106 protein-coding genes and 3 pseudogenes (1 of these 109 only partly in view) are annotated in these 115,343 nt (G+C 46.7%); 85 read left to right on the top strand and 24 right to left on the bottom strand.

The annotated features are described in order from the left end of the window. The 9 genes from xseA to FQV30_RS17980 form a co-directional block, all read left to right on the top strand. On the top strand, positions 1-31 hold the end of the coding sequence (gene xseA, locus FQV30_RS10145) for an exodeoxyribonuclease VII large subunit (RefSeq protein WP_146500369.1). The gene continues 1,322 nt to the left of window position 1, outside the view; 31 of the gene's 1,353 nt are visible here — the last part of the coding sequence; its start codon lies off the left edge, out of view; the stop codon is at positions 29-31. A 1-nt stretch (position 32) separates the two neighbouring features. Then, positions 33-269, top strand: coding sequence for an exodeoxyribonuclease VII small subunit (gene xseB, locus FQV30_RS10140; protein WP_146500039.1), 237 nt, complete (start codon positions 33-35; stop codon positions 267-269). Beyond that, complete coding sequence (locus FQV30_RS10135) at positions 266-1,144, top strand: polyprenyl synthetase family protein (RefSeq protein WP_146500038.1); 879 nt, start codon at positions 266-268, stop codon at positions 1,142-1,144. The genes xseB and FQV30_RS10135 overlap by 4 nt, the downstream gene beginning before the upstream one ends. 92 nt (positions 1,145-1,236) lie before the next feature. Next, positions 1,237-3,141: a 1-deoxy-D-xylulose-5-phosphate synthase gene (gene dxs / locus FQV30_RS10130; RefSeq protein ID WP_146500037.1), complete on the top strand. Its 1,905-nt coding sequence runs from the start codon at positions 1,237-1,239 to the stop codon at positions 3,139-3,141. After that, entirely contained in the window at positions 3,138-3,959 is an 822-nt protein-coding gene (locus tag FQV30_RS10125; RefSeq protein WP_146500036.1) for a TlyA family RNA methyltransferase, read from the top strand. The genes dxs and FQV30_RS10125 overlap by 4 nt, the downstream gene beginning before the upstream one ends. Before the next feature lie 97 nt (positions 3,960-4,056). After that, positions 4,057-4,506 (top strand): transcriptional regulator AhrC/ArgR, encoded by a 450-nt coding sequence (gene ahrC, locus FQV30_RS10120; protein WP_106532627.1) that lies wholly within the window; start codon positions 4,057-4,059, stop codon positions 4,504-4,506. 18 nt (positions 4,507-4,524) lie between these two features. Beyond that, positions 4,525-6,222 carry a DNA repair protein RecN gene (gene recN / locus FQV30_RS10115; protein WP_146500035.1) on the top strand — a complete coding sequence of 566 codons (1,698 nt, stop codon included), beginning with the start codon at positions 4,525-4,527 and terminating at the stop codon, positions 6,220-6,222. 34 nt (positions 6,223-6,256) lie between these two features. Further along, positions 6,257-7,021, top strand: coding sequence for a sporulation transcription factor Spo0A (spo0A, locus tag FQV30_RS10110; protein ID WP_146500034.1), 765 nt, complete (start codon positions 6,257-6,259; stop codon positions 7,019-7,021). 425 nt (positions 7,022-7,446) lie between these two features. Beyond that, the gene (locus FQV30_RS17980) at positions 7,447-7,593 is read left to right on the top strand and encodes a hypothetical protein (protein WP_186725618.1); all 147 of its coding nucleotides are present in this window, start codon (positions 7,447-7,449) and stop codon (positions 7,591-7,593) included. Positions 7,594-7,694: 101 nt separating this feature from the next. On the opposite strand, the gene FQV30_RS10105 is transcribed toward FQV30_RS17980, so the two are convergent. Then, the gene (locus tag FQV30_RS10105; protein ID WP_146500033.1) at positions 7,695-7,928 is read right to left on the bottom strand and encodes a DUF2627 domain-containing protein; all 234 of its coding nucleotides are present in this window, start codon (positions 7,926-7,928) and stop codon (positions 7,695-7,697) included. 124 nt (positions 7,929-8,052) lie between these two features. Between FQV30_RS10105 and FQV30_RS10100 the strand changes: the two genes are divergently transcribed. The 13 genes from FQV30_RS10100 to FQV30_RS10040 all read left to right on the top strand — a co-directional run bounded on the left by FQV30_RS10100 (position 8,053) and on the right by FQV30_RS10040 (position 25,039). Continuing rightward, positions 8,053-10,098 (top strand): sigma-54 interaction domain-containing protein, encoded by a 2,046-nt coding sequence (locus tag FQV30_RS10100; protein ID WP_146500032.1) that lies wholly within the window; start codon positions 8,053-8,055, stop codon positions 10,096-10,098. A 123-nt stretch (positions 10,099-10,221) separates the two neighbouring features. Continuing rightward, positions 10,222-11,142: a phosphate butyryltransferase gene (yqiS, locus tag FQV30_RS10095; protein WP_255473397.1), complete on the top strand. Its 921-nt coding sequence runs from the start codon at positions 10,222-10,224 to the stop codon at positions 11,140-11,142. A gap of 22 nt (positions 11,143-11,164) precedes the next feature. Next, positions 11,165-12,259: a Leu/Phe/Val dehydrogenase gene (locus FQV30_RS10090; RefSeq protein WP_146500030.1), complete on the top strand. Its 1,095-nt coding sequence runs from the start codon at positions 11,165-11,167 to the stop codon at positions 12,257-12,259. Positions 12,260-12,280: 21 nt separating this feature from the next. Then, entirely contained in the window at positions 12,281-13,366 is a 1,086-nt protein-coding gene (gene buk / locus FQV30_RS10085; RefSeq protein ID WP_146500029.1) for a butyrate kinase, read from the top strand. Positions 13,367-13,388: 22 nt separating this feature from the next. Further along, positions 13,389-14,816 carry a dihydrolipoyl dehydrogenase gene (lpdA, locus tag FQV30_RS10080; protein ID WP_146500028.1) on the top strand — a complete coding sequence of 476 codons (1,428 nt, stop codon included), beginning with the start codon at positions 13,389-13,391 and terminating at the stop codon, positions 14,814-14,816. A gap of 13 nt (positions 14,817-14,829) precedes the next feature. Beyond that, positions 14,830-15,834: a thiamine pyrophosphate-dependent dehydrogenase E1 component subunit alpha gene (locus FQV30_RS10075; RefSeq protein ID WP_146500027.1), complete on the top strand. Its 1,005-nt coding sequence runs from the start codon at positions 14,830-14,832 to the stop codon at positions 15,832-15,834. Beyond that, positions 15,834-16,817: an alpha-ketoacid dehydrogenase subunit beta gene (locus FQV30_RS10070; RefSeq protein WP_146500026.1), complete on the top strand. Its 984-nt coding sequence runs from the start codon at positions 15,834-15,836 to the stop codon at positions 16,815-16,817. Before FQV30_RS10075 ends, FQV30_RS10070 begins: the two co-directional genes overlap by 1 nt. Before the next feature lie 320 nt (positions 16,818-17,137). Next, complete coding sequence (locus tag FQV30_RS10065) at positions 17,138-18,475, top strand: dihydrolipoamide acetyltransferase family protein (RefSeq protein WP_146500025.1); 1,338 nt, start codon at positions 17,138-17,140, stop codon at positions 18,473-18,475. Between the two features lie 107 nt (positions 18,476-18,582). Then, complete coding sequence (locus FQV30_RS10060; RefSeq protein ID WP_146500024.1) at positions 18,583-20,277, top strand: methylmalonyl-CoA mutase family protein; 1,695 nt, start codon at positions 18,583-18,585, stop codon at positions 20,275-20,277. A 1-nt stretch (position 20,278) separates the two neighbouring features. Next, positions 20,279-22,426, top strand: a complete 2,148-nt coding sequence (scpA, locus tag FQV30_RS10055) for a methylmalonyl-CoA mutase (RefSeq protein ID WP_146500023.1) — start codon at positions 20,279-20,281, stop codon at positions 22,424-22,426. After that, entirely contained in the window at positions 22,426-23,493 is a 1,068-nt protein-coding gene (meaB, locus tag FQV30_RS10050) for a methylmalonyl Co-A mutase-associated GTPase MeaB (protein WP_146500022.1), read from the top strand. Before scpA ends, meaB begins: the two co-directional genes overlap by 1 nt. A gap of 66 nt (positions 23,494-23,559) precedes the next feature. Further along, the gene (locus FQV30_RS10045) at positions 23,560-24,000 is read left to right on the top strand and encodes a BrxA/BrxB family bacilliredoxin (RefSeq protein ID WP_146500021.1); all 441 of its coding nucleotides are present in this window, start codon (positions 23,560-23,562) and stop codon (positions 23,998-24,000) included. Positions 24,001-24,055: 55 nt separating this feature from the next. Continuing rightward, positions 24,056-25,039: an aromatic acid exporter family protein gene (locus FQV30_RS10040; protein WP_146500020.1), complete on the top strand. Its 984-nt coding sequence runs from the start codon at positions 24,056-24,058 to the stop codon at positions 25,037-25,039. 30 nt (positions 25,040-25,069) lie between these two features. Here the strand turns inward: FQV30_RS10040 and prli42 are convergent, their stop codons facing one another. After that, on the bottom strand, positions 25,070-25,165 hold the full coding sequence (prli42, locus tag FQV30_RS17975; RefSeq protein WP_186725617.1) for a stressosome-associated protein Prli42: 96 nt from the start codon (positions 25,163-25,165) through the stop codon (positions 25,070-25,072). Positions 25,166-25,333: 168 nt separating this feature from the next. On the opposite strand from prli42, the gene mce reads away from it, so the two are divergent. From mce to rnz, 6 genes and pseudogenes are all read left to right on the top strand, one after another. After that, positions 25,334-25,732, top strand: a complete 399-nt coding sequence (gene mce, locus FQV30_RS10035; protein ID WP_146500019.1) for a methylmalonyl-CoA epimerase — start codon at positions 25,334-25,336, stop codon at positions 25,730-25,732. A 16-nt stretch (positions 25,733-25,748) separates the two neighbouring features. After that, positions 25,749-27,290: an acyl-CoA carboxylase subunit beta gene (locus tag FQV30_RS10030; RefSeq protein ID WP_146500018.1), complete on the top strand. Its 1,542-nt coding sequence runs from the start codon at positions 25,749-25,751 to the stop codon at positions 27,288-27,290. Between the two features lie 15 nt (positions 27,291-27,305). Continuing rightward, positions 27,306-28,424 carry a M20/M25/M40 family metallo-hydrolase gene (locus FQV30_RS10025; RefSeq protein ID WP_146500017.1) on the top strand — a complete coding sequence of 373 codons (1,119 nt, stop codon included), beginning with the start codon at positions 27,306-27,308 and terminating at the stop codon, positions 28,422-28,424. Between the two features lie 316 nt (positions 28,425-28,740). Continuing rightward, positions 28,741-29,115 (top strand): annotated as a pseudogene (locus FQV30_RS10020) (CAP domain-containing protein); the annotation flags it as partial. A 126-nt stretch (positions 29,116-29,241) separates the two neighbouring features. Continuing rightward, a complete protein-coding gene (locus tag FQV30_RS10015; protein ID WP_146500015.1) occupies positions 29,242-30,492 on the top strand; it encodes a DNA polymerase IV in 1,251 nt (416 codons plus the stop codon). Between the two features lie 7 nt (positions 30,493-30,499). After that, the gene (gene rnz, locus FQV30_RS10010) at positions 30,500-31,444 is read left to right on the top strand and encodes a ribonuclease Z (RefSeq protein ID WP_146500014.1); all 945 of its coding nucleotides are present in this window, start codon (positions 30,500-30,502) and stop codon (positions 31,442-31,444) included. A 401-nt stretch (positions 31,445-31,845) separates the two neighbouring features. Here rnz and namA read toward each other — a convergent pair whose 3' ends face one another. Beyond that, the gene (gene namA, locus FQV30_RS10005) at positions 31,846-32,862 is read right to left on the bottom strand and encodes an NADPH dehydrogenase NamA (RefSeq protein ID WP_146500013.1); all 1,017 of its coding nucleotides are present in this window, start codon (positions 32,860-32,862) and stop codon (positions 31,846-31,848) included. 45 nt (positions 32,863-32,907) lie between these two features. Further along, positions 32,908-33,711, bottom strand: coding sequence for a pyrroline-5-carboxylate reductase (proC, locus tag FQV30_RS10000; RefSeq protein ID WP_146500012.1), 804 nt, complete (start codon positions 33,709-33,711; stop codon positions 32,908-32,910). 546 nt (positions 33,712-34,257) lie between these two features. Between proC and FQV30_RS09995 the strand changes: the two genes are divergently transcribed. From FQV30_RS09995 to FQV30_RS09945, 11 genes are all read left to right on the top strand, one after another. Continuing rightward, entirely contained in the window at positions 34,258-35,205 is a 948-nt protein-coding gene (locus FQV30_RS09995) for an MBL fold metallo-hydrolase (protein ID WP_146500011.1), read from the top strand. A gap of 108 nt (positions 35,206-35,313) precedes the next feature. Then, the gene (locus FQV30_RS09990) at positions 35,314-35,874 is read left to right on the top strand and encodes a DUF3221 domain-containing protein (protein ID WP_255473422.1); all 561 of its coding nucleotides are present in this window, start codon (positions 35,314-35,316) and stop codon (positions 35,872-35,874) included. A gap of 127 nt (positions 35,875-36,001) precedes the next feature. Beyond that, positions 36,002-37,225 (top strand): argininosuccinate synthase, encoded by a 1,224-nt coding sequence (locus FQV30_RS09985; RefSeq protein WP_146500009.1) that lies wholly within the window; start codon positions 36,002-36,004, stop codon positions 37,223-37,225. Continuing rightward, a complete protein-coding gene (argH, locus tag FQV30_RS09980) occupies positions 37,222-38,598 on the top strand; it encodes an argininosuccinate lyase (protein WP_146500008.1) in 1,377 nt (458 codons plus the stop codon). Before FQV30_RS09985 ends, argH begins: the two co-directional genes overlap by 4 nt. Positions 38,599-38,910: 312 nt before the next feature. Beyond that, positions 38,911-39,651 carry a phosphatase PAP2 family protein gene (locus FQV30_RS09975; protein WP_146500007.1) on the top strand — a complete coding sequence of 247 codons (741 nt, stop codon included), beginning with the start codon at positions 38,911-38,913 and terminating at the stop codon, positions 39,649-39,651. A 235-nt stretch (positions 39,652-39,886) separates the two neighbouring features. Next, on the top strand, positions 39,887-41,167 hold the full coding sequence (locus tag FQV30_RS09970) for a Y-family DNA polymerase (RefSeq protein ID WP_146500006.1): 1,281 nt from the start codon (positions 39,887-39,889) through the stop codon (positions 41,165-41,167). A 99-nt stretch (positions 41,168-41,266) separates the two neighbouring features. Beyond that, positions 41,267-43,021 (top strand): ABC transporter transmembrane domain-containing protein, encoded by a 1,755-nt coding sequence (locus tag FQV30_RS09965; protein ID WP_146500005.1) that lies wholly within the window; start codon positions 41,267-41,269, stop codon positions 43,019-43,021. Further along, positions 43,021-44,790, top strand: a complete 1,770-nt coding sequence (locus FQV30_RS09960) for an ABC transporter ATP-binding protein (RefSeq protein ID WP_146500004.1) — start codon at positions 43,021-43,023, stop codon at positions 44,788-44,790. Before FQV30_RS09965 ends, FQV30_RS09960 begins: the two co-directional genes overlap by 1 nt. A 250-nt stretch (positions 44,791-45,040) precedes the next feature. Continuing rightward, positions 45,041-45,751, top strand: a complete 711-nt coding sequence (locus FQV30_RS09955; RefSeq protein ID WP_146500003.1) for a cytochrome c biogenesis CcdA family protein — start codon at positions 45,041-45,043, stop codon at positions 45,749-45,751. A 23-nt stretch (positions 45,752-45,774) separates the two neighbouring features. Then, a complete protein-coding gene (locus FQV30_RS09950; RefSeq protein ID WP_146500002.1) occupies positions 45,775-46,098 on the top strand; it encodes a thioredoxin family protein in 324 nt (107 codons plus the stop codon). Next, the gene (locus tag FQV30_RS09945) at positions 46,091-46,591 is read left to right on the top strand and encodes a CcdC family protein (protein ID WP_146500001.1); all 501 of its coding nucleotides are present in this window, start codon (positions 46,091-46,093) and stop codon (positions 46,589-46,591) included. The genes FQV30_RS09950 and FQV30_RS09945 overlap by 8 nt, the downstream gene beginning before the upstream one ends. A 12-nt stretch (positions 46,592-46,603) precedes the next feature. Here FQV30_RS09945 and FQV30_RS09940 read toward each other — a convergent pair whose 3' ends face one another. Continuing rightward, positions 46,604-47,038, bottom strand: coding sequence for a DUF2621 domain-containing protein (locus FQV30_RS09940; RefSeq protein ID WP_146500000.1), 435 nt, complete (start codon positions 47,036-47,038; stop codon positions 46,604-46,606). Between the two features lie 119 nt (positions 47,039-47,157). On the opposite strand from FQV30_RS09940, the gene FQV30_RS09935 reads away from it, so the two are divergent. The 4 genes from FQV30_RS09935 to FQV30_RS09920 all read left to right on the top strand — a co-directional run bounded on the left by FQV30_RS09935 (position 47,158) and on the right by FQV30_RS09920 (position 48,459). After that, entirely contained in the window at positions 47,158-47,376 is a 219-nt protein-coding gene (locus tag FQV30_RS09935; RefSeq protein WP_146499999.1) for a DUF1659 domain-containing protein, read from the top strand. 24 nt (positions 47,377-47,400) lie between these two features. Next, the gene (locus FQV30_RS09930) at positions 47,401-47,616 is read left to right on the top strand and encodes a DUF2922 domain-containing protein (RefSeq protein WP_146499998.1); all 216 of its coding nucleotides are present in this window, start codon (positions 47,401-47,403) and stop codon (positions 47,614-47,616) included. A 54-nt stretch (positions 47,617-47,670) separates the two neighbouring features. After that, positions 47,671-47,796, top strand: a complete 126-nt coding sequence (locus FQV30_RS09925) for a YvrJ family protein (protein ID WP_146499997.1) — start codon at positions 47,671-47,673, stop codon at positions 47,794-47,796. Between the two features lie 99 nt (positions 47,797-47,895). Beyond that, entirely contained in the window at positions 47,896-48,459 is a 564-nt protein-coding gene (locus FQV30_RS09920) for an SCO family protein (RefSeq protein ID WP_146499996.1), read from the top strand. 33 nt (positions 48,460-48,492) lie between these two features. Here FQV30_RS09920 and mscL read toward each other — a convergent pair whose 3' ends face one another. After that, positions 48,493-48,879: a large conductance mechanosensitive channel protein MscL gene (gene mscL, locus FQV30_RS09915; protein ID WP_146499995.1), complete on the bottom strand. Its 387-nt coding sequence runs from the start codon at positions 48,877-48,879 to the stop codon at positions 48,493-48,495. Between the two features lie 172 nt (positions 48,880-49,051). On the opposite strand from mscL, the gene FQV30_RS09910 reads away from it, so the two are divergent. Beyond that, the gene (locus FQV30_RS09910) at positions 49,052-49,699 is read left to right on the top strand and encodes a lytic transglycosylase domain-containing protein (protein ID WP_146499994.1); all 648 of its coding nucleotides are present in this window, start codon (positions 49,052-49,054) and stop codon (positions 49,697-49,699) included. A 31-nt stretch (positions 49,700-49,730) separates the two neighbouring features. Here FQV30_RS09910 and FQV30_RS09905 read toward each other — a convergent pair whose 3' ends face one another. Continuing rightward, on the bottom strand, positions 49,731-49,994 hold the full coding sequence (locus FQV30_RS09905; protein WP_146499993.1) for a GlsB/YeaQ/YmgE family stress response membrane protein: 264 nt from the start codon (positions 49,992-49,994) through the stop codon (positions 49,731-49,733). A 466-nt stretch (positions 49,995-50,460) separates the two neighbouring features. After that, positions 50,461-51,321, bottom strand: a complete 861-nt coding sequence (locus tag FQV30_RS09900; RefSeq protein ID WP_146499992.1) for a site-specific integrase — start codon at positions 51,319-51,321, stop codon at positions 50,461-50,463. Positions 51,322-51,614: 293 nt separating this feature from the next. On the opposite strand from FQV30_RS09900, the gene FQV30_RS09895 reads away from it, so the two are divergent. The 4 genes from FQV30_RS09895 (at position 51,615) to FQV30_RS09880 (ending at position 56,445) form a co-directional block, all read left to right on the top strand. Beyond that, positions 51,615-52,106, top strand: a complete 492-nt coding sequence (locus FQV30_RS09895) for a DinB family protein (RefSeq protein WP_146499991.1) — start codon at positions 51,615-51,617, stop codon at positions 52,104-52,106. Between the two features lie 142 nt (positions 52,107-52,248). Continuing rightward, positions 52,249-54,960 carry an aconitate hydratase AcnA gene (gene acnA, locus FQV30_RS09890; RefSeq protein WP_146499990.1) on the top strand — a complete coding sequence of 904 codons (2,712 nt, stop codon included), beginning with the start codon at positions 52,249-52,251 and terminating at the stop codon, positions 54,958-54,960. Between the two features lie 755 nt (positions 54,961-55,715). Next, positions 55,716-56,153, top strand: coding sequence for an acyl-CoA thioesterase (locus FQV30_RS09885; RefSeq protein ID WP_146499989.1), 438 nt, complete (start codon positions 55,716-55,718; stop codon positions 56,151-56,153). Continuing rightward, the gene (locus tag FQV30_RS09880; RefSeq protein WP_146499988.1) at positions 56,137-56,445 is read left to right on the top strand and encodes a hypothetical protein; all 309 of its coding nucleotides are present in this window, start codon (positions 56,137-56,139) and stop codon (positions 56,443-56,445) included. Before FQV30_RS09885 ends, FQV30_RS09880 begins: the two co-directional genes overlap by 17 nt. 6 nt (positions 56,446-56,451) lie before the next feature. Here FQV30_RS09880 and FQV30_RS09875 read toward each other — a convergent pair whose 3' ends face one another. Both FQV30_RS09875 and plsY read right to left on the bottom strand, forming a co-directional pair. After that, positions 56,452-56,745 (bottom strand): HesB/YadR/YfhF family protein, encoded by a 294-nt coding sequence (locus FQV30_RS09875; protein WP_146499987.1) that lies wholly within the window; start codon positions 56,743-56,745, stop codon positions 56,452-56,454. Positions 56,746-56,772: 27 nt separating this feature from the next. Continuing rightward, the gene (gene plsY / locus FQV30_RS09870; RefSeq protein ID WP_146499986.1) at positions 56,773-57,363 is read right to left on the bottom strand and encodes a glycerol-3-phosphate 1-O-acyltransferase PlsY; all 591 of its coding nucleotides are present in this window, start codon (positions 57,361-57,363) and stop codon (positions 56,773-56,775) included. A 129-nt stretch (positions 57,364-57,492) separates the two neighbouring features. Between plsY and FQV30_RS09865 the strand changes: the two genes are divergently transcribed. The 3 genes from FQV30_RS09865 to parC all read left to right on the top strand — a co-directional run bounded on the left by FQV30_RS09865 (position 57,493) and on the right by parC (position 62,429). After that, positions 57,493-57,906, top strand: coding sequence for a CoA-binding protein (locus tag FQV30_RS09865; RefSeq protein WP_186725633.1), 414 nt, complete (start codon positions 57,493-57,495; stop codon positions 57,904-57,906). Between the two features lie 120 nt (positions 57,907-58,026). Next, positions 58,027-59,997, top strand: a complete 1,971-nt coding sequence (parE, locus tag FQV30_RS09860) for a DNA topoisomerase IV subunit B (RefSeq protein WP_146499984.1) — start codon at positions 58,027-58,029, stop codon at positions 59,995-59,997. Next, the gene (parC, locus tag FQV30_RS09855) at positions 59,994-62,429 is read left to right on the top strand and encodes a DNA topoisomerase IV subunit A (RefSeq protein ID WP_146499983.1); all 2,436 of its coding nucleotides are present in this window, start codon (positions 59,994-59,996) and stop codon (positions 62,427-62,429) included. Before parE ends, parC begins: the two co-directional genes overlap by 4 nt. 467 nt (positions 62,430-62,896) lie before the next feature. Here the strand turns inward: parC and FQV30_RS09850 are convergent, their stop codons facing one another. Further along, positions 62,897-64,063 carry an FAD-dependent oxidoreductase gene (locus tag FQV30_RS09850; protein WP_146499982.1) on the bottom strand — a complete coding sequence of 389 codons (1,167 nt, stop codon included), beginning with the start codon at positions 64,061-64,063 and terminating at the stop codon, positions 62,897-62,899. A gap of 929 nt (positions 64,064-64,992) precedes the next feature. Here FQV30_RS09850 and FQV30_RS09845 point away from each other — a divergent pair. Further along, positions 64,993-66,042 carry a hypothetical protein gene (locus tag FQV30_RS09845; protein WP_146499981.1) on the top strand — a complete coding sequence of 350 codons (1,050 nt, stop codon included), beginning with the start codon at positions 64,993-64,995 and terminating at the stop codon, positions 66,040-66,042. A gap of 154 nt (positions 66,043-66,196) precedes the next feature. On the opposite strand, the gene FQV30_RS09840 is transcribed toward FQV30_RS09845, so the two are convergent. Next, entirely contained in the window at positions 66,197-66,694 is a 498-nt protein-coding gene (locus FQV30_RS09840; protein WP_146499980.1) for a DUF948 domain-containing protein, read from the bottom strand. A 313-nt stretch (positions 66,695-67,007) separates the two neighbouring features. Here FQV30_RS09840 and FQV30_RS09835 point away from each other — a divergent pair, with 313 nt between their 5' ends. The 7 genes and pseudogenes from FQV30_RS09835 to ppdK all read left to right on the top strand — a co-directional run bounded on the left by FQV30_RS09835 (position 67,008) and on the right by ppdK (position 74,948). After that, positions 67,008-67,553, top strand: a complete 546-nt coding sequence (locus FQV30_RS09835) for an RNA polymerase sigma factor SigX (RefSeq protein WP_146499979.1) — start codon at positions 67,008-67,010, stop codon at positions 67,551-67,553. After that, positions 67,553-68,686: an anti-sigma factor family protein gene (locus tag FQV30_RS09830; protein WP_186725616.1), complete on the top strand. Its 1,134-nt coding sequence runs from the start codon at positions 67,553-67,555 to the stop codon at positions 68,684-68,686. The genes FQV30_RS09835 and FQV30_RS09830 overlap by 1 nt, the downstream gene beginning before the upstream one ends. 76 nt (positions 68,687-68,762) lie before the next feature. Continuing rightward, positions 68,763-69,698 carry an ABC transporter ATP-binding protein gene (locus FQV30_RS09825; protein WP_146499977.1) on the top strand — a complete coding sequence of 312 codons (936 nt, stop codon included), beginning with the start codon at positions 68,763-68,765 and terminating at the stop codon, positions 69,696-69,698. Next, complete coding sequence (locus tag FQV30_RS09820; RefSeq protein WP_146499976.1) at positions 69,682-70,551, top strand: ABC transporter permease subunit; 870 nt, start codon at positions 69,682-69,684, stop codon at positions 70,549-70,551. Before FQV30_RS09825 ends, FQV30_RS09820 begins: the two co-directional genes overlap by 17 nt. Positions 70,552-70,562: 11 nt before the next feature. Then, positions 70,563-70,691, top strand: a pseudogene (locus FQV30_RS09815) (glutamine amidotransferase); the annotation flags it as partial. Positions 70,692-71,421: 730 nt separating this feature from the next. Next, positions 71,422-72,225, top strand: coding sequence for a pyruvate, water dikinase regulatory protein (locus tag FQV30_RS09805; protein WP_146500368.1), 804 nt, complete (start codon positions 71,422-71,424; stop codon positions 72,223-72,225). Between the two features lie 56 nt (positions 72,226-72,281). Then, entirely contained in the window at positions 72,282-74,948 is a 2,667-nt protein-coding gene (gene ppdK, locus FQV30_RS09800) for a pyruvate, phosphate dikinase (RefSeq protein ID WP_146499974.1), read from the top strand. A gap of 497 nt (positions 74,949-75,445) precedes the next feature. Here the strand turns inward: ppdK and FQV30_RS09795 are convergent, their stop codons facing one another. Both FQV30_RS09795 and FQV30_RS09790 read right to left on the bottom strand, forming a co-directional pair. Next, the gene (locus FQV30_RS09795; RefSeq protein WP_146499973.1) at positions 75,446-76,057 is read right to left on the bottom strand and encodes an FMN-binding negative transcriptional regulator; all 612 of its coding nucleotides are present in this window, start codon (positions 76,055-76,057) and stop codon (positions 75,446-75,448) included. A 66-nt stretch (positions 76,058-76,123) separates the two neighbouring features. Continuing rightward, complete coding sequence (locus tag FQV30_RS09790) at positions 76,124-76,750, bottom strand: LysE family translocator (protein ID WP_146499972.1); 627 nt, start codon at positions 76,748-76,750, stop codon at positions 76,124-76,126. A 163-nt stretch (positions 76,751-76,913) separates the two neighbouring features. On the opposite strand from FQV30_RS09790, the gene pdxR reads away from it, so the two are divergent. After that, the gene (pdxR, locus tag FQV30_RS09785) at positions 76,914-78,293 is read left to right on the top strand and encodes a MocR-like pyridoxine biosynthesis transcription factor PdxR (RefSeq protein ID WP_146499971.1); all 1,380 of its coding nucleotides are present in this window, start codon (positions 76,914-76,916) and stop codon (positions 78,291-78,293) included. An 845-nt stretch (positions 78,294-79,138) separates the two neighbouring features. Further along, positions 79,139-79,345: a hypothetical protein gene (locus FQV30_RS09780; protein WP_255473394.1), complete on the top strand. Its 207-nt coding sequence runs from the start codon at positions 79,139-79,141 to the stop codon at positions 79,343-79,345. A 379-nt stretch (positions 79,346-79,724) separates the two neighbouring features. Here FQV30_RS09780 and FQV30_RS09775 read toward each other — a convergent pair whose 3' ends face one another. Further along, the gene (locus tag FQV30_RS09775; RefSeq protein ID WP_255473393.1) at positions 79,725-81,857 is read right to left on the bottom strand and encodes a sensor domain-containing protein; all 2,133 of its coding nucleotides are present in this window, start codon (positions 81,855-81,857) and stop codon (positions 79,725-79,727) included. Between the two features lie 382 nt (positions 81,858-82,239). Here FQV30_RS09775 and FQV30_RS18210 point away from each other — a divergent pair, with 382 nt between their 5' ends. From FQV30_RS18210 to FQV30_RS09765, 3 genes are read left to right on the top strand one after another with little or no spacing between them, the layout of a single operon-like run. After that, positions 82,240-82,527 (top strand): hypothetical protein, encoded by a 288-nt coding sequence (locus tag FQV30_RS18210; RefSeq protein WP_255473392.1) that lies wholly within the window; start codon positions 82,240-82,242, stop codon positions 82,525-82,527. 19 nt (positions 82,528-82,546) lie between these two features. Next, on the top strand, positions 82,547-82,726 hold the full coding sequence (locus FQV30_RS18205) for a hypothetical protein (protein ID WP_255473390.1): 180 nt from the start codon (positions 82,547-82,549) through the stop codon (positions 82,724-82,726). Further along, positions 82,723-83,685 (top strand): threonine ammonia-lyase, encoded by a 963-nt coding sequence (locus FQV30_RS09765; protein ID WP_146499970.1) that lies wholly within the window; start codon positions 82,723-82,725, stop codon positions 83,683-83,685. Before FQV30_RS18205 ends, FQV30_RS09765 begins: the two co-directional genes overlap by 4 nt. Before the next feature lie 88 nt (positions 83,686-83,773). Here FQV30_RS09765 and FQV30_RS09760 read toward each other — a convergent pair. From FQV30_RS09760 to FQV30_RS09750, 3 genes and pseudogenes are all read right to left on the bottom strand, one after another. Continuing rightward, a pseudogene (locus FQV30_RS09760) lies at positions 83,774-83,962 on the bottom strand (FMN-binding negative transcriptional regulator); the annotation flags it as partial. Positions 83,963-84,026: 64 nt separating this feature from the next. Further along, a complete protein-coding gene (gene paiA, locus FQV30_RS09755; protein WP_146499969.1) occupies positions 84,027-84,545 on the bottom strand; it encodes a spermidine/spermine N(1)-acetyltransferase in 519 nt (172 codons plus the stop codon). 25 nt (positions 84,546-84,570) lie between these two features. After that, on the bottom strand, positions 84,571-85,023 hold the full coding sequence (locus tag FQV30_RS09750) for a MarR family winged helix-turn-helix transcriptional regulator (protein ID WP_146499968.1): 453 nt from the start codon (positions 85,021-85,023) through the stop codon (positions 84,571-84,573). A 248-nt stretch (positions 85,024-85,271) separates the two neighbouring features. Between FQV30_RS09750 and FQV30_RS09745 the strand changes: the two genes are divergently transcribed. Continuing rightward, positions 85,272-85,907, top strand: coding sequence for a YczE/YyaS/YitT family protein (locus FQV30_RS09745; RefSeq protein ID WP_146499967.1), 636 nt, complete (start codon positions 85,272-85,274; stop codon positions 85,905-85,907). A gap of 341 nt (positions 85,908-86,248) precedes the next feature. Next, complete coding sequence (locus FQV30_RS09740; RefSeq protein ID WP_146499966.1) at positions 86,249-87,139, top strand: DMT family transporter; 891 nt, start codon at positions 86,249-86,251, stop codon at positions 87,137-87,139. A 446-nt stretch (positions 87,140-87,585) separates the two neighbouring features. On the opposite strand, the gene FQV30_RS09735 is transcribed toward FQV30_RS09740, so the two are convergent. Then, entirely contained in the window at positions 87,586-89,631 is a 2,046-nt protein-coding gene (locus tag FQV30_RS09735; protein WP_483312752.1) for a sensor domain-containing protein, read from the bottom strand. Positions 89,632-90,226: 595 nt separating this feature from the next. Further along, a complete protein-coding gene (locus FQV30_RS09730) occupies positions 90,227-90,646 on the bottom strand; it encodes an Lrp/AsnC family transcriptional regulator (protein WP_146499965.1) in 420 nt (139 codons plus the stop codon). A 119-nt stretch (positions 90,647-90,765) separates the two neighbouring features. On the opposite strand from FQV30_RS09730, the gene FQV30_RS09725 reads away from it, so the two are divergent. From FQV30_RS09725 to FQV30_RS09705, 5 genes are all read left to right on the top strand, one after another. Continuing rightward, positions 90,766-91,527, top strand: coding sequence for an MBL fold metallo-hydrolase (locus tag FQV30_RS09725; protein ID WP_146499964.1), 762 nt, complete (start codon positions 90,766-90,768; stop codon positions 91,525-91,527). 163 nt (positions 91,528-91,690) lie between these two features. After that, positions 91,691-92,680 (top strand): LacI family DNA-binding transcriptional regulator, encoded by a 990-nt coding sequence (locus tag FQV30_RS09720; RefSeq protein ID WP_146499963.1) that lies wholly within the window; start codon positions 91,691-91,693, stop codon positions 92,678-92,680. Between the two features lie 150 nt (positions 92,681-92,830). Continuing rightward, positions 92,831-94,651 carry a beta-glucoside-specific PTS transporter subunit IIABC gene (locus FQV30_RS09715; protein WP_146499962.1) on the top strand — a complete coding sequence of 607 codons (1,821 nt, stop codon included), beginning with the start codon at positions 92,831-92,833 and terminating at the stop codon, positions 94,649-94,651. A 503-nt stretch (positions 94,652-95,154) separates the two neighbouring features. Next, complete coding sequence (locus tag FQV30_RS09710) at positions 95,155-96,624, top strand: glycoside hydrolase family 32 protein (RefSeq protein ID WP_146499961.1); 1,470 nt, start codon at positions 95,155-95,157, stop codon at positions 96,622-96,624. Between the two features lie 35 nt (positions 96,625-96,659). Continuing rightward, positions 96,660-97,625, top strand: a complete 966-nt coding sequence (locus FQV30_RS09705; RefSeq protein WP_146499960.1) for a carbohydrate kinase family protein — start codon at positions 96,660-96,662, stop codon at positions 97,623-97,625. Between the two features lie 142 nt (positions 97,626-97,767). On the opposite strand, the gene FQV30_RS09700 is transcribed toward FQV30_RS09705, so the two are convergent. Next, entirely contained in the window at positions 97,768-98,184 is a 417-nt protein-coding gene (locus FQV30_RS09700; protein WP_146499959.1) for a MerR family transcriptional regulator, read from the bottom strand. A 296-nt stretch (positions 98,185-98,480) separates the two neighbouring features. Between FQV30_RS09700 and FQV30_RS09695 the strand changes: the two genes are divergently transcribed. After that, positions 98,481-99,521 carry an NAD(P)-dependent alcohol dehydrogenase gene (locus tag FQV30_RS09695; RefSeq protein ID WP_146499958.1) on the top strand — a complete coding sequence of 347 codons (1,041 nt, stop codon included), beginning with the start codon at positions 98,481-98,483 and terminating at the stop codon, positions 99,519-99,521. Between the two features lie 241 nt (positions 99,522-99,762). Here the strand turns inward: FQV30_RS09695 and FQV30_RS09690 are convergent, their stop codons facing one another. Then, positions 99,763-100,314: a dihydrofolate reductase family protein gene (locus FQV30_RS09690; protein WP_146499957.1), complete on the bottom strand. Its 552-nt coding sequence runs from the start codon at positions 100,312-100,314 to the stop codon at positions 99,763-99,765. 297 nt (positions 100,315-100,611) lie between these two features. Further along, positions 100,612-101,520 carry an alpha/beta hydrolase gene (locus FQV30_RS09685; RefSeq protein ID WP_146499956.1) on the bottom strand — a complete coding sequence of 303 codons (909 nt, stop codon included), beginning with the start codon at positions 101,518-101,520 and terminating at the stop codon, positions 100,612-100,614. Positions 101,521-101,759: 239 nt separating this feature from the next. Between FQV30_RS09685 and FQV30_RS09680 the strand changes: the two genes are divergently transcribed. The 7 genes from FQV30_RS09680 (at position 101,760) to FQV30_RS09645 (ending at position 110,525) form a co-directional block, all read left to right on the top strand. After that, entirely contained in the window at positions 101,760-103,259 is a 1,500-nt protein-coding gene (locus tag FQV30_RS09680) for a phytoene desaturase family protein (protein ID WP_146499955.1), read from the top strand. 54 nt (positions 103,260-103,313) lie between these two features. After that, positions 103,314-104,846, top strand: a complete 1,533-nt coding sequence (locus FQV30_RS09675; protein WP_146499954.1) for a phytoene desaturase family protein — start codon at positions 103,314-103,316, stop codon at positions 104,844-104,846. A 40-nt stretch (positions 104,847-104,886) separates the two neighbouring features. Continuing rightward, positions 104,887-106,038, top strand: a complete 1,152-nt coding sequence (locus FQV30_RS09670; RefSeq protein ID WP_146499953.1) for a glycosyltransferase family 2 protein — start codon at positions 104,887-104,889, stop codon at positions 106,036-106,038. Positions 106,039-106,271: 233 nt separating this feature from the next. Then, positions 106,272-106,511, top strand: coding sequence for a DUF5694 domain-containing protein (locus FQV30_RS09665; protein WP_186725615.1), 240 nt, complete (start codon positions 106,272-106,274; stop codon positions 106,509-106,511). Positions 106,512-107,206: 695 nt separating this feature from the next. After that, positions 107,207-107,707 (top strand): hypothetical protein, encoded by a 501-nt coding sequence (locus FQV30_RS09655; protein WP_146499950.1) that lies wholly within the window; start codon positions 107,207-107,209, stop codon positions 107,705-107,707. A gap of 477 nt (positions 107,708-108,184) precedes the next feature. Beyond that, a complete protein-coding gene (locus FQV30_RS09650; protein WP_146499949.1) occupies positions 108,185-108,475 on the top strand; it encodes a hypothetical protein in 291 nt (96 codons plus the stop codon). Between the two features lie 202 nt (positions 108,476-108,677). After that, complete coding sequence (locus FQV30_RS09645; protein ID WP_370512382.1) at positions 108,678-110,525, top strand: beta/alpha barrel domain-containing protein; 1,848 nt, start codon at positions 108,678-108,680, stop codon at positions 110,523-110,525. A 219-nt stretch (positions 110,526-110,744) separates the two neighbouring features. Here the strand turns inward: FQV30_RS09645 and FQV30_RS09640 are convergent, their stop codons facing one another. After that, on the bottom strand, positions 110,745-111,332 hold the full coding sequence (locus FQV30_RS09640) for a hypothetical protein (protein WP_146499947.1): 588 nt from the start codon (positions 111,330-111,332) through the stop codon (positions 110,745-110,747). Positions 111,333-111,420: 88 nt separating this feature from the next. Between FQV30_RS09640 and FQV30_RS09635 the strand changes: the two genes are divergently transcribed. The 6 genes from FQV30_RS09635 (at position 111,421) to FQV30_RS09610 (ending at position 115,108) form a co-directional block, all read left to right on the top strand. Beyond that, positions 111,421-111,966: a hypothetical protein gene (locus FQV30_RS09635; RefSeq protein WP_146499946.1), complete on the top strand. Its 546-nt coding sequence runs from the start codon at positions 111,421-111,423 to the stop codon at positions 111,964-111,966. Between the two features lie 216 nt (positions 111,967-112,182). After that, positions 112,183-112,476: a hypothetical protein gene (locus FQV30_RS09630; protein WP_146499945.1), complete on the top strand. Its 294-nt coding sequence runs from the start codon at positions 112,183-112,185 to the stop codon at positions 112,474-112,476. 206 nt (positions 112,477-112,682) lie between these two features. Continuing rightward, positions 112,683-113,177: a DinB family protein gene (locus tag FQV30_RS09625; protein ID WP_146499944.1), complete on the top strand. Its 495-nt coding sequence runs from the start codon at positions 112,683-112,685 to the stop codon at positions 113,175-113,177. Positions 113,178-113,187: 10 nt separating this feature from the next. Beyond that, positions 113,188-113,628, top strand: coding sequence for a DUF4362 domain-containing protein (locus tag FQV30_RS09620; RefSeq protein ID WP_186725614.1), 441 nt, complete (start codon positions 113,188-113,190; stop codon positions 113,626-113,628). 245 nt (positions 113,629-113,873) lie between these two features. After that, entirely contained in the window at positions 113,874-114,299 is a 426-nt protein-coding gene (locus tag FQV30_RS09615) for a DUF4275 family protein (protein ID WP_146499942.1), read from the top strand. Between the two features lie 32 nt (positions 114,300-114,331). Next, complete coding sequence (locus FQV30_RS09610; RefSeq protein ID WP_146499941.1) at positions 114,332-115,108, top strand: hypothetical protein; 777 nt, start codon at positions 114,332-114,334, stop codon at positions 115,106-115,108. Positions 115,109-115,343: the final 235 nt, after the last annotated feature.

The following is a 115,343-nucleotide window of genomic DNA, read 5'->3' as shown; positions in this document are numbered from 1 at the left end:
CACGATCCCAACGAATAAAGGAGATTCTTAAGATGGCAGAAAAAGAAATCATGTTCAATGAAGCAATGGAACAACTTGAGGAAATTGTTCGCCAGTTGGAGCAAGGCGATGTGCCGCTCGAGCAGGCATTGACGCTTTATCAAAAAGGCATGGAACTTTCCAAAGTGTGCCATGATAAATTGCAGAATGCTGAAAAACAGCTTGTCACAATGATGAATGATGGCAAAGAAATGCCAGTGGACATCGAAAAGGACGGGACATCCAAATGAATTTAAGCCAATTCCGAAAGCATTATGAACCGTTAATCCAAAACGAGATGACTTCATTGATAGCTTCGCTTGCTATTCCGCAGTCGCTGAAAGAAGCGATGAATTATTCCTTGCAGGCAGGGGGCAAACGAATCCGGCCGATTCTGCTGCTGGCTGTCATCGAGGAATTCGGAGTCCAGCACCCCGACGCCTTGAAAGTGGCGGCGGCAATCGAAATGATCCACACATATTCACTGATCCATGACGACCTTCCGAGCATGGATGACGATGATCTAAGGCGCGGTATGCCTACCAATCATGTGGTCTACGGCGAGGCGCTGGCAATCCTCGCGGGCGACGCATTGCTGACATATAGCTTTGGGGTCGTCGCACGCCTGGAGCATGTTTCCAGCGGCGATAAAATCCGCCTGATCGATTTGATGAGCGTTTCTTCAGGGGCTGAAGGCATGGTCGGAGGCCAAGTCCTCGATATTGAAGGGGAAGAGAAAAAACTGACGCTTGAAGAATTGGAACAGGTCCATCGCTTGAAAACCGGCGCCCTTTTGACATACAGTATTTTGGCGGGTGCTATTTTGGCGCAGGCTTCTGCGGAAGAAATTGTGGCGCTTAGCCGTTTTGGCGAACACCTCGGCCTCGCTTTCCAGATACAGGATGATATTCTGGATGTTACCGGCACTTCAGAAGAACTTGGAAAAACGGCCGGAAAAGATGAATCCAGTGAAAAAAGCACGTATCCTAGCCTTTTGACTTTGCCGAAAGCAAAAGAAAAGCTGGAATACCATGCAGCAGAAGCGCTGAAAGCCATCGACTCATTGAACGGGGAACTGTCCTTGCTTCGGGAACTGACAGAATTGATTGTCCAAAGAAAAAACTGATTTGTGAAGCTCCAGTTTGTGCATTCTCCATCTATTGATATAATGAGAACAGGCAATTTACGGAAAAATTTAGAAAAAGGAGAGTGATGGCTATGGATCTTCATACGATTACCAATCCATCTTTCTTAAAAGAGCTGGACAATAAGCAGCTCGTTCGATTAAGTGAAGATATCCGGAGATTTTTAATAGAAAATTTATCAAGAACAGGCGGCCATATCGGTCCGAATCTGGGTGTCGTGGAATTGACGATTGCTTTGCATAAGGTATTTGACAGCCCGGCGGACAAACTGATTTGGGATGTGGGGCACCAATCCTACGTACATAAAATACTGACAGGCAGAGCAGGGCAATTCGACACTTTGCGCCAGTTCAAAGGATTATGCGGATTCCCGAAACGCAATGAAAGCGAGCATGATGTCTGGGAAACCGGCCATAGCTCCACTTCGCTGTCTGCGGCAATGGGCATGGCTGCGGCGCGGGATATCAAAAAAGCCGAAAATCACGTTATTCCGATTATCGGAGACGGGGCTTTGACAGGCGGAATGGCGCTTGAAGCGCTGAATCATATCGGCCATGAGCAGACAAATATGATCGTCATCCTCAATGACAATGAAATGTCGATCGCGCCGAATGTCGGAGCTCTGCACAACGTGCTGGGAAGGCTGCGGACTGCCGGGAAATACAACAAAGCCAAAGACGACTTGGAATATTTGATGAAAAAAATTCCGGCTGTGGGCGGCAAACTTGCCTCAACCGCTGAACGCGTCAAAGACAGCTTGAAGTATTTGCTGGTGTCCGGCGTCTTTTTTGAGGAGCTCGGCTTTACGTATTTGGGGCCGATTGACGGGCATAACCTGGAAGAGCTGGAAGAAAACCTTCGTTATGCGAAAAAGGTGGAAGGGCCTGTCCTTTTGCATGTGCTGACCAAAAAAGGGAAAGGGTTCTTGCCTGCCGAGCAGGATGTGATTGGCACTTGGCACGGAACGGGACCTTATAAAACGGAAACCGGCGATTTGGTGAAATCAGCCACGAAAGCCCCGTCTTGGAGCGGTCTTGTCGCAGAAACAGTAAGAAAACTGGCCCGTACAGACGAGCGTATCGTGGCTATCACTCCGGCCATGCCGGTCGGCTCGAAACTCGAAGGCTTCGCTTCCGAGTTTCCGGAACGCATGTTTGATGTCGGAATCGCAGAGCAGCACGCTACAACGATGGCGGCCGGCCTTGCGACGCAGGACATGAAACCGTTTCTGGCGATATATTCGACGTTTTTACAGCGTGCCTATGACCAGGTGCTCCATGACATTTGCCGCCAGAACTTGAATGTCTTTATCGGAATCGACCGTTCCGGTTTGGTCGGTGCAGACGGGGAGACGCACCAAGGCGTTTTCGATATCGCCTTCTTGCGCCACTTGCCGAACATGGTCATCATGATGCCGAAAGATGAAAACGAAGGGCAGCATATGGTCAAAACGGCAATCGAGTACAACGATGGTCCGATTGCGCTTCGCTACCCGCGTGGAAACGGCTTAGGCGTGCCGATGGACAGCGAATTGCAGGTTTTGCCGATCGGTTCGTGGGAAGTTCTGAAACCGGGCGCTGATGCAGTCATTTTGACGTTCGGCACAACAATTCCGATGGCGCTTCAAGCAGCGGCGGAATTGGAAGAACAAGGCATCAATGCAGAAGTGGTCAATGCCCGCTTCATCAAGCCGATGGACACGGCGATGCTTCATGGCATTTTCGGGCGCGGCGTGCCGGTGGTCACGATTGAAGAAGCGGTACTGCAAGGCGGATTCGGCAGCGCGGTTATGGAATTTGCGCAAGAAGCCGGTCATCAAGATGCGATTATTGACCGTTTGGGAATTCCGGATGAATTTATCGAGCACGGAGACGTGGCCGAATTGATGGACGAAATTCATTTGAATAGCGACGAAGTTGTAAGAAGAGTCCAAAAGCATGTCCAAATCCAGACAAAAGCGGGATTTAAAGTACTATGAGCAAACCGAAAAAAGAGCGCGTGGATGTCTTGTTGGTGGAACGGGGAATCTGTGAGACGCGTGAAAAAGCGAAGCGGGCGATCATGGCCGGCATCATCTATTCGAACGAAGAACGGATGGACCGGCCCGGGGAGAAGATTCCGGAAGATGCGCCGCTTCAAATGAAGGGCAATGACTTGAAATATGTCAGCCGCGGCGGGCTGAAGCTCGAAAAAGCGCTGGCTGAATTCGACTTGTCCGTCGAAGGGAAATTGATGCTTGATATCGGTTCTTCTACGGGCGGTTTTACGGATTGTGCACTTCAAAACGGGGCGAAGCACTGCTATGCGCTTGATGTAGGATACAACCAGCTTGCGTGGAAAATCCGGCAGGACGAGCGTGTGACAGTCATGGAACGCACCAATTTCCGCCATTCCAAACCGGAAGATTTCGAGCAGGGCCTTCCTGAGTTTGCGACTATTGATGTGTCGTTTATTTCGCTGAAAATCATTTTGCCTGTATTGAAAGGGATTCTTGTGCCGGGCGGCGATGTTATCGCCCTCGTAAAGCCCCAATTCGAAGCCGGGCGTGAACATGTCGGCAAGAAAGGCATCGTCCGGGACCCGAAAGTCCATCGCGCTGTTTTATTGAAGGTGGGGCAGTTTGCGGTGGAGGCAGGGTTTCATGTGAAGAACATGTCTTTCTCGCCGATAACCGGCGGCGAAGGCAATATTGAATTCCTGTTTCACTTGCAATCCGCAGGAGAGGATAATGAAATACAGGCAGTAGCGGAAGCGGACGTTGATGATGTGGTAAAAACGGCACACGAAAAGTTGTAAAACGCATCCCTTTTTGGGATGTGTTTTCTTGTTTTTAAGGTGATTTAAAGGTACGATATTAAGGATATAGAATATTTATTCATCCAAGGAGGTCCCGATGAACAAAGGGCAGCGTCATATAAAGATTAGAGATTTGATCTCGAACCAGGAAATCGAAACACAAGACGATTTGGTGGACCTGTTGAAAGCATCAGGTTATGCAGTGACACAAGCGACCGTCTCGCGTGACATAAAAGAGCTTCATCTAGTGAAAGTGCCGCTTCAGGATGGGCGCTATAAATACAGTTTGCCTGCGGACCAGCGGTTCAATCCCATGCAGAAGCTGCACCGGGCACTGACAGACGCATTTGTCAGCATTGACGGAGCAAGCCACTTTTTGGTGATGAAAACGCTGCCGGGGAACGCCCACGCCATAGGATCATTGATCGACCATCTCGGATGGGAAGAGATTTTGGGGACGATCTGTGGAGACGATACATGCTTGATCATTTGCCGGGACACCGAGCACCGGGAAATTTTAAAACAGCGCCTGATTGAGATGCTTTGATAAAGAGGTGACATCATTATGCTGAGGGAATTGGACATTCGCAATTTTGCAATCATCGATGCATTGACCGTCAGTTTCACGGAAGGCTTGACCGTACTGACCGGTGAGACAGGGGCCGGTAAATCGATCATTATCGACGCCGTCCATCTGTTGGCCGGAGGGCGCGGAAGCCAGGAGTTTATCCGCCACGGGTCCAAAAAAGCCGAAATCGAAGGCTTGTTTTCGCTCGACAACGATGAACATCTCGTTTTCCGAAAAATGGAAGAGTTCGGCATTCCGGCAAGCGACGGCGACATTGTGCTGCGGCGCGAATTGAACGATAAAGGGAAAAATGTCTGCCGAATCAATGGCAAGCTGGTGACAATATCCATCTTGCGTGAAATAGGCGGTGTCTTGATCGATATTCATGGTCAGCACGAAACCCAGGAATTGATGGATGAAAAGCAACATTTGCATTTGCTGGACCAGTTTGCGGGGGGAAGCCTGACAAAAGCGCGCGAAAGCTATGCGCATACCTATGACAAATACAGCCGCTTGAAACGCGAATTTGCGTCTTATAATGAAAACGAGCAGCAAATAGCCCAGCGCATCGATCTGCTGACTTTTCAGCTTCGCGAAATCGGGGCGGCAGAGCTGGTTGCGGGCGAAGACGAAGAACTGCTGCAAGAACGCAAAAAGCTCCAGAATTTCAATAAAATCTATGAATCCGTTTCTGCTGCGCATGAAGCGATCCAAGGTGAATCCAAAGGGCTTGACTGGGTGGGTTCGGCGATGTCGGAATTGGAACACGCCGCGTCTGTCGATGAACAGTTCACAAGCCATTCCGAAACGCTGTCCGGCGCTTTTTACCAAATACAAGACGTCGCGGCAGAAATCAAGCGGATTATTGACGATATGGAATTCGACCCTGAGCGGCTAAACGAAATCGAGCAGCGGCTGGCGTTGATCCAATCGTTAAAAAGAAAATACGGGGCCTCGGTGGAAGACATCCTGCTTTACCAGGAAACCCAGGCCGATGAACTGGACAAACTGATGAACCGCGACAAACGGCTCCAGCTTGACCAGGAGAAGTTGAAGGAATTGACCGAAGACCTTCGGATCGAGGCGGAGGAATTGACCATGCTCCGGAAAAAGGCGGCCAAAAAACTGGGCCAAGCCATCATGGAGCAATTGCAGGAGCTGCATATGGGCAAAGCATCTTTTGAAGTGAATTTTGAGCAGCTGCCAAACAATAAATTCGACCGCAATGGACGGGATGCCATTTCATTCTATATATCAACCAACTTGGGCGAACCATTGAAACCGCTGACGAAAGTGGCTTCCGGCGGTGAGCTGTCGCGCATGATGCTGGCGCTGAAAACCATTTTCTCGAAACACCAAGGCGTAACTTCGCTCATTTTTGATGAAGTGGACACAGGAGTCAGTGGGCGTGTTGCCCAGGCAATCGCGGAAAAGATCGCGGCGATCTCCATTCACTCCCAAGTGCTGTGCATTTCCCACTTGCCTCAAGTGGCAGCAATGGCAGACCAGCATTTGTTCATTGAAAAGCGGGTTGAAAACCAGCGGACCATTACAGCTGTCCATGAGCTTGGCGGACGGGAACGCACCGAGGAAATGAGCCGGATGCTATCTGGTGCAGAAATTACGGATTTAACCTTGCAGCACGCGGAAGAGCTTCTGACCCTTGCCCATGACCGCAAACTTACAATGAGATAATCTCGCATCAAACAGTCACCAGGGGGAGAAGTTGATGGACAAAATTAAAATTGCAATTGCGGACGATAATCGTGAATTGGTGGAACTTATCAGCGATTATTTGAGCAGCCAGCCGAATATGGAAGTGGTGGCAATTGCATACAACGGCAAGATGTGCATCGATATGTTGAAGGAGCACCAAGTTGACATTCTGCTGCTCGATGTCATCATGCCGTATCTGGATGGCATTGCTGTGCTTGATGCCATAAAAGAAGACGAAGATTTGAAAGCTATTTCCGTCATCATGCTGTCGGCCTTTGGACAAGAAGCGATCATGAGCCAGGCCGCGGAGTACGGGGCGTCTTATTTCATCATGAAACCTTTTGATGCTGAACGCCTCGCAATGCAGATCAATCATATTATGCAGAACCGGGAAATGCAGGCAGATCCGAAAACCGAGAAAAAGCAGCGGGACGAGCTGATCAACAATTTCATCAAGGAAATTGGCATTCCCCCGCATCTCAAAGGATATGTTTATTTGCAAGAAGCGGTTTCGCTTGTTCTGGATGAACCCGATATGCTGAATAAAGTGACCAAGTCATTATATCCCGGAGTGGCGAAAAAATTCGATACGACACCGCCGCGTGTGGAGCGTTCAATCCGCAACGCCATTGAAATCGCATGGAATAATAATGAGACCGAACAGCTTTCGAAAATATTCGGCTACAACAAAGAGCATCTGGAAGCAAAGCCGCCGAATTCGCAATTTATCGGGATGGTGGCGGAAAGCTTGAAATTCGAATACAACGAACTCATATAATATTTATTTCCAGCCATAAAAATCCTGTCAAACCATCGAGTTTGACAGGATTTTTTTTGAACGAAAGGGATTGCAGGCAATTTAAATGTAATAAAATACTTAAGGAAAATTCGGCAGAAAACAAACAAAAAAGAAACCTGCTAAGAATGGAATTCTGTCTAAAAATCAGGTGCCGGCCTTTGGCGGCAAGCGCTTAGCAGTCAATAAAAAGGTCCAAAGATTTCGCAATCCCAATTGCCATAAGAAGAGATGCAGCCGATTTTTCCTTTCGCGCATTTCAAGTCAAACTTGAAAGGATAGAGTTTCCGTGAAAGTAAATTAGATGTTTTTTTATTGGAAAGGTGCTGTTATTGGAAGCCTGTGGAGTGAAAGCACAACCGGCTTAAGAAATCATGGATGCGGTCAAGGACTGGAAGAAGGCCTGGATGAAGAGGAACAAGCCGCATGCGAAAATGCAAATGACCGCCGTTGCAGAAGAAGAGGCTGCGAATTCAGGGGAGGCGGCAACCGATAGCGCCAACTTTGGATTTCCGGAAAGACGATCAAAGTGGCTCCGGGAACTGCCATTATAAGGGCGAGCCTGGATAACGCTGCATCTGATTGATGGAAGGTTCTTTCTTTGGGAATGGAACCGAACGAAAAAAAGAGTTTCCGCAATGAGGCGGAAACTCTTTTATTTTTGGAATCTCTTTTGGACATTGCCTTTTTTGCGGTCGCGGTTAAGCAGGAAACCTGCAAAAAAACCGATGCCAAGCACAACGAGAATCGTGCCGAGAGTAAATTGGAGCCATAATGCCGGAAAAGGCTCCAGCAGTTTATTGAACAATGTATCGCGCATAAGCTTTATGCCATAAGCAGCCATAATGCCAGGAATAAGCAAGACTATAAATGCTAGAAAACGTCCCATGTTTCCACTCCTTCACCTCTATTGTTTCCAATTCCACCGGAGTTGTCAAGAATTCAATACTGCGGTACGCTTAAGAAAGAATTGCAAAATTTTGCATGTCAAAAAACGGAGGGTGTGAATAGAATTGCAAAACGTACTGATTGTCGGCGGAGGCGTCGGCGGATCTGCCATTTTGAATATGCTTCTGGAATCTGATTTTCTGCATGTCCATGGAGTAGTGGATATCAACTTGAATGCGCCTGCCATCCATACTGCGCAAAAACACGGCATACGCACTGCGGAATTTTTTCATGAGTTCGATAAAACGGCCGTTGATATCGCATTCAATGCAACAGGCAGCGATGAAGTCCAGCGGGAGCTGCAGATGCATTTTCCGAAAAAAACGGTTATCATACCCGGCAGCATCGCAAATGTGCTCGTCAACTTGCTGGACGAAAAAGAGCATTTTATCGCCCGGCTAAGCGAAGAAAGCCATAAGCAGAAAATCATTTTCAATTCCATCGAAGAAGGCATGATCGGAATTAACAAGAACAGCCGCGTCATCTTTTTGAACAAAAGCGCAGCGCGCATGGTGGAAGTGGATGTCGCTTCTTCCATTGGGCTGCACATCCATGAATTGATTTCGATGAGCGAGCTTCCCCGGATCTATGAAAGCGGCCGGACCGAATTGAACAAGGAACTGCAGCTGCAGAACGGTTCGAAAATAGTCACTTCCAGGTTTCCCATGATTGATGAGCACGGGGAAATTATCGGCGCTTTTGCTGTGTTTAAAGATATTACGGAAGTTGTGTCTTTGGCTGAGGAAATCACGGATTTGAAAGAAATTCAAACCATGCTGCAAGCGATCATCCAGTCAAGCGACGATGCCATATCGGTCGTGGATGAAAAAGGGAACGGCCTGCTCGTCAACCCTGCCTACACCCGCATTACCGGGCTGCAGACAGAAGATGTCATCGGGCAGCCAGCATCCGCCGATATTTCCGAAGGGGAGAGCATGCACTTCAAGGCGCTGAAAACCCGCAAGCCGATCCGCGGCGTAAAAATGAAAGTCGGCCCGGCGAACCGGGAAGTGATCGTCAACGTGGCGCCGATCATTGTCGACAACAAATTAAAGGGCAGTGTCGGCGTTATCCATGATACGACCGAAATCCGGACTTTGATGAAAGAGCTGGACCGGGCGCGCAGCATCATCCGGACGCTGGAATCGAAATACACATTTGATGACATTGTCGGCTTGTCTTCCGAGATGCAGCTGTCGCTGCAGCAGGCAAAACTTGCCGCGCAGACATTGGTCACCGTTTTGCTGCGCGGCGAATCGGGGACGGGAAAAGAACTGTTTGCCCATGCCATCCATAGCGCGAGCGACCGGAAATTCAACAAATTCGTCCGTGTGAATTGCGCCGCGCTGTCTGAGGAAATACTGGAGGGCGAGCTTTTTGGCTATGAGGAAGGGGTGGTCCCTTTTGCCAAAAGCGGAGAAAAACGCGGTCTTTTTGAAGAAGCGAACAATGGCAGCATTTTTCTTGATGAAATCGGGGAGCTTTCACCTGCTATCCAAAGCAAGCTGCTGCGAGTTCTGCAGGAGCATGAGACGCTTCGCGTAGGCGGGACAAAGCCGATTCCGGTCAATGTCCGGGTCATTGCGTCGACCAATGCCAATATGGAGAAAGCGCTGCTTGACGGGACATTCCGCGAGGATCTGTACTACCGGCTGAACCGCATGCCCATTCTCATACCGCCGCTGCGGAGCCGCAAGCAGGACATTCCGAGCATAGCCGAACGATTGCTGTTGAAGCTCAACCAGGAGTATGGCCGGAAAGTTGAGGCGATCACCGACAAAGCGCTGCAGCGTTTGCGTGTTTATGATTGGCCGGGAAATGTAAGGGAACTTGAAAACGTCATCAGCCGGTCGATGATTTTCATGCAGATGCATGAACACGTACTGACAGAAGAACATATTCCGTTGAATATGCTGAAAGCGGCGGAAGCGAAAAATGAAGTGGTCGTCGAAGCGTCGGTTCCGCTTCAGGAACAGCTTGATACGGTAGAACGGGCAATTTTGCATCATGCCCTTACACAATTCAAAGGCAATAAATCAAAGACCGCCAAACAACTTGAAATTTCGCTTCGGACATTATATTACAAATTAGAAAAATATGGTTTAAGCTAGCCGTTTTGCAAATTGTTGCACGGTTTTGCAGGAATTTGCAAGGCAGAACGGCTGAAAAGTGAAATAAAACGCTTACATGCCTTATATCTGCAGGTTTTATCTGTTTTAATTAAAAGGAATGAGGTGACAAAAATGACCACATTAACCGATTTGGTAGACAGCATTTCGGAAAACGAAGAAAATTCAGTTGCGGTTGCAGCAGCTGCTGACAGCGCGGTGCTGGAGGCTGTAAGTTTAGCTCTAGGGCATGGATTAGCCAGTTTCCGATTGTATGATGATGAGTCGAAGCTAAAAGCATTGATCCAAAACAGCTTTCCTCATTTGGAATACCATCCGAGAATACAGACATTCCACGTCAAAGGCGCTGCCCAGGCTGCCAAAGAAGCCGTGAAGTCAGTTTACATGAATGAATCCAATGTACTGATGAAAGGCCATATACCGACAGCTGTCCTTTTGAAAGCTGTTTTGAATCCGGATTTCGGCCTGCGCACGGGAAATGTTTTATCCCATGTGGCCGCGTTTGAAATCCAAGGTTTCGATCGATTGATTTTTATTACTGATGCGGGGATGAACATTTCACCGGATCTTCAGCAAAAAGCGCAAATCATTCAAAACGCCGTTCAAATTGCGCGTTCGGTCGGAGTTGATATGCCCATAGTGGCGCCGCTTGCTGCGGTTGAAGTGGTCAACCCGAACATGCAAGCCACGCTCGATGCCGCAGCCCTGACAGCAATGAACCGGCGCGGACAAATTACAGACTGCATCATCGATGGCCCATTGGCGCTCGATAACGCCATTTCGCCCAAGGCTGCCGAACACAAAGGGATACTGGGAGAAACTGCCGGCAAAGCCGATATCCTGCTCGTGCCCAATATTGAATCCGGCAACATCCTGTACAAATCACTGGTATACTTTTCAAACGCAAAAGTGGGCGGCGTCATCGCCGGGGCAAAAGCGCCGATTGTCTTGACATCCCGCGCTGACAGCGCTGACAGCAAATTGTTTTCGCTCGCTTTGGCAATCTGTTCATCAACTATTTCATGAGACCCTTTAGGAGGAACTGACAATGGAAATTTTCAAAAAGATGGAAGAGCACGACTATGAGCAATTGATTTTTTGCCAAGATAAAAATTCAGGCTTGAAAGCGATCATCTGCATCCATGATACGACACTCGGGCCTGCGCTTGGCGGGACCCGCATGTGGAACTATGCAACAGAAGAAGAAGCGATTGAAGATGCCATCCGCCTAGGGCGCGGAATGACCTACAAAAATGCAGCGGCCGGCCTTAACCTGGGCGGCGGAAAAACGGTGATCATCGGAGACCCGTTGAAAGACAAGAACGAAGAGATGTTCCGCGCATTCGGCCGCTTTATCCAAGGCTTGAATGGCCGCTACATCACAGCTGAAGATGTGGGCACGACTGTTGCAGATATGGATTTGATCCGTGAGGAAACCGATTTTGTAACGGGGGTTTCACCAGCGTTCGGTTCATCAGGGAACCCTTCTCCAGTAACAGCATACGGCGTGTATACGGGCATGAAAGCGGCGGCGCTGGAAGCATTCGGCGATGATTCGCTGGAAGGCAAAACAGTAGCTGTGCAAGGCGTAGGAAATGTTGCATATACACTGTGCAAACACCTTCACGAAGAAGGCGCAAAACTGATTGTCACGGATATCAACCAAGAATCCGTACAGCGGGCAGTGAATGACTTTGGGGCGACAGCTGTCGAGCCGAATGAAATCTATTCGCAGGATGCCGACATTTTTGCTCCTTGCGCAATGGGGGCTATCATCAACGACGAAACGATCCCTCAATTGAAAGTGAAACTGGTGGCTGGAGCTGCGAACAACCAATTGAAAGAGGCCCGCCACGGCGACGAGCTGGAAGCGCGCGGCATAGTCTACACTCCTGACTTTGTCATCAACTCCGGCGGCGTCATCAATGTAGCAGATGAGCTGTACGGCTATAACCAGGAACGCGCGATGAAGCGCGTTGAAACCATATACGACAGCATCACCAAAATATTCGAAATCTCAAAACGCGATAATGTCCCTAGCTATATCGCCGCTGACCGCATGGCGGAAGAGCGCATCGCACGCGTCCGGAATTCACGCAGCCAGTTTTTGCGCAATGAACACAATATCCTTAGCAGACGCTAATGGCAGAACGGAGGGGCCGCTGTGCAAGAACAGCTGTATCGAGTACTAGTCATCAATCCTGGATCAACTTCGACTAAGATCGGTGTTTTTGACAACGATGTCCTGATCATGGAAAAGACCATCCGCCACAATGCAGAGGCGATTTCCGGCTTTTCATCCATCATCGACCAATACGCTTTTCGCAAAAAAATGATTTTGGAAGCACTGGATGAAGAAGGGATGAACGTCTCCAACCTTTCCGCGGCATGCGGAAGGGGCGGGCTTCTCCGCCCGATCGAAGGCGGGACCTATTCGGTCAATGATGCGATGCTCGAAGATTTGCGGAGAGGCTATTCAGGCCAGCATGCGTCCAACTTAGGCGGCATCATCGCTTTTGAGATCGCAAGCGGTTTGAATATCCCGTCGTTCATCGTCGATCCGGTAGTTGTCGATGAACTTGATCCGATTGCCCGGATTTCGGGCTTTGCGATGATCGAGCGCAAATCGATTTTCCACGCATTGAACCAGAAAGCGGTCGCCAGGCATTATGCCAAAGACCAAGGCCGCAAATACGAAGAATTGAATCTGGTCGTCACCCATATGGGCGGCGGCATCACAGTCGGCGTCCACTCGGGCGGCCGTGTGATCGAAGTCAACAACGGCCTTCACGGCGACGGGCCTTTCAGCCCGGAACGCGCCGGAACCGTCCCGGCTGGCGACTTGGTGGAATTATGTTTTTCAGGGCAGTATTACCGACAGGAAATCATGAAGAAACTGGTCGGCCAAGGCGGATTGGTCGGGTATTTAGGAACCAATGACGCCGTGACCGTTGAAAAACGGATCCAAAAGGGCGACAAAGAAGCTGAACTTGTATACGAAGCGATGGCCTATCAAGTGGCTCGCGAAATCGGATCTGCAAGCGCCGTTCTAAAAGGCCAGGTCGATGCCATCCTTTTGACAGGCGGCTTGGCATATGGGAAAGGCTTTGTCGAAGCGATTTCCCAGCGTGTCAATTGGATTGCGGACGTGGCTGTCTATCCCGGCGAGAACGAACTGCAAGCATTGGCTGAAGGGGCAGTGCGCGTATTGAAAGGCGAAGAAAAAGCGAAAATCTATCCAACAGGATAAAAGTAAAAAGGAGGCCATCCTTATGGCTCAAAATTACGATGTAGTGATACTCGGGGGTGGAACGGGCGGTTATGTAGCTGCTATCCGTTCGGCTCAACTCGGGTTGAAAACGGCGATTGTCGAAAAAGGCGATCTTGGCGGCACATGCTTACATAAAGGGTGCATCCCGAGCAAGGCGCTGCTCCGAAGTGCTGAAGTATATTCCACGACCAAAAATCACGCGGCGGACTACGGTGTTCAAACCGGGGAAGTATCGCTTGATTTTTCGCGTGTCCAGCAGCGCAAGCAAGGGATTGTCGACCAGCTGCATGCAGGTGTCCAGGGGTTGATGAAAAAAGGCAAAATCGATGTGTATGAAGGGATCGGCCGAATTCTGGGGCCTTCCATTTTCTCGCCGAATGCCGGTACGGTATCTGTTGAGATGAATAACGGCGAAGAAAATGAGATGCTGATTCCGAACAATGTCATCATCGCTACGGGTTCACGCCCACGGACATTGCCCGGATTGGCGATCGACGGCAAATTTGTTATGAGCTCCGATGAAGCCTTATTGATGGAAGAATTGCCGAAATCGATTTTGATTGTCGGGGGCGGGGTTATCGGAATCGAATGGGCTTCAATGCTCAACGATTTCGGCGTAGAGGTGACAGTCATCGAATATGCTGACCGCATCATTCCGACGGAAGACAAAGACGTTTCAAAAGAAATGCAGAAATTATTGGCGAAAAAAGGCATCAAATTTGCGGTCGGCGCCAAAGTGGCAGCGGATACCCTTGACACCGGCGACCATGGCGTAACGATCCAAGCGGAAATCAAAGGCGGCATGGAGACGTTCACAGCGGAAAAAATGCTGGTTTCCGTCGGCCGCCAAGCGAACGTTGAAAATATCGGCCTGGAAAACACGGACATTGTTGTGGAAAAAGGCTTTATCCAAGTCAAGGGATCGTTCCAGACAAAAGAATCCCATATCTACGCGATCGGCGATGTGATCGGCGGCCTTCAGCTTGCCCACGTCGCATCCCACGAAGGAATTACGGCGGTCGAGCATATCAAAGGCAACAACCCCCATGCAATCAATTACGATTTGGTATCGCGCTGCATTTATTCCAATCCGGAAGCGGCAAGCGTCGGCATCACCGAGGAACAGGCTAAAGAGCAGGGCTATGATGTCAAAATCGGCAAATTCCCGTTCAAAGCGATAGGTAAAGCTCTTGTGTACGGTGAGTCCGACGGTTTTGTAAAAATTGTCGCCAACAAAGATACAAATGATATTCTTGGCGTCCATATGATCGGCCCGCATGTGACCAATATGATTTCAGAAGCTGGACTTGCCATGGTTTTGGATGCAACCCCATGGGAAATCGCCGATACGATCCATCCGCACCCGACCTTATCGGAAATCATGGGCGAAGCGGCATTGGCCGTCGACGGCAAAGCGATTCATAGCTAAAGGAGGAAATTCAATGGCTTCTAGACACGAAGAAGTAGGCTTGTCAAACGATGATTTGCTGAAAATGTATGAAACGATGCTTACAGCGCGCCGTGTAGACGAACGCATGTGGCTATTAAACCGGGCGGGCAAAATCCCGTTCGTCATTTCCTGCCAAGGGCAGGAAGCGGCTCAAGTCGGGGCGGCTTTTGCGCTTGACAATCAAAAAGACTATATCGCACCCTATTATCGCGACCTTGGCGTAGTGCTGCATTTCGGCATGACTCCTAAAGATCTGATGTTGTCGGCTTTCGCGAAAGCGGAAGACCCGAACTCGGGAGGCCGCCAGATGCCTGGCCACTTCGGACAGAAGAAAAACCGCATCTTGACCGGCTCATCGCCGGTTACGACCCAATTGCCCCATGCTGTGGGTGTAGCCCTGGCCGGCAAAATGAAAAAACAGGATTTCATCACTTTCACTACACTTGGCGAAGGCTCTTCCAACCAAGGGGACTTCCACGAAGGCTTAAACTTTGCCGGCGTCCATAAATTGCCGGTTATCACGATGGTGGAAAACAATAAATACGCAATCTCGGTGCCGTTTGACCGCCAAGTGGCAAGCAAGAATGTATCCGACCGGGCGGCAAGCTATGGCATGCCGGGCGTGACAATTGACGGGAACGACCCGATTGAAGTCTACCGGCATGTGAAGGAAGCTGCTGACCGCGCACGCCGCGGCGAAGGCCCAAGCCTGATTGAAACTGTTTCGGAGCGGATGACGGCCCATTCATCGGATGATGACCACCGCCAATACCGTTCAGCCGACGAATTGGCTGCCCAAAAAGAAAAAGATCCCATTCTTTTATTTGGCGCTTACTTGAAAGAGCATACTATTATGGACGATCAGCTTGAAGCAGATATCAACAAGCGGATCATGGCTATCGTCAACGAAGCGACTGATTACGCGGAGAATGCTCCATATGCGGAACCGGAACATGCCTTGAAATACGTTTACGCAGAACAAGGAGGTAACGAATAATGGCAGTTATGAATTATATTGACGCCATCACGCTTGCCATGAAAGAAGAGATGGAACGCGATGAAAACGTTTTTGTCGTCGGCGAAGACGTCGGTAAAAAAGGGGGCGTGTTCAAAGCGACCCAAGGCCTGTACGATCAGTTTGGCGAAGACCGCGTAGTTGATGCGCCGCTGGCTGAATCGGCTATTGCAGGTGTTGCCATCGGTGCAGCAATGTACGGCATGCGTCCGATTGCTGAATTCCAGTTTGCCGATTTCATCATGCCGGCAGTCAACCAGATCATTTCGGAAGCTTCGCGCATCCGTTACCGCTCAAACAATGATTGGTCTTGCCCGATTGTTTTCCGGGCTCCGTTTGGCGGCGGTGTTCACGGCGCTTTGTACCATTCCCAGTCGGTTGAAGCGGTATTTGCCAACCAGCCCGGCCTTAAGATCGTCATTCCTTCCACACCCTACGATGCAAAAGGATTGCTGAAAGCGGCGATCCGCGATGAAGATCCGGTCATGTTTTTCGAGCACAAGCGCGCATACCGGCTGATCAAAGGCGAAGTGCCGGAAGAAGACTATACAGTTGAAATCGGCAAAGCGGACGTTAAGCGCGAAGGCGATGACATTACCGTCATCACATACGGCCTAGCGGTGCATTTCGCTCTGCAGGCGGCAGAACGTCTGGCAGAAGACGGCATTTCCGCACATGTTCTCGACCTTCGCACCATTTATCCACTGGACAAGGATGGCATCATTGAAGCTGCGAAAAAGACCGGCAAAGTGCTGCTTGTGACCGAAGACAACAAGGAAGGAAGCATCATTGGCGAAGTGGCGGCAATCATTGCTGAAAACTGCCTGTTCGATCTTGACGCTCCGATCAGACGCTTGGCCGGTCCGGATGTTCCGGCAATGGCTTATGCACCGACAATGGAAAAATACTTCATGATCAATCCGGATAAAGTTGAAAAAGCTATGCGGGAATTGGCTGAGTTTTGATTCATATGGCTTGAAATGATGATATCGGTCTTCCGCAAAACAGCTTCGCTTTCGTGCGGGCATGCGGGAGTCTTCGGTGCTTTGCTCCATATCTTTTCTTAAGAAGCGAAACAACCAAACAGAGATTATATAGGAAAAGGCTGTAATTTTGTCTTTCAATATTCAAGGAAAGAGCGGAAGGCAGCGGCTCCGGCGGGTGTAGCGTGGGCTCTGAGGCCCCGAAAGGAGCGCAAGCGACTGAGGAGGCTTGGGCCATGCCCGCGGAAAGCGTCCGCCTGGAGCGATTTCTTTGAACTTATATTTGAAAAGGAGGAACCCCTTTGGCTATAGAAAACATAAAAATGCCTCAGCTTGGTGAAAGTGTGACAGAAGGAACCATTGAAAAATGGCTCGTCCAGCCAGGTGACCATGTCAACAAGTACGATCCTTTGGCGGAAGTCAATACCGATAAAGTAACGGCGGAAGTCCCTTCTTCGTTCACAGGCACCATCAAGGAACTGGTCGCTTCTGAAGGCGATACGCTGGCTGTCGGGGAAATCGTCTGTACGATTGAAACCGAAGGCGGCGACTCGGCTCCTTCTGAAGACAGCAAACCGGCTGAATCCGGAACAGAAAACCTTATGCCGGCAGCCGATACAGCAGCAACAAAAGGCATGAAGGGCGAAAAAGGGTCTTCCCAGCCCGCTCGGACTGCTGCAAAAGGCCGCTACTCACCCGCCGTGTTGCGTTTGGCTCAGGAAAACGATATCGATTTGACTCAAGTTACGGGTTCCGGCAATGAAGGCCGCATCACGCGCAAGGATTTGATGGCGCTCCTCGAAAGCGGCAATATCCCGAAAGCGGGAGAGGCTCCGGCTCAACAAGCGCCTGCCGCTGAACAGCCGGCAGCACCAAAAGCCGAAGCGCCTCCAGCTGCAGCGCCTGCTCCAAAATCAGCGCCGATTGAAAGCGCGCCGGGAGATATTGAAATTCCGGTTACCGGCGTCCGCCGCGCGATTGCCGCTAATATGCTGAAGAGCAAACACGAAGCGCCGCATGCATGGATGATGATCGAAGTGGATGTGACAGAGCTTGTCACCTACCGCGATTCGATCAAAGCGGACTTCAAGAAAAAAGAAGGATTCAACATCACGTACTTCGCATTTTTCGTAAAAGCGATTTCCCAAGCGCTGAAAGAATTCCCGATGATGAATTCGATGTGGGCAGGAGACAAGATCATCCAGAAAAAAGACATCAATATTTCAATTGCTGTCGCTTCTGATAACGCCTTGTTTGTGCCGGTCATCCGGAATTCCGATGAAAAATCCATCAAAGGCATCGGCCGTGACATCAATGACCTTGCGCTGAAAGCGCGCAACGGGAAATTGGGTTCTGCTGATATGCAGGGCGGAACGTTCACCGTAAACAATACGGGCTCTTTCGGATCTATCCAGTCAATGGGCATCATCAACCACCCGCAGGCTGCGATTGTCCAGGTGGAATCGATCGTTAAACGCCCGGTGATCATGAACAATGGCATGATTGCAGCGCGCGATATGGTCAATTTGTGCTTGTCGCTAGACCATCGTGTATTGGATGGGTTGGTTTGCGGCCAATTCCTGGCACGAGTGAAAGAAATTTTGGAGAACATGTCCAAACAAAACACTTCCGTTTATTGAATGTTAAAGTGAAAAGCTTGGGGTCCTAGGACCCCAAGCTTTTTTTCCTTTAATGTAAAAGCATACTCAGGTAAAATGGAAAGAGAGAGCCTCAGGGAGGGAATAGCGTGACGATTGAATTGATGAAAAAGACGGAATTTTCGAAACGTACATATGTGCAATGGCGGCAAGCGGCAGAGCAAGCCTTGAAAGGGAAGCCTTTTGACAAAGAAATGAAAACGCTCACAATTGAAGGGGTGACCATTGAGCCCCTTTATACAAAAGAATCGCTGGAAAGGCTGGGCCCTTTTTTTCCGGCGCAAGTGCAAGCGGTCCGCAACGGCAAACAAAAGCCCGGCTGGCTGGTGGCGCAGGAAATTGAAGGGGAATCTCCCGCTGATTTTCTAGCGTCGGCAAAAGCGGCTCTGGCGCGAGGCAATGAAATGGTCGTATACACGAGTTCCAAGAAATCGGAATGGCAGGATCACGAATTGGAAGAGCTGGCAGGATTGATCTCAAACTATCCGATTTACTTTAAGCTGACCAAAGAAAACCGGGACATCTTGCGTGTTTTTGAATGGATCGGCAACAGCGAAATGGCAAAAGTGCAAGGCGTTATTTTTTCGGAAGAACCGGTGGAGGCACCGGCCAATGTACGCACCAGACTGATTGATTTGATTCCTGTCCATAATTCCGGAGGCACAATCATCCATGAGTTGGGCGTCGCGCTTAGCATGCTGGCGGAAGAAATGGAAGAGGCCGCTTTTGTGGAAAAAGCCGGGCGTCTCTGGGTCCGGTTTGCAATCGACACCCACTTTTTCCAGGAAATCGCGAAACTCCGGGCTTTCCGTGCATTATGGGCCGTTTTTTGTTCTGCATATGGGCAAGCGGCGCCGGCCGTTCCCATCTTTACCGAAACGTCGGTGCGGTCGTACTCGAAGCTGGATCCGTACGTCAATTTGCTGCGGGCGGGAAACTCGGCATTTTCCGCCGTGCTTGGCGGCACGGATGCCCATACCGTTTTGCCCCATGACTTCTTGACAAATCCCGATGCCGTCAGCCGCCGCATCGCGCGGAATGTCCAATTGGTCATCAAAGAAGAAGCACACGTATCGCATGGCTTGGATGCTGCGGCAGGATCTTATTTTATCGAATCGCTGACAAAAGAATACGTGGACGCGGCTTGGAATTACTTTTTGGAAATCGAAGGGGCGGGCGGCTATTCAGAAGCGATGAAATCAGGCTGGCTGACCGATGATATCCAAGCAAAATGGTTGGAGCGTGAAAACAAGATTGCCGTCCGGCAAGAATCGCTTATCGGCACGAACATCTACGCCAATCCAAAAGAACCGGTAAAAGACGCGGAAATTGAATACAGCCATTTGGAATACGCAACTGCAAAGCGCTTGGCTGCACCCTTTGAAAAGCTGAGAGCCAGAGCCAAAGAAACGCAGCTGAAAACCGCTGTCCTCCATTTAGGGCCGTTGAAGGAAGTGAAGCGCCAATCGGATTTTGTTGTCGGCTTCTTGGCAGTCGGCGGCATTGAGCCGCTCATAAGCCCGGAACTTGCGTCAGCCGCCGCCATTAACGAATTTTTGGCTGAGCATGGGATCGACTATGCGGTGCTATGCGGAACGAAGGAAAAAATGGCAGAAGTTGCGCCGGAACTTTCCGTGGAGGCCGCAATAGATGTCGCAGGGAAATATCCGGCTGAACAGCTTGCCGAATGGAAGCGGTTTGGCATAAAGGATGCGATATACAGCGGCAAGGCTCTCCCGGAAAAACTCGAGCAGATTTTGGGCTTAGGAAGGAAGGCCGTGTAATATGACCAAACCCGATTTTTCCAAAGTAAATATCCAAAAACTGAACATCCATGAAAGCGGTTTGAAAAAAGAAGAAGTGTTCATGACCAATGAAGGCATCCCGATTAAACCGGCATATACAGCAAAAGATACAGAATTCCATGAAGAAAGCATGCCGGGCTTTGCCCCGAATGTCCGCGGGCCTTATCCTACGATGTATGTATCCCGGCCGTGGACGGTCCGGCAATATGCTGGCTTTTCAACTGCGGAAGAAAGCAATGCGTTTTATCGGCGGAATCTTGCGATGGGCCAAAAAGGCTTGTCTGTCGCGTTCGATCTCGCTACGCACCGCGGTTATGATTCTGACCATCCCCGCGTTGTCGGTGATGTCGGCAAGGCAGGGGTTGCCATTGACAGTGTGGAAGACATGAAAATTTTGTTCGATGGCATACCGCTTGACCAAATGTCGGTGTCGATGACCATGAATGGTGCCGTTGTTCCGATCATGGCGTTTTTCATCGTTGCTGCGGAAGAACAGGGCGTTTCCCCGGAGCAGCTCGCAGGCACGATCCAAAACGATATCTTGAAAGAATACATGGTGCGCAACACCTATATCTACCCGCCAGCTATGTCGATGAAGATCATAGCGGATATCTTCCAGTTCACTTCGGAAAAAATGCCGAAATTCAATTCGATTTCCATTTCGGGCTACCATATCCAGGAGGCCGGGGCAACAGCGGACATCGAATTGGCATATACCCTCGCCGATGGACTGGAGTATGTCCGTACGGGACTTGCCGCCGGCATCGATATCGATTCTTTTGCGCCGCGATTATCGTTTTTCTGGGGGATCGGCATGAACTATTTCATGGAAATCGCGAAAATGCGGGCAGCCAGGGAAATCTGGGCTAAAATGATGAAATCGTTCAATCCGAAAAACGATAAATCCCTCGCTCTTCGCACACATTCGCAGACGTCGGGCTGGAGTTTGACCGAACAGGACCCGTTCAATAATGTGACGCGCACGCTCATTGAAGCGAATGCTGCTGCCATGGGGCACACGCAATCGCTCCACACCAATGCGCTTGATGAAGCGATTGCCCTGCCGACAGACTTTTCAGCGCGCATCGCCCGCAACACGCAGCTGTTTTTGCAGGAAGAAACGATGATGACGAAAGTGATCGATCCATGGGGAGGGTCTTATCAGGTTGAAGCGCTGACCAACGAATTGATGGAAAAAGCATGGGATCTGATCGAAGAAGTTGAAAATCTCGGCGGCATGGCGAAAGCGATAGAAACCGGACTTCCGAAAATGCGCATCGAAGAAGCGGCTGCGAAAAAACAGGCGCGGATTGATTCCAACGAGGAAGTGATCATCGGCGTGAACCGCTACCGGCTGGATCAGGAGGATCCGATTGATATTCTGAATATCGACAATACGCTTGTGCGAAAAAAACAAATCGAGCGGCTTGAGCGCATGAAAGCCGAACGCGACAGCGAACAAGTGAAAAAAGCGCTCGGGCGGCTGGCAGAAGCGGCAAAATCGGGCGAAGAAAACATTCTGGCTTGCGCGGTGGATGCAGCACGCCACCGGGCGAGCCTTGGTGAAATATCGGATGCCATAGAAGCGGCGTCCGGACGGCATAAGGCGGTGATCCGTTCAGTGAGCGGCATATACAGTTCCAACTTCTCCAATCAGGAAGAAATCCAGGCCGTAAAGGAAATGACCGAAGACTTTATGGAAAACGAAGGCCGCCGGCCGCGGATTTTGATTGCTAAAATGGGGCAGGACGGCCATGACCGGGGAGCAAAGGTCATAGCGACAGCTTTTGCCGATTTGGGCTTTGATGTTGATATCGGGCCCCTTTTCCAGACCCCGGCGGAGACAGCACAGCAGGCAGCGGAGAATGATGTCCATGTGATCGGCGTCAGCTCGCTTGCGGCGGGGCATAGGACGCTGGTTCCCGACCTGGCCGCTGAACTGAAGAAGATTGGCCGTGAAGATATCTTGATTGTGGTGGGAGGCGTTATACCCGCGCAGGATTACGAATTCCTCCGCCAAAACGGCGCAAGTGCAATCTTTGGGCCGGGGACGGTCATCCCGGTGGCAGCCCAGAAAGTGATAGAGGAAATTTATGTCCGCCTCGGCTATGAGGAAGTGGCGGACTGATGGATCGGGAAAAGACGACAAGGCATGTGTTGAAAGGCGTTCCTGCCACCCACGATGGCATGAGCGCCGCACCGCGGAAAAAATTCAGGAAACCGGGCGGCCAGGCGACCGACATCACGGAAATTGCTGAAGGGGTGCGAAACGGTTCACGGCTTTTCCTGGGAAAAGCGATCACGCTGCTTGAAAGTTCGAATCCTTCCCATAAAAGAGAAGGGCAGGAGCTGTTGAACCGCCTGCTGCCTTTTACGGGGAATAGCGTGAGGATCGGCATCACCGGCGTCCCAGGGGCAGGTAAAAGCACTTTTATCGAAACGTTCGGTGAACTCTTGACCGGGCTTGGCCATCGCGTGGCGGTTCTCGCAATCGACCCGAGTTCATCTTTGACCGGCGGCAGCATCCTGGGCGACAAAACCCGTATGGAGCAGCTGGCAAGAAACCCGCATGCTTTTATCCGTCCTTCTCCGACAGCCGGGACGCTCGGCGGTGTCCATAAGAAGACGCGGGAAACGATGCTGCTTTGCGAAGCGGCGGGGTATGATGTTATACTCGTGGAAACAGTGGGGGTAGGGCAAAGCGAAACGCTTGTGCGCGGTATGGTGGACATCTTTTTGCTGCTGGTGCTGACGGGTGCCGGAGATGAGCTGCAAGGGATGAAAAAAGGGATCCTGGAGCTGTCGGATGCTTTGATCGTCCATAAAGCGGATGGCGATAACGCGCGCCTCGCAAAAAAAACGGTGGCGGAGTATCGAGGAATGCTCCATTTCCTGCAGCCGGCGACTCCTGGCTGGAAAACTGCAGCGCTTGCCGCTTCGTCGCTTGAAAAGACAGGAATCGCTGAAGTGTGGCATCTTGCCGAAGAGTTCCAGCGAACCGTAAAGGGAAGCGGAAACTGGGAAATGCGGCGGAAATCCCAAACAAGGGATTGGTTCCGTGCGATGATTGCTGATGAGCTGCATAGCCGTTTTTTTGAAGATCCGGCCAAGCGGGACAGGGTGAAAAAATTAGAAATGCAAGTGGTTGAAGGGGAATTGCCGGTATCCAAAGCCATTTCCCTCTTGTTCGAGTAAGCTTTTTTGCATGTCTTTTCAAGGGATGCTATGATTAGTGGAGTACTATATGAGGAGTGAACCCAAATGGCAATGGATTTTAATTTTTTGATGAATGATATCGTCACCACTGCCCGCCAAGAATTGGTTGACGGCGGATATACACAGCTTGAAACAGCTGAAGAAGTAACTGAATCTTTTTCAAAACCTGGCACTAGCCTTGTGATGATCAACTCTGTCTGCGGCTGCGCCGGCGGCATCGCCCGTCCAGCGGCACTTCATGCAATCCATTATGACAAACGCCCTGACAACTTGTATACTGTTTTTGCAGGACAAGACAAAGAGGCGACTGCCCAGGCCCGTGCAATTTTCGGGGATGACCATCTTCCGTCATCACCGTCATTCGCTCTTTTGAAAGACGGCGAATTGGTAGGCGAAATCGGCCGCCACGAGATTGAAGGGCATGATCCTATGTCCGTAATCACCCATATCCAAGCTTTGTTTGAAGAGCATTGCAAAGAAATCTAAGTCCGAATGCCCCTTCAGAGGGGCATTTTTTTCATGTCGAAAACCGGAGGCAAGCATGAAGTTAAAGCGTTTTTCCATCGGCTACCGTACATTGAAAACGGCGGCAGGCGCGGCCATCGCCATTTCATTGGCGCAGTTTTTTGATCTTGATTATTATGTGTCGGCTGGCATTCTGGCCATCCTGTGCATTCAGCCGACCAAAAAGAAATCCATCAGGGCGGCGTTCACCCGTTTTGTCGCAAGTTTGATCGCCATTGCCTATGCTTTTATCTTCTTTGAAGGCTTCGCTTACCATCCGGCGATTTTGGGCATCTTGATTTTACTTTTCATTCCGCTATTGGTGTCGCTTGGTTTCACGGAAGGGTTTGTATCAAGCTCCGTTATTTTGATGCATATATACGATTCCAAAAATTTGACGGGCGGCCTTTTTATCAACGAGCTCATGCTCATGGCCATCGGCTTCGGCACAGCGCTTGTGGTGAACATGTATATGCCGAGCATCGAGCGGAAGCTGGACGCCTACCGCTCTGACATAGAAAATCTATACTCCGTGATATTCCGGGAAATCGTAGTTTATTTGCGCCAAGGCGATACGGATTGGAGCGGAAAGGAACTGGTGGAAGCGGCCGACATTTTGAAGAAAGCAAAAGCGCTGGCCTACCAGGATGTTGAAAACCATGTTACGCGGCTTGAAAACAAATATTATCGGTATTTCGACATGCGCGAGCAGCAATTCGACATTATCGAACGCATTTTGCCGAAGATCACCGCGCTTCCGGTCATGGTAGGCCACTCGGACCTGGTCGCGGATTTTCTCGAGGACTTGGGCGGACACGTGCATTCCGGCAATACCGCCCAGCACTATATCAACAAATTGGAATCGCTGAAAGCCGATTTTGCCAATTTGCCGCTTCCGAAAGACCATGAAACGTTTCTGGCGATGGCGTCTCTTTATCAAGTGATCCAAGAAATGGAGACCTATCTGGAAATCAAGCAATCGTATAAAGGATTCCATAACAAAAAGACGGCCGAAGAATGATCTGGCCGTCTTTTTTCTGAGTTTATAAAGTTAGATGATAAAGCTGATTCCCATCATCAAGCTAGACAACAGCATCAACACGATCATAGCGTAGACGACGAATTTACGGAAAAAATTATTTCTCATCGGTTGTAAGACTCCTTTGTTATCAAGTGTTCTTGTAGAGATGATATCATAAATTCCTTGGGAACTGAAGAACAACGGCCGTCGTTTTCCAAATATTCCAGTAGAACTAGAGTTTTTATTTGCGAATGGGTACAATAAAGGAGAAGCTGAAAAAGGATGTGAACCACGATGAAGAAAGTCGATCATATCGGAATCGCCGTCCGGAATCTGAATGAAGTCCTTCCTTATTATATGGAAACACTGGGCTGCCCGCTTTTGAAAATCGAGGAAGTCGCTTCGGAAAACGTCCGTGTCGCATTTATCGATGCAGGCAACATCAAGCTCGAACTGCTTGAACCGATAAATGAAGAAAGCGCTGTCTTTTCGTTTTTGGAAAAAAGGGGTGAAGGCATCCACCACATTGCGTTCGGTGTGGAAAGCATCGAAACGCGCATGGCCGAACTCAGGGAAAAAGGAGTCCAGCTGTTGAACGAACAGCCGAAACTTGGCGCAGGCGGCGCACTGGTCGCTTTTGTGCATCCGAAATCCTCGAACGGCGTATTATACGAATTGTGTGAAAAGCAGTAGCAGAGGGAGTGGGGAAATGGATATCTACGAAAGAATCAATGAACTGTATGACCGCAAGCGCGAAATCGAACTCGGCGGGGGCGAAGAGCGAATCGAAAAGCAGCATGATAAAGGGAAATTGACAGCACGCGAACGCATCGAACTGCTTGTTGACGAAGGCTCTTTTGTTGAATTGAATCCGTTTGTCGAGCACCGAACGACCGATTTCGGCATGGCGAACGGGCCGGGTGAAGGGGTGGTCACGGGATACGGGAAAGTGAATGGGCGGCCGATTTACTTGTTTTCCCAGGATTTCACGGTTTTTGGCGGTGCGCTTGGCGAAATGCATGCGCAAAAAATCGTCAACGTCATGGATATGGCGGCGAAAAATGGAGCTCCGTTCATCGGGCTGAACGATTCGGGCGGCGCCCGAATTCAGGAAGGCGTATTGTCGCTTGACGGCTATGGCCATATTTTTTACCGGAATTCCATTTATTCGGGCGTCATTCCGCAAATATCAGTTATACTCGGGCCATCAGCGGGCGGCGCGGTTTATTCGCCAGCCATCACTGATTTTGTGTTCATGGTCGATAAAACAAGCCAGATGTTCATCACCGGACCGAAAGTGATCGAGACGGTGACAGGGGAGAAGATTTCGTCCGAAGACCTCGGGGGATCGAGAGTACATACCGCAATCAGCGGAAACGCCCATTTCCGGGGGGCTTCTGAAGAAGAAGTGCTGGAAATGGTGCGCCGATTGGTCGGCTATTTGCCGCAGAACAACCATGAAATGCCGCCGCGCGAACCTGCAGGGGATGAAGATGACTATCGGCCAGAGCTGGCCGAGGTGGTCCCTTACGAAGCAATCCGCCCGTATGATGTCCGTAAAGTGGTCGAACAAGTGGTGGACGGGGGCACATTCATGGAAGTGCAGCCGGAATTCGCGAAGAATATCGTCATCGGGCTCGCTCGAATAAAAGGGGAGACGGTCGGGCTTGTATGCAATCAGCCGAAAGTGATGGCAGGCGGGCTTGATATCGATTCGTCCGACAAAGCCGCCCGCTTTATCCGTTTTTGTGATTCGTTCAACATCCCGATCATCACGTTCGAGGATGTTACCGGCTTTTTCCCTGGCATCAAGCAAGAACACGGCGGCATCATCCGCCACGGGGCTAAAATCCTGTATGCATATTCCGAGGCGACCGTCCCGAAAATGACAGTCATTTTGCGCAAGGCATACGGAGGGGCTTATGTGGCCCTCAATTCAAAATCCATCGGAGCGGACTTGGTGTATGCATGGCCGAACGCAGAAATTGCGGTCATGGGACCGCAGGGGGCGGCCAATATCATTTTCGCACGGGAAATTGAGGCAAGCGATGATCCGGAAAAAACGCGGGCTGCAAAAATCGAGGAATACCGGGAGAAATTCGCCAATCCTTATGTCGCCGCAGCGCGAGGCATGGTGGATGATGTGATCGATCCGCGTGAAACGCGCATCAAACTGATACAGGCGCTGGAAATGATGCGCCATAAAAAAGATGCGCGGCCGGCAAAAAAGCATGGCAACATGCCATTATAAGAAGAGGTGCAAAACATGAACAAAGAGCGATTGTTGAACGAGTTTCTTGAATTGGTGCAAATCAGTTCCGAAACGAAAAATGAAGGTGAAATTGCCGGGGTTTTGAAAAGAAAGCTGGAGTCGATCGGGTTCCACGTAGCGGAAGATGATTCCTCGTTGCGAAACGGCCACGGCGCCAACAACCTTATCGCGACTTTAAGGGGAGGTGCAGCCGGTGTCCCTGCCATCTACTTTACAGTCCATATGGATACGGTAGTGCCTGGCATAGGGGTCAAACCCGAAGTGCGGGGCGGCTGCGTTTATTCTGACGGCACGACGATCCTCGGGGCGGATGATAAAGCGGGAATCGCGGCATTGTTGGAAATGATCCGCACAATCCAAGACCAGCAGATCGAGCACGGCGACATCCAATTCGTCATAACAGCGGGCGAAGAAAGCGGATTGGCAGGAGCGAAGGAATTTGATCCTTCCTTGCTGTTCGCCAAATATGGCTATGCGGTTGACAGCGACGGCAAAGTGGGGGGCATCGTCACTTCCGCGCCTTTTCAGGCGAAACTGTGGACGACAATCTACGGCAAGACCGCCCATGCCGGAGTGGCGCCGGAAAAAGGAGTCTCGGCCATCACCATTGCGGCGAAGGCGATTGCGAAAATGTCGCTCGGACGCATTGATTCAGAAACCACTGCCAACATCGGACGTTTTGAAGGCGGCCGTGCGACCAACATCGTCTGCGATGAAGTATCGATTTTAGCGGAAGCGCGTTCGATCCGTGAAGATAAATTGGCGGATCAGACAGCTCACATGGAATCCGTTTTCGAAAGTGTTGCCGAGAGCCTTGGCGGCAGGGCCAAAACCGATGTGAAATTGATGTACCCGGGTTTCCATTTTGAAGAGACGGAACGAGTGGTGAGGATCGCGCAAAAAGCTGCAGCCAATATCGGCCGGCCTTCGCCGGTCCTGACGAGCGGAGGCGGCAGCGATGCGAATATCTTCAACGGTTTTGGCATCCCGACCGTCAACCTTTGTGTCGGCTACGAAGAAATCCATACCAAGAACGAGCGCATGCCCATTGAAGAACTGGAGAAGCTTGCGGAACTGCTGGTGGAAATCGTTAAAGAAACCGCCTTTCAATGAAATGCTCCTCTAACCAAATATAAAAAGAGTCTGCTAATGCAGACTCTTTTTTCACCTTTATTACCAAATATTTAACATTGTATCAGTACTTTAATAATGCTATATTAAATTAGTGCTGTATTATATTAAAAAAATGATAGGTGGAATTGAGAATATGAAGAAAAAGATAACCGCAACAGCTCTATCCTTGGCATTGATTTTCCCTGTCGCCGGACCGGCAGCGGCAGCAAACTATGCTGGGAATGTTGTCCATAAGGAAAATCCGGTGTCAGCCGCCGCCAAAGATTCCGCAAAAGCGGCAGCTGCCGCATACGCATTGTCGGCTTATGAAAAGGAAATCGTCTCTTTGGTAAACAAGGAGAGAGCTAAAGCCGGCCTAAAAGCGCTTGCTGTAGACATAAAGCTATCCAAAGTTTCCAGGCTGAAATCGGACGATATGAAAAAGCGGAACCAAATGAGCCATATCGGTACATACGGCAGCCCTTTCGATATGATGAAAAAATTCGGGATCAAATACAGATCTGCAGGAGAGAACATTGCAAGAGGCTACAGAACGCCAAAAGAAGTCATGAAAGGCTGGATGAGCAGCCCGGGGCACAGGGCAAACATCCTCAACAAAAAATACACGCATATCGGGGCAGGCTATACGCCATCCGGCAGTTATTGGACGCAGCAGTTTATCCAAAAGTAAGGGAAGGAGGAGCATTCGGCTCCTCTTTTTTTTTGCCCTTTTGGAAACAATGAAGAATGTTCTCTCTTTTTTAACCTTCGCTTTTCTTATGGTAAACTGGAAGAAAACGACGATGGAGCGATCTTTATGGCAAGCCGAGTGATTTTTCATATTGATATGAATAGTTTTTACGCGTCTGTCGAGCAATCGTACGATCCGGAACTGAAAGGAAAAGCGATTGCCATTGCGGGAAACCCGAAAGAACGCCGGGGCATTATCGTAACGTGTTCCTACGAAGCGCGCGCGCACGGCATCTATACGACGATGCAAGTGCATGAAGCGAAGCGCAAGTTCCCCGAGTTGATTTTATTGCCCCCGAACTTTGACCGCTACCGGATCGCTTCCAAAGCGATGTTCGGTATTTTGCGTTCCTATACGGGCAATGTCGAGCCTGTCTCCATTGATGAAGGCTATGTTGATGTGACAGAGCTTGCGGCTGAGCGCCATGCTCTGGAAATCGCACAGGAAATCCAGACCCGCATTTTATCGGAACTCGACCTTCCTTGTTCCATCGGGATTGCGCCGAACAAATTTCTCGCCAAGACGGCATCCGATATGAAAAAACCGCAAGGCATCACGATCTTGAGAAAACGCGACATCGGTGAAAAACTATGGCCGCTGCCTGTTATCGATATGCATGGCGTCGGCGAAAGCACAGCGGCGAAGCTGAATGGGCTGGGGATCAAGACTATCGGCGATCTGGCGGTGGCGAATCCCGGATTGATCAAGGGGAATATGGGAAAAAACGGAGTTCGGCTGCAGGCCAGGGCAAATGGCATTGACGACCGCCCTGTCGACCCGGACTCCATTTACGACACCAAAAGCGTCGGAACATCCACTACGCTGCCAGTGGATGAAACGGAAGAAGAAAACTTGCGGAAAGTCATCCGCGGCCTTTGCGAAAAAGTCGCAAACCGCCTGGAAGCCAAAGAGCTGGCGGGTCCTACCGTAACAATCCAGACAAGGAGCTCTGACTGGCAAAACCGGACCCGCAGCATCACATTGAAAAATACGGTGTGGAAAGCGGAGGATATCAACAGGACTGCATGGCAGCTGTTTTTGAAACATTGGAACGGAGAAGCGCTGCGCCTTGTCGGAGTGACAGTATCCAATGTGGCAGACAAAGGCGAACTGACAGAGCAATTGTCGCTTTTTGATTTTCAGCAGCACGCCAAAGAAGAGCCGATTCTCGATCTTATGGCAAAGCTTGAAAGCCGCTTCGGCAAAAAAGTGCTTGTAAAAGGCGCCAAAGAGGCGAAGTTGAAACGCCCGGCGACAGGTTCGGAAACGAGCTTCAGCAAAGATTTCTTGGATGACCATGACCACGAGAGGAAGTAGGGGGATTATGCAATTATTATTTTTGGGGACTGGTGCAGGCATGCCGTCCAAACAGCGCAATACTTCGGCTATCGCCTTGAAGCTGCTGGAAGAGCGGGGCGCTGTCTGGCTGTTCGATTGCGGAGAGGCCACCCAGCATCAAATTCTGCGCACGACGATAAAACCGAGAAAAATAGAGAAGGTGTTCATCACCCATCTGCACGGCGACCATATTTTCGGGTTGCCGGGTCTGCTTGGCTCAAGATCATTCCAAGGCGGGGATGAGCCCCTTGACGTGTATGGCCCGGAAGGCATCCATGAGTTTGTGGAAACCATGCTGCGCATTAGCCGGACCCATTTATCTTATCCGATCCGTTTCCATGAGCAAATGGAAGGCGTGATTTTCGAAGATGGGGAGATGCTGGTCGAGACTGCGCTTCTGGACCACGTCATTCCGTCATATGGCTTCAGGATCACACAAAAGCCGCTGCCCCCAAAGCTTCAGATAGACAAAGCGACAGCACTCGGCGTACCGAAGGGCCCGCTGCTTGCGAGATTGAAAAACGGGGAAGACGTGGTTCTTGAAGACGGCACCACTGTGAAAAGCGAAGAAGTGACAGAGCCTGGAAGCCGCGGATTTATTGTCTCCATTCTCGGGGATACCCGATTTTGCCAAGCGGCTGCCGACTTGAGCCGGGACGCCGATGTAATGGTCCATGAAGCGACGTTCGACGCGGAAACAAAAAAACTTGCGGGTGAATACGGCCATTCCACCATTTTGGAAGCGGCTGAAACCGCCCGTTTAGCAAGCGCCAAACTGTTGGTCGCCAACCATATTTCCGCCCGTTTCTTGCCGGAGGACGAAAAAAGGCTGCTTCAACAAGTGCGTGGAGTTCATCCCGATATTGCAATTGCCCATGACTTTTCCGAATTTGCCTGGAACCAGCACACCAAGAAAATGAGGAAAATATAGGGAAACCATCCAGCAGGATGGGTTTTTCTGGTGAAAAGAAAAAAAACAATGGAAATAATAGAACATATGTTCTGTTTGTGATAAAATAAAGTTACAGCTGTAGGAGGGCGGTTCGGCCATACCCCGGAAAGGGGGTGGTAGTATGTCTATATCGGAAACATTCGAGCTTGTGTTCATGAGCATTGGCCTGACCTTTAGCGGCCTGGCTTTGATCGTTTCGATGATAATGCTTGCGGACAAAAAAAAATAACCGTCCCCCAGGCAAGGAAAGACGGTTATTTCTGAACCCTATTTTCTAAGCCAACCGCTCTCGAAGCGGGATACAGCTCGCCGGATGTTCGCGCATCCGGCATTTTTGCGTTACTTTTAGTATACTAAATCTCGTTCATTTTGCAACTGCTTTATACCCAGCCGCGTTCATACGGCACAGGAACGCCTGATTCGGCTCCCAGCTCTTTGGCTGCCCGGTATGCCCAGTAGGGGTCGCGAAGCAGTTCACGAGCCAGGAAAATCATGTCTGCACGGCCGTTTTGCAGAATTTCCTCAGCATGCTGAGGATTGGTGATCAGCCCTACTGCGCCAGTCGCAATCGGCGTCTCTTTTTTCAGCGTCTCGGCAAACGGCACTTGGTAGCCAGGGAAGGCGTGGATCCGCGCCGGCACGACTGCACCGGAGCTGACATCGATCAAATCGACGCCTTGCTCTTTCATCCATTGTGCCATCTCCACATATTGATCCGGTGTCATGCCGCCCTCCGTATAATCATGTGCGGAAACACGGACAAACAGGGGCCCGTCCCATACTGCCTTCACGGCATCGATGGTTTCGCGCAATATGCGGTAGCGGTTTTCGGATGAACCGCCGTATTGGTCTTCCCGTTTGTTGGTCAAAGGCGAAAGGAACTGATTGATCAAATAGCCGTGGGCAGCATGCAACTCAATTACGTCAAAGCCGGCCTCTTTTGAACGGACAGCCCCGTCTTTGAACGCCTGCACCGTTTCCTGGATATCTTCAACTGTCATGGCGGCGGGCGTTTGATAGCGCTCGTTGAACGCGATAGCGCTCGGCGCATAGATTGTTCCTTCTATATCCGCTTTACGGCCAGCATGGGCTAATTGGATGCCGGTTTTGGATCCGTGGGCTTTCATCAGGCGGACGATTTCAGTCAAGCCTTCAATATGGCTGTCCTCCCAAATCCCGAGGTCCCGGGAAGAAATGCGCCCCTGGGATTGGACGGCCGTAGCTTCAACGATGATCAGGCCGATCTGGCCGACAGCGCGGGTCGGGTAATGCACCCGGTGCCAGTCGGTCACTTGACCGTCTTCTTTGTCGCTTTGGTACATGCACATCGGTGCCATGACGATGCGGTTTTTGAATGTTATATCTTTGATGGTCATGGGTTCAAACAATTTTGCCATTGGTTTCCCTCCTTGAATTCTCAATTTCTAGTATACCAGAAGAAATCAGTCGAATTCCCGTCCGAGCTCTTGAGAACGGCTGGCGGCTGCTTCCACGCAGGCACTGACCGTTTTCTTGAACTGAAGGTTGTCCAGAGCGGCGATTCCAGCCGCTGTCGTGCCGTTCGGACTTGTCACTTTTTGCCTCAGTTCGACAAAATCAGCTTGCTGCAGCATATCTGCAGCGCCGTCGAAAGTCTGGCGCACGAGTTTTGTGGCATCGGCGAGCGACAGCCCTTGGGCGACAGCGGCTTCAGTCATCGCTTCTGCCATATAGTAGACATAAGCAGGGCCGCTTCCCGCAACCGCAGTGACAGCGTGCATCTGTTCTTCTTTAACGACAGTGACGCCGCCGATCGATGACAGCAGCGTGCGCAATTGATGCTGCTTGTCGACCGTCACTTGCTGGCTCCAGGCGACGCCTGTCGCGGATTTGCCGATTCTGGCGGATGTGTTCGGCATGGCGCGTGCCACAGGCAAAATTCCGGCATGTTTTTGGATCGTCTTTATGGATACGCCTGCCACGACCGATAAAACGACGGTATCGGCCGCCAGTTTTTCTTTGATAGCGCTGACAGCTGCACTGACATCTTTCGGCTTCATCGCAAGCAGCACAAAGTCCGCTTCCCGCAGCTCTGTTTTTTCACCCTCTACGATATTGACACCGTATTCGTCCCGCAGAAACTCGAGCCGCGCAATGTCTGATTTGTTCATGACGGAAATGTCTTCCGGCAGCAAAATGCGTTTGTTGATCCATCCATGAATCATGGATTCGGCCATGGAACCGGCCCCGACACATACGATTTTCATATTCAACACATCCTTAGCATAAATTAAATAGCTCTGTCAGACAGAAACAGGGAGCCGCTTCCGCATTTTGATAGTCCACCTGCAGCGGCCAGGTCCTCGGGGTCATAAGCCGTTCCAGCTGTGCGGCAAAAGCGCCGCTTCACTGTTCCGTCTTATGCCTGCCGGACCTGTACGGCCGCTTCGGCATTCCAATAAAAAAAGCGCATCCGTCCCTGCTTTTGCAAGGACGAAAACGCTTGGTTTCCGCGGTACCACCTAAGTTTGCCGATGAACGGCACTACTCGACTTCCTTAACGCGGAACGACGGCCGTGTTTGCACGGCAGCTAAAAAGCAGGTTCGAGACGGGAGCGGGGGTGTGCGTTTCAGCTTCGGCAACACTCTCTTTGCACCTTCACCATCTGTACTGGCCTTTTCTACGCTTTCATATGTATCTGAATTATAGAAGAGGCAGCGCTTTGTTGTCAAACCTTCTTTTCGCGTGACGCGGTCCGGAATACGCGGTATGATGGGTGAATAGTCATTCATTTTTTGGAGGAGATGGAGAAATGAGTCTACATAAAATAGTTATTCCGACACCATTTGCTGTCGGCGATGTCAATGCCTATTTGCTAAAAGGCGATATGCTGACGCTGATCGATGCAGGGCCGAAAACGCCTGAAGCTTGGGAAGCGCTGAAAGCTGGCCTAAAACAGGTGAATGTGGAACCACAAGATGTAGAACAAGTGGTTTTGACCCATCACCATCCCGATCATGCCGGCTGGGTCGATGGTTTTGACCGTGCCCAACTATACGGGCATCCTTATAACGATCTTTGGATGCGGCGCGATCAGGCGTTTTTCGATTACCACGATGCGTTTTATCTGGAAAGGCTGAAAGAAGAAGGCGTTCCGGAAGAGCTATTGTTTTGGGTGAAAAAAATGAAGCGGCCGCTTAATCTTATGGGCAGCCGCCCGCTCGATGGGACGATCAATGAAGGCGATGTGCTTCCGGGGCATCCGGAATGGCAAGTCATGGAGACGCTCGGGCATGCGCAAAGCCATTTGTCGTTCTGGAATGCCGAAACACGCGAAATGATCGGGGGCGACCATGTGATTGCGAAAGTATCTTCCAATCCGTTGATTGAACCGCCGCTCGATCCGGCGGAAGGCCGCCCCAAATCCCTGCTTCAATACAACGCGTCACTTGGGCGGCTGCTGAAGATGCCGATCGATGTCATTTACAGCGGGCATGGGGAGGAAGTGCGCGAAGTTGTGGAACTGATCACTGCGCGTCTCGAAAAGCAGCATCAGCGCGCATTGAAAGTGCTCGGCATGCTGAAAGGCGAAGAAAAGACGGTCTATCAGCTGACGCAGAAGTTGTTTCCATATGCATATGAAAAAGAGCTCGGCTTGACTTTATCGGAAACGATCGGCCAAATCGATTATCTTTTGGAGGATGGGCTCATTACGGAAAGAATGTCCGAGAATGGAATCTTCTATTATAGGGAAGCGTAAGTTTTTGGGCTATTGTTTTTATTGCAACAATTTCTTTCTCCAGGTACAATTAACGCGTCTGGAACTATGCAACCTGCATGGAGCCCCTTGAGAATAATGCGAAAAGGAATGGGTCAGTTGAAGAAATGGACGGTAGTGATGGCAAGTTTCATGTTGTTGGCGGCATGCTCGGACGACCAAGCAGCACAAACTGAAACAGAAGAGCCAAAACAAGAAGAAGCTGCAGTGGAACAGAAAGAAATGTCAGAGGAAGGGTTCATCACACAAGTGACTGAATCGCAGATTCTTGTAAACAATATTTATTTCAACATCAATGACAAAGTAGAGGTCCGGTCGGATAACGGAACCGAAATCTCGGACAGCAAAATCAGCGATATCCGCACCGGGATGAAAGTGAGCGTCGATTACACGGGGCCGCTTGCTGAAAAGTTCCCAATGGAAGGCGAAGCGGGCACTGTGACGATTCTGGCCGATGAGGAATCGGCAAAGCGCTCGGAAGCACTCCAGGCGTTCATCAATAAAGAGCAGTTGTCGAGTTTGCTGATGATGGGGCAGCCTATCGTACGCGATAATGAAATCGGCTTTTTGTTCAGCAATATGGAAACCGGAGACGTTTCGGAAGTGCGAATTGACCTCGATACTCATGAATATACGATCGGCGGAAAGTGAAAGCAGCGAAGGCTGCTTTTTTTATGCATTTTTTTGATTGAATATGCTTGCGTTTATGAAAATGGCGTGCTAATATGTGTATATTCATATTAATTAATGCATAAAAATACACTGGAGGTTTTCATAAATGAACAAAAAAATCGTACTTGCATATTCAGGCGGACTAGATACATCGGTGGCCATTCCATGGCTGAAAGGACAGGGCTATGACGTGGTGGCAGTCTGCCTGGATATTGGAGAAGGAAAAGATTTGAACTTTATCAAACAAAAAGCGCTCCAAGTGGGAGCGGTTGAAAGTTATATGGTTGACGCTAGAGAAGAATTCGCCAATGAATACGCGCTGGTTTCACTTCAGGCACATACATTATATGAAGGCAAGTACCCGCTTGTGTCGGCATTGTCGCGCCCGCTCATTTCAAAAAAATTGGTGGAAATCGCTGAAGAAACAGGAGCTACGGCTGTAGCGCATGGCTGCACAGGAAAAGGCAACGACCAAGTGCGTTTTGAAGTGTCGATCAAATCCCTTAACCCGAATTTAGAAGTGGTTGCGCCGGTCCGTGCGTGGGCATGGTCGCGTGATGAGGAAATCGCTTATGCCAAAGAACACAATGTGCCGATTCCAGTCAATCTGGACAGCCCGTTCTCGATCGACCAAAACCTATGGGGCCGCGCAAACGAATGCGGCGTACTGGAAGACCCGTGGGCAGCGCCGCCGGAAGAAGCATACGACGTAACAAATGCACTTGAAAACACACCGGACAAACCGGATATCGTTGAGATTGAATTTGTAAACGGCGTACCGACCCAATTGAACGGTGTATCGTATTCCTTTGCAAAATTGATCCTTGAATTGAACGAAATTGCCGGAAAACACGGCGTCGGAAGAATCGACCATGTTGAAAACCGTCTCGTCGGGATCAAATCACGTGAAATCTATGAAGCGCCGGCGGCAATGACGCTGATCGCCGCACATAAGGAACTGGAAGATATCACATTGGTGAAGGAAATGGCGCATTTCAAACCGGTCATCGAGAAGAAATTGACGGAACTGATTTATGAAGGATTATGGTTCTCGCCGCTGCGTATCGCACTCCAAGCGTTTTTGAAGGAAACGCAAGTGTACGTCAACGGAACGGTCCGTGTGAAACTGTTCAAAGGGCATGCCATTATTGAAGGGCGTAAATCGCCGAACTCTCTTTACAGCGAGCAGCTGGCCACTTACTCTACTGAAGATACATTCAACCATGCTTCTGCTGTCGGTTTTATCGAACTTTGGGGCCTTCCGACAGTGGTCAACTCCATGGTCAACAAAAAAGAACAGCCTGTTGTTAAAGAACAGGTGAAATCATGAACAAATTGTGGGGCGGCCGCTTCCAGAAGTCGGCCGAACAATGGGTGGATGAATTCGGGGCATCGATATCATTCGACCAGCAATTAGTGATGGAGGATTTGGAAGGCAGCACAGCGCATGTGAAAATGCTTGCAGCCTGCCAAATCCTGAGCGAGCAAGATGCTGCCCTTATCCTGTCGGGCCTGACAACGCTGAAAGAAAAAGCGAAGGCCGGGGAGCTGGAATTCAGCGTTGCAAACGAAGACATCCACTTGAACCTTGAGAAGCTGCTGATCGACGAAATCGGCCCAGTCGGCGGCAAGCTGCATACTGCCAGAAGCCGCAATGACCAAGTGGCTACGGATATGCATTTGTATTTGAAAAATCGCGTCCAGGAAATCATTGAAGCGGTAGCTGCATTCCAAGGGGCAATCGTCACGCAAGCCGAAGCGCATGTGGATACGATTGTTCCAGGCTATACGCACTTGCAGCGTGCACAGCCGATTTCATTCGGCCATCATTTGCTGACGTACTTCTGGATGCTGGAACGCGATAAAGCACGCCTGACGGAATCGCTCAAGCGAATCGATTTGTCTCCGCTCGGCGCTGGCGCCATGTCCGGCACGACGTTTCCGATTGACCGCGAACTGGCCGCAAGTTTTCTCGGCTTTTCCGGCGTTTACGAAAACAGTCTGGATGCCGTCAGCGACCGCGACTTCATCGTTGAATTTTTGAGCAACGCTTCGATGCTGATGATGCACATGTCGCGTTTTGCCGAAGAAATTATCCTTTGGTCAAGCGAAGAGTTCCGCTTTATCGAACTTGATGACGCATTCTCGACAGGATCCAGCATCATGCCGCAAAAGAAAAATCCGGATATGGCTGAATTGATCCGCGGCAAGACCGGCCGTGTCTACGGAAATCTTTTCGGTTTGCTGACAACGCTGAAAGGTTTGCCGCTCGCCTATAACAAAGACATGCAGGAAGACAAGGAAGGCATGTTCGATACCGTCGAAACGCTCGCCGGTTCCCTGCCTATTTTTGAGGGCATGGTACGGACGATGACTGTCCGCACCGATTCGATGGAAAAAGCGGTCCACTCGGATTTTTCCAATGCGACAGAACTTGCTGATTATTTGGCTGCCAAAGGCATGCCGTTCCGTGAAGCGCATGACGTTACTGGAAAACTTGTTTTCACATGCATCCAGCGAGGTTATTTCCTGAAAGATCTGCCGCTTGCAGACCTTCAGGAAGCGAGCCCGCTCATTGAAGAAGACATCTACGAAACCTTGCAGCCGGCAACGGCCGTAAAACGCCGCAATTCGCTCGGCGGTACAGGATTCGACCAAGTACGTAAACAGCTCGGACTCGCCAAGCAACTCATCGGGCAATAAGTCCATTTCGAAACCGGCTTTCCTCCCCTTAGGAAAGCCGGTCTTTTTATTTTTTTCGCAAAACCCCTTATTGCAGGCAGGCTCGACAGGCGGGGACAGTCCAATTCCAATATGTTTTTTTTAGCCGGTTTTCCTTTCTTGGGAAAACCGGCTTTTATGGATAAAGAGTTTCAAAAAGGGTAAAGAGAGGGAAATGCGGTGGCGGGGGCTATGAAAATTTTTCTTTTCTAATGCCGCAACCCGTACATGGAAAATGCAGAACAACTCCAAAGCCGCTGAATGGCCTTGGCGTCTCGAGAGGAGTGAAGTGCTATGGAAGAAGAAACCAGGAAAGCCGGCTTTCCTGCGTTATTGCTGATAATCGGCTTGGCAACAGCCAGCTTTTTCATCTGGCTCTTTGCCGAACTTGCGGAAGAACTGCTGGAAAACGAATTGAAAAGTTTTGACGGGGCGATCATCAGCTTTTTTGGATTGGTGGAGAGTCCGGCATTTGATGCGGGTTACCTGTTCATTACCGAATTGGGGTCTGTGTGGTTTTTGACGATTTTGTCAGTGATTGTCTTATTGCTGCTCTGGTTCAAGGCCAAAGACAAATGGGGAATCTTGTTTTTCATACTTGCAGTAGGAGGCGGAGCCCTTCTCTCTGTATTGCTCAAAAATCTGTACGAACGAGGGCGCCCTTCTATCAATGAAGAAATTGATGCCATCGGTTTCAGCTTTCCGAGCGGCCATTCCATGGGATCGCTTATCTTTTACGGCTTTATCGCTTATTTCCTTATGCGAAGCAGGCTGAAAAAAGGGCTGAAAGTGCTTTCCCTTGTTGTATTGGGCGCCCTGGTTGTGCTTATCGGGACCAGCCGGATTTATTTGGGCGCCCATTTTCCCAGCGACGTTATTGCGGGCTATGCAGCAGGGACCATTTGGCTGGTTCTCTGCCTGTTGGCTCTTGAATGGGCTCAGTGGCAGAGCGGAAGCCATGTGCGCCCCGTCCGGGCCATGCGGCGGGTTTTGGTTTCCGGATTTCGGTCAGCTGCGCGTCTGGCCCGGCGTTAGCCGCCCATTCCACAAAAAGCGGGAGGAACGGCAATTCAAATACTTGGAAGGCCGGATGTGTAAAAGCATCCGGCTTTTTGCTGTCTTCAACGGAAGACCGGCTTTTTATCGTAGGAATCTGCGGCTTTGTTGAAAACCCGCCAATGTTTGATGGGCTGCAAAAGCGGTTATTGATTAAGAACAGGTGTTCGTATATCCTTATGTAAGACGGATCAATGGGTGAGGAGGAAGCATTATGTATGAAGGATTGGAAGAACGGCCCATTATCTGTTTGGACATGCGCAGCTTTTATGCAAGCTGCGCAGCGGTTGACTTGGGGCTTGATCCGCTGGAAGCTTGCATCGCAGTCATCGGCAACCAGGAACAAAAAGGCAGTGTGGTTCTCGCGGCATCCCCGGTGCTGAAGAAAGAATTCGGCGTCCGCACAGGCACTCGCCTTTTTGAAATTCCGGATGACCCCCGCATCTTGAAAATCGAGCCGAAGATGGACTTTTTCATGCGGGTGTCCATAGAAATTACCCGCCTGCTGCGGGAGTATGTGCCGGCAGAAGCGATCCATGTATACAGCATCGACGAAAGTTTTGTCGACCTGAGTGGAACTGAGAAAATTTGGGGAGCGCCAAGAGCAATCATTTCCCATCTTCAGGATGACATCGTCCGGCAGTTCTCCTTGCCTTCCGCAATCGGCTTGGGACCGAACATGCTGCTGGCTAAGCTGGCGCTTGACCTTGACGCCAAAAAGACGGGATTTGCCGAATGGACGTACAGCGATGTTCCGAAAAAACTATGGCCGGTGGCGCCGCTCAGCAAGATGTGGGGCATCGGTTCGCGCTTGGAGAAAACCTTGAACAGCATGGGGATCTTTTCGGTCGGCGATTTGGCGAGAAGCGATTTGGCCCGGCTGGAGGAGACGTTCGGTATTCTTGGCAACCAGCTGTACCACCATGCCTGGGGCATCGACCTTTCGGAACTCGGCTCCACCTTGGTGGAAGGGCAGGAAAGCTTCGGCAAAGGGCAGATGCTCTACCGCGATTACACGGGTGCAGAGGAAATTCTGACGGTCCTGCTCGAGATGGCCGAAGATGTGGCACGGCGCGCACGCAATGCCGGAAAAGCGGGGCGGACCGTCTCGCTGTCGGTCGGCTACAGCATGCATGCATTTGGCGGCGGATTCCAGCGGTCGCGGACGATTGACGAAGCAACAAACGATACCATGAAAGTCTACATGGTCTGCAAAGAGCTGCTTGCGGAATTTTACGACGGCCGGGCAGCGAGAAAGCTGGCCATTTCTTTGTCGAAACTCGAAGACGAAACGAGCATGCAGCTCAGTTTGTTCGAGCAGCGAAAATGGCAAATCCGGAAGCTTGGCGCGGCTATGGACGCGCTGCGCGACAAATATGGATCGACCGCCGTGCTCCGTGCGGTCTCCTATACGGAGGCGGGGACTGCCCGCGAACGCGCCAATCTGATCGGCGGCCATAAATCAGGGAAGGTCCGCCTTCCGCCAGAAGACTGATTTATTTCAAAACTCGAATTATTTTCTTTTTACATAGAATGATGTTTGGTAAAATAAAACAGAAAGAAATACATACACTACAGCAAGGGGAACGGAGCTATGCGCGTATTTTTGGAATTGGGTTGGTTTTTTAAAGAGCGGAAAAAGCAGTACGGGATCGGCGTGCTGATGTTGCTGGCCGTGGCTTTTCTAGGCGTGCTGCCGCCTCGGATCATCGGTTTTGTCGTCGATGAAATCAGCCGCGGCTCGTTGACCCCGGGTTTTTTGATGAAGTGGCTCGGGCTGTTGGGTGCCGCCGCTGCCGCGATGTACGTCCTCCGCTATGCTTGGCGCCAGATGATTTTCGGCTCATCGGTCCTGCTGGCCCGCAATCTGCGCAAGCAATTGTTCGACCATCTGACGCGGATGTCCCCGGCATTTTACCAGAAACGCCGGGTGGGCGACTTGATGGCGCACGCCACGAACGACTTGCAGGCGGTGCAGCAAACAGCGGGCCCCGGCGTTTTGACGCTGGTGGATTCGTTTGCGACAGGCGGTTTTGTCATTGCCGCCATGGCACTGACCATCAACTGGAAACTGACGCTGATCGTCCTGCTGCCGATGCCGCTGATGGCGTTTCTGACCAATTACTATGGGAAGCTTCTTCATGAGCGATTCCATAAAGCCCAGGAATCCTTTTCGGGCTTGAATGATAAAACCCAGGAAAGCATCTCCGGGATGAAAGTTATCAAGACGTTCGGCCAGGAACAGGAGGATATTGAAGATTTCCAGCGCCTGTCCGGCAAAGTCGTCGAAGAAAATATCCGTGTTGCCCGCGTTGATTCACTGTTTGATCCGACGATTTCTGCCATCATCGGAATCTGTTACTTCCTGACGATCGGCTTCGGTTCGTACTTTGTCACAAGAGGCGACATGACCATCGGTGATTTGGTGGCGTTCACCGCGTACCTTGGCTTGCTCGTTTGGCCGATGCTCGCTTTTGGCTGGCTCTTCAATATCGTCGAACGCGGGCGGGCGTCCTATGACCGGATCCGCTCCCTGCTTGCAGAGCCGGTGGATATCGATGACCGGGAAAAAGCCCTTGACGAGCGCCCGGAAGGCAATATCGTCGTTTCCATCGAGAAATTCGGGTTTCCGGAAGACGAGCGGGCAGCGCTCCGCGATGTCCATTTCATGCTGAAGCGCGGCGAAACGCTGGGCATCGCCGGAAAAACCGGATCCGGCAAATCAGCCATCCTGCGGCTGCTGCTGCGGGAATTTGAAGGTTATGATGGGGAAATCACCTTCGGCAGCGTGCCGATCCAGGATTACAAGAAGCAGAGGCTGCGCGAAGCGATCGGCTATGTGCCGCAGGACCATTTCTTGTTTTCGACAACCATAGCCGGCAATATCGCATTCGCAAAGCCGGACGCTGCAATGGAAGAAGTGGTGCAAGCGGCGAAGCTCGCCCATATCCATGAAGACATCTTGAATTTTGCCGATGGCTATAACACGGTGGTCGGTGAGCGCGGCGTATCCTTATCAGGCGGCCAAAAACAGCGGATTTCCATCGCGCGGGCGCTCATGATGCAGCCGGAACTGCTGATTTTGGATGATTCCTTATCGGCGGTCGATGCAAAAACAGAAGAAGCCATATTGGCCAGTTTGAAACAAACCCGGACCGGCGAAACGACAATCATCACGTCGCACCGACTGAGCGCCATCCAGCATGCCCACCAGATTCTGGTCATGCACGAGGGCTCTATCGCCGAAATCGGTACACATGAAGCGTTATTGGAGCGGAAAGGGCGTTATTACGAGATGTACCAACTGCAGCAGCTCGAAGCGCTCGTCGAGCAAGGAGGCGAAGCGTGATGGAAGAACAAAAAGTATTGACCGGAAAAGCCCAGTGGCTTGTTTTCAAGCGGCTGATGCGCTATTTGGTGCCGCATAAGAAAATGGTGTTTTTGGCGCTCGGACTGCTTGCGCTGACGGTCCTCGGGGACGTCCTCGGCCCGATGCTCATCAAAACGTTCATCGATGATTATTTGACGCCCGGAACTTTCCCGACAGGTCCGGTAGCCGGCCTGGCGCTCGGTTATTTGTTTATCCAAGTGAGCAATGTCATCATAAGCTATTTCCAGCTGTTGAAGTTCCAGGAAGCCGCACTGAAAATCATCCAGCAGATGCGCATCGATGTGTTCACGAAAGTCCAGAACCTGGGCATGCGCTATTTCGACAAAACACCTGCCGGCAGCATCGTGTCGCGAGTCACCAATGATACCGAAGCCATCAAGGAAATGTTTGTCAGCGTGTTGATCGGATTTATCCAAAGCGCATTTTTGATCGTCGGCGTCTATATCGCGATGTTCTTTTTGAACGTCCAATTGGCGCTTATGACACTGGTGCTCCTGCCGCTCCTGTTCGGCATCATGTATTTGTACCGCAAATACAGTTCGGTCTTTTACCAGGACCTGCGCGAGCGGCTCGGCCAGCTCAACGCCAAGTTATCGGAGTCGATCCAAGGAATGGGAATGATCCAGGCATTTGGCCAGGAACAGCGGCTGCAGGACGAATTCAATGAAATCAACGACAAGCATTGGCTTGCCGGGCGGCGCAACATCAAACTCGACGGCTTGCTGCTGCGTCCGGCAATCGATATCGTCTATGCATTTGCCCTCATCCTGCTGCTCAGCTATTTTGGCATCACATCGTTTTCGAGCACTGTGGAAGTCGGCGTGATTTATGCGTTTGTCACTTATGTGGACCGCTTTTTCGAACCGATCGGCCAAGTGATGCAGCGGCTGTCGATTTTCCAGCAAGCGATTGTCGCAGCTTCCCGCGTTTTCGCGCTGCTTGATGAAGAAGATCTGGCGCCGCGCCAGGAAAATGGGCTTGGGACGATCGGGTCTGGAAAAATCGAATTCCGCAATGTGACGTTTTCTTATGATGGCAGAAACGACGTTTTGAAAAACATATCGTTCACGGCGGAACCAGGCCAGACGGTGGCGCTTGTCGGGCATACGGGAAGCGGAAAAAGTTCCATCATCAATTTGCTTATGCGTTTCTATGAATTCACAAACGGCGATATCTTGATCGACGGCAAGTCAGTGAAGAGCTATAGCGCAAGGGAACTGCGTTCAAAAATGGGGCTTGTGCTGCAGGATCCGTTCTTGTTTTACGGCACGATCGACAGCAATATCCGCCTGCACAACCGTTCCATGACTGACCGGGATGTCCGTTCGGCAGCTGAATTCGTACAGGCGGACCGGTTTATCGAAGCGCTGCCGGCCGCTTACGGGCAAGCGGTCACCGAACGCGGATCGACATTTTCAAGCGGCCAGCGCCAGCTTGTTGCGTTCGCGCGTACGATGGCGACCGATCCGAAAATCCTGGTGCTGGATGAAGCGACTGCAAACATCGATACGGAAACGGAAGTGGCGATCCAGACGAGCCTGGAAAAAATGCGGCGGGGCCGCACAACAATCGCGATTGCCCACCGGCTAAGCACGATACAGGATGCAGAATTGATTTTGGTGCTGCACCACGGCGAAATTGTCGAGCGTGGAACGCATCAGCAGCTGCTCTTGAAACGCGGGCTGTACCATAAGATGTATTTGCTGCAAAACGGAATAGTGGAGTAAAAGAGGATGGCTGCGGCCTTCCTTTTTTATTGGTAAAGTGATTGAACGTGCAGGAGAAGGGAGAAGGGCGGCAAGAAGGTCAAAAGAAATAAATGTATTTATTTACATAAGGAAATTAAATAAAAACAAAATCAGCAGCAAGAAAGAAGCGGAGCAAAGCCAGGTGTCATAAAGAATTCACAATCTAAAGGGCAGTGTTCGGGCGCTGTTTTTGGTAAGATAGGGGGAGCATGTAGAAGGAGTGACAATTGTGGCAACAGATATCAATTTGTTTTTAGCGTTTGGCGCAGGGTTTTTGAGCTTTGTCTCGCCTTGTACGTTGCCGCTGTACCCGGCATTTTTATCTTATATCACCGGAATGACAATCGATGAGATCAAAAACGAAAGAGGGGTCATGCAAAAAAGAGGCATGTTCCACACGCTCTTTTTCTTGCTCGGCTTTTCATCCATCTTTATCGCACTCGGATTCAGTACTTCTTTCTTTTATGAATGGTTCCTTCGTTATGATGATTTGATCCGCCAAGTCGGCGCTATTTTCATCGTCTTTTTCGGGCTGATGATCGTTGGCGTCTTTACACCGAAGTTCTTGATGCAAGACCGGAAGTTTTCGTTCAAAAACCGGCCAACGGGATTTTTTGGAACGTTTGTCATCGGTGTGGCATTCGCTGCTGGCTGGACGCCTTGTACGGGGCCGATTACAGCAGCAATTTACACGCTTGCTGCGGCTAACCCGGGATCCGGCGTTTGGTATATGCTCGCATACGTTCTTGGGTTTGCAATTCCATTTTTCGTCTTATCGTTTTTCGTTACCCGGATGGGCTGGCTCCGCAAGCATAACAAAGCGATCATGAATGCAGGCGGCTATGTCATGATCGCTGTCGGCGTTTTGCTGTTTTTCAACGGCATGACGTACTTGATCCGTGTTCTGAGCCCGTTATTCGGTGATTTCCAAGGGTTTTAATAGACAAAAAGCAGGTGGTAGCTATGAATAGCATTGAATTGATGCAAGAATATCAAGAAAAGATCGGCCGCCGGGAGTCTTTTCTTCTCTTTGTGAAAACCGATAACTGCTCTGTATGCGATGGGCTGAGCCCGCAAGTGGAGGGTTTTGAACATGCGTACAGCTTGCCGTTCTGCACAGCAAATGCTGCCCGTTTGCCGGAACTTGCCGACAGCTTGCTGCTGTTTACCGCCCCGGTAGTTCTCTTGTTCCACGAAGGAAAAGAAATCCACCGATTTGCGCGGTTTGTCCCTATCGGGGAATTGCGGCAAAAGTTGGACGAATTGGAGGAAGGCTTATATGTATGAGATGATTCCACCGGAACTATTGCTGGTTGTGACATCTGCCGGAGCCCTGGCCATGGGGATATTCGTCATGATCATGCGGACAAAATCGGCCAAAAAACCGGCTTCTGTAAAAAAAATCGTCTTACCCCCGCTGTTTATGTCGACAGGTGCCTTGATGTTCATTTTTCCGTTTTTCCGGGTGCACCCGATGCAGATTTTTGAAGCGCTTGTCGTGGGCATGATTTTTTCTGCGGTATTGATTTGGACTTCAAAATTCGAAATCAGGGATGGCGATATCTACCTGAAGCAATCCAAAGCGTTCATTTTCATTCTGATCGGATTATTGATCGTCCGCCTCATCGGCAAAATTGTGCTGAGCGCAACAGTCGATGTCGGGGAACTCGGTGGCATGTTCTGGATATTGGCGTTCGGAATGATTGTGCCTTGGCGTCTTGCGATGTATCTTCAATATAAAAAACTGGCTGATAAAACAAAAAGCGCTGTCCCGAGTTGAGGGACGGCGCTTTTACTTTTCAAAATAATGTTCGTATGGCGTGACATCAATTTGAAGCTCGTTTAATTTTTTGCGAAGGAACTTGTGGTCACGTTTCGGTGTTGCCTGGATATAGCCGCGGATGATGTGTTCATGCTGCAGTTTTTTCGCTTTTTCTTTAAGGACGATCTGGCCGATTTTGCCGGCGATTTTTTGTTTGGCCACCGGGCGGAACAAATCCGGAACCGGCTGCACCAATTCGTTCAATAATGCCTTTTGTTCATCGCCCCATAAGTGAATGGTTTTATCTACGTAGTATTCTTCCCAGTTCAAATCAGAAAGCCCATCTTTTTTCGGCATCGATTTCAAGAACTTCCGGAACATAAAATACCCGCCAATCGCAAACGACCCGACAAGCAACACTACCCAAAACAGGATAAACCATAAAAACCAGCCATCTAGTTGCACGTTGTTTCACCTCATTTTTGCCTTGCTTCTATTATAAAAGCAATTCCAAATAAATTCATTAAAAAGGTATCCCTTTTTTTCATTTGTGTCTATATAGCGAATGAAAGGAGGTGATCAGCATGGCAAACAGCGATTTCAAAAGCGCAAACATCCGCCTGACGTTTGATAACGGCCTGGATGAGAGCGGCAAACCGAAAAAGAAAGTGAAAGTGTACCAAAACGTTACGGAAGCAGCTGGAGCGGACGCCATTTTTGAAGTGGCCCGTGTATTGGGGAGCTTTGGCACAAAGCCGTTAATGTTCTTGGAGAAACAGCAAGACGAAACGATCTATGCGTAAGGGCTGACAAAGGGGGAATAAGGAATGGCAAAAACGTTGGAATTGATTTTTGAAACAGCTGCAGGAAAAGCGGTCACGCTGTCTGTAGAAGAACCGAGAGAAGGTGTCACAGCGTCAGAATTATCGGCGGGCATGCAGACAATCCTCACGCAAAACATCTTTGAAGTGGAAGGGTCCCAATTTGCCTTAGCCAAAGGGGCGCGCATCATAGAGCGGAATGTTGTGGAGTACGAATTGTAGAAAAAGCGGGCTCTCCTGAATTGGGAGAGCTTTTTTGGATAGGGGGTGAACAGGATGGATGAATGGATGCGATTGGTCCAGGAAGTGGGATTCCCGATGTTTGTGTCGTTTTACTTGATGCACCGGGTCGAAACGAAGCTTGTTGCCATTCACGAAGCACTCGTCGGGCTGAGAATATAGCCCGGTTTCACAGATTTGTGACAAAGACAGCCCTTTCCATGTTGTCTTCAAGCGCCCGTTTCGATAACATTAAGGCTACGGAAGAGTGGAGGCGACAGCATGGAACGAAAATTAGCGGCACTTGTGCTGGGGCTGGTCTTGATCCTATCAGCGTGCGGCAGCAGCAGTATTGAGAAATTTTCATATACAAGCCATAGAGGGGAAACCGTTTCAGCGGAAAGTCTGAAAGGGACGCCATGGCTTGCGACATTCGTCTTCACCAATTGTGAAACGGTTTGTCCGCCAATGACCTTCAATATGGCGTCCATCCAGGAAGAATTGGTGAAACAAGGAATCGAAGACTATAAAATCATAGCATTCAGCGTCGATCCGAAAGCGGACACACCGGAAAAAATGCAGGAATACTTGGCAAACTTCTCTGTACCGGATGAATCAAAGTGGAGCTTGCTGACGGGTTACGGGCAGGAAGAAATAGCGCAGTTTGCAAAAGACAATTTCAACACATTCATCAAAGACGATCCCAACAGCGATCAGGTGATTCATGGAACGACGTTCTACCTGGTCGACAAAGAAGGGGTTGTCCGTGCAAATTACGACGGCTACCAAAACGTTCCGGTGGACGATATCGTCACTGAATTGGAAAATCTGATAGCGGAACAATAGAAAAACCGGTCATGGACCGGTTTTTCTTTTGGTTCACTGAGAATTCTCTTTTGCCAGCAAATCGCGTATTTCGGTAAGCAGCTGTTCTTTTGTGTCCAAGACCGGTAAAGGCTTTTCTTCCACGGGTTCTGGCTGGAACTGCAGTTTCGAGAACAACCGGATTGCAAGGAAAATAGAGAATGATATGATGAAAAAATCAATGACCGATTGCAAAAAAGCCCCATAGCGGAGTTCCGCATCCCCGAAAGTGTAAGAAAGTTGAGCGACGCTGAAGCCGCCAAGCAAAATGCCGACAGCCGGCATGATCAAATCTTCGACAAGGGAAGTGACAATTTTCCCGAAAGCGGCTCCGATAACCACTGCGACCGCCAAGTCAATAACGTTGCCTTTGATCGCGAATTTTTTGAACTCATTCCACACAATTGTTCACCTCCTTAATGTTCAGTGTACAGGGAACAGGTGGCCATTAAAACCCTTCCTGAAAATGTGAGCGATTTTAAGGATAAAAAATAACCTGTTCCGCCAAGGGGAGGCGGTAAAGTGTAAGTTGATATGGTAGAATAGTGAAAAAAGAATATTAGGTGTGGAAAAGATGAAGAAAAAAAAGTACACCAAACGACTCAGGTGGGGACGAGTGTTCATGGCGCTTTTTGTGCTTCCGGCATTCCTGGTGCTGGCCACTGTCTTGATTGCCATTTTTTACGTGGTGAAGCCTCCTGAAATTTTGGAAACGCTTAAAGAGGCGCCAAAAGCGATGTTTGATATGGAAGTGCCGGCTGACTATATCCCGCTCTACAAAGAGGCGGCTGAAGAATATGGTGTGCCGTGGACGCTGTTGGCAGCCCACCACCGGGTGGAAACGAAATTTTCGACCATGGATCCATTGTTATCGCCGGTCGGGGCGGAAGGGCATATGCAATTCATGCCTTGCACATTTGTCGGCTGGACATACCCGAGCTGTTCAGGACTTGGCAAAGGGGATATCCCGGAAAAGGAAAAAACCGATCCGGCAACAATCTCAGCATATGGCGGATATGGGGTTGATGGAAATGGGGATGGGAAGGCTGACCCTTACAATTTAACAGATGCGCTCTATAGCGCTGCCAACTATCTTTCCAAAAATGGAGCGGCGGATGGGGAGCTCGAAAAAGCCATTTATCAGTACAATCATAGCGACCGCTATGTCAAAGACATTTTGCATTACTATCATCAGTATGAAAAAGAATTTAACAGCAAATAAAAAAGAGGGTCCATTGGACCCTCTTTTTTCATTATGCTCTTCTTCTGCCTTTGTGCATTGAACCAAGAATGAGGCTCAAGACGAAAACAAGGATCAAAGCACCGATCAATGCTGGAATGATAGGGATGCCTGCTAGGGAAGGTCCCCAGTTGCCAAGCAATTCGCCACCGAGCCAAGCTCCGATGATTCCTGCAATGATGTTACCGATGATGCCGCCTGGAATGTCTTTCCCAAGAATAAGGCCGGCCAACCATCCGATGATACCGCCTACGATTAAGTAAAGAATAAAGCCCATGTAATCCATCTCCTTTTAGTTAATTTATAAGTGCTACACTCTAGATATATCCTCATTTCGATTTTTTGAAACATAAACCTGAAAAAATATAGGCCTTTTGTTTCCAAACCCTTATACGAAAAGGAACAGGAATTCAGTTATATCAAGGGGTTTTAAGGTGAAAAAAAGTTTTAAAAAATTATATTCCTAAAAGTTTTTTTACATGTTCAAGAACAAATACAAGGAAATGGATGTAAAAAATGTGACAAATACATTACAGCAATGTTGAAAGTTGACTGATAATTCAGTATAATAAAAAGAAAGGAGATGATAATGATGAAGTACGAAAACGTCGAGCAGCTGAACCGGCAAGGGATGATTTTTGTAATCATCCATACACTTATCATCTTTAACTTCGCGATCGACTTTAACGTGTTCATGTGAAAAACAACCTGCCCTTACATTGGGGCAGGTTGTTTTTTTGTGTTCATTCTTTTGGGGCTTTCAGGCGGGTAAGCGATTCTTTCAAGATGCGGGAAGCCGAATCAAGGCTGACTCCAAGGGTGCGCTGGATGTCTTCCAGATTTTTGTGTTCGATCGAATACAAATAATGCACATACGCAAAGCGGATATCACCGGAACGCATCGGCACACCGACAAACGCAGACAATGCCTCCGTATAGTCGGAAAGGGAGCCGAGCTGGAATACTGTGTAATCGTTTTTGACTTTAGATGATAGAAGATATGGGGTAGTACGGAAAATTGCCCGGTTGATGCCGTCGCGAAGCACCGGAACTTCCTTGCCGGTAAATTCGAGATGGCATGTGAAGCCGTCTTTCTTTTCGACAAGCAGCGTCAGTTTATCGCCTTGATCTTCGAAATTATCCACTTCAATCGCAATCATATCCCGGAGGCGCAGGCCACGCATATAAAGAAGGAACAGAATTTTGGCCGTCAAGGAAAGCTCATCGGCTTCAAGGACAGCCGGTTTTTTTGCCAGCAATGCCTCATAGTCCAAGTGGATATCAGCTGGCGTCAAATCCAGTTTTTCTGAAAACTGGAATTTGGGCATGAAATCGACAGGGACGCGCCCGATTCGCCACATGTAATCGAACCACTGGCGGATATAGCTGAGCTTGCGGTTGAGCGTACTGTCTTTGATGCCGGTTTCCTGCTGCTGCAGTAAAAAGTTCTGTATATCAGCCGGACGGATTTCATGCGGTTCCACCTGTTTTTTGTAAGTTTTGCGAAGATAGGCGAAAAGCGCCCGGATCAGTTGAACTTCATGGACCACCGTATTGGGGCTGATGCCTTTATCTAACCGATATTTTTCATAGCCGTATGGCATAAAGCATCACCTCTCCTTGAAACTTTAATGTAATTATACCATTATTCCGCATAAGTAGAACGTACTTTCCCTTTTTGGAAAGTGAAAATTTCTTCAAATCAGAAATTTGTTTTTGTCGTTTGACGTTGATTGTAAAGGTAATATAATACATAAGGAAAAATAACAAAACCATACAAAAAAGATAAACAAGCAGAAAAGATATAGAAGAATCCCGCAAAAAAAGAAGAGTTGAACCAAGGAAAATAGGGTATCGCATTAAAGAAAGTGTTTTAGCTTGGGGAGAGTGGCTTAACGTGTTCAAGGAAGAAAATGCGAGAATTAGAAAAGCTGTGCTCGATGCAGTTGAAGGAAAGCCGGACAGCTTGCTGAACAAAAAACCGTCGCCAGACGCCTGGTCACCGATGCAGATTTTAGACCACCTGCAATTGATGGAAACCACAATCGCCCGGAACATTTCCAAGCAGCTGGCAAGCGAAAAGTCCGAGAAAGCCATAAGAAAACCGATCGGGCTGACAACTAGCCGCATAGTTAAAGTGGATGCACCGCAGCATATTGTTCCCGGTGAAGAATTCATTTCCTTGGAAGAAATGAAAAACCTTCTGGCAGCGTCACGGACATATCTGAACGGTGTATACGACGGCGCGTCAAAAGAAATCCTGCATCAAAAATCGATGCTTCATCCGGTTTTTGGAAAAGTCCCGCTGGAGCAATGGTTTCCTTTTGTCGGACTTCATGAAAAACGGCATTTGAAACAGCTTGTAAAAACGTTGAAACAGCTTTCTTGAGTGGGTTGGAGTAATTCGAAAAACTTATCACATTCTATAATTTTAATGTAATTTACTTATGCTTTAGTTTTCGTTATGATAGAAGAGGAGAAAAGACGCTATAAACGAGCCTTTTCAGAAGATTTAAAGGAGGAACATGATCATGGCAAAAAGCAGTTTGCACAACAGCCGTACTTCTTTTCAGCTAAATGGCAAAACGTTCAACTATTATCGTTTAGCTGCGTTAGAAGAAGCAGGAATCGCGAAAGTATCACGCCTTCCTTATTCCATTAAAGTTCTTTTGGAATCCGTACTTCGCCAGCACGACGGCTATGTTATCAAAGACGAGCATGTCGAAGACCTTGCGAAATGGGGAGAGCATGCGAATGAGGAAGCGGAAGTTCCGTTCAAGCCTTCACGCGTTATCCTTCAGGATTTCACAGGAGTTCCAGTAGTTGTAGATTTGGCTGCCCTTCGTTCAGCAATGGCTGAAATGGGTGGAGATCCAAACAAGATCAACCCGGATGTTCCAGTAGATTTGGTCGTTGACCACTCTGTACAAGTAGACAGCTATGGAACAAATGAAGCACTTAAAATCAACACAAAACTTGAATTTGAACGAAATGCAGAGCGTTACCAGTTCTTGAACTGGGCTCAAAAAGCATACGACAACTATCGTGCGGTTCCACCTGAAACAGGAATCGTCCACCAGGTCAACCTTGAGTATTTGGCAAGCGTTGTCCATGCAATCCAAAACGAAGACGGAACATTTGAAGCTTATCCAGATACACTGGTCGGAACTGACTCGCATACGACGATGATCAACGGCCTTGGCGTACTTGGCTGGGGCGTCGGCGGTATCGAAGCGGAAGCTGGTATGCTTGGACAGCCTTCATTCTTCCCGATCCCTGAAGTAGTCGGCGTTAAATTGACGAACGCATTGCCTAACGGCGCGACTGCAACAGATTTGGCCCTTAAAATCACTCAAGTGCTCCGCCAAAAAGGGGTAGTCGGCAAATTTGTCGAGTTCTACGGAGCTGGCGTTACGACATTGCCGCTTGCTGACCGTTCGACTATCGCCAACATGGCACCGGAATATGGCGCTACTTGCGGTTTCTTCCCGGTTGACGAAGAGGCGTTGGATTACCTCCGCTTAACAGGCCGTGAAGAAGACCACATCGAAATCGTAAAAGCTTACTTGATCGCTAACGATATGTTCTTCGATGCAGACAAAGATCCAGTTTACACGGATACAGTTGAACTTGACCTTTCAACTATCGAACCAAACCTTTCAGGTCCTAAGCGTCCGCAGGATTTGATTCCTTTGTCTCAAATGAAAACAGAATTCAATAAAGCGGTCACTGCTCCTGAAGGCCCTCACGGTTTCGCTTTGAGCCAAGAGGAAATCAACAAAACTGCAACTGTCAATTTCAAAGACGGCTCTACTGCCGAAATGAAAACAGGCGCAATCGGCATCGCTGCAATCACTTCATGTACAAATACATCTAACCCATATGTAATGTTAGGTGCTGGACTTGTTGCGAAAAAAGCGGTTGAAAAAGGCTTGATGCCGCCGGCTTACGTGAAAACATCATTGGCTCCAGGTTCGAAAGTTGTTACTGGTTACTTACAACAAGCTGGATTGCTCGATTATCTTGAGCAAATCCGTTTCAACTTGGTAGGTTACGGCTGTACAACATGTATCGGAAACTCAGGTCCGATGCTTCCTGAAATCGAAGATGCAATTTTAGACAGCGATTTGTTGGTGACTTCAGTCCTTTCCGGTAACCGTAACTTTGAAGGGCGTATCCATCCACTTGTAAAAGCTAACTACTTGGCTTCACCGCCGCTTGTTGTTGCTTATGCACTTGCTGGAACAGTGGATATCGATCTTCAAAACGATCCGATCGGACAAGACAAAGACGGCAATAACGTTTACTTGAGCGATATTTGGCCGACAACTGAAGAAGTGAACGAAGTGGTGAAGAGCACTGTGACACCTGAATTGTTCCGCAAAGAATATGCGCGCGTGTTTGACGAAAACGAAACTTGGAATGCGATTGAAACAAACGATGATTCACTTTATGCGTTTGATGACGAATCGACTTACATCCAAAACCCGCCGTTCTTCCAAGGGCTATCAGCAGAACCACAAGCAATTCAAACACTTAAAGACTTGCGTGTAGTTGCAAAATTCGCAGATTCCATCACGACGGACCACATTTCACCTGCAGGCGCAATCGGCAAAGATACGCCAGCCGGTAAATACTTGCGTGAGAAAGGCGTAGAGCCGCGCAACTTCAACTCTTACGGATCTCGCCGCGGTAACCATGAAGTCATGATGCGCGGAACGTTCGCGAACATCCGCATCCGTAACCAAGTAGCACCGGGAACAACTGGCGGTTACACAACTTACTGGCCGACTGGCGAAACAATGGCGATTTACGATGCAGCCATGCGTTACCAAGAGCGCGGTACAGGACTTGTTGTCCTAGCCGGCAAAGATTACGGCATGGGCTCTTCCCGTGACTGGGCTGCCAAAGGTACATTCCTTCTTGGCATCAAGACAGTTATCGCTGAAAGCTATGAGCGTATTCACCGTTCAAACCTTGTGATGATGGGTGTTCTTCCGTTGCAATTCATCAACGGAGAAAACGCAGATTCACTTGGCCTAACAGGACGCGAAACCATTTCCGTTAACTTGACAGATGACGTGAAACCACGCGACATCCTGACAGTGACAGCAACTGCTGAAGACGGAAAAGTAACTGAATTCCAAGCACTTGCACGTTTTGACTCTGAAGTGGAAGTTGACTACTACCGCCACGGTGGTATCCTTCAAATGGTACTTCGCAGAAAATTAGTGGAAGCGTAAGATAAATAAAAAAGGCTGCCTGCGGGCAGCCTTTTTTATTTGTGTTGAGCTATACGTTAGTTATAAAAGAAGTGTAGTGACCATTCCGCAAAACAGCTGCGCTTTCCACGGGCTGGCGCCGAACTAACTCAAAACAGGTGCTCCTGCATCGCTGGCTAGCTTCGTCGCAAAGACTTGCCCTCGCAGACTTCTGTCAAGTCTTGACTAACGTCCGAGTGGATTTCGGCACTTCGCTATCCCGCAGGAGTCTCCGCTGTTTCGCTCCATGGTTAAAGTGTAAATCATAAAAAAGTAGCCGAAATAGAATTATCTATTTTGATATAGATGCTTCTAAAAGCCTTAAATATTAGTAATACAACTTTTTCAAATCAGTTTAATGAACATTCTATTAAGGAGAAGGATACGATCGGATTTATCATTACAGTGAATCAAGTGAAAGGCGGCGAAGGGCAAAGATATGCTCCTGCATCGCTGCGCTTCTTCGTCGCAAACGATTCGCACCAGCGCAAATCGCTTCCTGCGGGAGCAGTGATGGAGTGGAACGACGGAGCGGCACGAGCCGAAGACCCCGGACTGAGCGAGCGAATGTTTTTGTATTTGCGACGAGTAATCGCAGGAGCAAAGGAAGCGGCTGAGGCCGTGCCCGCGGAAAGCGTCCGTCTGAAGCGAAATGAAAAAGGATGCCAGTGCACAGCCTTTTCTTTTTTATTAATCGGGCAATGTTTTGTATACTTACATAGAGGTGAATTAGGAATATGTATATCAGTGAAAAAGAAGTTGAAATCCGCTATGCGGAGACAGATCAGATGGGCGTCGTCTACCATGCCAATTACGTGATCTGGCTGGAGCTTGGGCGCACCAAGCTGATCGAGGATGTCGGTTTTACGTACGCGGAAATGGAAAACCAAGGCTATCTGTCTCCGGTTACCGACATTTCCGTCCAATACAAAGCGCCGCTTCGCTATGGCCAAAAGGCGATTGTCCGCACATGGGTGGAAGACCATGGCCGTTTGCGCACCACATACGGTTACGAAATATTGCACGAAGACGGCACTGTTTCAGCGACAGCGACTTCGGAGCATGTTGTGGTCAAGAAAGATTCGTTCCGTCCGGTGTCGCTCAGCAAAATCTATCCGGAATGGCACGCAAAATACGAAGAGATCAAGAAGGATGCCCATGGCGTTCGGAGTTAAACGCGATGAAGTGAACCGCTGGAAGCAGTCTGTGAAAGCCGGGGAAATCGCCTTTTTGACGCATTATTGGATCGATGAGCGGTTTCCGGGCTGCAACACCGTGACAAAAGTCGGCTGCAGTGATTTGGAAAAGCTCGGAGAGTGGGGGCGGCAATATGGCTTGCAGCCGGAATGGATGGATTTGCGGGGAGACTACCCGCACTTCGATTTGTTCGGGGACCGGCAAAGCCAGATCTTGGCCGCTGAAGGCATAACGGATCAACTGAAAAAATTCAATATAAAAAAAGCGTGAGGAAACTCACGCTTTTTCATATGCATACGCCAATTCATTCAGTTTATCATCGACGGTCACATGCAGATTATGGCCATCGAAATACCAGACATCGCTTTTCTCGACGAAAAACGTGATGTCATCATGGGAAGTTTCGACTGCTGATTCATGCGGCTGGTCTTTTGTCACACCAAGTGAAAACCCCGGCTGCAATTTGCTCGAGCCGCCGTAGCGGACGAAAAACCGAACCTGTTCGCCGGCCGTCGCTTCCATTTCCTCTTTGAACCATTTCATTGCATCTTCGCTAATAATAATTTCCACTCGTCGCACACCCTTCCGATCTGTTGGCTACCATTTCACTTTTGGTTCTGTGCCGTTTCGTATTCTGGAAATATTTGCTCTGTGCCGATATATGATGAACGCTGATAATATGATGATGACGATCATAAACGGATAATCTCCGGTGTTTATGGCGTAAATTGTCGTGTAAACAGTGGCAACAATCGCTAAGATGATGGAAGACAGCGACACCATTTTGGTGATTTTCAGCGCAATCAGGAGTGCGAGGACCGCCACTAAAAACAACGGCCATTGGTAGCCGAGCAAAATCCCGCCTGAAGTGGCAACCGCCTTGCCGCCTTTAAACTTCGCGAACACCGGGAACATGTGGCCGACAACAGCGATCAAGCCAAGAACTAGCGGGTGGACCGGCGTATCCATCATCATAGGCAAGATGGTAGCTGCCGTCCCTTTCAGAATATCCAATACTGTGACCACGATGCCGGCTTTTGCGCCGAGCGTCCGGAATGTATTGGTGGCGCCTAAATTTCCGCTTCCTTTCGTCCGAATGTCCGTTTTGTAAAAAATTCTCCCAATCCATAAAGCAGATGGAATCGAACCGAGCAAGTAAGCTATAATTACGGGAAGCAGTATATCCATATTGAACTCCTTTAAAACATTGATATTTATGTTTTAAGTTTACCATGAAGGGCAATCGTTAAACAACAGAAGCAGTTTCTTTCAACGAACACGAAACCGCCAAATATGATAGAATGAAAAGGATAGGTGATTGCAATGAACAATCCAAGCCGCGAAAAAATCAAACAGGTATTAGATGAAGCAAAGACGATCGCTGTGATCGGCCTCAGCCCGAATCCGGACCGGACATCGCATATGGTATCGGAAGCGATGCAAAAAGCCGGCTACCGGATCATTCCGGTCAACCCGCAAGCGGAAAGCATACTCGGTGAAAAGAGTTACGCATCGCTGGCTGAAATTCCGTATCCAGTGGATATCGTCAATGTCTTCAGACGCAGTGAGTTTTTAAAAGGCATCGCCGGAGAATTTAAAAAAATCGACTGTCCGGTGTTTTGGACACAATTGAACGTAGTGGACGAGGAAGTTTTCAACGAATTGGCCGATGCAGGCTATACGGTCATCATGGACCGCTGCATCAAAGTGGAACACGCCATCTTGAAATAATAGGGCATTTCTTAGAACAAGGGCGCCTAGCGCTCTTTTTCTATGATTATTGACAGAAGGGCGCATTATGGACTACGATTATAGAACAAATACGAACAAATGTTTGTTGGAGGGAAATTGATGGCTAAAATTCAAAATACGGCATACAACGAAGAAGCGATCCAGGTACTCGAGGGCTTAGATGCCGTGAGAAAGCGTCCGGGGATGTATATCGGCTCGACCGATACCCGCGGGCTTCATCACTTGGTCTATGAGATTGTCGACAATTCCGTCGATGAAGCATTGGCCGGGTATGGCGACAAAATCAGCGTGACCATCCATGAAGACAACAGCATCAGCGTGCGCGACTATGGGCGCGGGATGCCGACAGGGATGCACCGCAGCGGAAAACCGACGCCGGAAGTCATTTTGACAGTGCTTCACGCGGGCGGGAAATTCGGCCAAGGTGGCTATAAGACAAGCGGCGGCTTGCACGGTGTAGGGGCGTCGGTCGTGAACGCGCTCTCAAGCTTTTTGGAAGTGACCATCCACCGCGATGGAAGGAAATACCGCCAGCGTTTTGAAAACGGCGGCAAAGCGGTCACTACGCTTGAAGAAATCGGAGCGACAAAAGAATCCGGCACATTGATCCATTTCTTGCCTGATCATACGATTTTCTCGGCAACCAAATACAATTACGACACTCTCAGTGAACGTCTCCGCGAATCGGCGTTCCTGCTGAAAGGCCTGAAAATTGAACTGGCTGACAAACGCACGGGCCAGCAAGACCTGTTTTTCTATGAAACCGGCATCGAAGCGTTTGTCACTTATCTAAATGAAGAAAAAGACGTGCTGCATCCGGTCGCTTACATTGAAGGCAAGCAAGAGGAGCTGGAAGTGGAGTTTTCATTCCAGTTCAACGACGGCTATTCCGAAACGATCTTGTCTTTCGTCAACAACGTCCGGACACGCGATGGGGGTACACATGAAACTGGCGCCAAAGCGGCCATGACCCGTGTGTTCAACGACTATGCACGAAAAATCAATTTATTGAAAGACAAAGACAAAAACCTTGAAGGCTCCGATATCCGCGAAGGATTGGCGGCCATCGTTTCGGTACGCATTCCGGAAGCGCTTCTGCAATTTGAAGGGCAGACGAAAAGCAAGCTAGGAACAAGCGAAGCGCGGAGCATCGTGGATGCCGTCGTATCACAGAAGCTGATGTATTTCCTGGAAGAAAATGCGGAACTGAGCGCCTCGCTTGTGCGCAAGGCAATCCGCGCTTCACAAGCCCGCCTTGCCGCACGAAAAGCGCGGGAAGATGCGCGAAACGGCAAGAAACGGAAAAAATCGGATGTGCTGTTATCCGGTAAATTGACGCCCGCGCAGTCCCGCAACGCAGCGAAAAACGAATTGTACCTAGTGGAGGGCGACTCGGCCGGCGGCTCGGCAAAACAAGGGCGCGACCGCACGTTCCAGGCGATTTTGCCGCTGCGCGGAAAAGTTGTCAACACGGAAAAAGCGAAATTGGAAGAGATCATGAAGAACGAAGAAATCTCGACCATTATCCATGCCATTGGCGGAGGGGTGTCGCCTGAATTCTCGATTGACGACATCGCTTACAACAAAGTCATCATCATGACCGATGCGGATACGGACGGCGCGCATATCCAAGTGCTGCTGTTGACGTTCTTCTACCGCTATATGAAACCGCTGATTGAAGCGGGCAAAATTTTCATCGCCCTTCCGCCGCTGTATAAAGTTTCCCGGGGTGTGGGCAAAAAAGAAGTGATCGAGTACGCATGGACAGAAGCGGACCTCGAAGCGGCGACGAAAAAAGTCGGAAAAGGGTATATGCTCCAGCGGTACAAGGGACTTGGCGAGATGAACGCCGACCAATTATGGGAAACAACGATGAACCCCGACACACGGACATTGATCCGCGTGACGATAGAGGACGGGGCACGTGCAGAGCGCCGCATTACGACGCTTATGGGCGATAAAGTGGAACCAAGACGGAAGTGGATCGAAAAGAATGTGGACTTCGGATTGGAAGATGACGACAATATTCTCGAGAACGAATTGTTGCACGCTGAGGAGGAACTTGTATGACACCAACCGAACGTTATCAAGATTTAGCATTAGAGGAAGTCATCGGCGATCGGTTCGGGCGCTATAGTAAATACATTATTCAAGACCGCGCGCTGCCGGATGCCCGCGATGGCTTAAAGCCGGTTCAGCGCCGGATTTTATATGCCATGTACCGCGAAGGCAATACGAACGACAAAGCATTCCGTAAATCGGCCAAAACGGTCGGAAATGTAATCGGTAATTACCACCCGCACGGGGACAGTTCCGTGTACGAGGCGATGGTCCGTTTGAGCCAGGATTGGAAAATCCGGCATATGCTCGTTGAAATGCACGGCAACAACGGTTCAATGGACGGCGATTCGCCTGCTGCGATGCGTTACACGGAAGCACGGCTGTCAGCAATTTCATCTGAATTGCTGCGTGATATCGACAAGCGCACAGTGGAATTCATCCCGAACTTTGATGATTCCGACATGGAACCGACCGTACTGCCGGCGCATTTTCCGAACTTGCTGGTGAACGGGTCAACTGGAATTTCTGCAGGTTACGCGACGGATATTCCGCCGCATGCGCTGCATGAAGTGCTGGATGCGGTATTGATGCGCATCGATAATCCGCAGGCGACTGTCGATGAACTCATGACCGTCATCCAAGGCCCGGATTTCCCGACCGGCGGCATTATCCAGGGTGTCGACGGCATCAAAAAAGCTTATGAAACAGGCAAGGGGAAAATCATCGTCCGTTCAAAAGCTGTGATTGAACCGCTCAAAGGCGGCAAAGAACAAATCGTCATCACGGAAGTTCCGTTTGAAGTCAACAAAGCGAGCATGATCAAAAAAATGGACGATCTCCGTTTTGACCGCAAGCTTGAAGGGATTTCGGAAGTGCGCGATGAATCCGACCGCACCGGCCTCCGCATTGTCATCGAATTGAAGAAAGACGTCCAAGCGACGGGCATCTTGAACTATTTGTATAAAAACACCGACCTGCAAGTCAGCTACAACTTCAACATGGTCGCCATCTACAAACGCCGCCCGACGATGATGACGCTGCCGACGCTGCTTGATGCATATATCGGCCACCAAAAAGAGATCATTACAAAACGGGCAGAATACGACCTGCAAAAAGCGAATGACCGCATGCATATTGTGGAAGGCCTGATCAAAGCGTTGTCGATCCTTGATGAAGTGATCCGGACAATCCGGGCGTCAAAAGACAAGCGCGACGCTAAAAACAATTTGATCTCATCGTTCGATTTTTCGGAAGCGCAGGCGGAAGCGATCGTTTCCTTGCAGCTTTACCGGTTGACCAATACAGACATCACAGATCTTCGGAAAGAAGAAAATGATCTGAGAAAGCTCATCGATGAGTTGACAGGTATTTTGACAAGCGCCACCAAACTGAAAAACGTCATCAAAAAAGAACTTGCAGGAATCCGCAAGAAATTTGCGGAACCGCGCCGTTCGGTCATCGAAGACAAAATCGAAGAAATCACCATCACGCGCGAAGTCATGATCCCGAGCGAAGAAGTGGTCGTATCGGTAACAAAAGAAGGGTATGTGAAGCGTACAAGCATCCGTTCACATGCCGCATCAAATGGCCAGGATTTCGCGATGAAAGAAACGGATCATCTGCTCTTTGAAGCGAACTTGAATACGCAGCACACCATACTCATTTTCACGACGGCCGGCAACTTTGTCTATCAGCCGATCAACGAATTGCCGGATATCAAATGGAAAGACCTCGGTCAGCATTTATCAAGCATCGTACCGCTTGAGCCGAACGAATCCATCCTTGCTGTGTATCCGTTCGAGAATTTCGAAGCGGAGGCGAGTGTCGTCACTGTCTCGAAATTCGGGCAAGCGAAGCGTTCCGCATTGAAAGATTATCATGTGCAGCGCTATTCACGCGCCATCAAGACAATGAATCTGAAAAACGGCGACGAAATGGTCTTTGCCGGCATCATGACGAAAGAGACTGAATTGTTCGTGGCAACCAGCCAAGCTTACGGTGTCCGGTTCCCGTTAGAGGAAATTCCGGTTACCGGCCTTAGGACCGGGGGCGTGAAAGGCGTGAATCTGAAAGAAGGCGACTCTGTCGTTTCAGCGGTAATGCTGAACTTGGAAGAAAAGCAAGACTTGATTCTGGTTACACATCGCGGAGCTGCGAAGAAAATGAAGCTTCAGGAATTCGAAACAGGCGGCCGGGCTAAACGCGGCGTAATCATGCTGCGGGAAATCAAATCGAACCCGCATCGGGTAGTGGCAGTAGTCAGCACGACAGGAAAAGACGAAGTGCTTCTCGTTACCGATAAAGGCGTCCGGTTGACAGTTGCCGTCAACAATCTGAAGCCGGTCGATCGATACTCCAATGGCTCGTTTGTTCTCGATGAAGGAACAGACGGAAAAGTCGTGGCCGTTTATAAAAAAGATGAACCTGGAAAAGAAATCTAAAAAGCAAAAAAGCGGATCCTCTAAATGGATCCGCTTTTTTATTTGTCAGGAAAAAGAGGGAAGGGCAAAACGATTGGTATGACGCCCTTTATCAACGCATAAGCAGGAACTTATTAATTAAATAACTTAGTTATGTAAACCAAAAAATGAAAAGATGATTATATTTTCAAATGCCTAAAATTCATATATAATAGAACGCTTATGAAATAAATATATTTATTATGTAAACAAAAAGCTGTTCAATTCTCTCCAGCAGTATAAGCATGAAAGCCAGATAAGATGTGTGTAGAAAATAAAAAACCTTCCACTATGGAAGGTTTCAATTTTTGCCGTTGAGCAAAATCGCTTGGAAAATGCCGATTACGACAAGTTCGCTAAAACTACGTGTGCAAAAAGTTTGTGAAGGCGAATTTCGACTAGGTTAAAATTCTCAGAAAACGGCAAGATATATCACCTTAAGCAAGAGATCAACTTTCTTGGTTAGGCAAGCGGATGCTTTTGAACTTGAAGAAAGGCTGAAGAACAGGAACGATGGACGCGCGCAAGCCGGCGTCCCGGAGCAATAACTGAAACTTCGTATCAGGAAAAAAGAAGTTGGCAAATTTTCTTGCTGACCGCTGAACTTCCGTGATTTGCGGTTTCAACTTGTTTTCATATGCCGATAAAGAGGAGGCTACATCGTCATTTGCCAAACACTGTGCCAGTGTATAGGAACCGGCCATCGCCAAGGAAGCTCCCTGGCCGGCCAACAGGGACACACAATGGCAAGCGTCCCCGACAAGCGCAACGCGGCCTTTTGTCCATTCGGGCATTTCCACTTGCGCCACAGCATCAAAATAAAAATCGGACGCTGTCCTGCTCTTTTGCAGAATATCCGGCACTAGCCAGCCCATGCCGCCAAAACGGCATGAAAGTTCCCGCAGTGCTTCCTCGCGCGTTGGCCGGGGGTTCAACTTATTGCTGCGGAACAGGAAGAACACAGCAATCCGGTCTCCGGTCAATGGATAAACGCTTATTTGACGGCCGGGTTCAGTCAAAAGGTCAAAGCTATTTTGAACGTCTTCATACAAGGATGTCCGTTCAAAAGTGAATGCGGCTGTCCAAAGCCCCAAAAAGCGGGTAAAGCGGTCCGGAGCGCCAAAAGCCAGCTTCCGGACTATCGAATGGATGCCGTCCGCTCCAACGAGCAGGTCCCCGCTCCATTCGCTGCCATCTGAAAGGAGAGCGTGAACGCGGGATTCATCCTGCGAGAGCGATTGAATCGTCGATGCATACAGAACAGGCACCCGGTCCCGGAGCCTTCTCGACAGCACCTGTTCCAAATCGCCGCGCATAAAGTTGAAATGGCGATTGTCCGCTAGTTTCCGCAGCTTTGGATAAGGGATGAAATAGCGGGTTGCCCCATCGCTTCGCTTGATCGAAAGCCCCGAAATCGGATAATGGATCTTTTCCAGTTCCACAAGCAATTCCATTTGTTCCGCTGCGTCATAGCCGGCGCCGAAAAAGTCGATCATGTACCCTTCAGTCCGAAGGCCCGGAGCTTTTTCTACCACCTGGACAGTATGTCCGCTTTGTTCAAGCTGTCCGGCTAGAGTCAAGCCCGCAATGCCGGCACCAATAATCAGGATGTCCATACATGCACCTCCAAAAAATATGTGGATTGCCGAAGACAACAGAGTAAAAACCAGAGAAAGCTGCCGTTGAAAAAATCGATGGCGTCTACGGATTAAGTGAAACGATTTTATACAGGCAGTATAACAGCTTAGAAAGCGGCGAAAAAGAAAGTTTTATAGAAGAATATAAAACCTCGAAAAACAAGTCGAAAAGAAGGCCAAACCGCCAAATAATGGTGGACTGGCCTTTGGTGTATAGAACTAGCTATTGTTCTGGGCAGAGCCCTGATTCCAGCAAAACACGGCACCACCCGCGTCCTGGTCGAAATCCCAGTCCATGAAAGTTCCCAGTCTGCCCCGTTGCAAGGCACTTCTCAAGTCCGCTTGTTCAAGAAGCGACCATTCAGGGGCGGTTGGCCAATTTCAAAACTTTGATGTTTCAGTCGTTTGGCAAGTTGGTTTTTCATTGATTTTTTCATAACTAAAAAACGCCGAACAGAAGGACCGCTCTATTTAGCATTATTGCCGGCGCTATAGTGCAGGAAATTTTATCTCGTTATTTTAAGCTGCCTAGAAGGATTTTCATAACAATACTGCTTGAATGAGTCCAGTGTATTTCCATAGAAACCGTAACCTTCAACAGAAAGAAGTAAAGTGATTCAGCACTGATGTTAGCTTGATGCAGCCTCTGACTCTTAAAGTATTAAAGAAGAGATAATCAAAGAAAGAAATTGGGTATATATACCCTGTAAAATTAAAAAACAAAATATTATTTTGTAAATATGTTACTTAATAATAGATATATTGGCTATATCTAACTTCCTTTTGAGGAGCTATACTCTTGTTAGTGGCAAATCACATAATGTGAAGGGCAAAGCAATAAGGCTTCTAATCCAAGCTGACTTGCCAGCCGGTTGCCATTCATCAGAAATAATAGGGAGTGGATGAGAGTGAAGAAAGTTGTAGGAGTCACTTTGGCGGCAACGTTGATTTTGTCGCAAGGAGCGGGCATTGCCGGTGCAGCGGAAAAAACGGCGCAGCCAGTCAAAAAAGCAAAAACTGTCCAAGTGGATAAAGACAAAAACGGCATTCCGGACAGCTGGCAAAAGAAATACAAGCTCGGGTACGGAAAAAAAGTCGCGTCAAGAGATAAAGACAAAGACGGGCTAAGCAATCTGCAGGAGTATCAGTTGAATTTGAACCCAAATTCTAAAAACACAGACAAAGACAAAGTGCTTGATGGAAAAGAAGATTTTGACAAGGATTCATTGACAAACCTTCAGGAAGTTCAGGCGAAGCTTAACTATAGAAAAGCGGATACGGATAGCGATGGGATTAAAGATGCATATGAAGACAACGACCGCGATGAACTGTATACGAAAGAAGAGTTTGTTGTAGGGACGAATCCGTTAACCGCCGATTCTGACAAGGACGGCTTAGTGGACGGCGAAGAAGACAAAGACAGAGATTCACTTGTGAATGCACTTGAATTTTCAATCGGTTACAATCCTGTCAGCGCTGATAGCGACCGCGACGGCATCAAAGACAGCAAAGAAGACAAAGACCGTGACGGAATTGCCAATGCAAATGAACTCAAAAAGCTTTCCATCACGTTAAAAGACACCAATGGCGACAAATTCAAGCTGAAATACAAGTTGAAGAAGCATAAAATGACTGTGGACATCAAAGACGGCATCGGCATTGCTGATGCTCGGACGATCGTTGAACGCCTGGCCTTGTCCTACGGCATTACGGAAGAAGAGTTGACGGTAAAAGTGAAAGAGGTTCTTGGTGTCACTGAGTTTGAAGAGCTTGAAATTGAAGTTGAATTCATGAATGGCAAAGAACTTGAAGTAGAAGAAGAGTATGAAGAAGAAAAAGATAGCGAAGATGTTGAAGACGAAGAAACAGCAGCTGAGGAAGAAAATGAAGAAGATGAAGAAGATGAAGAAGCGGCAGATGAAGAAGAAACGGAATCTGCAGAAGAAATCGAAGCATAAACGCGACCTGTAAAATGATTTTGATATAAAAATTAGCAGATGGCATAAATACGGCCATCTGCTTTTGTTTGTAGTTTTACGCCGCTAAATCAGGCATGTAAAAAATAATGGCTGTTTCCAAAGGAGATGAATAACCTCTGGGAACAGCCATTTTTCAATTCAATTTGATTTTTTCAACCTGAGGCTGTTCATCAAACATGATCTCTTTTGTGGAGACAGAGATGTCTTCTTTAACATACTTCAGGTCTTTCCATAAATCGAGAAGTCCCATGGTCAAGTCGCTCAATTGGTTGACTTGGGCAACGTTTCTTCTGTCCTGGCTTACGCCCGTCGCAACGCCGCTTGTTATCATGCGGACCGACGAATTCAGGTCAAGAACCGAATTCTTCGTCCCTTTTGCGGCATCAATCATTACGCTTACTCTTTCAGATTTCGCTGCCATGTCTTCTTTCAATTCGTTTGCACGGTGCTGCAGGGTTGTGGTCTCCAGTTGGAGATTTGCCATACGCCCTTTCAGGTTGTCTGCCGAACCTTTCATTTTCTTGACTGGATCCTTGATCCCTTTTACGAAAATAACAACTCCGATAATTGCGATGACTAGCGCCACTATGAAGATTGCAAGCGCTATGTATAGCCAGATTGTCGGGCTCATTTGGTTCCCCTCCTCCATATTGTTGGCGTTCTGAATATGCTATACCCGTTATATACGCAGGATTAACATGCAGAATAGGGTCTTTGCTCCGCACAAATAGGGGAGATTGGCTCTTTTGGGCCGCCAGCGGTAAGTAGAGATGCATGCCATCTCCAATAAAAAGGGGAATCCTATATTACTGCTCCTAGCTGTTATACCTCTAAACGTCCAATGAATCTAACCCGTGCCCTTTTTTTAAAAAAAGTGTTTCTAGCTGTCACAAAATTCAGATTTGTGGTGTCATACTAGTAAGAGCTTTGGAAGGGAGGAAATAATGATGGAGGTGACGGCGAACTTGTCCCAGAACAGCAGCAATTCGTCACAAGAAGATGCATTCCAACATCTATTCAAACAACATTATTCCCTCGTCGTCCGAAAAATTCTCATCATTGTTAAAGAACAAGCCGTTGCGGAAGATATAGCGCAGGAAGTATTTATGAAGCTGTATCACACTGATCGCAGAGCGATTCAAAATATGCCAGGCTGGTTGACAAAAGTTGCGGTTAATACAGCCTATAATCACATACGCAGCGAAAAGCGCCATCAAGCCCGGAACGATAAACAGAAAATCTATGAAAAAAATGCAATGGGTTCGGCTGAAGACGGATACATGATGCGTGAAGACATCGATGAAGTCCAAAAAACCTTGATGAAATTATCGGAACGGGACCGGGATATTCTGATCATGAAATTCTCCGGCTATAGCTACGAGGAAATTGCAAGGAGTAAAGGCGTTGATAAAATCTCCGTCGGAAGTTTGATAGCACGGGCAAAAAAACGCTTCAAACAATGCTATATGGATGAAAGGAGGGAAATATGATGACTTGCCATGATATGGGGGTGCTGCAGGCATATTTAGACGGGGAAGTCAGCCGGGACCAGAAAAAACAGATTATGAAGCATTTGGAGCATTGCCGAATGTGCCGCCGCAACATCAATGAGTTGCAGCGCCTCCACACTTTTTGCGAGAAAACCCTGGAAGCGAAAGGCGTAGAAATCGATTCCAATCAGGCATGGGTTCAATTCGAGAATAATCTCCAGCACGCCGGCAATCAGAAGCTGGCAGAAAATCACAAGTCCAAAATAAGAACGGGGTGGAGTACGTTGAAAACCAGAACCAAACGCATGCTCATTTCAGGAGCCGCCGCAGCCGCTATTTTCAGCTCGCTGGCTCATCCGCAAGTACGGGTGGAAGCAAATGAATTTTTGTCGTTGTTCCGTGTGGATCAATTCGAGGTAGTGACGTTGACCCAGAATGACATAAGCGAAATCGAAAGCTTTGTCAGCGAGAACAAAGACGGAACGCTGGACCTTAAAGGAATCGGGCAGCTGGAAATGGTAGAGGGAACAGGAGAGCCGACGTATTATGAAACAAAAGAACAGGCGGAAGAAGCAGGGCATTCAGTATCCCAGCTAGGTGATTTTGACGTTGAAGGGGTAAGGGTGATGCCTGAATCGACCATAACATTCACCTTGAATGTAGAAAAAGCGAACCAATTGTTGGCCCAGCTGGGTTCCGATCAGCAATTTGAAGCGTTGCTGGATGGCAAGCCTTTTTCCGTATCAACCTATGAAGCGGTCCATACGGATTACGGGCTGGAAGGCCGACATGTTTCCTATATGCGCACAAAATCTCCGGAAATCAATGTTCCGGAAGGAGTGTCGATCGAGCAGCTGAGAGCTACACTGCTGTCCCTTCCGTTTTTACCGGAAAATGTGAAGACCCAGCTTGCTAGAATCGAAAACATTGAAACGACTTTGCCGATTCCTTATGCAAAAACAGAAGGATCTGAGATGACTGAAGTCCGGGTGAATGGATTCCAGGGATTTGCCGTGGAAAGCGGGGAAGCGTCCTATATTGTTTGGCAGGGAAATGGCGAAATCCATACGATTTTCACTGAAGGCGAAATGACATCGCAGGAATTGGTGGTTTTGGGCGAACAAGCCAATTAACTGAAAGCGGATCAAAAGTTCAGAGTTGCCGAAATGCACTCTGGACTTTTCTTGATTTGCTTATGGGAGGAAGAGAATGGACGTTATACAGACGAAATCGTTAACGAAAACGTATGATGGAAAAGGCGGCATTTCTGATGTGACGTTATCCGTAGGTGAAGGGATTGTGTATGGTTTTTTAGGGCCGAATGGTTCAGGGAAAAGCACCTTTGTCCGGACGCTGCTGGGGCTTTTGCAGCCGACTGGCGGGGAGGGGTATATTCTCGGAGAACCTATCGGAACGACAAAGTCCCGGGAACAGGTCGGCTATCTTCCGGAGCTGTTTCGCTACCCGGATTGGCTGACGGGAAAGCAATTGTTGGAAAGCCATGCGGAACTGTGCAAAATTCCGGCCAGGCAACGAAGCAGACGAATCGAAGAAGTCATAGAGCTAGTCGGGATGGCGGGAAGGGAAACGGGCCGGATCAGCGGATTTTCAAAAGGGATGTCTCAACGGATCGGGCTAGCTTGCGCCATTTTAAATGATCCGAAAGTGATTTTTCTTGATGAGCCGACTTCTGCACTGGACCCAATCGGGCGAAAAGACGTCCGCGATCTTATGGTGTATCTCCGGGACCAAGGAAAGACCGTTTTTTTGAACAGCCATCTGTTATATGAGGTGGAGTCTGTATGTGACAACGTCTCGATTGTCCACCAAGGAGAAATTGTTGCACAAGGGGCATGGAGGGAGTTGATGATGACTGAAGCGCAAGTTGAAATTGTAACTGCGGGAACAGGTGCTGTGCAGTTTCCACCATTCATAAAGAGCTGGCAAAAAGGCAATGAAGAAGAAGGGCGCACACGGTGGATCCTCCAGCTTGAGGATGAACGGGATATCCCGAAAATCCTGCATCATCTGTCTTCCGGAAAGGTGGATGTCCATGAAGTAAAACCAATCACACCTCATTTGGAAGATGTTTTCATGCATTGGGTAAACCGGAAAAAGGAGAGCGCTTATGTGGACAATCGGTAAATTGACCGTCAAAGAAATGATATCAAAACGGATTTTCCTGATTACGATCATCATGACGCTCATTTTTCTGGCGCTTTATGGAACAGCCATCTATTTTGCCGGAAAAGAAGGAGCGGAAGCCGGAGATGGCGGACAAGGGACGGAAGCCTTTTTGATGCAGCAATTTGTCGCATCGCAACTATTGGGAGTAGGCCTTTATTTTTCTTCTTTTATTACAGCTTTGCTTGCGATCATGTCCAGTGTCAGCGCTATTTCAGGTGAAGTTTCTAGCCATCAAATCGATACATGGCTGATGCGGCCGATTTCCAGGTCCCAATTTGTGCTGGGAAAATTTCTCGGCCTGGCTTTTCTGCTGATCGCTTATGCCATTTCCCTGTTTTTTAGCATCATCTTTCTGCATCAAGGGATTGGGGCGGAATGGATGGCCTTGGATATCGAGCCATTTCAGATGATCAAGGCGGTAAGCGTGTTTGCAATCCAGCCTTTTGTTTTGGTGGCATTCGGTGTTTTGCTAAGCACGCGGATGACTACGCTGAATGCAGGAATCGTGGCAATCATCCTGTATGGTGCCGCCTTTATCGGCGGGTTTATTGAGCAGTTCGGCGCAGTGGTTGAGAAAACAAGTTTAGTGAACATCGGAATAGTCATGAGCCTCGTTTTCCCGATCGATTCCATGTACCGGAAGATGACTATCTTGTTGTTTGATTCGGCGGATAATCCTTTGTCAATCGCACAAGGCGGGATGTTCACGAGCATCTCCACCCCGGGGAATATCATGGTCTGGTATGCAGTGCTTTACGGGGCAGCTGCCGTGGTTTTTTCCATTTACAGTTTTAAAAATCGGGATGTATAACCGTAAGAGAAGAATTTGCAATGGAGGTACTGAAAAAAATAGATGTAGTTACACCTGATGCATTACATTCATGGTATGACCTAAATAAGACACGTGAACCTCAATACTTCTTCCAGTTAATGAATTCAATAAATAAATGAAGTAACTGAAAAGCTCAATTTCTCTAGTTCGATTTTTAGAGATGCTGAGCTTTTTAATTTGGAATTTCATTATCGCTGTAAATTCGCAGTTTCCTGATAAAAAGAAAAAGTTGCCTTGAAAGGCAGCTTAATCTTCATTAAAGCACCATGTTGAATTAGGGATCCTAAAATCCATTTTTTACTGAAAAACAGTTTTTCGGCATAATCTTATATGAATGGGAAGCTATATGCATTTACATGATTTTTCTAAATATTCTTTAAACGGTATTGATTTCTTTTGAAAGCGCTTTTATAATTATCGTAATATCAAATGTTCACAATCAGAACATTTGTAAAAAAGATGGAGGTAGGTTATCGGATTTTTTCTGATTTCTTTTATTGGAGCCTATTTATTAAGGAAAAGACCCTTTTGAGGATGTCTTGTACAGGAGAATGGCCTATGAAGATAGAAAAGGAATTGCTTGCGATGGAATCGGATGCAGAGTGAAAAGAAGAAGTGTTGCGCATATTGGCACACCAACCGCCTTTGCAATTGCAGAAATGCCGTTGAACTGGGCTTTAGACCGAATACTTGTTTTCAATAAGCCGGAAGCAGAACGGCAGTCCATCTTAAAAACTCGGGATTTTGGTTGATTCGACAATTATAGAAGTAGGGATCGTACTTTGGCCGGCTATGACGTACCGGATTTTAACGATGCAGAAATTGGAGCAGCTGGGAGGAGCAAGTGGAATGAGCCGAAAAGAAATTGTTTATGTCCTGTCTGATTCGATAGGGGAAACAGCCCAACGCGTAGTGAAAGCTGTAGCTGTTCAATTCCTTGAAGAAAAAGTTGAAATTCACCAGACTTCGCATGTCAGCAGAGAGTCGGATATAGAGGAAGTCATTCAAAAAGCAACAAGAGAGCATTCTATCATTGTCTTCACAATAGTAGTAGATGATTTAAGGGATTATCTGAACAAACGTGCCCGTGAAGAAAATATAACAGCGGTCGACCTTCTGGCCCCTTTGATGGATGCGTTTGTGCAAAAATTCAAACGGGAGCCAGCACACACCCCCGGACTTACGCGAGTACTGGATGAAAAATACTTCCAAAAAGTCGAAGCGATTGAATTCGCTGTAAAATATGATGATGCCCGGGATATTGAAGGCATCAAAAAAGCGGATATCGTTTTGATTGGTGTTTCGCGGACTTCGAAAACGCCATTATCCATGTATCTTGCATATAGAGGGTTCAAAGTTGCTAACATCCCTTTGGTCCCTGAAGTTCCGGTGCCGACTGAGTTGTTTGATGTGCCTAAAGGAAGGTGCATCGGATTGATAATCAAGCCGGATAGTTTGAATGCAATCCGCAAAGAACGCCTGAAAAAAATGGGATTGCAGCCGAATGCCACTTATGCCCAATTGGATCGGATTTTGGAAGAGCTCGATTACGCGGAGAAAATAATGAAGAGGATCGGTTGTCCAGTCATAAATGTATCGAACAAGGCGATTGAAGAAACAGCGAATGATGTAATGGATATTCTGGATTTGTAAGACAGGTTCCGCCAGATAGCTTTATGTGATTTATTCATTTGAAGGGGGTACTGAGAATGACAAAGATGGTGTACATGTTTGATGAAGGAAACAGCGAAATGAAAGAAATCCTTGGCGGCAAAGGGGCTAACTTGGCTGAAATGACAAATATCGGGTTGCCTGTCCCTTATGGCTTCACCATATCCTCACAAGCGTGCAATGATTATTACAATTCAGGAAAGCGTATACAAGAAGAAGTGGAATCGGAAATACTGGAAGCATTGGCTCGATTGGAAAAAGCGACTGGGAAGAAACTCGGCGGCACAGTCAACCCGCTGCTGGTTTCAGTCCGTTCTGGGTCCGTCTTTTCAATGCCGGGCATGATGGACACGGTATTGAATCTTGGGATGAATGACCAAACTGTCGAAGCGATAGCCCATTTGACGGATAATCCTCGCTTTGCATACGATTCATACCGGCGTTTTATCCAAATGTTCTCGAATGTCGTATTGGAAATAGATGTGTTTTATTTTGAGCAGCATCTTGAAAAAAGAAGAGAAGCAAAAGGCTATCACAGTGATCCAGAAATGACGGCTGAAGATTGGAAAGAAATCATCTCAGATTATAAAGGAATCGTGAAAAAACATATCAGGCAAGAGTTTCCGCAGGACCCCTTGGAACAGCTTTTCTTAGCAATCCACGCTGTATTCGATTCATGGAATAACCAGCGGGCAATCGTATACCGCCAATTGAATAAGATTCCTGGCCATTATGGCACAGCGGTAAATATCCAGAGCATGGTATTTGGCAATATGGGCAATGATTCCGGTACCGGAGTGGCTTTTACCCGCAATCCATCCACAGGTGAAGCCTTGTTATATGGGGAATACCTTATAAATGCTCAAGGTGAAGACGTTGTAGCGGGAATACGGACGCCGCATCCAATCGAAACTTTGCAGAAGGACATGCCTGAGGTATTCAGTCAATTTGTTGAAGTGTGCAACCGTCTTGAACATCATTACCGGGATATGCAGGATATCGAATTCACGGTAGAACACGGAGAGCTCTTCATCCTGCAAACAAGAAATGGCAAGCGAACTGCACAAGCTGCTATTCGAATCGCGGTCGAGATGGTGAAAGAAGGCGTGCTTACCCAAAGAGAGGCGATTGGCCGCGTTGAACCGGAACAGCTGAATCAGCTGCTTCACCGGCGGATCGATGATAAATACCAAAAGAATATATTGGCGAAAGGGTTGCCGGCTTCGCCTGGAGCAGCTACTGGAAAAGTTGTTTTTGATCCGGATGAAGCGGAGCAGTTGCACATAGAAGGCGTAAAGGTGATCTTGGTCCGGTCGGAAACGACACCAGATGATATTCATGGTATTATTGCATCGCAAGGCGTCGTGACAAGCCGAGGCGGAATGACAAGCCATGCGGCAGTGGTGGCCAGAGGCATGGGGAAATCCTGCATCTGCGGTTGTGAAGCATTGAAAATCGATATGCAGCAACAGCAATTCCAAGTAGGGGATACCGTCGTTAAGCACTTGGAAACGATAACGATTGACGGAGGTACAGGTGAAATTATCGTTGGCGAAATCCCGATGATTGATCCTGAATTGTCTGATGAATTCGGGCTATTGCTGTCTTGGGCAGATCAAGAACGGACAATTGATGTCCGAGCAAATGCAGACAATCCGGAAGATGCCAAAAAAGCGGTGGAATTTGGAGCGGAAGGCATCGGGTTATGCCGGACAGAGCATATGTTCATGGAAGCGGACCGTGTCCCGATCGTTCAGCAAATGATACTTGCAGAAACCGAAGAGGAAAGAAAACGGGCGCTTGATTTCTTGTTGCCGATGCAGGAAAGCGATTTTGAAGGAATCTTTCAAGCGATGCAGGGACTTCCGGTCACCATCCGCCTGCTGGATCCCCCGCTCCATGAATTTTTGCCTGACAAAGAGCATTTAGCGGTGGAAGTGGCGAAAATGCAAATTCTGGAACCGGACTCGCCTCAACTCGCTGATAAAGAAAAACTGCTGAAACGTGTCCGCCAATTGCATGAATCCAATCCGATGCTTGGCCACCGGGGATGCCGGCTTGGCATCATCTATCCCGAAATCTATCAAATGCAGGCAACAGCCATCTTTAACACAGCTGCAGCGTTGGAAAGCAAAGGAATTACTGTAAAACCTGAAATCATGATTCCGCTTGTCGGCCATGTGAATGAATTGAAAATCATGCGCCAATTGGTCAATGATACTGCAGTGGCAGTTCAAAATAAAACGGGAATTCCCATCGAATACACCATTGGTACGATGATTGAAGTGCCGCGGGCGGCGCTGACGGCAAATGAAATTGCTGCTGAAGCGGACTTCTTTTCTTTTGGAACAAATGACTTGACGCAAACCACTTTCGGCTATAGCCGTGATGATGCAGAAGCAAAATTTTTAAAAGATTATATTGAAAACAAGATTCTTCCTGATAATCCATTCGCTGTACTAGATCAATCAGGAGTGGGGGCCCTCATGAAGACAGGCATCCAATTAGGGAAACAGACCCGGCCCCAATTAAAAACAGGGATCTGTGGAGAACATGGCGGAGAAAAAACATCGATCGAGTTTTGCTGCTTGCAAGGACTGGATTATGTCAGTTGCTCTCCATACCGTGTTCCATTAGCACGCCTAGCAGCTGCTCAAGCCGCTGTCAAAAATGAACTTCAAAAAAGGAAATTGTCTATAAACTGAAGCATAAGAAAAGAAAAATGATTCTACAATTTATTAACTGCCAACTGAAGAGGCCTGCTTTGGGCAAAATGCCTTTTTAGCAGGTCTCTTCCAATGGGGTAAACTGCCTTTCTGCATAATCGAGTATAATCCTATCGAAAACTTCTGCGGCCGGTATCTTTCTTCAGTGTCTCTATCGTTATCAATGCTTCTTCCGGTAATTGCTCTGTGAAAACTTAACAGAAGCTGCGGCCTTCTTCGTTAGCGGCCAATCCAATAAAGCTGGGTGTGGAGCTGCATATTGGGTTTTCAAAAGAAGGAACAGTTGGTCACGCGAACCAGACCGTCAAAAACTGAAGACAGGCAATCGTCACCCTATCGTTAACGCCCTGAAATCGCTCTTCGATTACGTGACAAATGAGACAGAGAATGAAGATTGAGAATCCTGCTTCTAACGCAACGTCAAAAGCAAAATCGTGCTGCACACGAAAAAAAGAAACATCGGCTTGCAGATAATCTTATAATTTCTTTTTCATCACTTCCGCCATTTGCTTTGCATTCGGATTTTTTTCGTTCTGCAATTGCTCAACGATATTCCGATAATCCGTTTCATTTCGATTCTGGCTCATTTTATAGGCACCCTGGACTTCTTTCACATGAATCTTAAATCCGACAATTCCTTTCAATTCTTTCTCCAGCAGCGAAGGGGAGAGATTATCCCATAGAACCGGATTCTCGCGGTGGCTTTCGTATTTCTGCAGCAACTTGGCCAAGTCCTGTTTCAGTTCTTCTTCGTTCAACGTGTGTGCTGGACCATATATATGAACCGACTGATAGTTCCAGGTCGGGACATTTTTATGTTCGTACCAGGAAGAAGAGATGTAAGCGTGCGGCCCTTGGAACATGACTAATGCCTCTTCAGACGTTTCGAATGACCGCCACTGTGGATTCCCGTAAGCCATATGGCCGGTTATATAGTAATCCTCTTCTTCCTTTATCAACTGTAAAGGCAAATGAGTCGCAATCGGTCTTCCTTTTTTGGTTGTGACAAGTGTCCCGAATGCATTGTGTTGAACAAATTCCCGGATTTCCTCGAAATCTGCAATCTTAAAATACTTTGGAATATACATGATGGTGTGCTCCTTTTTAATATCAAGATGAATTCTGAAACCGTCGGAAAAATTTTTTTAAAAAAATTACGGACTTAGAAATACTACTTGCAAGCCCAGGCAAATATACAGCAGACCTAAAGCTTTGTGTCCCCATCTGTTCATGCCAGTCCCCCGGTCGATCAATTGGCTGACGGTTCCGGTAAAGACGGCTAAACCCGTTGTATAGATAACCGTTAAACCAACAAAAACAACCCCTAACAGTAAAAATTGCGTTATGATCGAACCACTCTCTGGATGTACAAATTGTGGAAATAAAGCCAAAAAGAAAAGGGCAGTTTTCGGATTCACAGCTTCTACTAATAAGCCATGCCAGTAAATTTTAGGGAATGACGACTGTATAACAACCGGCCTGTTTATGGGGGAGGCTTTTGCTGAAAATGCTTGAATCCCCATACAGATCAAATACGCTGCTCCAGCGATTTTTATGACAGTAAAAGCAGCAGGAGAAGTCATCAGAATCGCAGAGATCCCAACAGCGGCCAGTAGCACATGGATGAAATCACCTGTTGCAATGCCTAGGCCGGTTATGATACCTGTCTTGGCCCCTGCTTGAGCAGATCGGGTGACCAGCAACAAGACAGCAGGACCAGGAATCAAAAATAATCCGCAGACCACTAGTATAAATGCGCCTAATTCAGCGATAGCTGACATCAAATTCCTCCAATCACTTCACACTCCCCGACAGTTCAGCCCTGGATATTTTCCAGCTAAATTTGACCTTTTATGGCTATCGGTTAGTCTCCATAGTAAGATAGGAATTGACATATAAAAAGGTACAAATAAAAGAATATAGACATGTCAGAAGAGGTATGCATTGAAAAATATCATTTTTGCTTTAAATGACCACTCTCCTAAATACAGACAGGTATACGACCGGGTTAAATTGTTGATCGAGCAGAAGGACCTGCCGGAAAACGAGCAGTTGCCTTCCATCCGCCAATTGGCAGAAACTTTGCATGTCAGCCGCAATACGACCTTGATGGCCTACGAGCAGCTTGTAGCGGAAGGGTACATTCGCGGAGAAGGAAGGAAAGGGTATTTTGTAAATGAATTAGAACCGATTTTAGTTCAAGATGCCCTTGCTCCGCCAGATAAGGAGCGTAAAGAGCCTGCGCCTTCAGTCAAAATTGATTTCAAGGCAGGGGCGGTGGATCAAACCCACTTTCCGCTGAAAACCTGGAGAAGACTATCGAATCAAGTGTTAACCTTGCAAGAGAGTTTTCAGTACGGGGAACCCTTTGGGGAAGTCTGCTTGCGTGAGCAAATCGCCGTTTATTTATTCCAGTCGCGTGGAGTCAAAACAGAGCCCCATGCAATTGTCATCGGCAGCAGTACCCAGCAGCTGTTGATCCATCTTGGGCACATCCTGAATGATGACAGTGATGGTGTTATTATCGAGGATCCCGGATATGACGGGGCAAAAGAAGCGTTCCGGTTTCATCAATTTGCGATTGAGACTTTGCCGGTTTATGAGACAGGGGCCGATTTTTCACAGCTGGAAAAATTGAAGTCAAAGCTGATCTACATCACCCCATCCCATCAAAGTCCCCTAGGGGTCAGTATGTCGATACAGCAGAGGCAAATGCTCATCCAATGGGCGAACAGCATCGATGGATTTATTATCGAAGACGATTACGATAGCGAGTTCCGATATACGCAGCAACCCTTCCCAGCCCTGGCATCCATCGATTCAGCAAGAGTCATTTACCTGGGGAATTTCTCGAAGTCCTTTCTTCCGGGAATCCGCCTGAGTTATATGGTCTTGCCCCAATCAGTAGTTGATCGCTACAAAAACCGATTTCTTCAGTTCGAGAGTACCGCTTCCCTCCAAAATCAGCTGACAATGGCAAGATTTATGGAAGCGGGGGAATGGAACCGCCATATTAAACGAATGCGGCTCGTGTACAAGCGGAAAATGCAATGCTTAGTCTCAGAATTAAGAAAGCAGTTCAAAGAAAGCCTTTCCATTATCGGAGAACAGTCGGGGTTATACGTCTTAGTGAAAGTGCATCTGAATAGGTCAGAGGAATGGTTGATCGAGCGAGCTGAAATGGATGGAGTTCATGTGTATCCGACTTCCATCTATTTCATCAAAAACCATCCTGCAGAAGCCGTCATCAAACTGGGATTCAGCAACCTTTCCTGTGAAGAAATCCAAGAAGGAGTGAAGCTTTTAAAAAAGGCATGGACATAAAAAACCGCTGTTTTTTTGACTATCGAAGAGGCTAAGTCAAAGGCATTCGGGTTAATTCCAGCCTTTCTTTTATTCTTTCTGGAAAACAAGACAACGGAGGATACCTTCAATGGCCGCTGGAATTAAGAGATGAGACAACCTTCTCATCAAGATTTTTAGTTCCTTTTAAAGGAGAACCATATAATATCAAGCGGGAGAGGCTCGCTTATATCTACAGGCTAAATTTTCTATAAATGATTTTCATGTTTGCAAAATTTGAATTTAAACAAGCCTTTTATTTGAGTATTTGAAGCGATTAGAAGGATCGGTTATTCAATAAACTGAAGTTCTGTTTTTGACCCAAAATAGTATGCTTTTGCGAAAGGTTTAAAATTATTGTCTGTTCATGCTCAAATAATGATCTTTACTAAGATTATTAATTTATTTAGATTTTATGCTAAGTGTATGTTTGTACTTTCGCCTTTTGAATCATGCCAAAACCCAATATAAGTACAATTAATGGATTTGTGCATAAAGGTTTACAGTTACGAACGGTCTACTTTCCAAATTAGCGAGCATTCTTTAGTTCTGTTAATATAATAGATATAAAAACATAATTTAAAATCACGAGAACAAGAATTCAAGGAATTGCATATGGAACTGGACGGTGGATATAAGCGAGAAAATTGATTCGCAAAAGTGCGTATAACGTTCGGGTATCGCAATATGAGGGAAATAAAGACATTGCTATATTGTTGAAAATTTTTTATCGCTCTGGCCTTGAAAGTACGATGCACCACAACCAAAATATGAACGAAGAAATATAGGATAGCATGACCAACTTTTCACTTTAGGGAGAATGTAGAATGATGTTGCAATACTACACTAAACGCTTTGAAGTAATAATACGGGGGAAGTATCCTGCAAATCGAAAAAAACTTATGATAGCTAACCTAATGAGTGAAATGGAAACGGCTTTTAATATGCCTATGCAGAGCAATCCTGAATGGGAACAGGAAAACGAAGAGATTATCGCACTTTATCGCCGGATTTCTGCTAGCAGAAATCTTTGAGGTAGGGTTATTCCGGCCAATAAAAAGATGGTTTTTGAAAAATGAATGAATGTAAGCAGTTCATACATTTAGGCAGAAACGTTTTATACACCAGGAATTATCAGAAGCGATTGCTGCTCCGACAGCAAAATAAAAAGGGGAAAAAGCAGTGCTCATCAGCAAGGCTTTTCCCCTTTTTTCTGTTTAAATGTACTTTTATGAACGTTAGGACTTTATCAATGATGATATTCAACTTGAAAATGATAGGTTGTAAGATCAGATGAATCGATGAAGGCTCTTATTTGCCAAGCAACAAGAGAGTCGGTTAACAGAGTCTTGTAAGGATAAGCGCTTCTTTCTAACATTAAATAAATAGCCACTATAAATGAATTTATGATACTTATTCCACTTTTAATCGACTAACATTTTGGGATGGTAAAGGAAAAGTATGTAAGTCCGCTGGCAAGGGGCGGCTAAAATAATAGCCTTGTCCGTTGTCGCACTTTTCTTCTTGCAGGAAGTTCAACTGTGTTTCATTCTCAATTCCTTCTGCAATAACTCCCATATTCAATTTGTGGGCTAACGAGATAATGGTTGAGGTGATTGCTTTGCCATTCAAGTCGTTGTTGATATCCTGTACAAAACTACGGTCAATTTTCACACGGTCGAACGAAAATTGCCGTAAATAACTGAGAGAGGTATATCCGGTGCCAAAGTCGTCAATTGACATTGATAAGCCTAGGGCCTTCAGATTCGTCAAACTTTCTTTCAGAAGTTTTGTATCTTCCATCAAAATGCTTTCGGTCACTTCCAGTTCCAGCCATTTTGCATCGAGCCCTGTTTCTTCCAGAACGGTTTTAACCGTCTGCACAAAGTTGGGATGCTGCAGCTGGATGGTTGAGATGTTCACGCACATCTTAAAAGGAGGTAAGCCTGCATCCTGCCAGGCTATATTTTGGGCACAGGCAACCTGCAGCACCCATTTTCCAATGGACACAATCTGTCCGCTTTCTTCTGAAATTGGAATGAAATGATCTGGCGGCACAAGCCCGAGTTTCGGATGGTTCCATCGGATCAACGCTTCCATGGCACTGAGGTCGCCCGTCTTCAAATCAATAATCGGCTGATAATGGAGGACAAGTTCCTGATTTTTAATGGCTGACTTTAAATCCTGCTCCAGTGTCAGTTTGTAGGCTGTTTTCTGGTCTAATTCTTCTGTGTAGACGGTGTAGTTGTTTCTTCCGTACTTTTTCGTATAGTACATGGCGGTATCAGCCTTTTTGATTAATTCATCCACGCTGCTGTCAGTCCCGCTGCCAAAAGCGATTCCGATGCTTGCAGAAACTGTCAAGGAATGGCCTATGACTTCAAATGGTTCTGCCAATGCCAGGTTTAACCGTTCAGCCAAGGAAATCGCTTCCGCTTCACTTGAATGGGGCAGCAAAATGGCAAACTCGTCTCCGGCAAACCGGCTCACCGTATCCGTATGGCGGACATTCTGCAGTAAGCGTTCGGCCACAATTTTTAAAAATTCATCGCCGATATGATGGCCCAGGGAATCATTGATGAACTTGAAGCGGTCCAAATCCAGAAATAAGACAACCGGCTGGGTGATGTGTGCATCGGAAAGTTTGAACACTTGGCTTAACCGGTCTTCGAACAATTTCCGATTCGGCAGCTTTGTCAATGAATCGTAGAACACGAGGTCTTCCAACAGTTTTCTGTGGGCATTTCGATCTGTAATATCTTTTGCGATGCCATATGCGCCGATGATTTGTCCTGATAAATGCATTGGGAAATTTGTAATTTCTAAATCTCTTCTTTTGCCGTCTTTGCGGGTTATGGCAATTTCATACCGGTTAGTATTTCCTCGTAAGGCTTCCTCGAAGTAATGAAGGGTGAGTGCTAAATCGTCAGGCACGACAAGCGGAGCAAAGGACATCTCAAGCAATTGATCCGCAGTGTATCCTGACAAGTTTGCACATGCTGGATTTGCATCTGTGAAGTTCCCTTCGAGGTCAATTGTGAAAATGGCATCCGGATTATTGTCAAAAAGGGATTTGAATCGCTTCTGATTTTCCTGAAGCTGCAAATTTGCTTTTACTTCTTCTGTTACATTAAAAACGGTTCCGAAGGTAACTGCTTTTCCATCCAATATGGCTTTTCTTGCATGTATTTCAACATGAATCAGGCTGCCATCTTTTTTTATCACTCTGACCCGATAACGTGCGTCCGTTTCCTGATTTTCAATTCTTCTTTTGACGCTTTCCTGTACAATTGATATGTCATCTGGATGGATGAGCGTATCTGTAGTAAAGTTCTTAACGGATACTTCGTCTTTCGTATAGCCAATAAGACTGCAAAAATGATGGTTGACATAAGAGTAGGTCCAGTTTTCTAAAATATACATGCTTACAGGCGCATTTTGTACCATCACTTCAAACATCTCTCTATAAAATGCATCCTTCAGATGAACTTTGTCCTCTTTCATATTACCAGCAGGACCCATGCCTGTAGTATTCATAATTTCCATTTATATTCCCTCCATATAACTGTATAACCATTGCATCAAAGCTGCTTATCATGATTCTTTTTATGCATTTTTTGAAATCATGATACGCGTTGGCATATAAACGATGAAATCAAATACTAAAATTTATTTTTGTACTTTAAAATCATTATATAGGAAATTATATACTTTTATTAAATCATATAACATAATGCTTAAAACCTATATTAAGTTAATGCACAATACGAAAAACTAAAAACAGGATTAGGAATGTATGAAGCATAAGAGAAGCGTACATGATTTTCTTTGATAGGAGGGAGCGAACAAAGTAAAAGCTGTCATATGAGACAGGATGTTATGAAACAAGTTCAATATAAGGGTTTTAAGTTACCAGGATGTTCGGCAGGTGTTGGAAACCAAGCAGGTGATAGAAGCGGTGGAAACCATCTACAAGCCGAAAAGCAAAAAGCAAGCAGAAGCCTGGCCCACAATTTTCTGCGACTTTGAATTTGGGAAGGCCGATATGGACATGAAGTCCGGCTATCTGAACGCCTTCATTACCGGGATTCGGACTGGTGCAGCTGGTGCCCTTGGGGTAAAATACTTGGCCATGAAAGATTCCAGGAACCTCCTTGTACTAAAGGCAGGAGAACAGGCCATTTTCCAGGTTGCAGCGGCAAGGAATCATCACTGAAGGTAATAGCGCTGGAGAGATGGGCCATTTGCTCTTGGGAAGGATCGAAGGAAGAACGGACGATGCGGAAATAACGGTCTTCGATGCCACAGGAATGGCCCTGTTGGATATTTATGTTGCAAAACTTGCGCTGCAGGCGGCCGTCGAACAAGGACTTGGCACACAACATCAGAACTGTAAAAGGAGAGAGGGATCATGAGTTTTAATGCGAATGATGTGAAGGTCGCCTATGATCGGATCAAAGGACATGTAAGAAAAACCCCGCTGGAGGAATCCTTCTACCTTGGAGACGAGAGCAGAAGCTACTTCTTTAAACTGGAATCTGCACAGCGAGCGAAAAGCTTTAAGATTCGCGGGGCATTAAATAAGATGATGACCTTGACACAGGAGGAAATCGACCGCGGTGTGGCAGCAATTTCTTCCGGCAACCATGGAAGTTCCGTCAGCTATGCCGCATCGATTCTAGGAATTGCCAATGTAAAAGTCATCGTTCCGAAAAGCACCCCTCAAAGCAAAATAGACAAAATCAACTATTTCGGGGCAGAGGTCATGCTGATGGGCAATAATTACGATGAAGCACATGCGTTAGGCATGGATTATATTGCAAAACATCAACTCACCTATATCGATGCGTATTACAGCGATCCCGAAATTTACGCAGGCCAGGGGACAGCGGCGATTGAAATTCTTGAGCAGAATCCAGACATTGACACAATCGTGGTTCCCGTTGGCGGTGGAGGGTTAATCACGGGCATGGCAGTTGCGGCCAAAGCGATCAAGCCGGATATCCGGATCATCGGGGTCCAAACAGAAGCGTGTCCAGCGATGATCAAAGCTTATGAGGACAACGTGTTTTACGAGGAATATCCGAGTGAAGAATCCTTATGTGATGCGCTCGTTGGCGGAATTGGGAAACTAAGTTACGAGATGGCAAAAGATTGTGTCGATGATTTTATCGCCGTATCAGAAGAATCCATTGCAAAAGCCCTGAGTTTCTTGGCAAAAGAAGAAAAATACATCGTGGAAGCCGCAAGCAGCACCACCGTCGCAGCCGTTATGGATTACCAGGAGCGAATCGGCGGAAAAAACATTGCGCTCGTATTTTCCGGCGGCAACATCGACGGGGAGTTATTGACCCGTATTTTATCCAAGTATTAAAGGGATGCTTTTCAAGTTATTTTTCAAAATAAAAAAGCTGTGAGCTGAAAAAATACAGTTCACAGCTTTTTAGATTCAGGAACGATTGTTAGAAATCTTTCAGTCTCTTTTCCGTCACTTCGGCGATTTGTTTCGAATCAGGATTTTCCTCATTGTGCAATTCCTCTATGATGTTCGCATAATCCATTTCATTTCTGTTTTGGCTTAGTTTGAAGGCAGCCTGAATTTCTCCAACCTTAAACTTGAATCCGACAATCCCCTTGATTTCTTTCTCCAATCTTCAAAATCAGTGACTTTAAAATATTCTGGTGTATACATGACAAGCCGCCTTTCATTGAAAATTATAGGAGTGTCTTTGTCATGATCAAGTCCACTTGTTCATCATCACCCATAAAAAAGGAGTGGGAACCCGTTTGGACAAATCCCTTTTTCTGATAGAACGCAATGGCATTTTCATTATCTTCCCAGACTCCTAGCCAGATTTTCTTTTTATGCTGTTCCAGTGCAATTTCCAGCGCTTTGTTCATCAGGTGTTTTCCAAGGCCATGTTTCTGGAATTTCTTTTTCACGTAAATTCGTTCGATTTCCAGCGAGTCATTGCCCATCGCTTCTGACTGTGCCTCATCAGTATTGGCCTTTAAGTAACCAGCTGTTTCCTGATCCGAATAAATAAAGTAGAAATGGGAAGAGGGATTGGCTATTTCATGTTTCAGTTGTTCCAAGTTGTATGCTCTTTCTATATAGGCATTCAAGTGTTCCGGTGAATTCTGTTCCTGGAAAGTCTCGCTAAAAGTTTTTACGCTGATTGTCTGCAGGTCCTGTACATCTTCTAAAGTACACTTCTTAATCATTATCGTCATTTGAATAGCTCGCTCCTTCAGTGGATTAATAGTCCCGCTTGTTTCCTTTTTTAACAGATTCCCAGTCCTTCTCGACATTTTTCCGGATCCGCTGCAAAAGATCGAATGCAGCTTCTGCTTCTTTTTCAGAAAATCCCTTTAATGCCACAAGATCGGAATGTTCGTTTTCTCTTTTGATGAAAGGGTAGACCTTTTTTCCTTTCTCGGTTGGAAAAAGTCTCTTGATCTTTTTATTGTATGGATCTTCTTTCTTTTCAATGAAATCGTTTATCACTAGTTTTTGAAGTGCACGAGTGGCTGTGGAGCGGTCCACTTTGATCATATCCACCAGCTGTTCCTGAATGATCCCTGGGTTCTCGCATATTCGGACCAAATACAAATACTGCCCTTTAGTCAGATCAAACTCTTTGAATTCTATGTTGCTGATGGAATCCAATGCCCGTGCTATCATGCCGATTTCACGCAGAATCTCTTTCATAGCAGTCTCCTTAATAGAAAATTTAGTTGCAAATACAATAATAAAAGTCTATATTCAATATAAACTTTGTTTGTTGCATTTGCAACAAATTAAAAAAACCTATCGACTAATAGGACTGAAAAATAGGAACGCAACAAGAATCAAAACCAGGTTACCGGACTTCCTTTGAACCTTTTATGGAAGATGGAATCCCGCATATTCTCATGATAAAAAAAGCTGCTAAGAAGAGTTGAGAGGGGGGGAACGATATGAAATATGCTTTCTATATTATCGGAATCTTGCTGTTGACCCTTGGAATTGCGCTCACAATCCAATCCAATCTTGGAACGTCGCCTTTTGATGCCGTGCTGGTAGGGCTATCAAGAAGCGTAGGGCTTACCGTGGGAACCTGGGAAATTATACTGGCTGGTATAATGATCGGCTGCAATTCAATTTTAATAAGAAAAAAACCGGAAGTGCTGGGATTGGTGACAGCTGTTATCACTGGCATCGGTATTGATTTATGGCTTTTCCTTTTGGGCAATTTGATTGATCCAGCCTTATGGCCAAGCAAAGCCGTTTGCTTTTCGGTGGGCTTGATCGCTATAGGATTTGGAACAGCAACGTATCTGCACACAAATTTCGCTCCAATTCCAGTGGACCGTCTGACTTTGATCCTGAAGGAATTGACCGGAACCAATTTATTCTTTTCAAGAACGGCCATTTATCTCCTATTCTTGATTTTAGCCATGGTGCTAAATGGCCCTATTGGTGTTGGAACTGTACTAACCGTCTGTTTAGGGGGATTGATACTGAATTTCTTCATGCCCCCTGTAGGGAGAGCATTGGACAGCATAATAATAAACTTGAACAAGTCGCCAAATAACCTCGAAAGGCCGAAATAGAAGGCATCAGCCAACCTCTCGTGACAAAACAGAAGTTGCAGGAAATCTGCGAATTCAAACACCAAAAGAAGAAAATGTGCCGGTAATCGATCACGAATCCTTCTTTTCTTGGTGAAGGGCTTTTTTGGAACATTTTCCTGTTTTGTGGTTGAGATCCACTTTCTCCTACTCCTTATAGGGAGTGGATTGTTCTTAAGATAATTTTTTCTGAAATAATGTCTGTTTCATTCATTTTGCGCTGACATACTAAACACGGAGCGAAGAAGTATTCTATACTTAAATCTGTGCATAATAAAGGATCCGTTTTGATATTATAAACGAGCATCGAGGGGGAGACAAAATTGAAATCACCGCTTATTTCGTATATAGCTTTATTTTTGGGCGTATTTGCATTATCGACTTCAGCGATTTTTGTGAAGGTAGCAGATGCACCTGCGGCAATTACGGCATTTTATCGGATGCTTTTTGCAGCAGCAATGCTTTTGCCGTTTTTACTAGGCAGCAAAAAGAACCGCCAGGAACTATGCTTGTTGTCAAAAAAACAATGGGGACTCGGATTGTTATCAGGCGTATTTCTCGCAGCCCATTATGTCCTGTGGTTCGAATCATTAAATTACACATCTGTAGCAAGTTCGACGGTCATCGTTACCTTGCAGCCCCTCTTTTCAGTGGCGGGCGGCTATTTTCTTTTCAAGGAACGTTTCAGTAAAGGGGCTATAACGGGATGTCTCGTCGCGATTGCTGGAAGTATAGTCATAGGATGGCAAGACTTTCAAATCAGCGGACAGGCATTGTTCGGTGATGTGCTGGCTTTTATTGCGGCCGGCATCATAACAGCCTACTTCTTTATTGGCCAGCATGTCCGGAAAAGGCTATCCCTTATCCCTTATGCAGTTATTGGTTATGGGAGCAGTACATTGCTTTTAGGTGTTTTTGCGTTCAGTCAGCAAACGCCTTTCTTCACATATTCATCACACACCTGGTGGTCCTTCGTCGGATTAGCGTTCGTTGCAACAATTTTAGGGCAAACCATTTTCAATTGGTTGTTGAAATGGCTAAGTACTTCAATTATTTCAATGGCCATATTAGGAGAGATAATTGGAACATGCATACTCGCTTATTTCATTTTGGATGAGATCATTTCCTTGCAGCAAGGTATGGGCATCGCATTCATTTTAATCGGTTTAACATTATTTCTGCTCCAGCAAAAAAATAGGGATCCTGTGGCGTAAGGACCGTATTAAGAGTCTGATTAGGAACTCTGATGCTCCATACCTTCAAGCGCCCTATTGAAACAGCATTAGACAGTGTATCAATGGCCTTCGATGAGTCGCCAGATAATCTCGAGCATGGAAAATTGAAGTTTCAAGTTTACATATCAAGACTTTACGGGAAGTTGCCCAACTTAAATGGTGAGCTCAAGTAGAGAGGAAGAGGGCTGTGATTCCAGTCTTTATTTCTACTTTTTCTCTTCTTGTTAAAGATTACGGACTGAAAGCCTGGAGGAAAACCAGTTGACCGGTTTTCCTCCAGGCTTTTATTTTTAATATTCCTACCCGAAAATATGCGCCTCTGCCAGTTTAGATCCTGGAAGCAGCACGATAAAACCTCTGTGCCTGTCGAATATCAGTTGAAGCTTGTCTCTGCAACAATTGTTTAGCTTATTCAATCAAGTTCTTTATAGCAGTTTGTTTTCTTGGAATTTATAATTTTGCTGTAAATATTTTATTTCGAAATCGTGGACTTTCAAAGGCTTGTCGTAAAGGTAGCCTTGATAAACGGTGCAGTCGTTCATTTTGAGGAAAGCAACTTCTTCCGGGCGTTCGACTCCTTCTGCTACTAAATCGCATTCAATGCTCTTCGCCAAATGAATAAGAGATTTAAGGACGGCTTCGGATTTCTTGTCCTGTCCGATTTTTTGGATAAAAGACCGGTCTATCTTGATTTTAGTGATTGGAAAATGGGTCAAATAGGAAATCATCGAAAATCCGGTGCCAAAATCGTCAATAGCAATGGAAATTCCTTTCGATTTACATAGGAGCAAATTTTTCAAAGTGGCTTCAGAATAAGTCAGTTCCGCTTGTTCGGTAATTTCGATCTCCACCATTGACGATGGAATTTTATAGCGTTTTTGCAGTTCAAAGAAAGCGTCAAAGAATACCGGGCTGGCAAGAAGGGATGATGTCATGTTAACGGCTGTACGTGGAATCCATCCGAACCGCCGCTGCCATTCGTTCAGTTGAACAAACACCTTTTCAATCAGATAAAGCGTCAAAGGAGTGATTGTACTGGTTTCTTCGGCAATTTTAATGAACTCCAACGGAGAAAGCTCCCCAAGCTCCGGATGGTTCCAGCGAGCCAGAACTTCAACTCCGACAACTTCACCTGAAGAACCGTTGATTTGTGGCTGAAGTGTATAGTAAAGGCCGATGGCTTTCAAGTTTCCTGTTAAACTTTTCTCTATAGTGGATTTTCGGCTGCGCTGCATATGCATGGATGGACGGAAAAACATGTATGAGGATCCACTGGTTTTTTTTGCCTCATGCATTGCGGTTTCCGCATAGGAGAAGACTTCATTGAATACTTTCGAGTCGTGTGGAAAACAGGAAATTCCTATACTGGCTTCGATATAAAGGGGAGGGGTATCATGAAGGTGGTAAGCCTCTTCGAATATTCCTTTAATCTGCTTTGCAAAGCCTTCAAGTTTTTCACCAAACTCCGGTTCATAGATGACAGCAAATTCATCCCCATCAAGACGTCCTACTTCGCATTTATCATTCCTTAACAAATTCAATTTTTTTGCCAGATCTTTTAACAGCGCATCCCCAACATCATGGTCATACATTGCATTTATATGTTTTAAATTTGTCACATTCAAATAGAAAACAGTGAATTTCTTTTTCTGCTCAATCAAAGAATGTCCTCTTGCTGTCAGCAAGCGGCGGTTGGGCAGTTCAGTCAAGTAATCATAGTTGACTGAAGCAGATAATTTTTCTTCCATTTTTTTTTGTTCACTGATGTCTTGGATATAGATAACAAGTCCGCCTCTTTTCAGTGGACAGGCTTTCACTTGAAACCATGTATTAAGCGGTTGATAGTAATCAAAAAACTTGATGGTTTGCTGTTCTTTCATCGCTTGTTGATAGATTTGATGGAAAGAAGTGCCGACAGCTTCAGGGAAAATGTCGAATAAGTTGGCTCCGATAACATTTTCGCGATTACAATGCAGCATGGATTCCGCAACTTCATTCATAAAGTCGATTTGGAACTGATCGTTAAGCAAGGCAAAGCCGTCTGTCATACTTTCCAATATGCTTTCTGCAGTAATCGGCTCGATATCATGGAGGCCAGCGGGTTTAAGATAAATGATGGCACCTCGAGATTTAGTGGATAATAATTCTATTCCGCATAATCTGACCATAAACCATTGTGTTTCTCCGTTCTTAAGAAGAAAAGGATACATTTGCTTGTGTTCGGCGGATTCGTTATTGAGAACGCGTTGAATGGCCTGCAGTTCATTGAGTTTTCCGTGTTCTTTCAATTGCTTGAAGTAATCAGATCCTACTTTCCACAAGGATTCCCTTACCTCATGTTCCTCACAAAAATCAAGCCATGCCTGATTAACTCGGAGAACAGTGCCTTTATTATCGATAGCAATCAAAAAAATGTCGACCGTGTTCATCCATTCTTGAATTTGCGAATTTTCCTCTTTCAAACTTTCCACATCCTTCAAACTCTATGCCTTTTTCGATATTTATAGGTAATAAGCTTGTCAATTCCCATATTTATAAAGTAAGTAAAGTGTGCGTTATTTCGACGGTGCAAACTACAGTCCGAATGACCCATTTTTGTTATTTGAAAATATTTTAACTTAACGGATGGTTCTATCGCATCCCATACAGTAAGAAAGCACCAAAAGGCTTGGCATAGGAAGTTGCTTTATTCTATGACAAAGAATAATGAAAGCGGGAAGATGTGTTCCGTTAAGTAAAACCCCTCTTTTTCCTGGTTTATCATACTGGTTCCAATCGGATTTATTGCAGGCGCGTCACAAATGCCATTATGGGAGTCCAGCAAAATCCTGCCAATTTTTCTGATGGGCAATTTGTCAGTGGACCCTGGTGTTAAAATTTTTATGATTTACCAGCAGCAGACCAAATAAAAAAACAGAGAGTGGATGTGTATTGGTTGGCATCCATTCTCCGTTTCTATTTGCGGAAATACCCTTTTTTAAAAGGCGAGTTCCCCTGATTCTATCAACCGTTAATGAAAAAACTCCGTTTAGCGTATACGTCCTATAACTTTTGCCGTGTTCTATATCAGATAGGCTGCTTATTGATGACAATAGAGAGTTTGTAGTTCACATATTGGTTCAGGCCAATCAGAAATTGATCCAGTTCAAAGTTGGATGGGAATTTGCACTCGAGCAAGTAGCAGCTGTCCCCGCTGATTTTATAATTATTGATGATATGTTCCTCTGTTGTTTCCAGGAAAGACAGATAAGGCTGATGAGAAGTGCTTTTTGTGAAGATGTTGATCAAGGCGTGAATATAATACCCCATCTTTACTTGGTTAATATCAATGGTGTAACCTTCAATAATTCCGCTGTCCTCTAATTTCGCCACCCGTGCCGAAGTTGCGGGTCCGCTTAAATGGATTTTCTTCCCCAATTCTTTCATCGTGATGCGGCTGTTCTTGGAGAGTTCCTCTAAGATCTGCAGATCCGTGTTGTCCACCATTCCTTTAAACTCCCTTCATTAATAAAGTCAAACGGCAGAAAGACTTGATTTATGCTGTGTATTTTTAATGTGCTAATAGTATACACTGTACGTAATTCAATCAAAAGGAGATAGAAAATATGAACATACAGCAAATCCGAAACGCAACACTGGTGATCAAATATGCCGGCAAAAAGTTTTTAGTAGATCCGTTTTTGGCAGAGAAAGGTGCCTATCCGCCATTTCCAAATTCAGCTAGGCAGGACCAGAACAACCCGCTCGATAGCTTGCCTGTCCCAATCAATGAAATCATCACTGGCATAGATGCCGTCATTGTAACTCATTTGCATTTGGACCACTGGGATGATGCAGCCAAAGACGCCCTGCCGAAAAACATCAAACTGTTCGTCCAAAACGAAGAAGATGCGAAAGAGGTTCAAAATGACGGTTTCCAAAACGCTGAGGTATTGCAGGGAGATACGGTATTTGAAGGGATCCATTTACATAAGACAAAAGGCGAGCATGGCAGAGGGGCGATGGCAAACCTTATGGGCCAAGTCTCGGGCATAGTCTTCAAACATCAAGACGAGAAAACCGTTTATGTAGCTGGGGATACGGTCTGGTGTGAAAGCGTACAGGAAACAATCCATGCGCACAAACCGGAAGTCATCGTGGTGAACGCAGGCGCGAATCAATTCCTGGAAGGCGGTTCGATTGTTATGGGCAAAGAGGATGTTTACGAAGTTCACCAAGCTGCGCCTGCCGCCGCGATAATCGCTGTCCATATGGAGTCGGCTAATCACTGGGGACTGCCTAAAGAAGAATTGAAAAGATTTGCGGATGAAAAAGGCTTTTCTTCCCGAATTTATGTGCCGGCAGACGGAGAGTCCTATACATTCTAAAACAAGAAGTGACTCGTGGCATCTGAGAGAGGATGAAAATTCAATCAGAACGAAGAAGGGACGGCAGATTTTGGGGCTCTTTCTCACTCTATAATTTCTCCTGTTCAATCTCATTTTAGTATATACTGAATAAAAATATTTTAATTGTTTTGGAGTTGGAAGAATGAAAACAATTGGCGATATAGCCCAGTTAGCAGGTGTGGCAAAAAGTACGGTTTCGCGGTATCTTAACGGCGGCTCTATCAGTGAGCCCACGAAAAAAAAGATCGAGCGAATCATAAATGAAACAGGATACATGCCCAATAACTTTGCCCAGAGTTTGAAGGCCAAGAAACCGAACATTATTGGTACGATTGTTCCGCGCCTTGATTCTTTTGCGGCATCCCAAATTTTGACGGGTATTGACAAACACCTGAGAGAACTGAACTACCAGATGCTGATTTCCAATACCAGCCAGGAGTTGGAACGCGAAATTGAAAGTGTTTATAGCTTATACAACCAAAAAGTTGCAGGCATCATCTTGCTTGCTACACAAATAACAAAGGACCACTTGAAGGCGTTCAATGAAACAGAATTGCCCGTTGTCCTTGTCGGCCAGCAGCACGACAAAGTCTATAGCATCATTCATAACGATGATGCCGCCGCCTATGATTTAGGGAAATACGTATTGGAGAACGGTCATCGGAAAATCGCCTATTTAGGCGTTACGGAAAAAGATATTGCTGTTGGAGTGAGAAGGAAGGAAGGGTTCAACCGGGCCATAAGTGAAAGGGAAGATTGTGAAGTGGAGTATTACGAGACAAGTTTCAAAATGGAAGATGCCATTAAAATTTCATCCCATATTATCGAGACCTTCGATCCTTCCATCATAGTGTGCGCAACAGACAACATTGCATTGGGTGCTTTGAAGGCAGCCCGGCTGAAAGGACTGGATGTTCCGTCAGCTTTATCCATCACAGGGTTTGGCGGTTATGAAATAACGGGAATTATTCATCCCGGCTTGACTACGGTGAAATTCCATTACGAAGATGCAGGGCGGCTAGCAGCAGACAGTCTGGTGACCTTGTTGAACGAAGGCCAAGTCCCGCTTTTGAATTTATCAGAATATCAGATTATTGAAAGAGAAAGCGTTGACAAAAAATTTGGACGGTAATATAATCATTCCATGCAACCGGTTTCATTGATGATTTAAATGGAACCGGTTTCAAATTAGATTTAAATGGAACCGGTTCCGCCGTCTGTTAAGAAGGCATTGGTTCAGAAGATTATCCAAATTCTAAAATGCAGAGGGAGAGGGAAAGGCATGAGTTACAGAAAGTTAGCGGAAGATATCATCCGGTTAGTGGGCGGGAGAGAAAATGTATCAAACGTTACACACTGCGCTACCCGGCTAAGATTTAATCTGAAAGACAATAAAAAAGCCGATAAAGAAGAGCTGGAAAAACTGGCTATTTTAAAAGTGGTAGAAAGCGGAGGACAGTATCAGGTGGTCATCGGACCTCAAGTTTCCAGTGTGTTCAGTGAAGTAGTGAAAATTTGCAATTTCAGGCCGGATTCAGCTTCTACGGAGGACAATAAAGAAAAAGGCAGTGTGGCTTCAAGAATATTCAATACCATTTCAGGAACTTTCACTCCTTTGATTCCTTTGATCTGTGGTTCCGGATTGTTGAAAGCGGTTTTAATCGTTCTTGTAATGCTAGGCTGGCTCTCAGCTGACAGTGGAACGCACCAGATTCTTTCAGCTGCTGCCAATGCGGTATTCTACTTTCTTCCAATCCTAATGGCTATTACGCTAGCTTTGAAACTCGGCGTAAGTCCATATATTTCAGCCGCTATAGCTGCTGCTTTATTAGAGCCGAACTTTACAAATTTGTTGGAGAACGGAGACACCAGTTCATTTATAGGCATACCGGTAGTATTGATAAACTATTCATCGACAGTGCTTCCTGTTTTTGCAGCTGTTTGCATTTACTCCCTATTAGAGAAGTTTCTTAAGAGAGTTTTGCATGTGCAGTTACATATGATCATTATTCCGATGTTGTCCTTATTGGTGATGGTTCCATTGACAGTTCTGATTTTTGGCCCTTTTGGTATTTATGTAGGAGATGCGATTCTGGACGGTACAGTTTTCATTCTTGATAAGAGTGCTATTTTAACAGGCCTTGTACTGGGAGCCGGCTGGGTATTTATCGTAATCTTAGGGCTGCACTGGGCAATCATCCCGCTTATGCTGTCCAATATTACGACCACAGGAAGCGATGCGATACTGGGGCTCATAATGGGAACAGTATGGGTTGCAGGCGGAGCAGCATTAGGTGTCTTCTTAAAGACGAAGGATAAAAACCTGAAGGCGGTAGCTGGTGCCGCGTTGATTCCTAGCGTTCTTTCCGGAATTACAGAGCCTGTTATCTACAGTATCTTTTTTCGGTATAAACGTGTGTTTATCATTTCCATCCTGATGGGGGGAGTTGCAAGTGCCCTTGCTGGAGCTTTGGGCGTCAGAGCCACTCAAATAGCCGGCGGGATTTTCACGATTCCAACATTCCTTCCGGTGAGTGGATATTTGATCGTCATTGCTCTTTCCATCATTGGTACTGCACTGGCTGTCCTGGTATTCGGATATGAAAGCAAGAACACCGAAACAATAGAATCTGGGGAAGTTCTTCTAAAGGGACAAAATATCGTAAGTCCGTTAACCGGGAAAGTCAAGATGCTAAGCCAAGTCAACGATCCCGTCTTTTCAGCTGAAGCCATGGGGAAAGGAATAGCGATTGAACCTGCAGTTGGAACAGTATTTTCTCCGGTGAACGGTGTAGTCACTGCACTTTTTCCAACCGGTCATGCAGTCGGCATTACTTCAGATACGGGAGTGGAAATTTTAATCCACATCGGAATCAACACAGTAGAGCTGGAAGGAAAATATTTCTTGCCTCAGATCAAGCAAGGGGACAAGGTGAAGCAAGGAGATGAACTGGTACTGTTTGATATTGATAAAATCAAAGAGGCAGGATATGAAGTCATCACTCCAGTCATCATTACAAATTCAACATCCTATAAAGAAATAACTCAAACGAATAGTGAAACTGTCCGGACAAACGATGTTTTGCTGAGTTTGTCTGTATGATTTCTGGACTTGCCTTGCTGGATAAGGCCTTAGACTGATAGAAGCGGCATGAAACAGCAGTATTATCGGCATCACGGGAGCCTGTCAGACCGGCTTGCGGCTCTATCATCCTATGGTAAACCAAGACGATTATCGGCCCATATCCAACAGCTGCTTTGCCTGATTCGAAGGGTCCAGTAACAGCTGATATTAAGATTTAAAAATCCTTAATTCTGACATAAAAAAGTTCTCTAAAAATTCGAAATTATGAGTGCAACAATAGCCCTAAAGGTTATATAATGATCATTGTAGAGTATGCTATTTGTTGGACTTGGGTTTACCGTGATTTAGTAAGGGAGAGCGGAAAACAGGATAATAATCCATGTTTTTGAACTTTGAGTGGAACCGGTTCCGCAAAGGGGGGATTTTTGGTATAAATAGAAGGGAATATTTAGTGAAAGAAAGGTTTTATTGAACCGGCAGCAATGGACATTTTTGCTTTTACTAAAAGGAGCATAATACTAATGGAATTACAGAAAATAAAAAAATACATCCGCATTGACGAAGTAAGCCAAGAAGAGATTGATGCACTGATTTTAAGGGTCAATAGTTGTTCATGGCGGCAGACATTTCATATCCAGCCGATTTCTGGCCTGCTCAATGATCCGAACGGTTTTTGTTTTTACAATGGAGAATACCATTTGTTCTATCAATGGCATCCGTTAGGCCCTTTTCATGGATTGAAATATTGGTACCATACCAAATCGAAAGATCTTGTAAACTGGGAAAATGTAGGGATTGCAATCAAGCCGGACAATTATTTTGACAGCCACGGAGCATATTCAGGCAGTGCCATTGAACATGACGGAAATGTATTTTTATTTTATACAGGCAATACACGGGACGAAAACTTCAAGCGAAATCCCCATCAATGCATAGCAGTGATGGATGCGACTGGAACTATCACCAAGCTGGAAAAATCAGTTTTTGACAAAGTGCCTGCTGGCTATACAGAGCATTTTCGTGATCCGAAAGTATGGAAAGACGGCGAAAAATTTTACGCAGTGATTGGGGCGCAAAAAACAGATGAAATAGGATGTGTCGTTTTACTGAGTTCATCTGACTTGTTGGAATGGAATTTTGAAGGAGAACTTGCGACCCATCTGAATCACTTCGGATATATGTGGGAATGCCCGGATTATTTTGAGATTGAAAATCAGGGCGTATTAATATTCTCTCCGCAAGGATTGGAACCTGAAGGAGACAGCTATCAAAACATCTTCCAGTCCGGGTATGTGCTGGGCGAGAAGTTGGATTTGCAGCAAAAGGAAATGAACCATGGGAATTTTGAGGAAATTGACAGAGGTTTTGATTTTTACGCCCCTCATACAATGATGGATCCCCAAGGCAGACGCATTATGGTTGCCTGGATGGGATTGCCTGAAGTCGAATATCCAAGTGATATCAACGGATGGGCACATTGCTTAACGCTTCCAAGAGAACTATCGGTTCAGAACGGTAAATTGAGACAAAAACCAGTTCAGGAGCTGCAATCTCTTCGCAAGATGAAAGCTGAAGCGGCGGATTCACTCACAGATGAAAAGAAAATTTATGATTGGATTTCCGGCGTCACCTATGAGCTGGTTTGTGAGTTTGAACGAGGGGATGCCGCTGAGTATGGAATAGAATTCCGGGCAGGGGACGATGAAAAAACGGTGATCAAATATGACGCGGTACAAGGAAAAGTCGTACTGGATCGCGCTCTATCGGGCAAAGAGGTAGGGGGGAAGTTTGGAACAGAAAGAAAATGCGAATTTTCCGGAGAAAAAATCAAGTTCCAGCTGTTTGTTGATTCTTCGTCAGTTGAAATTTTTGTGAATGATGGGGAAGAAGTATTTACTTCCCGGATTTTCCCCGATGTAAAAAGCAGAGAAATCCGCTTTTTTGCCACAGGCGGGAGCGCGGCGTTCAAAGCGGTAAAGTGGGACTATTAATTGGATAATACTTATTAGGGAATGAGGTGTGCTGGATGGGAAATCTGCTTTCGATTGGAGAAATATTAATAGACTTTATTCCCCAACAAAAAGGAATAGCATTAAAAGATGTTATCTCTTTTGAGCGGGTTCCAGGCGGTGCCCCAGCTAATGTGGCTGTTGCCGTTGCGAAGTTTGGCGGAAATGCTTCACTCATCACAAAAATAGGGGAAGACGCATTTGGTGATTTTCTGCTGGAACAGCTTGAAGAAGCTGGGGTCAGCACAGATAAGATTCTAAGAACAAAAGAGGCGAATACCGGACTGGCCTTCGTATCATTGCGCGAAAATGGGGAACGCGATTTTTCATTTTACCGCAAGCCTTCTGCGGATCTGCTGCTTGAAGATACAGAAATAAACGCTGAGTGGTTCAATCGGGGGGATATACTTCACTTTTGTTCAGTGGATTTAGTGGAAAGCCCGATGAAACAAGCGCATATCAAAGCGATTCAATCAGCCAAAGATCGCGGCGGAATCATCAGCTTTGACCCCAATGTGCGTCTGCCTCTTTGGGATGATCCGCAGGAATGCAGAAACACAATCCTTAAATTTATTCCGATGGCCCATATTGTCAAAATTTCTGATGAAGAACTGGAATTTATCACCGGTATAGCTGATGAACAAAAAGCAATTGCTTCTTTGTTTAACGGAGATGTCAAACTGGTGGTGTATACAAAGGGTGCAAAAGGTGCAGATCTCTTTGTACAGAACAAAAAATACTCATCTGCGGGATATGAAGTGGAAGTGGAGGATACAACTGGCGCAGGAGATGCGTTTATTGGCGGGTTCTTGTCCCAATTGTTGAACCACAATGCAGATCAAGGCAATCTAGAGGTTATAGCAGGCGAGCACTGTAAAGACATACTGGCATTTGCAAATGCTAGCGGAGCCCTGACTGCTACTGGAAAAGGGGCCATCTCATCCATTCCATCCAAAGAGCAGGTATTGCAATTAATACGATAAAAATACAGTCAGGAATTCTTTATGGATTTATATGATTGCTTCAATGGAATGGAGTCTTCTGAATCTATGAGTTTTGAAGAAAAAGGAAAGAAGCTGAAGCAGCTTCTTTCCTTTTTTGTTTTGGAAAGCTCCATTATGTTCGTTAATTGGGAATGGGGATTTCGATTTTATCGGTTTTATGAATGTCTTCCGTACCGGCATCTAAAGCAGTCTTGTAATAGAAACACTTATGTTCAATGACCTCCATTGTCTTCTTCAGTTCTTCCATCTGAGCTTCTACAGTGGCTTTTCGTTCCATGAACATGTCATATCTTTTCTGCAAGGTAGAATCCCCGTCTGAACACCAGTCAATGAAGTTTTTGATTTCCTTGATGGGCATGCCGCTGGCTTTCAGGCATTCAATGATTTTTAAAGCGCCGATATCGGATTCTTTGAATAAACGCGTACCATTGGCTGCCCGTTCTACAAAAGGCATAAGCCCCTCCTTGTCGTAGTAGCGCAGCGTGTATACGGTCAGGTTCAGTTCTTTAGCAACTTCACCGATAGTGAATATCTTCATCATTTTTCTCCTCCATTCATACATGGAATTCTAGATAGCTCCGGTATGAGTTGAAATTCTATCATGGAAAGTGGAGAAGGTCAAAATCGCCTTACAGGGAAATCGGAAAAATGGATAGAAGGTTTGCTGTATAGGAAGTTGCAGCTTATCGCTTGACCTAGAGTTGACTATAGGGTTTACGATTGCTTTGAAAGAGAATAAAGCAAGGCGGAAATGTTTGGTGGGGAAACTCAAAACAGTTCACAGTAAGCGCCGGTACAAGCGAATTCTCTAAAAATATACAGGAGGTTTTTTATATGTTTACAGTTAAAGCACGAGCGGTCGATGGTCCGGACAAATCGTTCCGGGAGGCGGAGATTCAACGCCGCGACTTGGATTCACAAGATGTTCTGATTGAAATCAGATTTGCGGGAATCTGCCATTCGGACATCCATACGGCGCACGGCGAATGGGGTCCAGTAAACTATCCTCTCGTACCCGGCCATGAGATTGCCGGGATTGTCACGGAAGTAGGAACAGAAGTCACGAAGTATAAGGTCGGCGACCGGGTAGGGGTCGGCTGCATGGTGGATTCCTGCGGCGAGTGCGTGAATTGCCAAAAAGGGGAAGAACAGTACTGCCTCAATGGCAATGTCCCGACCTACGCCGGTGTGGACAAATACGGCGAACCCACTCAAGGCGGCTATTCCACCCACATCGTGGTAACCGAAGATTTCGTCGTCCGGATTCCGGATAGCATCGGGCTGGATGCCGCAGCTCCACTGCTGTGTGCAGGCATTACGACTTACTCGCCGCTGAACCATTGGAGCGCAGGACCAGGCAAGAAGGTGGCGGTTGTCGGCATGGGCGGACTTGGCCATATGGCTGTCAAGATTGCTGCTGCCATGGGTGCGGAAGTTACAGTCCTATCGCAAACCTTGAGCAAAAAAGAGGACGGCTTGCAGTTCGGGGCAAAAGACTATTATGCCACGAGCGACCCTGTAACCTTCAAAAAACTTGCCGGAACCTTCGACTTGATCATCAACACGGTAAGTGCAAAGATTGACATCGATGCCTATTTCTCCTTGTTGACGCTGGATGGCACGTTAGTGAATGTCGGCGCGCCTGCAGAGCCCCTGGCCGTGAATGTGTTTTCCCTTATCGGGCACCGCCGCTCATTTGCCGGTTCCATGATCGGAGGCATCCGCGAGACGCAGGAGATGCTCGATTTCTGTGCAGAGCATAACATCGTCCCTAACATCGAAGTGATTGCAGCTGACCGGATTGATGAAGCCTACGAACGTGTATTGGCTTCGGACGTGAAGTACCGATTCGTGATTGATATCAGCACCTTGTGAGCTGTATATATTTTTGAAAAGAATTTTTAAAAGAGCAATAAAGACCAGATGGAATTCCTCATCAATTGGATTGGCGAGGGGGATTCTGTTTGGTCTTTTATTATAATAAGCTTAATATATGATGCTTTTGCTAAGCGGATTTCTGCATATAGTTAGGGAAGTGCTTTCATAAGTGTTAAAGAATATCGAGGATAATCAGGAATCGGCCATTCCCATTTCTCCCTTCGAAGCTATTCCTATTTTACTGTTCTTTGAGGACCTTATACCAGATTTCAACTTGTTTTGCGGTCTCGATTGTCCGCAGTTTTTCCAGTTGAATTTCAAGGCCATCCAAATGCTCGAACAACCGAAGTCCCCCGCCGAGTATTATGGGCGCAATCGCGATTTGCAGTTCATCCGCCAAATTCGCTTTCAACAGCTGCTGGCCGACATCAGCCCCAAGCACCACGACATCCTTTTCTGCGGCCGCCTCTCTAGCTTGTCGGATTGCACTTTCAATGCCGTCTGTCACGAATGTAATTGTCAGATTTTCATTTTCCTTTGGATGTTTGGCGGGGGGACGATGGGTCAACACAAACAAAGGAACTTGAAATTCATAGTCGTCAGCGTAGGCATCCGGATCCTCACTTTCATCAAAGCTGTTCCGGCCCATCACAACAGCTCCCGTATTGGCCATTGCAGTCTGAATCTCGTCGTTTGGTTCAAAACTGGCATATAGTTTTCCCATATCCCCGTTTCTGTCGTTGATATATCCATCCACGGACAAAATCATTCCCAAACATACTTTTGCCATGTTCTTCCCTCCAGGTTTTTTCATACTCCTCCATTCGCCTTCAAACCGCTTTAATCCTTTTGCGAATTGCAGATGGAAAGGAAAAACAGCACGTAAAACAGGGCGGCTTCTGACACCGGAATTTTAAAAATAGCCGTTACCAATGGAATCAATCGATTCTTTGGACGGCTATTTTATAGTTATCAAAAAAGAAAAGAAGCATTATGTGGTTTTGTTCCTATCTGTTTGAATAGGGAGCAATCCCGCGACAATCGCAGCAGTCTGCGGAAAATCCATAAGCCGGACCTGAAGTCCGGCTTATAGAAGCATATTTTCAGTTTGCTCCCCATAGGAAGCTGCCGTTTCCTTGATTTGATCCGCTACCAGTCTCCAAGCTTCTTCAGCCTTATCATTCGGGCCTATATGTGTAAATGCATGAGAAACGCCTTCGAAAAGCTGGACATGGACTTTTACCCCCGCAGCCCTTAACTTTTCAGCATATAATTCGCCTTCAGGCCTGAATGCATCATGTTCGGCAATGAGAATAAGGGCGGGGGCTAAGCCCTTCCCGATATCAGCACAGACAGGCGAAGCGAGCGGATTGGAAGCCTGGGTTTGATCGGGCAAGTAACACATGTTCAAAAAGCTTGCGACTTGAGGGTAACGGGCCCGCAGCCATTTCGGTTCAGGCTTGTCCGCATGCGGGGTTACAAAATCCAGCATCGGGCAAGACAACACTTGGAGAAGGGGCTGATTGTCCGGTTTCTCTTCAAGGAAAAGACAAAGTGCTGCTGCGATGTTCGCACCTGAACTTTGTCCGCCGACCATGATTTGCCGCGGATCGATTTTCAACTCATCTGCTCTGTTCTTCACCCATTGGAGAATTTCGTAGCTTTGTTGGATCGGTTTCGGAAACGGGTATTCCGGAGCTTTTGCAATCCCGATATTAAGGATTACACAGCCTGTCTGATTCGCCAGAAAGCGGCAGTATGGATCATCGATCTCTTTATCATTCATGATGAATGCCCCGCCGTGGAAATTGATGTAGACAGGAAGTTTTTCCTGTTCAGCATCTATAGGATAGTAGAAAGACAGGTAAGTTGGCTGAACAGAAGTGTCCACCAGAAAATCTTTTTTCGTTTTCACGGGCTGAGGCGGAATTGTAGGATTTTTTAATGACGGATCAGGCAGGAGTCGGAGCAGCTTTGCGCCAATAATAGTTAACATAAGGGCCTCCCTTTTTTCAACCATTCTACCTACTGGAACGGCAGATAGTCAATCGCTGCAGTGACGGTACAAGCCCTGGCGACAAGTGATCATACAGGCGCGGGGCACTCGGTCTTTTTGCAGCCTGGAAGAATTCCGGTGCAGGTGTTGAACCTGAATGATGAGGGTATTAGTGAAAATGAAACTTATCTACGCTGCTGTAAAAATTGCCCTTAAACCACGGGAAGGTGCTGGTCAACATGACTGAAAATAAAAGAGTTTTAATCATCGGGGGAGGACTCGGCGGAATATCCGCTGCCATTTCCCTTGCGCAACGCGGATATAAGGTTTCCATGTTTGAAAAAAACAACCATATCGGCGGGAAATTGAACCGGCTGGAACAGGATGGCTTCGGCTTCGATCTTGGTCCGTCCATCTTGACGATGCCGAAAATTTTCGCGAAATTATTTGCGGACAGCGGAAAACGGATAGAGGATTATGTGCCATTCATCAGGCTGGACCATCAATGGCGCTCCTTTTTTCCAAATGGCAACATCATTGACTTATACCAGGACTTAAAGGAAATGGAAGAGAAGAATCCTTCACTGAGCAAGCGGGATATGCGCGAGTATGAAAATCTGCTGAAATACTCCAAAAAGCTGTACAATATCACCGAGAAAGGCTATTTCAACCAGGGCCTGGACAGTGCGGCAGAAATCGGAAAGTACCACGGTGCGATTGAGTCCTTTAAGAATTTCGATCTTTTTTCGACCGTACATAGTGCCATTGATAAACGGATCAGCAACAAGCAATTGAAGGATATGCTTTCCTATTTCATCAAATATGTCGGCTCTTCCCCTTACGATGCACCAGCCGTCCTTAACATGATGATCTACATGCAGCATGACCAGGGTGTATGGTATGTGCCCGGAGGAATGAACCGGCTTGCAGACGCGCTGGTGCGGCTGGCTGAAGAAGTGGGCGTCAATATCTACACTGGGGTGGGGGTCACCCGCCTCTTCAAAGAAAAAGGCAAGATCACCGGGGCCTTGCTCGAAGACGGGGCAAAGGTCGCCGCGGATTATTACATCTCCAATATGGAAGTCATTCCGTTTTATGAGCAGCTGCTGGATGAAAAGAAGCATTACGTTGACAAGCTCAAGAAGAAATTTGAACCCGCCAGTTCCGGGCTTGTGATGCATCTGGGCGTCAAAAAAAGCTACCCGCAGCTCCGCCATCACAATTTCTTCTTTGCAGAAGATATGAAGAAACAGATGAATACGATTTTCCACGAACACCAGCTGCCGGATGATCCGGTCATTTATTTGGTGAATGTGAATAAGACCGATCCGACCCAGGCCCCGCCCGGCCACGAAAATATAAAGGTGCTTCCGCACATTCCGTACAGCCAGGAAAAGCCTTTCTCGCAGGAGGAGTATGCGCGTTTTGCAGAGAAGGTTTTGATCAAGCTGGAACGTATGGGACTGAAGGATTTAAGGGAAAACATCGTCACGCAGGACATATGGACGCCAGAAGATATCCAGCGGGTCTATGGCTCCGACCGCGGCGCAATTTATGGAACCCTGTCGGACCGCAGCAAAAACAAAGGATTCAAGCACCCGAAACAAAGCGATCGCTACGACAATCTGTATTTTGTCGGCGGCACTGTGAATCCGGGCGGCGGGATGCCGATGGTCACCTTGAGCGGCCAGCAGGTCGGAAGGAAGATTGTTGAACGGGATATGCGGCAAGGCGAATGATGAGCAATTTTCATCCATTAACACCCTAATATCCATTGAAAGGAGGGAACCGGCTTGAAACAGAAGGTGATCGTGATCGGTGCGGGTGTGGCAGGACTGGCAAGCGCCATCCGGCTTCAGCATGCTGGCTACCAGGTAGCCTTATACGAAAAAGAAGCCACGCCCGGCGGGAAGATGAACCGGGTTGAAATCGGCGGCTATAAATTCGATCTCGGACCGAGTATTGTCATGATGCCGGAAGTGTATCAGGAAATATTCGAATTGTGCGGCCGCGACCCCGATGATTATATTCCGATGGAAAAACTGGATCCGATGTACCGGGTTTATTTCAGTGACCGGCCCACCGAACCTATCGATATGTCTTCTGACCTGCCGCGGCTGACAAAAACCCTTGAAACGCTCAATCCATCGGATACCGGGGGATTCTTTCAGTATCTTCATGAAGCCCATAAAATTTTTGAGTTTGCACGATATGATATCCTGCAGCGGCCATTCCGCAGACATCGGGATTTCTATAACCGTTCCATGATGAATAAGGGCAGGAATTCGAAGATAAGAGTGCTGGACACAGCCGACCAGTTTATCGGCCGGTATATCAAAAATGAGCGTTTGAAGCAGATCATCGGTTTCCAGACCCTCTACATAGGCATCTCCCCTTATAAGAGCCCGTCATTTTATACAATGATCCCGATGCTCCAGTTCCTATATGGGGTCTGGTTCATAAAAGGCGGCATGTACACTATGGCGTCATCGATGGAAAGGCTCTTCAAGGAACTTGGAGGCGAAGTCTTCTATAATCAGGCTGTGAAGGAAATCTGCATTGACGATAAAAAAGCCACCGGCATCGTTGTGGATGGCGGGAGGATCGCAGCGGACTTTGTTGTATGCAACGCAGACTTTCCGTATGCCATGAAAAATTTGGTCAAAGAACCGGCCGCCAAAGGAAGGTTTACCGACAAAAAAATCGACAAAATGAAATACACCTGTTCTTGTTTTATGTTGTATTTGGGCATGGACAGGAAGTATACGGAAGTCGAGAGGGTCCATAATTTCATTTTCAATGAAAAGCTGGACAAAAACCTGGCGGATATTTTCTCGGGGAAAAAACTGGAAGATGCCTCTTTTTATGTCTATCTCGCTTCGAAACTGGACCCAACCCTTGCACCCGAAGGAAAAGACGGCTTGTATATCTTGATGCCGGTTTCAAATGTCGCGGCAGCGGAATACGAATGGAACGATGAAACAATCGCGTATTACCGGAGATATATTTTGAACGCGTTGAAAAAGATTCCGGGATTTGAGCGCGTCGAGGAGGAAATAGTTGAGGAAACATGCATTACGCCGCTGGATTTCGAGAAAAAATTCAATGCCTATAATGGCGCCGCTTTCGGCCTGCAGCCGACGTTCTCCCAAAGCAATCACCTGCGGCCGCAGAGCAAGGCCACACACTGTTCGAATCTGTATTTTACCGGGAGCAGCACACACCCGGGAGCAGGGGTCCCGATTGTCCTCTTATCCGCGAAAATTGCTGTGCAGGAACTGATGGATGATGATCAGGAGGTCTTTTCTTCAGCTCATAAACATTAAAAAGCGGCGACAGCAAATTCTATTCTAGTGAGGTGTTCAGATGCCAGCGTCAAACATTATCAATCTCACAATCGGTCTTGCAGCAATCGGGGTCGGCTTTCTCATGTTCAAATCGCTGCCGAGGCCTGAACCGCAAAACCGTTCGTTGCCAAAACCGGATCCAGAGTTGCGTCAGCAATCAGATGAGTTGCCGTTTCTGTCCGTCATCATTCCGGCCAGAAATGAAAGCGCCCGGATCACGCCGCTGTTGGAGTCGTTGAATGAACAAAATCTCCAGTCTTTTGAAGTGCTGGTGGTCGATGACGATTCATCAGACAATACCGCTGAGGTTGCGGAAGGGTTAGGCGCAAAGGTTCTTCAGAGAAAGGGGGACCGGCAGGGGGCAGGAAAATCGGCGGCCTGCTGGTACGGTGCAAATCAGGCAAAAGGGGAGTGGCTCTTATTCCTGGATGCGGATACCTGCTTTACGAATCCGGAGGGTCTCCAGGATTTGCTCTTCTCCTACAAAGAAAACGGCGCCAAGGGGATTCTGGCTTTGCAGCCGTTCCATACGGTCCGTAAGCTGTATGAAAACCTCTCTGCCATATTCAACATCATCGTGATTGTCGGGATGAATGGATTTACCGCTTGGGGAGACCGGTTCCGAACGGCCGGCTCGTTCGGCCCCTGCATCTTAACCAGCAAAGGGGATTATTTTCTGTCAGGAGGCCATAAAAAAATCGAAGGCGCCCTTATGGATGACTTGGCGCTGGGTGAGGCGTTTCTCGATAAAAATCTCCCTGTCCGCTGCCTCGGCGGAAAAGGGATCATCTCGTTCCGGATGTATCCGGAAGGGTTCCGAAGCCTGGTCGAAGGCTGGTGCAAAAGCTTTGCCATCGGTTCAAAGTCCACCCATCCGCTTGTCATGGGGATGACCGTCATTTGGATTGCCGGCAGTTTCATCAGTTTGAGTGCCTTGATTTCCGCCATTGCCTCAGCAGAAACTAATGCGATGATTATGAGTGGTTTACTGTACATGGTTTATGCGTTCCAGACGGGATTGTTCGCGCGCAGAAGCGGTGATTTCCCTTGGTTTATTTTCTTGTTCCATCCTGCTCTGTTCTTGTTTTTTATCGGTGTCTATGGGTACTCCTCGTTCCGGGTGAATGTCCTGCACACGGTAATTTGGAAGGGACGGAAAATAAACGTCTGAGCGAAGCGTGTTAGACATATTAACTATTAAATCAAACAAATGAGTGCTTGCAGCCCAGAGATGTTCTTTGGGCTGTTTTCTATGGGAAAAATAAGTGCTGCAACCGATTCCAAGTAAAACAGCGAGGTGCTTATTAATTGAGAAGAAATTCAATGGGAAAGTTCGCTCATTAGAACAACAGAAAAATTTGGGTTGTTGCTGGTTTTATTTGGTATATTTGAAAAGAGGATAAGATGTTATGTGTTGAAGTGAGAGCACATCGTGGAACAAAACTGCTCATATACAAAAACATCATCGAGCTGGCGACTTCGCCAAATGACCGGATTATCGTCCTGTACGGTGCAGGCCATCTTCCTCTCTTGATCCAATTCATGCAAGACAGCGGGCTTGTAAATGTGGAGGTTGCCGGCAATTATTTATCGCATTATGTTTGGAAAGCTGAGGTATACTTCCTAAGAAACGGCAGTCATTAAAATTGGCTATAGGAACCAAGCCGTCGAAATTATATTCCTTAGAATGGCATTACTGCATTGTTAAATACTGGCTACTCTTCAGGTCGAAGTGAATTAATGGCAAAGACGTTATTATTAAATTCTTAATTTTTACAATTCTAGGAATATGAGCTAAAGAAAAGCAATAAAAAAATTTAAGCTATACAACTGGTTAGCACCCAGTAGTGATTTATATGATCCTTGAAATAGATGGCTTTTTCAACAAAGCTTTATTGACAGGTAAGAAGTGTTCTAGAAAGCAATTAAAGCAGATGTATCTTCAAACCGAAAAGTTAACTTCTGAGCCCGGTGATTTTTCAAACGTGTTTTGCAGGCTTCATAAATTTGAGCAACTCACCGGTTCAAAGGACATTGAAGTGGATTTTGTATTGGATACTGATACCGGCAGGATCTATTCTCCAAATTATTAACTTTTAAGGAAATTTTTCTGTCCAGTATCTTGATGTAAGGATCAATCGGTCCATATTAAGTGAATTCACTTCGCATCGTGTTCAGGTTTAAGATATTTAGATATTTATGAAACAAGTAGTATTTTACCAATTATTGGTGATAATATATTCAATAGGTTCGAACCTATAAGTTAATGCCTTTGCCAATGCAGTTTTATCCGGGTATCGGAAAACTATTGCTTGGAACAATATTAAGGAGGTTTATAAATGTTTTCAGTCGATGAATTTATTCGTTCCATCAAAGACACCTTGGAAAAAAGATCCGATTCATTAATAGGAAATCTGCAAAATATCTTTACATACAATTTTTCTTCCCGTATAGATTTATTGGACTTCTCTCCGTCTATCGAGCCAACAAGATTCGAAGTTTCGATAATAATGTTCTCTATGGATAAAGAAGCTAATGAAGTGTTGAATGAAGGAAATGACTCGACAGCTTTTGCTGGAAGTGAAGAGGTGCTCCCGGAAGTGGAATATTATAATTTGAATGATTCCCAGCTGGATGATTTTTTTGACTTCTACGAGCAAAATGAAGAGACGCTCCTTTCACAAGAGCAACAGATATTTGCAGATTGGTTCTGTCAATGCTGGGAAAGGGCAGGGGGAGCTGCATTGAATTTGCCGTCGTATTTTGTTTTTCATGATGATTATAAATCATACGATTTGAAAAATAAGCGATGGATTGATGATGAGGAAAAGTGGTCATAAACTGAGCTAATAAAAATGCCTTTTGAGAAAGGCTTTTTTAAATGCAACTTATCAGGAGATATGAGTCAGTCAACTTCTGCATTCCCTTGGCGGCGCGGTTTTTCTTTTTCAACAAATTCCAATGACCATTTCATTGAGGATGAGGTTCCAGTAATGCACCACCTAGCTGCAAGTCGAAAGGGAGGATGATTATGGTCCGCTATATTTTGATTTTTGTCCTCTTTTATTGCGTCACGTTCCTTCTGGATTTCTCAAACTGGCTATCCCGGCTTCTTTTTGTACTATTTGCGACAGGAGCAATTTGGCTGGTACAACCGGTGAAAGGCATTAAAAGGAGCCGTTGACCTGCAGCCCATACGGCTGCCGAACCGCATCAAAGACATGTAAAAGAGATATAAGAACCAAGGCGTGAAACTGGGCAACGGTGACCGCGTAAGGTTATTGGAAGAAGAACTAATTTGAATAGGGGGTCAATGAATGAGTAAGCCTAATGCTTTTTCATATGTGTTTTTCTTTATCGGAATAACTGCTCTGATTGCCTTTTATATTTTCGAATATATATTTGGCTCCCCTGATTATTTTTATACTCACTTTCATCAAGGAATATTAATGTTAATTGTAGTAATGCCAATTTTCGGGTTTGGTTTAGCATTATACGGAGCAAGAGGAAACCTAAGACTGATTGGTATTGCTTTGAATGCCATCTTTTTGGTTGCTTTCGCACCGTTAGCGCTATTCAAACTTTGGATTACGTCCTTTGGCTGGTAAAAAATCGGAACAGATCTTCAGTGCATCTTACCTAGAGGCAAAATAGAGTTGCTCTTAAAAATTCTTGTTTCAATTCAATTGGGAGTTTTTAATCAAAAGATTCATTTTCAAATCATTTGCACCAAGAACCTAAGCAGTTCAGATGCTCGCGTATACCATTTGGGATATAAGGGGTAAAATGAAATCATACTAGTTTTAGGAAGTGATTTCTTTGCCGGATTGGACTTACCATACAGTGTTCAAACCCCTGCTTTCCAAATTGCCGGCGAAGGCAGGGAGAGAGTTTATCCATAAAGGCATGACTGTGATTGCATCAGTTGCAGGTGGAAGTAAACTGATTGAATCCCTTGGACATACCACCCCTTCTGCGCAGCTGGAAACTGACATTTTCGGATTGAAGATCTCTAATCCGGTCGGGTTGAGCGGGAAGATCGACCCCAGACTAACAGGCACCAAGGCGTTCGGACATTTAGGGTTCGGTTTTATTGAAATTGGTCCTATTGCCGAAAAGCCGGTGGACTCAGGTGCGCCGATATTCAACCAAACAAAGGAGAACCTCATTTTCCCTTATTGCTTGGAAACTCTCGGAATCGATAAAACGTTTGCTAAGCTGCAGAGGCTGAAATCTTCAGGGAAGCCGGTTTTTATCCGGGTCCGAAAGGCTGGCTCTTTTGATGAAAAGCGGTCGGCTCTGCAAACGCTCTCCGGCTACGGAGATGCATTGATCCTTGAAGATCGCTTCAGCGTCGATGAATGGAAGTTATTGAAGAAATCGGTGATAGAAAAGCCTTTGTTATTTGCCTGTCCTTCCGATGAATTGGACGTCGGTTATATTGAAAAGCTGACGTATGAGAGGGTTGTGGAAGGTGTCCTTATCGATGAGCCCGGAACAGATAACGGCATGGGATTGGTGTATCCATTGGCACAGGCAGACAGGTTATCGGAGAAGGTTTTGGAAATCAGAAAGCGGAGCAATATTCCGATTGTCGTGTCTGGTGGCATAGCTGAACCAAAAGATGCCTTAGCTTTATTTCAGGCAGGAGCGGATTTGGTGATGCTGACAGCCGGTTATGTTTTTACCGGCCCCGGCTTGCCCAAACGAATCAATGAACTCTTATTGGACAGAAAAACTCAGCCAGCCTCTGTATATAGCGGCTGGATTTGGCATTGGATGTTCGGTTTTCTGATGCTGATGGGTGGAATGATTGCGCTGCTGGTGAGTATGACCATCGTCATCATGCCGTATGACGAATCGTTCCTAAAGCTTACGCGGGAAGAAATACTTGCGATCCACCCGAATATCTACCGGTTCATGCAGCATGACCGGATGACGGTTGCCGGAACAATGATATCCGGGGGAATCCTTTATATGCAATTGGCCCGCTACGGGGTCCGGCGAGGGCTGCAATGGGTGAAAAAAGCGATTCATATTGCCGGCACTTTAGGATTTCTTGGCATTCTTTTGTTTCTTGGATTCGGTTATTTCGATTGGCTTCACGGGATTCTTTGGCTCATGCTGCTGCCTTTTTTCTGGAAAGGCTATTTGGCCACGAAAAATCATACGGAACATTCGACTTCCCGAAACAGGACCAATCATATGGCATGGAAAAGAAGCCTATGGGGGCAACTGGCTTTTATCTCGTTGGGTTTTGCACTTGCCGCCGCTGGCCTTGTTATTTCTGTTATAGGTGTTAACGGCGTGTTCGTTCAAACGGACATCAGGTATCTTTGCATGAGTCCCGAACAATTAGCCGGCATAAATGAGCGGCTCATCCCTGTCATAGCCCACGACCGTGCAGGTTTGGGAAGTGCCTTGATCAGTGTGGGCTTACTCGTACTGATGCTTGCACTATGGGGTTTTCAAGAGGGCCAAAAATGGGTTTGGTATACCTTCCTGTTCGGCGGAATTCCGGCGTTCAGTGCCGCAATCATCATTCATTATGTGATTGGCTATACGACATTTATTCATATATTGCCTGCTTACATTGCATTAGGGCTGTTCTCTCTCGGCTTGATTTTTTCCAAAGAATATTTTTTCAAGCAGACGTAAAATCCCTTCATGAATATTCCGCCCTTCAGCTGTCGAGCGCTGGAAGGGCTTTTTTCCGGCAAAAGTGAAAAGGCGGCGCTAAGGAATTTAGTGGAATTTAGAATTATGAACAGTTCGCAATAAGAATTCATCCCGAAAAGTTCATTTTTAACTTTAGCCGGCCATTTTTAGTGCTGCTTTGTATAGCCGGTTAAAACTCTGCCATACGGGAGCCTTTGATTACTTACAAGTGCCTTGTTCCAGAACACGGTGTTTTAATTCCTTATGCTTTTCTGCGAATGCCGCCAGATTCTGAGTGCGCGTATCTTTTTCTCTCAGGGACCAAAAGTCCTCCGCACTTGAAACAACCTTACGAAGAAATTCCATTTCGCTCAGTGCTGCCTTGTTTTCAAGTGAAACAGGTGTACTGATTCTTCCGTCATAAAAGGCATTTGGCCTCTTTGAATGGAATAAAATAAGACTCTTTGTTTTCGACTGTGCTTTTTTCAAGGACCATTCCACTCCATTCATCGACAACTGGGTGGCTCCATACCCGCCATTTTGCAAGTATTCGAGAACCATGGTTACAAGCCCGGTCCATAACAAATCCAAATCATCCCAATCAGAAAAAGTGGTTAATTCGTGCTGATCGACTTTGATAATAATGGCTCCGTTCAAATAACGGTCTAAATTTCGGGAAGAGATGGAACGGATGACATCTAATGCTTCCCCCGATGTTGCGGAAACAAAGAAAGCATCTGCAGAATCCTTGTTTTTCTTGTAAGTCCGCAAATCTTTTCGTCCAATATACGTCTTTATTTCTATCATATGTATCCTTGCCTCCTTACTATAGAATTTGGCAACTTCAATAAAGGTCTATAAATACAATAACAGTAAATTATAAGGCGGTGTAGAAATGGAAATATCATTTAATGATTTTCTAGTTGGAGACGGTTATTCATATATCTTTAAATCAGGTAAGAGAGGGAAGGTTAATTTTTATTTTTTTATTGATCCAGAAGAAGAGGATTTAGATAAGAGTTATAGCCAATTTTTAAAAGAATTCTTGAAAAGATTAGATAGGTATCCGATTTATTTGCATGGAATTAGCAGTTTAAAAGATATCAATATAGCAGATGGAGCAAAAATATCGAAAGTGATGCCTAGAAATTATCATTATCTAGTAGAAATAACTAATCTTGAAGAGCTGCTCAGTTATTTTCCTAAGGCCTATTTGGACGCATATAACAATGCAAGTATTTTTTTTTCTACCGAGCAAACGATAGAAATGGATCTTGCAAGTGACATTGGTTTAGCGAGATTTATTTTGGATTTTACAATATCAACATCCAAAGATAGGTATTATCTTTGGATTGGCCATGACGCAATAGGTTTCGATTTCGTTTCGAATTTTTCCCATTATCCGTACAATGAAGTTCCGATTACAAGAGAGGAGGACTGAAAAAAATGGATCGATATAGGGAGGGAACGATTTTCGTTTAAAGCAGTTATATGGAGTTTTCATTAAATTACAGCAGAAAAAAGGCCTGCTTTCTACCTTGGTGAAAAAACACCGATTTGAGGGTGAGTGGATTCAAAAATTAGGGTAAGATATAAAAAAATGAGCAGGCAGCATCCTGCGTCTTCGGATAAGCATGGGATTTGGAGGGATGAAAACATGGCAGAATCGAAACGGATCAGCAGAGAGGAACAAGCCGAATTGCCGCTGTTCAACAGGCATGAAGAAGCAAGAGATTTTTTTGAAGAAAAGTATGGAGAGAAGTTCGTATTTGAAGAGTCATTTGATACCGGTGATGGCGTTTGTTTCTTCTACCGGCTGATTACCGATGAAGAAGCCTATATAAAAGGGGCGGCGGATTTGAATTCCAATGGGTCAGTGGGAATGGAATTCATGAAAAGTTATCAGCCGATCCGGATTATGGAAGACGGCAGCGTACACATTGTCCATTAATGAAAAAGATAGCTTTAAGGGGGATCAGTGAATGTTAATCCATTTGCCGATAGCCCTTTTATGCAGATTGGAGTGCTTCTTCGAAGGATATTGATTTATTAACCAATCCTTGCAGAAAGGCTGCTGATTGGCTGTGATATAATTGGTATTACATTCATTAGATTGAATATTCGTATATTGACAGATTTGTCAGTGGGAGGGGTAGCATGAGCGGGAAAAGAGTGCTTCTCACTTTTAAAAGTGAGCTTGACAAATACTCGCCTGAGCAACTGCGATATATCCATGGAGAAACTATATGGTCCATTGGGCAGATGTATGATCATATTATTCTGGTTGCTCATGAGTATCTCGATAATCTCGAAATATGTGCTGGATCATACCAGGAACAACCTTTAGGGAAAACACTCTCTGGTGAACGATTGTTTGAAGACGGAGGGTTTCCGCCAGTTAAAATCAGGCTTCCAGATGAAATGAACTCCCCGCCCAACAATTCGGACAGCAAGGAAGAGTTGTTGGGCAGAATGGAAGGATTGATTGAAAGGCTGGAACATTTTGAAGTGAAGGTGGATCTAATCAACCCAAATTACAAAGTTGAACATGGAGGGTTCGGATGGCTCAATGCGAAGGAATGGCTTGAACTAGTTGAAATGCATTCCCGCCATCACTTGCGCCAGAAAAAGGAGCTGGAAAGTTATATCTGAAAACAGGTTCTTGGAAAGTGCAAAATTATCGCACAGTATTCTGCGTATTCTGGGATGTGCAACTTTTTCATTACTGCTTTTCGGATGCCAGCAAATTGAAAACACTCCTGAAAAAGGTATTGGAAATGAGGACACAGCAGACGTGGTGAATTCACATGGCGATCTGAAAAATTTAAGGGAGCTTAGGGAATTTGCTGAAAAAGTCAAAGATAAGGAAACGGATGCGATTGACTATGTGGAATTTGGAGAAGAGGGGCAAAGAGGATTGAAGACGTTAACCACGACGGACGGCATGGTTGAAATCTCGCATTTTGCCGATGACAGATTCATAGAGGAATTTCGTTGTGAAGATCTTATCGTTGAAACAGAAGGGAAAACAGAACGGTATACGCTTATAGCCTGCGCAGGTGATTTTAATGGGGATCTTGAATTGCTGTCAGTTCCCAAGTGAAAACAATCATAGGACTCCACTCCAATTGAACTCAAAATACAATTAAAAAAGACGGGTAAATGCTCTGTTTTAGAGCATCTACTCGTCTTTCTGCAGATAAAATGGATTTTTTATGAGAAATTTAATTTCCGAAATTATCTATCCATCTTTTCAGTATTCCGGGTATATTGGAAGGAAGAATTATAAAATTCATTTTCTGAATAAATTTCCGAACCAGGCGGCATTGAGAAAAGGAGGGAAGCAGGGTGGATGAATTCATACAAACTCAAACAAATCGATTGCAGGCCATAAACGTCGGCTATGAAGTAGTGCCTAACAGCAATAACGAAATGGAGCAGCGGTGGGAAGAAGCTTTTGCCATAGGTATAAGCAAATCCCAAAAGCGGAAGTTGGCGTTCAAGCAGTGCATGTGGAATGTCTTCAGTTGGGGGAAAATCAAATGTTTGAAAGAGCACCAGGCAAAAGGTGCATTCGACCTGCAGAAAAAAGCGGGTTGCTATCTTATTTGCACATCCAGTGAAGAGGCTATTTTCATTTCCAAGGCAAGCCGATTAAAAGCGAAAGACATCACTCATATAGGCAGTGATCTTTATATCGTCGATGACCGGTTCACTTGGACCTATGTTTTGACTCATGAAGAAGATTGCGGTCCGTATTTCTATAAGCCTTAGCATTTAAGATGCCACTACACGGGAGGAACAGAATGTTTTTAAAGGAAGAAACAATTTTTACAACCGATCAGTTCGCCATTATTGATGCGGATTGCATTAAAGGCAATGTCATCGTTCTGTTGAAAGGAAAGGGTGAAAATATTATCCAGTTGAACGGCAAACCGGTTCTTACTGGTCCTGCTGGACATTCTAAAATTCGTTTCACTAAAGATCACTTTTGCCTGCTGAATGATTCGACTTTATCTTTTTATACCCAAAAAGGCGAATGGGTTTCCAATTATTACATCGGCAACGATATCTTTGAATTATTCCCCTATAGACAAGGAGTCCTCTGTGTTTATGGCGATGAAGGCGTGTTTGGGAAGGGCATTGAAAAAAACAGATTAAGCTATGTTTCGCTAACTCAAGGGGTGGAGTCCTATTACGGCATTGCTGCCCAACATAACCTTTTATATGAAGCTCTTTTTGCTCGCTATAAGCCTTATGCATGCCTCCATTGGGGGACAGATGAGCTGATTCTGCTAAACGAACAGCTTGAAAAGGAAAAATCGCTAAAAGTTCCTTTTGGTATAGGCAATGTCATCTCCTTCGCCTTATCCTATGAATACGGAGTGTTTATAGAAGAGGACAGACTGTGGCTTTGGGAATTCGGCACAACAGGAAAGGTATCGGAATATCATGGATCGTACCCGTATAACACAAGGGCAATTTTTCATCGCCATGAGTATTTGTTTCTTAGCGCCTCTCATCAAGAAGTGCGGGCTTTTAAGCCAGTAATCAGCAAGTATCTGCAGCATGTTTCCGATTGAATTTGTTGATGATTGTTGTTTGAAAAAAAGGGGGATATAACTTTTTCGAAGAAAGCGGCTTTCGAAAATTTCATTCTAATTATTCTTGAATAGTGATGCGAGAAAGTGGTTTTTCCGGAGACATCGCTGTATCCATTAGATTGAATCGTGAAGTTACAGAATCCAAAGTTCGCGTAAATATAAGCTTCTGCGAATCCGTAAAGGTTTTTATTTTTTCTGATTAATGATAATATAG

The sequence above is a fragment of the Planomicrobium sp. CPCC 101110 genome, from assembly GCF_007859395.1.
In the GTDB taxonomy this organism is placed as follows: Bacteria; Bacillota; Bacilli; order Bacillales_A; family Planococcaceae; genus Planococcus.
The sequence above is the reverse complement of the archived record's forward strand: the minus strand, read 5'-3'. Positions and strand labels throughout refer to the sequence as shown.

Coding starts and splice junctions, on each gene's coding strand:
- FQV30_RS09950 (WP_146500002.1), top strand. CDS start 45,775: ATGAATAGCATTGAATTGATGCAAGAATATCAAGAAAAGATCGGCCGC.
- FQV30_RS09790 (WP_146499972.1), bottom strand. CDS start 76,750: ATGTCAGCTATCGCTGAATTAGGCGCATTTATACTAGTGGTCTGCGGA.
- FQV30_RS09905 (WP_146499993.1), bottom strand. CDS start 49,994: ATGGGCTTTATTCTTTACTTAATCGTAGGCGGTATCATCGGATGGTTG.
- FQV30_RS09825 (WP_146499977.1), top strand. CDS start 68,763: ATGGACGTTATACAGACGAAATCGTTAACGAAAACGTATGATGGAAAA.
- plsY (WP_146499986.1), bottom strand. CDS start 57,363: ATGGATATACTGCTTCCCGTAATTATAGCTTACTTGCTCGGTTCGATT.
- FQV30_RS09730 (WP_146499965.1), bottom strand. CDS start 90,646: ATGGTGGACAACACGGATCTGCAGATCTTAGAGGAACTCTCCAAGAAC.
- FQV30_RS09695 (WP_146499958.1), top strand. CDS start 98,481: ATGTTTACAGTTAAAGCACGAGCGGTCGATGGTCCGGACAAATCGTTC.
- mce (WP_146500019.1), top strand. CDS start 25,334: ATGAAGAAAGTCGATCATATCGGAATCGCCGTCCGGAATCTGAATGAA.
- FQV30_RS09820 (WP_146499976.1), top strand. CDS start 69,682: ATGTGGACAATCGGTAAATTGACCGTCAAAGAAATGATATCAAAACGG.
- ppdK (WP_146499974.1), top strand. CDS start 72,282: ATGACAAAGATGGTGTACATGTTTGATGAAGGAAACAGCGAAATGAAA.
- FQV30_RS09780 (WP_255473394.1), top strand. CDS start 79,139: ATGATGTTGCAATACTACACTAAACGCTTTGAAGTAATAATACGGGGG.
- prli42 (WP_186725617.1), bottom strand. CDS start 25,165: ATGAGAAATAATTTTTTCCGTAAATTCGTCGTCTACGCTATGATCGTG.
- FQV30_RS09920 (WP_146499996.1), top strand. CDS start 47,896: ATGGAACGAAAATTAGCGGCACTTGTGCTGGGGCTGGTCTTGATCCTA.
- meaB (WP_146500022.1), top strand. CDS start 22,426: ATGGATCGGGAAAAGACGACAAGGCATGTGTTGAAAGGCGTTCCTGCC.
- FQV30_RS10030 (WP_146500018.1), top strand. CDS start 25,749: ATGGATATCTACGAAAGAATCAATGAACTGTATGACCGCAAGCGCGAA.
- FQV30_RS09665 (WP_186725615.1), top strand. CDS start 106,272: ATGTTATGTGTTGAAGTGAGAGCACATCGTGGAACAAAACTGCTCATA.
- FQV30_RS09625 (WP_146499944.1), top strand. CDS start 112,683: ATGAGCGGGAAAAGAGTGCTTCTCACTTTTAAAAGTGAGCTTGACAAA.
- FQV30_RS09885 (WP_146499989.1), top strand. CDS start 55,716: ATGTATATCAGTGAAAAAGAAGTTGAAATCCGCTATGCGGAGACAGAT.
- FQV30_RS09705 (WP_146499960.1), top strand. CDS start 96,660: ATGGGAAATCTGCTTTCGATTGGAGAAATATTAATAGACTTTATTCCC.
- FQV30_RS09935 (WP_146499999.1), top strand. CDS start 47,158: ATGGCAAACAGCGATTTCAAAAGCGCAAACATCCGCCTGACGTTTGAT.
- FQV30_RS09850 (WP_146499982.1), bottom strand. CDS start 64,063: ATGGACATCCTGATTATTGGTGCCGGCATTGCGGGCTTGACTCTAGCC.
- FQV30_RS09975 (WP_146500007.1), top strand. CDS start 38,911: ATGGAAGAAGAAACCAGGAAAGCCGGCTTTCCTGCGTTATTGCTGATA.
- FQV30_RS09710 (WP_146499961.1), top strand. CDS start 95,155: ATGGAATTACAGAAAATAAAAAAATACATCCGCATTGACGAAGTAAGC.
- FQV30_RS09750 (WP_146499968.1), bottom strand. CDS start 85,023: ATGAAAGAGATTCTGCGTGAAATCGGCATGATAGCACGGGCATTGGAT.
- FQV30_RS09690 (WP_146499957.1), bottom strand. CDS start 100,314: ATGGCAAAAGTATGTTTGGGAATGATTTTGTCCGTGGATGGATATATC.
- FQV30_RS17980 (WP_186725618.1), top strand. CDS start 7,447: ATGAAGAGGAACAAGCCGCATGCGAAAATGCAAATGACCGCCGTTGCA.
- FQV30_RS09795 (WP_146499973.1), bottom strand. CDS start 76,057: ATGTATATTCCAAAGTATTTTAAGATTGCAGATTTCGAGGAAATCCGG.
- FQV30_RS09745 (WP_146499967.1), top strand. CDS start 85,272: ATGAAATATGCTTTCTATATTATCGGAATCTTGCTGTTGACCCTTGGA.
- FQV30_RS09945 (WP_146500001.1), top strand. CDS start 46,091: ATGTATGAGATGATTCCACCGGAACTATTGCTGGTTGTGACATCTGCC.
- spo0A (WP_146500034.1), top strand. CDS start 6,257: ATGGACAAAATTAAAATTGCAATTGCGGACGATAATCGTGAATTGGTG.
- rnz (WP_146500014.1), top strand. CDS start 30,500: ATGCAATTATTATTTTTGGGGACTGGTGCAGGCATGCCGTCCAAACAG.
- FQV30_RS09995 (WP_146500011.1), top strand. CDS start 34,258: ATGAGTCTACATAAAATAGTTATTCCGACACCATTTGCTGTCGGCGAT.
- FQV30_RS10045 (WP_146500021.1), top strand. CDS start 23,560: ATGGCAATGGATTTTAATTTTTTGATGAATGATATCGTCACCACTGCC.
- FQV30_RS09830 (WP_186725616.1), top strand. CDS start 67,553: ATGACTTGCCATGATATGGGGGTGCTGCAGGCATATTTAGACGGGGAA.
- FQV30_RS09925 (WP_146499997.1), top strand. CDS start 47,671: ATGGATGAATGGATGCGATTGGTCCAGGAAGTGGGATTCCCGATGTTT.
- scpA (WP_146500023.1), top strand. CDS start 20,279: ATGACCAAACCCGATTTTTCCAAAGTAAATATCCAAAAACTGAACATC.
- FQV30_RS09985 (WP_146500009.1), top strand. CDS start 36,002: ATGAACAAAAAAATCGTACTTGCATATTCAGGCGGACTAGATACATCG.
- FQV30_RS10070 (WP_146500026.1), top strand. CDS start 15,834: ATGGCAGTTATGAATTATATTGACGCCATCACGCTTGCCATGAAAGAA.
- FQV30_RS09910 (WP_146499994.1), top strand. CDS start 49,052: ATGAAGAAAAAAAAGTACACCAAACGACTCAGGTGGGGACGAGTGTTC.
- parC (WP_146499983.1), top strand. CDS start 59,994: ATGACACCAACCGAACGTTATCAAGATTTAGCATTAGAGGAAGTCATC.
- FQV30_RS09630 (WP_146499945.1), top strand. CDS start 112,183: ATGGCAGAATCGAAACGGATCAGCAGAGAGGAACAAGCCGAATTGCCG.
- FQV30_RS10015 (WP_146500015.1), top strand. CDS start 29,242: ATGGCAAGCCGAGTGATTTTTCATATTGATATGAATAGTTTTTACGCG.
- lpdA (WP_146500028.1), top strand. CDS start 13,389: ATGGCTCAAAATTACGATGTAGTGATACTCGGGGGTGGAACGGGCGGT.
- FQV30_RS09655 (WP_146499950.1), top strand. CDS start 107,207: ATGTTTTCAGTCGATGAATTTATTCGTTCCATCAAAGACACCTTGGAA.
- FQV30_RS09990 (WP_255473422.1), top strand. CDS start 35,314: ATGGGTCAGTTGAAGAAATGGACGGTAGTGATGGCAAGTTTCATGTTG.
- FQV30_RS09970 (WP_146500006.1), top strand. CDS start 39,887: ATGTATGAAGGATTGGAAGAACGGCCCATTATCTGTTTGGACATGCGC.
- FQV30_RS09960 (WP_146500004.1), top strand. CDS start 43,021: ATGGAAGAACAAAAAGTATTGACCGGAAAAGCCCAGTGGCTTGTTTTC.
- ahrC (WP_106532627.1), top strand. CDS start 4,057: ATGAACAAAGGGCAGCGTCATATAAAGATTAGAGATTTGATCTCGAAC.
- FQV30_RS09880 (WP_146499988.1), top strand. CDS start 56,137: ATGGCGTTCGGAGTTAAACGCGATGAAGTGAACCGCTGGAAGCAGTCT.
- FQV30_RS09900 (WP_146499992.1), bottom strand. CDS start 51,321: ATGCCATACGGCTATGAAAAATATCGGTTAGATAAAGGCATCAGCCCC.
- proC (WP_146500012.1), bottom strand. CDS start 33,711: ATGAAAATCGTATGTGTCGGGGCCGGTTCCATGGCCGAATCCATGATT.
- FQV30_RS09715 (WP_146499962.1), top strand. CDS start 92,831: ATGAGTTACAGAAAGTTAGCGGAAGATATCATCCGGTTAGTGGGCGGG.
- FQV30_RS10105 (WP_146500033.1), bottom strand. CDS start 7,928: ATGGGACGTTTTCTAGCATTTATAGTCTTGCTTATTCCTGGCATTATG.
- FQV30_RS09835 (WP_146499979.1), top strand. CDS start 67,008: ATGATGGAGGTGACGGCGAACTTGTCCCAGAACAGCAGCAATTCGTCA.
- FQV30_RS10075 (WP_146500027.1), top strand. CDS start 14,830: ATGGCTTCTAGACACGAAGAAGTAGGCTTGTCAAACGATGATTTGCTG.
- parE (WP_146499984.1), top strand. CDS start 58,027: ATGGCTAAAATTCAAAATACGGCATACAACGAAGAAGCGATCCAGGTA.
- recN (WP_146500035.1), top strand. CDS start 4,525: ATGCTGAGGGAATTGGACATTCGCAATTTTGCAATCATCGATGCATTG.
- FQV30_RS09635 (WP_146499946.1), top strand. CDS start 111,421: ATGGAAATATCATTTAATGATTTTCTAGTTGGAGACGGTTATTCATAT.
- FQV30_RS10040 (WP_146500020.1), top strand. CDS start 24,056: ATGAAGTTAAAGCGTTTTTCCATCGGCTACCGTACATTGAAAACGGCG.
- FQV30_RS09765 (WP_146499970.1), top strand. CDS start 82,723: ATGAGTTTTAATGCGAATGATGTGAAGGTCGCCTATGATCGGATCAAA.
- FQV30_RS09670 (WP_146499953.1), top strand. CDS start 104,887: ATGCCAGCGTCAAACATTATCAATCTCACAATCGGTCTTGCAGCAATC.
- paiA (WP_146499969.1), bottom strand. CDS start 84,545: ATGACGATAATGATTAAGAAGTGTACTTTAGAAGATGTACAGGACCTG.
- FQV30_RS09930 (WP_146499998.1), top strand. CDS start 47,401: ATGGCAAAAACGTTGGAATTGATTTTTGAAACAGCTGCAGGAAAAGCG.
- FQV30_RS09805 (WP_146500368.1), top strand. CDS start 71,422: ATGAGCCGAAAAGAAATTGTTTATGTCCTGTCTGATTCGATAGGGGAA.
- argH (WP_146500008.1), top strand. CDS start 37,222: ATGAACAAATTGTGGGGCGGCCGCTTCCAGAAGTCGGCCGAACAATGG.
- FQV30_RS09640 (WP_146499947.1), bottom strand. CDS start 111,332: ATGATAGAAATAAAGACGTATATTGGACGAAAAGATTTGCGGACTTAC.
- FQV30_RS09725 (WP_146499964.1), top strand. CDS start 90,766: ATGAACATACAGCAAATCCGAAACGCAACACTGGTGATCAAATATGCC.
- FQV30_RS10135 (WP_146500038.1), top strand. CDS start 266: ATGAATTTAAGCCAATTCCGAAAGCATTATGAACCGTTAATCCAAAAC.
- FQV30_RS09775 (WP_255473393.1), bottom strand. CDS start 81,857: ATGGAAATTATGAATACTACAGGCATGGGTCCTGCTGGTAATATGAAA.
- FQV30_RS09720 (WP_146499963.1), top strand. CDS start 91,691: ATGAAAACAATTGGCGATATAGCCCAGTTAGCAGGTGTGGCAAAAAGT.
- FQV30_RS09610 (WP_146499941.1), top strand. CDS start 114,332: ATGTTTTTAAAGGAAGAAACAATTTTTACAACCGATCAGTTCGCCATT.
- dxs (WP_146500037.1), top strand. CDS start 1,237: ATGGATCTTCATACGATTACCAATCCATCTTTCTTAAAAGAGCTGGAC.
- FQV30_RS09650 (WP_146499949.1), top strand. CDS start 108,185: ATGAGTAAGCCTAATGCTTTTTCATATGTGTTTTTCTTTATCGGAATA.
- FQV30_RS10125 (WP_146500036.1), top strand. CDS start 3,138: ATGAGCAAACCGAAAAAAGAGCGCGTGGATGTCTTGTTGGTGGAACGG.
- FQV30_RS09965 (WP_146500005.1), top strand. CDS start 41,267: ATGCGCGTATTTTTGGAATTGGGTTGGTTTTTTAAAGAGCGGAAAAAG.
- FQV30_RS18205 (WP_255473390.1), top strand. CDS start 82,547: ATGGGCCATTTGCTCTTGGGAAGGATCGAAGGAAGAACGGACGATGCG.
- FQV30_RS09685 (WP_146499956.1), bottom strand. CDS start 101,520: ATGTTAACTATTATTGGCGCAAAGCTGCTCCGACTCCTGCCTGATCCG.
- FQV30_RS10025 (WP_146500017.1), top strand. CDS start 27,306: ATGAACAAAGAGCGATTGTTGAACGAGTTTCTTGAATTGGTGCAAATC.
- acnA (WP_146499990.1), top strand. CDS start 52,249: ATGGCAAAAAGCAGTTTGCACAACAGCCGTACTTCTTTTCAGCTAAAT.
- namA (WP_146500013.1), bottom strand. CDS start 32,862: ATGGCAAAATTGTTTGAACCCATGACCATCAAAGATATAACATTCAAA.
- FQV30_RS10090 (WP_146500030.1), top strand. CDS start 11,165: ATGGAAATTTTCAAAAAGATGGAAGAGCACGACTATGAGCAATTGATT.
- FQV30_RS09700 (WP_146499959.1), bottom strand. CDS start 98,184: ATGAAGATATTCACTATCGGTGAAGTTGCTAAAGAACTGAACCTGACC.
- xseB (WP_146500039.1), top strand. CDS start 33: ATGGCAGAAAAAGAAATCATGTTCAATGAAGCAATGGAACAACTTGAG.
- FQV30_RS09840 (WP_146499980.1), bottom strand. CDS start 66,694: ATGAGCCCGACAATCTGGCTATACATAGCGCTTGCAATCTTCATAGTG.
- FQV30_RS09680 (WP_146499955.1), top strand. CDS start 101,760: ATGACTGAAAATAAAAGAGTTTTAATCATCGGGGGAGGACTCGGCGGA.